General features: G+C 40.3%; 83 protein-coding genes, 3 tRNA genes and 7 pseudogenes (1 of these 93 only partly in view). 47 read left to right on the top strand and 46 right to left on the bottom strand.

Features of this window, described 5'->3' with window-relative positions; all coding sequences use genetic code 11:
- Positions 1–104: 104 nt before the first annotated feature.
- Together F967_RS08295 and F967_RS13830 are read right to left on the bottom strand one after the other, a co-directional pair.
- Complete coding sequence (locus F967_RS08295; RefSeq protein WP_004761287.1) at positions 105–638, bottom strand: glycine zipper domain-containing protein; 534 nt, start codon at positions 636–638, stop codon at positions 105–107.
- A gap of 508 nt (positions 639–1,146) precedes the next feature.
- Positions 1,147–1,440 carry a hypothetical protein gene (locus F967_RS13830; RefSeq protein ID WP_171062324.1) on the bottom strand — a complete coding sequence of 98 codons (294 nt, stop codon included), beginning with the start codon at positions 1,438–1,440 and terminating at the stop codon, positions 1,147–1,149.
- 249 nt (positions 1,441–1,689) lie between these two features.
- Here F967_RS13830 and hrpA point away from each other — a divergent pair, with 249 nt between their 5' ends.
- Positions 1,690–5,544, top strand: a complete 3,855-nt coding sequence (gene hrpA / locus F967_RS08290) for an ATP-dependent RNA helicase HrpA (RefSeq protein WP_004799283.1) — start codon at positions 1,690–1,692, stop codon at positions 5,542–5,544.
- 46 nt (positions 5,545–5,590) lie between these two features.
- Positions 5,591–6,697 (top strand): beta-ketoacyl-ACP synthase III, encoded by a 1,107-nt coding sequence (locus tag F967_RS08285; protein WP_004761281.1) that lies wholly within the window; start codon positions 5,591–5,593, stop codon positions 6,695–6,697.
- Positions 6,698–6,753: 56 nt separating this feature from the next.
- Here the strand turns inward: F967_RS08285 and F967_RS08280 are convergent, their stop codons facing one another.
- Together F967_RS08280 and lipA are read right to left on the bottom strand one after the other, a co-directional pair.
- Entirely contained in the window at positions 6,754–8,457 is a 1,704-nt protein-coding gene (locus tag F967_RS08280) for a DUF4394 domain-containing protein (RefSeq protein ID WP_004799281.1), read from the bottom strand.
- A 386-nt stretch (positions 8,458–8,843) separates the two neighbouring features.
- Positions 8,844–9,857: a lipoyl synthase gene (gene lipA / locus F967_RS08275; protein WP_004799279.1), complete on the bottom strand. Its 1,014-nt coding sequence runs from the start codon at positions 9,855–9,857 to the stop codon at positions 8,844–8,846.
- Between the two features lie 185 nt (positions 9,858–10,042).
- On the opposite strand from lipA, the gene sthA reads away from it, so the two are divergent.
- Positions 10,043–11,458, top strand: a complete 1,416-nt coding sequence (gene sthA, locus F967_RS08270) for a Si-specific NAD(P)(+) transhydrogenase (RefSeq protein ID WP_004679686.1) — start codon at positions 10,043–10,045, stop codon at positions 11,456–11,458.
- A gap of 80 nt (positions 11,459–11,538) precedes the next feature.
- A complete protein-coding gene (locus tag F967_RS08265) occupies positions 11,539–12,009 on the top strand; it encodes a DUF3465 domain-containing protein (RefSeq protein WP_004679684.1) in 471 nt (156 codons plus the stop codon).
- A 39-nt stretch (positions 12,010–12,048) separates the two neighbouring features.
- Here F967_RS08265 and F967_RS08260 read toward each other — a convergent pair whose 3' ends face one another.
- The 13 genes from F967_RS08260 to ychF all read right to left on the bottom strand — a co-directional run bounded on the left by F967_RS08260 (position 12,049) and on the right by ychF (position 22,479).
- Positions 12,049–12,501: an Mpo1 family 2-hydroxy fatty acid dioxygenase gene (locus tag F967_RS08260; RefSeq protein ID WP_004682320.1), complete on the bottom strand. Its 453-nt coding sequence runs from the start codon at positions 12,499–12,501 to the stop codon at positions 12,049–12,051.
- Between the two features lie 181 nt (positions 12,502–12,682).
- A complete protein-coding gene (locus tag F967_RS08255; RefSeq protein ID WP_004679681.1) occupies positions 12,683–13,294 on the bottom strand; it encodes a septal ring lytic transglycosylase RlpA family protein in 612 nt (203 codons plus the stop codon).
- A 287-nt stretch (positions 13,295–13,581) separates the two neighbouring features.
- Positions 13,582–14,583, bottom strand: coding sequence for a lytic murein transglycosylase B (mltB, locus tag F967_RS08250; RefSeq protein WP_004682314.1), 1,002 nt, complete (start codon positions 14,581–14,583; stop codon positions 13,582–13,584).
- A 20-nt stretch (positions 14,584–14,603) separates the two neighbouring features.
- Positions 14,604–15,746 (bottom strand): rod shape-determining protein RodA, encoded by a 1,143-nt coding sequence (rodA, locus tag F967_RS08245; protein ID WP_004761269.1) that lies wholly within the window; start codon positions 15,744–15,746, stop codon positions 14,604–14,606.
- A gap of 246 nt (positions 15,747–15,992) precedes the next feature.
- Complete coding sequence (locus tag F967_RS08240; protein WP_004679678.1) at positions 15,993–16,652, bottom strand: hypothetical protein; 660 nt, start codon at positions 16,650–16,652, stop codon at positions 15,993–15,995.
- A gap of 33 nt (positions 16,653–16,685) precedes the next feature.
- The gene (queF, locus tag F967_RS08235) at positions 16,686–17,501 is read right to left on the bottom strand and encodes an NADPH-dependent 7-cyano-7-deazaguanine reductase QueF (RefSeq protein WP_004757862.1); all 816 of its coding nucleotides are present in this window, start codon (positions 17,499–17,501) and stop codon (positions 16,686–16,688) included.
- Positions 17,498–18,271, bottom strand: coding sequence for an ABC transporter permease (locus tag F967_RS08230; protein ID WP_004679673.1), 774 nt, complete (start codon positions 18,269–18,271; stop codon positions 17,498–17,500). Before F967_RS08230 ends, queF begins: the two co-directional genes overlap by 4 nt.
- Complete coding sequence (locus F967_RS08225; RefSeq protein ID WP_004679671.1) at positions 18,268–19,203, bottom strand: ABC transporter ATP-binding protein; 936 nt, start codon at positions 19,201–19,203, stop codon at positions 18,268–18,270. The genes F967_RS08230 and F967_RS08225 overlap by 4 nt, the downstream gene beginning before the upstream one ends.
- A gap of 126 nt (positions 19,204–19,329) precedes the next feature.
- A tRNA-Arg gene (locus tag F967_RS08220) sits at positions 19,330–19,405 on the bottom strand.
- A gap of 116 nt (positions 19,406–19,521) precedes the next feature.
- Positions 19,522–20,103 carry a hypothetical protein gene (locus F967_RS08215; protein ID WP_004679669.1) on the bottom strand — a complete coding sequence of 194 codons (582 nt, stop codon included), beginning with the start codon at positions 20,101–20,103 and terminating at the stop codon, positions 19,522–19,524.
- Between the two features lie 147 nt (positions 20,104–20,250).
- Positions 20,251–20,934, bottom strand: a complete 684-nt coding sequence (locus F967_RS08210) for a 3'-5' exonuclease (RefSeq protein WP_004679666.1) — start codon at positions 20,932–20,934, stop codon at positions 20,251–20,253.
- An 88-nt stretch (positions 20,935–21,022) separates the two neighbouring features.
- Positions 21,023–21,316, bottom strand: coding sequence for a nucleotidyl cyclase domain-containing protein (locus tag F967_RS08205; RefSeq protein ID WP_228127135.1), 294 nt, complete (start codon positions 21,314–21,316; stop codon positions 21,023–21,025).
- A 71-nt stretch (positions 21,317–21,387) separates the two neighbouring features.
- Positions 21,388–22,479: a redox-regulated ATPase YchF gene (gene ychF, locus F967_RS08200; RefSeq protein WP_004679664.1), complete on the bottom strand. Its 1,092-nt coding sequence runs from the start codon at positions 22,477–22,479 to the stop codon at positions 21,388–21,390.
- A 208-nt stretch (positions 22,480–22,687) separates the two neighbouring features.
- Between ychF and F967_RS08195 the strand changes: the two genes are divergently transcribed.
- Together F967_RS08195 and F967_RS08190 are read left to right on the top strand one after the other, a co-directional pair.
- Complete coding sequence (locus F967_RS08195; RefSeq protein ID WP_004799273.1) at positions 22,688–23,458, top strand: glutathione S-transferase family protein; 771 nt, start codon at positions 22,688–22,690, stop codon at positions 23,456–23,458.
- A 471-nt stretch (positions 23,459–23,929) separates the two neighbouring features.
- On the top strand, positions 23,930–24,400 hold the full coding sequence (locus tag F967_RS08190; protein WP_004661600.1) for an Lrp/AsnC family transcriptional regulator: 471 nt from the start codon (positions 23,930–23,932) through the stop codon (positions 24,398–24,400).
- Positions 24,401–24,444: 44 nt separating this feature from the next.
- Here F967_RS08190 and F967_RS08185 read toward each other — a convergent pair whose 3' ends face one another.
- Both F967_RS08185 and F967_RS08180 read right to left on the bottom strand, forming a co-directional pair.
- Positions 24,445–25,194 carry a YebC/PmpR family DNA-binding transcriptional regulator gene (locus F967_RS08185; RefSeq protein WP_004679662.1) on the bottom strand — a complete coding sequence of 250 codons (750 nt, stop codon included), beginning with the start codon at positions 25,192–25,194 and terminating at the stop codon, positions 24,445–24,447.
- A 135-nt stretch (positions 25,195–25,329) separates the two neighbouring features.
- Positions 25,330–25,875 carry a 1-acyl-sn-glycerol-3-phosphate acyltransferase gene (locus F967_RS08180; RefSeq protein WP_004799270.1) on the bottom strand — a complete coding sequence of 182 codons (546 nt, stop codon included), beginning with the start codon at positions 25,873–25,875 and terminating at the stop codon, positions 25,330–25,332.
- 288 nt (positions 25,876–26,163) lie between these two features.
- On the opposite strand from F967_RS08180, the gene F967_RS08175 reads away from it, so the two are divergent.
- Positions 26,164–26,240 (top strand) — tRNA-Ile (locus F967_RS08175).
- Between the two features lie 126 nt (positions 26,241–26,366).
- On the opposite strand, the gene F967_RS08170 is transcribed toward F967_RS08175, so the two are convergent.
- Complete coding sequence (locus F967_RS08170) at positions 26,367–27,215, bottom strand: hypothetical protein (protein WP_004679660.1); 849 nt, start codon at positions 27,213–27,215, stop codon at positions 26,367–26,369.
- A 101-nt stretch (positions 27,216–27,316) separates the two neighbouring features.
- Between F967_RS08170 and F967_RS08165 the strand changes: the two genes are divergently transcribed.
- Both F967_RS08165 and F967_RS08160 read left to right on the top strand, forming a co-directional pair.
- Positions 27,317–27,496: a helix-turn-helix domain-containing protein gene (locus F967_RS08165; RefSeq protein ID WP_004679659.1), complete on the top strand. Its 180-nt coding sequence runs from the start codon at positions 27,317–27,319 to the stop codon at positions 27,494–27,496.
- A gap of 116 nt (positions 27,497–27,612) precedes the next feature.
- The gene (locus F967_RS08160) at positions 27,613–29,133 is read left to right on the top strand and encodes a DUF3987 domain-containing protein (RefSeq protein ID WP_228127274.1); all 1,521 of its coding nucleotides are present in this window, start codon (positions 27,613–27,615) and stop codon (positions 29,131–29,133) included.
- 498 nt (positions 29,134–29,631) lie between these two features.
- On the opposite strand, the gene F967_RS08150 is transcribed toward F967_RS08160, so the two are convergent.
- Positions 29,632–29,976, bottom strand: coding sequence for a hypothetical protein (locus tag F967_RS08150; RefSeq protein WP_004682302.1), 345 nt, complete (start codon positions 29,974–29,976; stop codon positions 29,632–29,634).
- A gap of 1,028 nt (positions 29,977–31,004) precedes the next feature.
- Between F967_RS08150 and F967_RS08145 the strand changes: the two genes are divergently transcribed.
- From F967_RS08145 to F967_RS08130, 4 genes are all read left to right on the top strand, one after another.
- A complete protein-coding gene (locus F967_RS08145) occupies positions 31,005–31,613 on the top strand; it encodes a sortase family protein (protein WP_004682300.1) in 609 nt (202 codons plus the stop codon).
- 30 nt (positions 31,614–31,643) lie between these two features.
- Complete coding sequence (locus tag F967_RS08140; RefSeq protein WP_004682298.1) at positions 31,644–33,230, top strand: CAP domain-containing protein; 1,587 nt, start codon at positions 31,644–31,646, stop codon at positions 33,228–33,230.
- A gap of 201 nt (positions 33,231–33,431) precedes the next feature.
- Positions 33,432–33,815 (top strand): hypothetical protein, encoded by a 384-nt coding sequence (locus F967_RS08135; protein WP_004679647.1) that lies wholly within the window; start codon positions 33,432–33,434, stop codon positions 33,813–33,815.
- Between the two features lie 377 nt (positions 33,816–34,192).
- Positions 34,193–34,516 (top strand): helix-turn-helix domain-containing protein, encoded by a 324-nt coding sequence (locus F967_RS08130; RefSeq protein ID WP_010589536.1) that lies wholly within the window; start codon positions 34,193–34,195, stop codon positions 34,514–34,516.
- 119 nt (positions 34,517–34,635) lie between these two features.
- Here the strand turns inward: F967_RS08130 and F967_RS08125 are convergent.
- The 4 genes from F967_RS08125 to F967_RS08105 form a co-directional block, all read right to left on the bottom strand.
- Positions 34,636–35,798, bottom strand: a protein-coding gene (locus F967_RS08125) for an IS3 family transposase (protein WP_141629348.1) whose coding sequence is annotated in 2 segments (ribosomal slippage) — positions 34,636–35,552 and positions 35,552–35,798 — 1,164 coding nt in all. Because the reading frame shifts where the segments join, the coding sequence is not laid out codon by codon here.
- A gap of 119 nt (positions 35,799–35,917) precedes the next feature.
- The gene (locus F967_RS08115; protein WP_004679638.1) at positions 35,918–38,977 is read right to left on the bottom strand and encodes a tyrosine-type recombinase/integrase; all 3,060 of its coding nucleotides are present in this window, start codon (positions 38,975–38,977) and stop codon (positions 35,918–35,920) included.
- Positions 38,970–41,147 (bottom strand): hypothetical protein, encoded by a 2,178-nt coding sequence (locus tag F967_RS08110; RefSeq protein ID WP_004679636.1) that lies wholly within the window; start codon positions 41,145–41,147, stop codon positions 38,970–38,972. Before F967_RS08110 ends, F967_RS08115 begins: the two co-directional genes overlap by 8 nt.
- On the bottom strand, positions 41,137–41,778 hold the full coding sequence (locus tag F967_RS08105) for a hypothetical protein (RefSeq protein ID WP_004679635.1): 642 nt from the start codon (positions 41,776–41,778) through the stop codon (positions 41,137–41,139). The genes F967_RS08110 and F967_RS08105 overlap by 11 nt, the downstream gene beginning before the upstream one ends.
- A gap of 211 nt (positions 41,779–41,989) precedes the next feature.
- Here F967_RS08105 and F967_RS08100 point away from each other — a divergent pair.
- Both F967_RS08100 and F967_RS08095 read left to right on the top strand, forming a co-directional pair.
- Positions 41,990–42,445, top strand: a pseudogene (locus tag F967_RS08100) (hypothetical protein); the annotation flags it as partial.
- 195 nt (positions 42,446–42,640) lie between these two features.
- Positions 42,641–43,576 carry a recombination directionality factor gene (locus F967_RS08095; protein WP_004679631.1) on the top strand — a complete coding sequence of 312 codons (936 nt, stop codon included), beginning with the start codon at positions 42,641–42,643 and terminating at the stop codon, positions 43,574–43,576.
- Positions 43,577–43,623: 47 nt separating this feature from the next.
- Here the strand turns inward: F967_RS08095 and F967_RS08090 are convergent.
- Positions 43,624–44,345, bottom strand: a pseudogene (locus tag F967_RS08090) (undecaprenyl-diphosphate phosphatase).
- A gap of 313 nt (positions 44,346–44,658) precedes the next feature.
- Here F967_RS08090 and kdpA point away from each other — a divergent pair.
- The 7 genes from kdpA to F967_RS14740 all read left to right on the top strand — a co-directional run bounded on the left by kdpA (position 44,659) and on the right by F967_RS14740 (position 54,499).
- Positions 44,659–46,383 (top strand): potassium-transporting ATPase subunit KdpA, encoded by a 1,725-nt coding sequence (gene kdpA, locus F967_RS08085; protein WP_004679628.1) that lies wholly within the window; start codon positions 44,659–44,661, stop codon positions 46,381–46,383.
- 11 nt (positions 46,384–46,394) lie between these two features.
- Complete coding sequence (gene kdpB, locus F967_RS08080; RefSeq protein ID WP_004679626.1) at positions 46,395–48,437, top strand: potassium-transporting ATPase subunit KdpB; 2,043 nt, start codon at positions 46,395–46,397, stop codon at positions 48,435–48,437.
- Positions 48,438–48,456: 19 nt separating this feature from the next.
- A complete protein-coding gene (gene kdpC / locus F967_RS08075; RefSeq protein ID WP_004679624.1) occupies positions 48,457–49,059 on the top strand; it encodes a potassium-transporting ATPase subunit KdpC in 603 nt (200 codons plus the stop codon).
- A gap of 206 nt (positions 49,060–49,265) precedes the next feature.
- Positions 49,266–51,914 carry a sensor histidine kinase gene (locus F967_RS08070; RefSeq protein ID WP_004799262.1) on the top strand — a complete coding sequence of 883 codons (2,649 nt, stop codon included), beginning with the start codon at positions 49,266–49,268 and terminating at the stop codon, positions 51,912–51,914.
- Between the two features lie 27 nt (positions 51,915–51,941).
- Positions 51,942–52,655: a response regulator gene (locus F967_RS08065; protein WP_004679618.1), complete on the top strand. Its 714-nt coding sequence runs from the start codon at positions 51,942–51,944 to the stop codon at positions 52,653–52,655.
- A 196-nt stretch (positions 52,656–52,851) separates the two neighbouring features.
- On the top strand, positions 52,852–54,267 hold the full coding sequence (locus F967_RS08060) for a glutamine synthetase family protein (protein WP_004679616.1): 1,416 nt from the start codon (positions 52,852–52,854) through the stop codon (positions 54,265–54,267).
- A 10-nt stretch (positions 54,268–54,277) separates the two neighbouring features.
- On the top strand, positions 54,278–54,499 hold the full coding sequence (locus F967_RS14740) for a hypothetical protein (protein ID WP_004799261.1): 222 nt from the start codon (positions 54,278–54,280) through the stop codon (positions 54,497–54,499).
- A gap of 39 nt (positions 54,500–54,538) precedes the next feature.
- Here the strand turns inward: F967_RS14740 and F967_RS13815 are convergent.
- Positions 54,539–55,683 (bottom strand): IS3-like element ISAba14 family transposase gene (locus tag F967_RS13815; RefSeq protein ID WP_100834114.1). Its coding sequence is split into 2 segments (ribosomal slippage): positions 54,539–55,419 and positions 55,419–55,683, totalling 1,146 coding nucleotides; the frame shifts between segments, so codons are not numbered across the junction.
- Between the two features lie 142 nt (positions 55,684–55,825).
- A complete protein-coding gene (locus F967_RS08040; RefSeq protein ID WP_004799260.1) occupies positions 55,826–57,073 on the bottom strand; it encodes a tyrosine-type recombinase/integrase in 1,248 nt (415 codons plus the stop codon).
- 378 nt (positions 57,074–57,451) lie between these two features.
- Here F967_RS08040 and F967_RS08035 point away from each other — a divergent pair.
- Positions 57,452–57,652: pseudogene (locus tag F967_RS08035) on the top strand (TIGR03643 family protein); the annotation flags it as partial.
- An 11-nt stretch (positions 57,653–57,663) separates the two neighbouring features.
- Here F967_RS08035 and F967_RS13810 read toward each other — a convergent pair.
- The 4 genes and pseudogenes from F967_RS13810 to F967_RS08025 all read right to left on the bottom strand — a co-directional run bounded on the left by F967_RS13810 (position 57,664) and on the right by F967_RS08025 (position 58,821).
- Positions 57,664–57,771, bottom strand: a complete 108-nt coding sequence (locus F967_RS13810; protein WP_265596398.1) for a DUF2256 domain-containing protein — start codon at positions 57,769–57,771, stop codon at positions 57,664–57,666.
- 58 nt (positions 57,772–57,829) lie between these two features.
- A pseudogene (locus F967_RS14675) lies at positions 57,830–58,066 on the bottom strand (cryptochrome/photolyase family protein); the annotation flags it as partial.
- 209 nt (positions 58,067–58,275) lie between these two features.
- The gene (locus F967_RS08030) at positions 58,276–58,503 is read right to left on the bottom strand and encodes a hypothetical protein (protein ID WP_004761266.1); all 228 of its coding nucleotides are present in this window, start codon (positions 58,501–58,503) and stop codon (positions 58,276–58,278) included.
- A gap of 102 nt (positions 58,504–58,605) precedes the next feature.
- Complete coding sequence (locus F967_RS08025) at positions 58,606–58,821, bottom strand: cold-shock protein (RefSeq protein ID WP_004679551.1); 216 nt, start codon at positions 58,819–58,821, stop codon at positions 58,606–58,608.
- A gap of 583 nt (positions 58,822–59,404) precedes the next feature.
- Here F967_RS08025 and F967_RS13800 point away from each other — a divergent pair.
- From F967_RS13800 to F967_RS08015, 3 genes and pseudogenes are all read left to right on the top strand, one after another.
- Positions 59,405–59,695 (top strand): annotated as a pseudogene (locus tag F967_RS13800) (lipocalin family protein); the annotation flags it as partial.
- A gap of 149 nt (positions 59,696–59,844) precedes the next feature.
- Positions 59,845–59,921: transfer RNA gene (locus F967_RS08020), tRNA-Met, on the top strand.
- A 214-nt stretch (positions 59,922–60,135) separates the two neighbouring features.
- Positions 60,136–60,354 carry a cold-shock protein gene (locus F967_RS08015; protein ID WP_004679548.1) on the top strand — a complete coding sequence of 73 codons (219 nt, stop codon included), beginning with the start codon at positions 60,136–60,138 and terminating at the stop codon, positions 60,352–60,354.
- A gap of 136 nt (positions 60,355–60,490) precedes the next feature.
- On the opposite strand, the gene F967_RS08010 is transcribed toward F967_RS08015, so the two are convergent.
- From F967_RS08010 to F967_RS08000, 3 genes are all read right to left on the bottom strand, one after another.
- The gene (locus F967_RS08010) at positions 60,491–60,775 is read right to left on the bottom strand and encodes a putative quinol monooxygenase (protein WP_004281848.1); all 285 of its coding nucleotides are present in this window, start codon (positions 60,773–60,775) and stop codon (positions 60,491–60,493) included.
- Between the two features lie 20 nt (positions 60,776–60,795).
- Positions 60,796–61,794, bottom strand: a complete 999-nt coding sequence (locus F967_RS08005) for a zinc-binding alcohol dehydrogenase family protein (RefSeq protein ID WP_004799258.1) — start codon at positions 61,792–61,794, stop codon at positions 60,796–60,798.
- 73 nt (positions 61,795–61,867) lie between these two features.
- A complete protein-coding gene (locus F967_RS08000; RefSeq protein ID WP_004799257.1) occupies positions 61,868–62,608 on the bottom strand; it encodes an SDR family oxidoreductase in 741 nt (246 codons plus the stop codon).
- A 135-nt stretch (positions 62,609–62,743) separates the two neighbouring features.
- On the opposite strand from F967_RS08000, the gene F967_RS07995 reads away from it, so the two are divergent.
- Positions 62,744–63,643 carry a LysR family transcriptional regulator gene (locus tag F967_RS07995; RefSeq protein ID WP_004799256.1) on the top strand — a complete coding sequence of 300 codons (900 nt, stop codon included), beginning with the start codon at positions 62,744–62,746 and terminating at the stop codon, positions 63,641–63,643.
- 50 nt (positions 63,644–63,693) lie between these two features.
- On the opposite strand, the gene F967_RS07990 is transcribed toward F967_RS07995, so the two are convergent.
- Entirely contained in the window at positions 63,694–64,710 is a 1,017-nt protein-coding gene (locus tag F967_RS07990) for a zinc-dependent alcohol dehydrogenase family protein (protein WP_004799255.1), read from the bottom strand.
- Positions 64,700–65,695, bottom strand: a complete 996-nt coding sequence (locus tag F967_RS07985; protein WP_004799253.1) for a zinc-dependent alcohol dehydrogenase family protein — start codon at positions 65,693–65,695, stop codon at positions 64,700–64,702. Before F967_RS07985 ends, F967_RS07990 begins: the two co-directional genes overlap by 11 nt.
- A gap of 464 nt (positions 65,696–66,159) precedes the next feature.
- On the opposite strand from F967_RS07985, the gene F967_RS07980 reads away from it, so the two are divergent.
- The 4 genes from F967_RS07980 (at position 66,160) to F967_RS07965 (ending at position 69,266) form a co-directional block, all read left to right on the top strand.
- On the top strand, positions 66,160–66,435 hold the full coding sequence (locus F967_RS07980; protein ID WP_004799251.1) for a metal/formaldehyde-sensitive transcriptional repressor: 276 nt from the start codon (positions 66,160–66,162) through the stop codon (positions 66,433–66,435).
- A 21-nt stretch (positions 66,436–66,456) separates the two neighbouring features.
- Positions 66,457–67,569 (top strand): S-(hydroxymethyl)glutathione dehydrogenase/class III alcohol dehydrogenase, encoded by a 1,113-nt coding sequence (locus tag F967_RS07975; protein ID WP_004682263.1) that lies wholly within the window; start codon positions 66,457–66,459, stop codon positions 67,567–67,569.
- A 228-nt stretch (positions 67,570–67,797) separates the two neighbouring features.
- On the top strand, positions 67,798–68,628 hold the full coding sequence (gene fghA / locus F967_RS07970; RefSeq protein ID WP_004799249.1) for an S-formylglutathione hydrolase: 831 nt from the start codon (positions 67,798–67,800) through the stop codon (positions 68,626–68,628).
- 335 nt (positions 68,629–68,963) lie between these two features.
- The gene (locus tag F967_RS07965) at positions 68,964–69,266 is read left to right on the top strand and encodes a putative quinol monooxygenase (protein ID WP_004679538.1); all 303 of its coding nucleotides are present in this window, start codon (positions 68,964–68,966) and stop codon (positions 69,264–69,266) included.
- Positions 69,267–69,351: 85 nt separating this feature from the next.
- On the opposite strand, the pseudogene F967_RS14735 reads toward F967_RS07965, so the two are convergent.
- A pseudogene (locus F967_RS14735) lies at positions 69,352–69,681 on the bottom strand (IS3 family transposase); the annotation flags it as partial.
- Between the two features lie 103 nt (positions 69,682–69,784).
- On the opposite strand from F967_RS14735, the pseudogene F967_RS07960 reads away from it, so the two are divergent.
- Positions 69,785–70,435 (top strand): annotated as a pseudogene (locus F967_RS07960) (iron-containing alcohol dehydrogenase); the annotation flags it as partial.
- A 75-nt stretch (positions 70,436–70,510) separates the two neighbouring features.
- Entirely contained in the window at positions 70,511–71,188 is a 678-nt protein-coding gene (locus F967_RS07955; protein ID WP_004799245.1) for a type 1 glutamine amidotransferase domain-containing protein, read from the top strand.
- Positions 71,189–71,391: 203 nt separating this feature from the next.
- Here F967_RS07955 and F967_RS07950 read toward each other — a convergent pair whose 3' ends face one another.
- Positions 71,392–72,027 carry an alpha/beta hydrolase gene (locus F967_RS07950; RefSeq protein WP_004757906.1) on the bottom strand — a complete coding sequence of 212 codons (636 nt, stop codon included), beginning with the start codon at positions 72,025–72,027 and terminating at the stop codon, positions 71,392–71,394.
- A gap of 124 nt (positions 72,028–72,151) precedes the next feature.
- Here F967_RS07950 and yaaA point away from each other — a divergent pair, with 124 nt between their 5' ends.
- The gene (gene yaaA, locus F967_RS07945) at positions 72,152–72,925 is read left to right on the top strand and encodes a peroxide stress protein YaaA (protein WP_004799243.1); all 774 of its coding nucleotides are present in this window, start codon (positions 72,152–72,154) and stop codon (positions 72,923–72,925) included.
- 30 nt (positions 72,926–72,955) lie between these two features.
- Complete coding sequence (locus F967_RS07940) at positions 72,956–73,570, top strand: HD domain-containing protein (protein ID WP_004682255.1); 615 nt, start codon at positions 72,956–72,958, stop codon at positions 73,568–73,570.
- A 43-nt stretch (positions 73,571–73,613) separates the two neighbouring features.
- On the opposite strand, the gene F967_RS07935 is transcribed toward F967_RS07940, so the two are convergent.
- The 5 genes from F967_RS07935 to F967_RS07915 form a co-directional block, all read right to left on the bottom strand.
- Positions 73,614–74,399, bottom strand: coding sequence for a thiazole synthase (locus tag F967_RS07935; protein WP_004799241.1), 786 nt, complete (start codon positions 74,397–74,399; stop codon positions 73,614–73,616).
- A gap of 22 nt (positions 74,400–74,421) precedes the next feature.
- Positions 74,422–74,619 carry a sulfur carrier protein ThiS gene (gene thiS, locus F967_RS07930; protein WP_004679529.1) on the bottom strand — a complete coding sequence of 66 codons (198 nt, stop codon included), beginning with the start codon at positions 74,617–74,619 and terminating at the stop codon, positions 74,422–74,424.
- A 9-nt stretch (positions 74,620–74,628) separates the two neighbouring features.
- Complete coding sequence (locus F967_RS07925) at positions 74,629–74,994, bottom strand: DUF423 domain-containing protein (RefSeq protein ID WP_004799236.1); 366 nt, start codon at positions 74,992–74,994, stop codon at positions 74,629–74,631.
- Between the two features lie 107 nt (positions 74,995–75,101).
- Positions 75,102–75,971: an RNA polymerase sigma factor RpoH gene (gene rpoH / locus F967_RS07920; protein WP_004679525.1), complete on the bottom strand. Its 870-nt coding sequence runs from the start codon at positions 75,969–75,971 to the stop codon at positions 75,102–75,104.
- A gap of 131 nt (positions 75,972–76,102) precedes the next feature.
- Positions 76,103–76,342, bottom strand: a complete 240-nt coding sequence (locus F967_RS07915) for a sulfurtransferase TusA family protein (RefSeq protein ID WP_004799235.1) — start codon at positions 76,340–76,342, stop codon at positions 76,103–76,105.
- 356 nt (positions 76,343–76,698) lie between these two features.
- Here F967_RS07915 and F967_RS07910 point away from each other — a divergent pair, with 356 nt between their 5' ends.
- From F967_RS07910 to fba, 3 genes are all read left to right on the top strand, one after another.
- Positions 76,699–76,911: a cold-shock protein gene (locus F967_RS07910; protein ID WP_004679521.1), complete on the top strand. Its 213-nt coding sequence runs from the start codon at positions 76,699–76,701 to the stop codon at positions 76,909–76,911.
- Between the two features lie 146 nt (positions 76,912–77,057).
- Positions 77,058–78,209 (top strand): ATP-dependent RNA helicase RhlB, encoded by a 1,152-nt coding sequence (gene rhlB / locus F967_RS07905; protein WP_004799233.1) that lies wholly within the window; start codon positions 77,058–77,060, stop codon positions 78,207–78,209.
- Positions 78,210–78,398: 189 nt separating this feature from the next.
- A complete protein-coding gene (fba, locus tag F967_RS07900) occupies positions 78,399–79,436 on the top strand; it encodes a class II fructose-bisphosphate aldolase (protein WP_004679518.1) in 1,038 nt (345 codons plus the stop codon).
- A 105-nt stretch (positions 79,437–79,541) separates the two neighbouring features.
- Here the strand turns inward: fba and F967_RS07895 are convergent, their stop codons facing one another.
- Together F967_RS07895 and F967_RS07890 are read right to left on the bottom strand one after the other, a co-directional pair.
- A complete protein-coding gene (locus F967_RS07895; protein ID WP_004799230.1) occupies positions 79,542–80,855 on the bottom strand; it encodes a peptidylprolyl isomerase in 1,314 nt (437 codons plus the stop codon).
- Entirely contained in the window at positions 80,855–83,329 is a 2,475-nt protein-coding gene (locus F967_RS07890) for an LPS-assembly protein LptD (RefSeq protein WP_004799228.1), read from the bottom strand. The genes F967_RS07895 and F967_RS07890 overlap by 1 nt, the downstream gene beginning before the upstream one ends.
- Before the next feature lie 118 nt (positions 83,330–83,447).
- Here F967_RS07890 and F967_RS07885 point away from each other — a divergent pair, with 118 nt between their 5' ends.
- The 9 genes from F967_RS07885 to lpxK all read left to right on the top strand — a co-directional run.
- A complete protein-coding gene (locus tag F967_RS07885; RefSeq protein WP_004799225.1) occupies positions 83,448–84,461 on the top strand; it encodes an aminoglycoside phosphotransferase family protein in 1,014 nt (337 codons plus the stop codon).
- Positions 84,461–85,150: an N-acetylmuramate alpha-1-phosphate uridylyltransferase MurU gene (murU, locus tag F967_RS07880; RefSeq protein ID WP_004799223.1), complete on the top strand. Its 690-nt coding sequence runs from the start codon at positions 84,461–84,463 to the stop codon at positions 85,148–85,150. Before F967_RS07885 ends, murU begins: the two co-directional genes overlap by 1 nt.
- 170 nt (positions 85,151–85,320) lie before the next feature.
- Positions 85,321–85,956: a 16S rRNA (guanine(527)-N(7))-methyltransferase RsmG gene (gene rsmG / locus F967_RS07875; protein ID WP_004761238.1), complete on the top strand. Its 636-nt coding sequence runs from the start codon at positions 85,321–85,323 to the stop codon at positions 85,954–85,956.
- An 18-nt stretch (positions 85,957–85,974) separates the two neighbouring features.
- Positions 85,975–86,757 (top strand): ParA family protein, encoded by a 783-nt coding sequence (locus F967_RS07870; protein WP_004679507.1) that lies wholly within the window; start codon positions 85,975–85,977, stop codon positions 86,755–86,757.
- A complete protein-coding gene (locus F967_RS07865) occupies positions 86,754–87,641 on the top strand; it encodes a ParB/RepB/Spo0J family partition protein (RefSeq protein ID WP_004682244.1) in 888 nt (295 codons plus the stop codon). The genes F967_RS07870 and F967_RS07865 overlap by 4 nt, the downstream gene beginning before the upstream one ends.
- A gap of 47 nt (positions 87,642–87,688) precedes the next feature.
- Positions 87,689–88,318, top strand: coding sequence for a MotA/TolQ/ExbB proton channel family protein (locus tag F967_RS07860; protein ID WP_004757921.1), 630 nt, complete (start codon positions 87,689–87,691; stop codon positions 88,316–88,318).
- 14 nt (positions 88,319–88,332) lie between these two features.
- A complete protein-coding gene (locus F967_RS07855) occupies positions 88,333–88,761 on the top strand; it encodes an ExbD/TolR family protein (RefSeq protein ID WP_004682240.1) in 429 nt (142 codons plus the stop codon).
- A complete protein-coding gene (msbA, locus tag F967_RS07850) occupies positions 88,758–90,485 on the top strand; it encodes a lipid A export permease/ATP-binding protein MsbA (protein WP_004799220.1) in 1,728 nt (575 codons plus the stop codon). Before F967_RS07855 ends, msbA begins: the two co-directional genes overlap by 4 nt.
- Before the next feature lie 2 nt (positions 90,486–90,487).
- Positions 90,488–91,435, top strand: partial view of a tetraacyldisaccharide 4'-kinase gene (gene lpxK, locus F967_RS07845; protein ID WP_004682236.1) — the 5' portion only. It continues 60 nt past the right edge of the window; 948 of the gene's 1,008 nt are visible here — the first part of the coding sequence; its start codon is at positions 90,488–90,490; the stop codon falls past the right edge of the window.

Genomic DNA, 91,435 nt, shown 5'->3' with positions numbered 1-91,435 from the left:
TATTTTAATACTTTTTTGAATCCGTCAATGCGTAAGTCCTAGAAGATATAAAAAAGAAAAGCCTTAATAAAAGGCTTTTCTTTTTTCAGAATAAGTTAATCTGGTTATTTACGATTACGATTCCAGGCATCACGGGAAGCAAGTTTTGCCTCATCCCAAGACAAGCGTGATTCAGCTCTTGATTTTTCCCAATTGACTTTTAGCTCTGGCTCAATCTCTTCAAATGCCACATCAGGATCATAAATTGCATCATTGTCATAACCTAAACGATACGCCTGCTGGTAATCCCGTTCATAATTCAGGTCTGGATAATTTGCCTTGGTTGTACCATAGTAAGGCTGATTAATGTAGTTTTCACGCCAATAGGCATCTTCAACCGTTGGATCAATCGCTTCACCAACCGCACTACCTGCCAAACCACCCACGACAGCACCAACTGCTCCACCAACCAATGTACCCAATGGCCCACCAACACTACCTACAGCAGCGCCTGCCGCTGCTCCACCTACCGCACCCAGGCCTGTTCCTACAGGATGCGAACCAGGCTCTCCAGTAATTGGATCGGCATTCAACTCTTTTTTAACTTCATCTGGAGCATTCTTAATTTGCTCACGATCAAAATCATCTGCATGTGTCATTTCTATTCTCCTTAAAATGGATAAATCACCGTAAGAGTTACATTCTTAATAAAATCTTCAGTGATGTTTAAATTGTCTATTCCACAATAAAATAGGATTTTGTTAAAAAAAAGGCCTAATATTTTATTAAAAGTTAAAATTTATAGTGTTTAGTAACAAAAGAAACATATTGAAATATTAGGGTCGGTTGACATTTAATAATGGCAACTAAATGTATATGCAAGCGGCTTTTTTGCACAGATCTATCTCTAAGGGTTATTCCACAATATGATTTTCAAATGAATAGAGATGGTCCCACTTGTTTGAACAACTAAAAGCTTATTTATAAGTCATATTTTGCTCTAGCTAAGCTATAGCAAACCCTACTATATAAGCTACATTGATTTAAAACCAAACACTAGGGCATCATAATTTTCAACTTCTTCACCTTGGTGAAAAGTCGCATTATTTAAAATGATAATACGGTCTTTCATCGGTTTTGACTTCCCAAATGATTATCCGAATGAAGTTAACCAACTTTCAAATACACTACGATTACAACAGCTTTCAAATAGTATAGGCATGATAAATTTAGTTTTTCTGCCAAAGATATAGTACCAATAAAGCTCATAGGTCTGGAAGATAGACCTGAACGGGTGGCATGACATCTTGTACCTTTCTTTGACCATCCCATTTGGGCGACTTCATTGCAACTCATGCCAGCTTCATCCATATAATAGATATCTGATGGATCAACTCGTTTGAGTATTTCTAAAAAATGACAAGTTTGCGATTTATGGTGAGTATCATGATAATGTTTCATGACTTTTTCACGTAAATTTACAGAATATATTTTAGGTATGGGTAAAATCTCAAATAAATCCAAGTGTAGCTTATATTTTGCTAATTGCTATATATTGTACTCAGTTTAAAGATAAGAAAATGCAAAAGTACCCATATGCATCAATTGGATATTGCATATTTTTGAAAAGAACCAAATGTGGTCACTTTGCATAGCAACACTTTAAGGCGTAAAATAGCCGATTAGTTTATTTTCTAGGAAAGCTGTTCAGTGCAGATTCATTTAAATGTAGATCAATGGGTTATGGCACGTGACCGTCACCGTTTAAATCGACTGCGCAAAGATAAAAAAACACAACCAGCAGAAATCGAAAAACTGTTTGAACAGTCTAACCACAAAGTCAAGCAACGTCTTGCTCGTCTTCCCAAGATCAAGCTCAATCAGGATTTACCTGTTACTCAGTATGCAGATCGCTTGATTGATGCAATACAAAAGCATCAAGTGATTATTGTGGCTGGTGAAACTGGTTCGGGTAAAACCACGCAGTTACCACAAATTGCCATGCTTGCTGGTCGTGGTCTCACTGGGATGATTGGGCATACTCAGCCGAGACGTTTAGCTGCTCGCAGTGTCTCACAACGTATTGCAGAAGAAGTTGGGCAGAAACTGGGCGAGGCGATTGGCTTTAAAATCCGTTTTAATGAGCAGGGATCGCAGGATTCGATTGTTCGTTTAATGACAGATGGTATCTTGTTGGCTGAGCTGACCAATGACCGATTTCTTTCAAAATACGACACCATCATTATTGATGAGGCACATGAACGCTCCCTCAACATTGACTTTATCATGGGTTATCTCAAGCAACTTTTACCCAAGCGCCCAGATTTAAAAGTTATCGTCACCTCAGCAACGTTAGATGTAAATCGTTTTAGCCAATACTTCAATGATGCACCGATTTTTGAAGTAGAAGGGCGCAGCTTCCCTGTAGAAGTGCGTTATCGTCCGATCTCTGAGCTGAGTATTGTTGGCAGTGATGATGATGAGTTTGATGATTTTGAAGAAAATCTACCGCGTGCTGTTGTACAAGCGGTCGAAGAGTGTTTTGCTGATGCAGAGGGTAAAGGGCATCCAGAACATGCTGATATCTTGATTTTTGCCAGCACTGAGCAAGAAATCCGAGAATTACAAGAAACGCTGCAAAAATATGGTCCTCGGCATACAGAAGTGTTGCCTTTGTATGCACGTTTGGCACTCGCCGAGCAGCAAAAGATTTTCAGTCCAAGCGGTAAAGGTCGCCGTATCATTATTGCAACCAACGTTGCTGAAACAGCATTAACCGTTCCTAATATCCGTTATGTGATCGATAGCGGTTTTGCTCGTATTTCACGTTATAACTACCGTTCACGTGTGCAACGCTTACCGATTGAAGCGATTTCACAGGCAGCAGCCAATCAGCGTAAAGGTCGTTGTGGTCGTATTGCTGCGGGTGTGTGTATTCGTCTATACAGTGAAGAAGATTTTTTAAGTCGTCCTGAGTTTACCGAACCAGAGATCAAACGGACGAACTTGGCTTCTGTAATTTTACAAATGCAAAGTCTTGGTTTAGGTGGTTTAGAAGATTTTGACTTTATTGAGCCACCTGATTTCCGTTTGGTGAATGATGGGCGCAAGCTTTTGATTGAGTTGGGTGCATTAAGCGAACGTAAGAATGATTTAACTAAAGTCGGTCAAATGATGGCACGCATGCCGATTGATCCACGATTAGCTCGTATGCTGATTGGTGGCGCTCATTTTGGTGTGCTGAAAGAAACATTGATTATTGTCAGTGCCTTGGCGATTCAAGATCCACGAGAACGACCTGCCGATAAGCAAATGCAGGCTGATCAGAAGCATGCTTTATTCAAAGAAGCAGATTCAGACTTTTTATTCTATTTAAAACTCTGGAATACGCTGCAAACCAGTCCTGATACGCAGTCTGAAAACAAGCGCCGTCAATTTGCGCGTCAACATTTTTTGAGTTGGTTGCGTTTACGGGAATGGAAGCAAACCCATCAACAATTAGTTGAGTTGGCTGAAGGATTAAAGTTGAGCTTTAATGAAAAGGCAGCCAATTATGAAAATTTACATCGTGCTTTGTTAACGGGTTTACTGTCATTTATCGCCAATAAAACCGATGAACGTAATACCTTTATGGCGGTACGTCAGCAGAAAGCGAAAGTATTTCCTGCCAGTACACTGCATAAGACCAATACTGCTTGGGTGATGGCATTTGAGATGGTGGAAACTTCTCAAGTGTATTTACGCACTTTGGCAAAAATTGATCCTGAATGGATTTTGTTGGCGGCACGTGATTTATTGAAGTATCACTATTTCGAACCACATTGGTCGAAAAAAGCGGGTATTGTGAATGCCTATGCGCAAATTTCATTGTTTGGTTTAATTATTGAACCAAAACGTATGGTGAATTTTGAGAAAGTTGATCAAGCCGCGGCACATGAAATCTTTTTACGGGATGCCTTAACGACTGGTAATTTGGGTATTACGCCACCGTTTTTAAAGCATAATTTATTGAAGCTTGAAGAAGTTGAACGTGTTGAAGATAAATTGCGTCGTCGTGATTTGGTGGTCGATGAAGAAACTATTTATCAATTTTATGCTGAAAAAGTGCCAGAGGAAATTGCCAGTCGCCGTAGTTTTGACGATTGGCGTGCAACAGTAGAAACAGAAAATCCGCGTTATCTGTTTGTTGAAGATGATGCGTTGTGGATGAATGATCGGCCAACCACGCAGCAATTCCCAGATTATTTACATAATGGACAATTGCGTTTAGCTGCGAGCTATCGTTTTGATCCAAGCCATGATGAAGATGGTGCAACAGTTAAAATTCCTGTGCAGGCTTTGCCACAGGTCGATGAAAAGCAATGGTCATGGGGGATTCCTGGGTGGCGTCAGGATTTAATAGAGGCTTTGCTCAAGGCGTTGCCTAAAGACAAACGTCGTAATTTAGTCCCGATTCCAGATACTGCGAAAAAACTGATGCAAGGTGTTGATGCAGTACATTTACGTGAGCACTTATTTAGTTATTTAGCTTTTGCCTTACGTGGTGAGCAGATTACTGAAAAAGATTTTTCTTTTGAACGAATTGATCAATATCTTGTACCTTTTATTAAAGTTGTGGATGAAAAAGGCAAACTCATTGCGCAAGGACGTGATTTAGATGAACTCAAAGCGCGTTGTCGTGTTGAAACGCATCGCCCTGTGAAACAGCAAAAGGGTGAGTTCCAGACTTTTCCTGAAAATTTTGTGTTTGAGGCTTCCCAAAAAGTCACAGGTGTTATTGTCAAGCAATATCAGGCACTTGTTGCTACAAAAGCCTTTGCTGAATTGGATGCCAAAGATGAATCGGGTGTGGTGATTCAAACTTTTAATGATCAAGATGAAGCCATCAAGCAACATCGTGAGGGGATTATTCGTCTTGTGCATATGCAGTTGGGTGATTTAATCCGTCAGTTGAAAAAACAGATTTCCAAACCATTAGCTTTGGCATATTCGCCTTTAGGTGATCGGGCGAAGTTGGAACAAATGCTGGTTTATGCAACCTTACAAGTTTCAATAAAAACTTTGCCTAAAAATACAGCGGAATTTAATCAGCTAATCGTTGATGTGAAAAAGCAATTTTTGGCAGATGGTCAAAAAGTTTTAATTGATATTACTGATATTTTTACTCAATGGCAGCAAATTCGTCGCGAGTTATTGGTTTTAGATCAGGATATCTTTGGTCGAAGTGTGGATGACATTGAAGACCAACTTGATTTAATGTCATTGGCAGACTTTGTTTATAGCCGATCTGCCGAGATTTGGCAGGAATACCCACGTTATTTGAAAGCATTGCTATTGCGTTTAGACCGATTGCCCAATAATCTACAACGTGACCTCGCTGCAATTGATGATGTCGATCCATGGATGGACAAAGTATTTAAATTTAAAAATGATCCTAAAATCAAAGAATTGTATTTGATGTTGGAAGAGCTTAGAATTTCCTTGTTTTCTCAACCGATGAAAACAAAGCTGCCTATTTCACCAACTAGATTGCAAAAACTATGGGATCGATTAGCAATCGGTTAAACTGAGCGATGATGAAAGCTAGAACCATTCTTTACAGGAGTTTTACATGGGCATCCGTATAACAGGTACAGGTTTATTCCACCCGACCGAATCTATTTCCAATGAAGAGTTGGTTGAAAGTTTAAATGCTTATGTAGAACAATATAATCAAGATCATGCCGCTCAGATTGAAGCAGGCGAAATTGAAGCCTTGCGTGGCTCAAGCCCTGAATTTATTGAAAAAGCATCGGGTATCAAAAGCCGTTATGTAGTTGAGAAATCAGGGATACTTGATCCAGCACGTTTACGCCCACGTTTACAAGAGCGTAGCAATGATGAACTTTCACTTCAAGCGGAGTGGGGCGTGATTGCTGCTAAACAGGCAATGGAAAATGCAGGCGTGACCGCAGAAGACATCGATGTTGTCATCTTGGCCTGTTCAAATATGCAACGTGCCTACCCAGCTGTGGCAATTGAAATTCAATCAGCTTTGGGTATCCAAGGTTATGCTTATGACATGAATGTAGCTTGTTCTGCTGCAACATTCGGTTTGAAGCAAGCCTATGATGCAGTGAAATGTGGCGCACGCCGTGTATTATTGCTCAATGTTGAAATTACCTCAGGTCATTTAGACTACCGTACTCGTGACGCACATTTCATTTTTGGTGATGTTGCAACTGCTTCAATTATTGAAGAAACTGAAACCAAATCAGGTTATGAAATCCTAGATATTCATTTGTTTACTCAGTTCTCAAATAACATTCGTAATAACTTTGGTTTCTTGAACCGCAGTGAAGATGCTGTGGTTGATGACAAATTGTTCCGCCAAGATGGTCGTAAAGTGTTTAAAGAAGTTTGCCCATTGGTTGCAAAAATCATTACTGCACAGTTAGAAAAACTTGAATTAACTCCTGAACAAGTTAAACGCTTTTGGTTACATCAAGCGAATGCCAATATGAATGAGTTAATTTTAAAACTCGTTGTTGGTAAAGATGCTGATTTAGATCGTGCACCAATTATTTTAGATGAATTTGCCAATACTTCTTCTGCGGGCGTAATTATTGCAATGCACCGCACAGGTGAGCAAGTAAATAATGGCGAATATGCTATAATTTCATCATTTGGTGCAGGGTATTCGGTTGGTTCGATTATCGTACAAAAACATATTGCTTAAAATTTATAGGCAAAAATAAAAAACCGCATCAATGATGCGGTTTTTTTGATTTCAGCTTATTTAAGCAAGATCGCTAGGTCGATGACTTGCGGAGTGGTGTTACCACCAATAGTTGAAGCTGCTAAATTTGGTGTTCCATCTACACTGATAGCTAAACGTGCTCTAGGTGTTGTAATTGTTGTATCGCTATTTAAGTCGACTCGATAAAGTACAGATGGTCCAGTTTCACCTGCCACAGTCGCTAAAGCTAAGCCATTGTCACCACCAGCAATATCAAAACCATTGTCTATACCTAAGTTGATTCCTAAATTACCGATCAGGTTTAATGTGCCTGCGTTTGGTGGATTCTGTTTAGTGAGAGTTTTGCCTGTTTGATCCAGATCAAATAGTTCTGTAGCTAACATCGCGATAGGTGTAGCGAAACTATTGGTATATGCAGCTGCAGTAACTTTAGCCTCAGAAATTCCGTTAATATCGCCATCTTTTATAGTATCGCCAGTATCGACGTTAATTCTTAAGTTCTGTCCAGTATTGCTGATTACGCGGAGTCGATCTGCTGTAGGGTTGAAATCAACTGCGAAACTTGTACCATCTAGGTTTGTGAAAGTGCTGCCAGTAGCTGGTTTGAGTGCAGTGATGAGGCTTGCTAAACCAGTGTCTGTATTGATCGTATACAAATTCCCTTTATTGGTTAATCCATATAGCTTGCCAGAATTATCAGTTGAGGTTCTAAAACGATAGTCTATACCGATAAATTTCTCATCTACAAGCAATCCAGTGAGGCTCTTTTCAGTTACAGTATTTGGATTAGTAATAGCGAAGCTAAGCAGTTTATTGTTTGCTGTTAAACCATAGCCTTGAGCTGTGGCATCGGTTGAACGTTTTAATGCAATGCCACGAATCCCCATGCTATTAAAACTATTATTCAGGTCATGTGATTCAAAAACAGCATCGCTTGAGGTGCCGACATTAGCTAGATTAAGTTTAAAAAATTTATAATTGCCTGATGCGAGTTTGAGTGCGGCAAAACCGACATTGTTGACAGGGTCTATATCAAAACCGCCACCGCCGTTTGTATTAATATCTGCACCCAAAGCCGTAGAATTGCCTAATGTACCTGCGTTCGCATTTTGAAGATAAATGCGATCACTATTTTGGTCAATGCTATATAGTTTGGTTGAACCTGTGCCAGCAAAGGCATTGGTATAAGCGCCTGCAACAACTGCTGCACTACCTGTGGCTAAATTAATCGTGCCATCTGTAATGGTTGCACCAGTATCAACATTGATACGCAAGTTTTGTCCTGTGTTAGAAATTACACGTAGGCGATCTGCAGCAGGGTTAAAATTAACAGTGATAAGGTTGGCATCACCCATAATTTGTGTGAAAGATGCATTTCCATCTGTAGTATCGCTCGGGTCGGCGATGAGTTTTCTCAGAAAAATTGCTTCGCCATTGTTTGGATTTAAAGTGTATAAGTTCGCCTGTAGACCAACAGCATAAAGTTTGCCGTCTTTAGGGCGGTAATCAATACCTACCAGTTCATCTCCAGACATTAATCCTTTAATCTTGCGGTTAGACACAACCTTGTCAGGCATTGATCTATCGACTGAACTAATCATTCCATTGGCAGTTAGAATTAAAGTATCGCCAGTATTCACATTTGACGACTCGGTATCGTTGTCTGAATCACTATTACAACCTAACAATGCAAAGCTTGCTAATGCAGTAACAGTCAAAGCTGTAATTTTCTTATTCATGTGTCTATCCTGATCTCAAAGTTATTTATAATAAGAAGTCGTCTTCCAATGAACGGTTTAAATTGACAATGCTTCTTGATATTCATTTTTGTTTGGAGGAAATTCCAAAAAAGATGGATGTATTAAGTTTAAAAATACAAATCACAATTTTTTGAAATTCACTTCTACTCCAATCAGGTTATGCGGACTAGGGTATAAAGTAAATTAATGTTTTTAAGTGATTTTTTGGTAGTAGCGTGTCGATTGGTAATTATTCACGAGGAATTCACGCTCGTTAAGAAACGTTAGTTAGTTCACAGAAATTATTTTTTAAAATTGGATTATCTCATATCAAAAATTAAAAAAGAGAACATGATTGTTCCCTTTTTTAATTTATATAAACTTGATTAAGCCTCAATCGCCTGAACTGCAATTTTCTTGGCAGGGTCAACTTTACGGCGTACTGCTGGAACAGGTTCACCATAATACTGGCGATCGGCGAAGTAACTTGAACGAACCATTGGCGCTGACCAAATGTTTCTAAAGCCTAATTTACGACCATGTTCAGCGTAACGTTCAAATTCTTCTGGTGTCACAAAGCGATCAATTGGCGCGTGTTGCTTAGATGGTTGTAAATATTGACCAATTGTTACGTAGTCCACATCATGAGCGCGAAGATCATCAAGTAAAGAAATCACTTCCTCCTCAGTCTCACCAATTCCAACCATCAAACCACATTTGGTTGGCACATCAGGACAATATTCCTTAAACATTTTCAATAGATTAAGAGAGTGCTGATAATCAGAACCTGGACGCATTGCTTTGTATAAGCGAGGAACGGTCTCGATATTATGATTAAAAACATCGGGTGGACATTCTGTCATGATGCGTAAGGCAATATCCATACGACCACGGAAATCAGGAACTAAAATTTCTAATAAAGTTTTTGGACTCAAAGCGCGAGCTTGTTTAATACAATCCACAAAATGTTGAGCACCACCATCTAACAGATCATCACGATCTACAGAGGTGATAACCGCATATTTCAAACCCAAATTTGAAATAGTTTCCGCCATATGACGAGGTTCATCAGGATCAAGTGCATTTGGTCGACCATGTGCAACGTCACAGAATGGGCAACGACGTGTACAGATGTCGCCCATGATCATAAAGGTTGCTGTACCACCCCCAAAACATTCAGGCAGGTTAGGGCAGGCCGCCTCTTCACAAACAGTATGGAGTTTTTGTGCGCGCAAGGTGGTTTTAATACGCTGAACCTCTTCTGGTGCGGCCATCTTGACACGAATCCAGTCTGGCTTACGAGGTACTTCAACCGTAGGAATCACTTTTACAGGAATTCTTGCGACTTTTTCTGCGCCACGAAGTTTTATACCCTGTTCAGGTTTACGGTGTTCAGACATATTTCACTTTTCCCTTAATTATTGAACCGATCAAGACTGCATTATTATAGTCAAGTTTGTAGTAGAAACAGGTATTCATTTTGAAAATGTCAATATTTAAAATATATGGTTGAGAAATACATTAATTCGCCGCATATTAGTTATCATATATTTAGAAGTAACAGCAACAATGAAAGGAGCTTTGAATGCCACGTAAGAAAGAGGTCATTGGTGGGAATATTGTGAAGTTTGATGCAGTTGTTCTCGGTTCTGGCCCTGCGGGTGAAGGCGCGGCAATGAAGCTTGCAAAAGCAGGTAAACGTGTTGCAATTGTTGATGTTCGTGATCAACTCGGTGGTAACTGTGCACACGTGGGAACAATTCCGAGTAAAGCATTACGTCAAACGGTTTCCAGTATTATCCGTTATCAGCGTGATCCAATGTTTCAAAAAGTAGGTGAATGGAAACAGTTCACCATGAAACAGGTGCTGCGTAATGCGCATAAAGTGATTCAGCAGCAAGTCGATACACATACCCGTTTTTATGACCGCAACAAAATTGAGGTCTTTCATGGTCGTGCCTATATTCAGGATAAAAACACCGTCCTGATTTTTGGTCAGGATGGCATTAAGGATAGCATTATCTGTAAACAAATCGTGATCGCAACAGGTAGCCGTCCATATCAACCGAAAGAATTAGACTTTAACCATCCCCGTGTGTTTGATTCAGATAAAATCCTTGATCTGGATTACGCGATCCATAAAATCATTATCTACGGTGCAGGGGTGATTGGCTGTGAATATGCCTCCATTTTCATTGGGCTGGACCATAAAGTTGACTTGATTAATACCCAGCATAAACTTTTAAGCTATCTGGATGATGAAATCGCCGATGCATTGTCTTACCACTTGCGTGAGCAAGGTGTCCTGATTCGCCATAATGAGCAAATTGATCGTTTAGAAACCTTTGATGACCACGTGGTAATGCATTTGCTCAGTGGCAAAAAAATCAAGGCGGATGCAATCCTGTGGTGTAACGGCCGTTCAGGTAATACTGATGGCCTTGGCTTGGAAAATGTAGGTCTTGTTCCAAATAGTCGCGGTCAGCTTATGGTCAATGACCAATATCAAACCGAAGTTGATAATATTTATGCTGCGGGTGATGTCATTGGCTGGCCATCGTTGGCATCGGCTGCATACGACCAGGGACGCTGTGCTGGGGCGAATATGGTGGGCGAGAAGAACGTTAAACCGATCAAGGATGTCCCGACAGGAATTTATACCATTCCAGAAATTTCATCGATTGGTAAGACTGAACAACAGCTTACCGATGAGAAAGTCCCTTATGAAGTAGGGCAGGCATCTTTCCGTCACTTGGCCCGTGCACAGATTACGGGTGATACGGTAGGTGAATTAAAGATTCTATTCCACCGCGATACTTTGGAAGTCTTGGGTATTCACTGCTTTGGTAATAATGCAGCAGAGATTATCCACATTGGGCAGGTGGTTATGCATAGTCCAGACAATACCTTGAAGTATTTTGTTGAAACAACATTTAACTATCCAACCATGGCTGAAGCCTATCGTGTGGCTGCGTTAAATGGTATGAATCGTCTATTCTAAGCGACATAGACATTGTATGATCAAAATGCCAATCAATATGATTGGCATTTTGCTATGGTGTGTTTGATAAAAAGGTGGATATGAAAACTCAAAAAAATAATTTAATTATCATCGTGATGGTTTTTCTTATTGCTGCTTATTTGGGATTGGATTTCAAGCAAAAACAAAATACAACCAATGGCTCAGCTCTGCCACCTTCTACCAATTTAGTCCTAGATGATCAACAGAAGATCATGCAGGCGTATCAACAGCAACGGAGTAATATTCAGGTTCAAGCCCAGGGAACAATAAAAGCAATTTTGCCAGATGACGATCAAGGTTCAAAACATCAAAAAATGATTTTACAACTTGAGAACGGATTGACTGTGTTGATTGCCCACAACATTGATTTGGCGCCAAAAATTGAGGGACTTAAAAAAGGCGATAAGGTTGAGTTTTATGGTGAATATGAGTACAACCAAAAAGGTGGGGTGATTCACTGGACCCACCATGATCCTCAAGGAAAACACATTGATGGATGGCTAAAATATCAAGGAAGAATGTATCAATGACATCTTCCTTGAATCCTGATGAACCTAACATGCGCTAAATCAGCTTGTAAGCGCCAATTTTTGACGAGATTTCCATTTAGGTAGGACTTTAGCCAGATAAGCGTCCATGCACCATACTGGGCCAATCAGAAGGAATTGCAGGTCCTTGAAGAATGATGGCTTTTTGCCCTCTACTTTGTGCCCATAAAACTGTCCAATCCAGGCAACCACAAAAACGCCAATATAAAAACCTACCCCTACAGGCAGAATTACAATCAGCCATGCCATGACTGCCAATAGCGCGGCCATTGCCACTGCCAGTACAATATCCAGACGGGCATAAAAGACCAGGGTCAGTACAAGCAGCAGGGCGGTGAGTAGCGTGCTAAAGTGAGCAAGAATCCCAATGATTGAAAAAAGAATGGCTGGAACGCAGACCCAGTGAATTTTTTTATTGGTTTGGTCTTGATGGCTGTCACTATATTCATCAAACCATTCAGTAATTGATTTCACAGCGCTCTCCTTGCTATGCGACTATGTTTTTTTGAATATACCGAAGAAAAGCGAGAGGGTCAAAATGATTCTTGGGAATGATAAGGAAATGATGTCTCTAATTAAAGAAAATAAAAGTTTTGGAAACCTAAAACATAAAAAGCCACACAAGGTGGCTTTTTATCGAATTGATGAACCTGAATTAAGAATTTGGACCATCAACGCGTTCTATACTTACTTTCGCAGTGCCGGCATTGGTAACACCGAGTTGCTTAGCTGCGCCATAAGATAAATCTAATACACGGTTACCATGGAATGGACCACGATCGTTAACCTTAACTACAACGCTTTTACCGTTGTCTTTATTGGTCACACGAATGTAACAGTTCAATGGCAGGCTACGATGAGCAGCAGTTAAACCATTCATGTCGAATGTTTCACCGCTTGCAGTCTTACGACCATGAAATTGACGACCATACCATGATGCTACGCCAGTTTGGCTAAACTTACGTACGGTATTAGACGCAACAGTGTTAAGTTTTTCAATCACTGAAGGCTCTTCTTCAGGGATATCAATTTTAGCAGCAATTGTTTGGCGACGTACTTTGTCACCAGAACTCTCAGTGATTGAAAGACTATTGACGTTAGAAAAACGAGAATTAAAATTTTGAGAATCTTTGCTCAAAACGCGGGCTGCTAAATTAGAACCTTCAACATCATTTGTTAATGATGATGATTGTACCATTTCAGCATGTAACGGGCTTAAACTTAAGCCTGCCGTCAGCGCTAGAATATATTTCAGCGAAAACTGCATTGTATAAACTCCTAGAGAACATGCTTTTCTATCTCAACAAAACAGCATTGAAATACAGTGCACATGTCTAATTATTCACTTTTGCAATTACTTTTCTTGGGTGGATAATATTCAGCGCTTACGAAGTGTGTCTAGTCTTTAACGATAAATAGTTACAAAAAGGGTAAAAACTTACAGTTTTAGATTAAAAAATAATCAATATTGTAACAAAATATGAAATTTGATTATTTAACACCCTTTTTGAACCATAAATTTATTGACTTTCAGATTTTGTTTAAAAAATCGGGTTATCTTCCTGCGACTTCAGTGCCTAATAACCACACCGCTGTGGCATACATTCGACTCTTATTATAAGTCGTGATTACTTGGAAATTTGGATAGGTGATGTAATAAATAGGTCCAAATTGGTCTTGTAATTGAATAACATTTACTAAATCAAGATCATCTATTTTTACCAACGGGTCAATAGGCGCAATACCCAGTCTTTTCAGCTCTCCATACGGAGTTGGCAGGGTTAAATCCTTGGCAATAATGCTGTCTGGATTGTTGCCAAGATAGCGGGCGGGGAAGCCAATTGGACGATCCCGTTGCCAGCCATGTTGGGCCAAATAGTTCGCAATTGAACCGATTGCATCAACGGCTGAATTCCTTAGATCAATATGACCATTTCCATCATAGTCAACGCCTAACTTTTGAATGTTGCTTGGCATGAATTGTGGATAGCCGATTGCACCCGCATACGAACCGACGATGCTATTAGTTGGGTAGCTTTCCTTATATGTCCATGCAATCAGTGCTGCCAATTCATCACCAAAATAGTCTGCCCGACGTGGGTATCCAAAGGCCAGTGTTGCAAGCGCATCCCGTGTGATGAAAGAGCCTTTATTGGCGCCATAACCTGTTTCTACGCCTAAGATTCCCAGAATGACCGACTTAGGCACACCAAACTGCTGTTCTGCGCGATTCAGGGCATCTTCATACTGGCTTTTAAAGCGAGCGCCACGTTGAATAGTGCCCTCAACCAGAAACATTGAGCGATATTCATACCAGGGCTTGCTTTCACCAGGACGGGTCATGATATTCAGGATATTGGGCAGGTTGCGTGCCCCACTCATGGCGGCATCTACCTGCTCACTGCTCAGGCCATAAGTGTTCATGGCCTTTTGTTTAAATGCAAAATAATTGGGATGAGTGAAAAATTCATTTGCCTGCGCCCAGTTACTACTCAAAAATAGGCTGGCACTCAAGGTAACAAGTTTAAAAGTTTTATTTAAAGTTTGATGAAACATAATGTTTATATCGTTCCTCATTATCGATGTGTATGAATAGACATCACCAGTCCAAATGTTGACATAAGGGTAATAATTGCAGTGCCACCATAGCTCATAAACGGCAAAGGCACACCCACTACAGGTAAAATACCACTGACCATGCCAGCGTTTACAAATACATAAACAAAAAAGGACAAACCAAATGCGCCCGCGACCAGACGACCATAGTTATGGAAGCTTTGCAGGCCTATCTGGAACGTTCTGAAAATAATGGCGCAATAGAGCAGAATCAGTAGGCTGACCCCAATCAGGCCAAACTCTTCGGAATAGGCCGCAATAATAAAGTCGGTATGTCCTTCTGGCAGAAAGTGCAGATGGGATTGTGTTCCCTCCAGAAAGCCCTTGCCTGAGAACCCGCCTGATCCAATCGCTGTTTTTGACTGGATGATGTTCCAGCCTGTCCCTAAAGCGTCCGCTTCAGGGTTAAAAAGGGTTAAGACGCGCTGACGCTGATAGTCATGCAGTAAAAACTCCCATGCAATTGGGATGATCACGGCCACAGCACCTGCTGCCGCCGCAATCAATCGCCATGACAGGCCACTTAGAAACAGGACGAAAATCCCGCTGGCAAGAACCAGTAATGAAGTTCCTAAGTCGGGCTGCTCAGCAATCAGCAAAAATGGAATGACAATCAAAACCAGAGACAGAATTACCTGAGAAAAGCTGGGTGGTAGTGCCTTGCGCGACAGGAACCATGCAATCATCATCGGCATGCCAATTTTCATAAATTCGCTGGGCTGGACGCTACCGAAACCAGGAATATCAATCCAGCGTTGTGCCCCCATACGCACTTCACCAAAAATCACCACTGCAAGCAGCGACAGCACACCAAAGATATAAAAGTAGGGTGAGAATGCCTGATAAACCTTGGGAGGAATCTGTGCCAGACTGAACATGACCACAAAGCCAATGCCAAAACTCATGGCCTGCTTGCTAACCAAGCCGACATCCTGAGCAGAAGCACTATATAAAATGGTCAATCCCAGCAGAGCATTCAGCACAAGAAACAGGCAAAGCCAGGGGTCGATATGCAGTTGTTGCCAACGGGATAACTGGGTTGCTGTGCTCAAGCCGTCACGCGGCGCTTGACGTAGAAATTTATACTGGGAACTAGGTGCCATGCGAGTGTAGATCGGGAAATCAATGCTTGGCGAATGCTAACATAAATGCGGATTTAGAGCGTGCAAATTTAGAAAATGTGACATTTATAAGCATTCAATCTATAGAATGAAATGGCAATAAATTTGTTCATAGGATTTATACCATAAAATGCTATAAATCAACCTAATAGATGAGTAGGGCTGTAGTGCATACGCCCAATAAAAAGCGATGGTTTCATGACCATCGCTTTTGCATCATTTGCTGAATTACTTTTGAACCAATAACTGATCAAAATGTTTTGCAAATACTTCAAGTTCACCTTGGCTTAAACCTGGGATGAGCTTGTTAATCACAATGTGAACGGCTGTTTCGACACCACTGGTTGCAACGCTCGCAACACCGCGTTTCATCATGCCCAGACCCAGCGTTTTGTTAAATTCGGTCATGAAGTGGTGAGTCAATGCATCAGCAAAAGTTTTAAATTGCTGGGTTAATGCATCACGTTGTGCCTTGCCATTTCCAGCAGCGACTTCTGCAAAGCTTTTTTTCATGTCAGCGACCAGCGTATCAGGTAGAACCGTACCAATACGTTGTTGACCATCATTGTCAGTAAACAGGCTTTTTTCCATAAACGACAACGATTCAAGAACCTGCTCGTTCGATGCCTTGCCTAATAATTGCTTAAGTAAAGTCTCAACAATGCCACGGATTTTGATTGCAAGTTTCTCGGTGGTGTCACGCTTATCACTTGGCGGAAACTTTTGAACCAGCTTAATCAGCATGTTATCTAATAATTCATCAGTCAACTGTAGAGAAATTTTGTCACGCAACGGATATTGTGGTTCTTTACTGTCACGGTTGGCTTGTGCAAGTTTAATATCCTGACTCAAACCTGCTGATGGAAGAATACCGAAATAACTGGTCATTGAAGAACGTCCTCTATATCAAATTTATTCGTTTTATTGTCGTGCCAGACGAATTGGCTCGGGCATCCATGACAAATCCGATACACGGCACGGGTTAATATCCAGCCCCCCGCGGCGTGTATAGGTTGCATAAACCATCAGCTTTTCTGGTTGAAGCAGTTGCCAAATATCCGCAAATATTTGCTCAACACATTGCTCATGGAAACCATTATGCTGACGGTACGAGATAATATAGGCTAACATACTGCGATAACAAGGTCTTTTGCCTTGCAGACGAATAAAAACCGTGCCCCAGTCAGGTTGGCCTGTCACAGGGCAGTTGCTTCTTAAAAGATGTGAATACAGTTCAATTTCAACATGATCCTGACTGCTTGAGTCGAGTTGCAGCAAGCTTGAGTCTGGGTGTTCAGACAGGCGTTCAGGAATCAGCTCATCAATACAGATGCCTGTCGGTTTGGAAATGGCCAAGTCATCGACCTGAAACAGTTGTAGCTCAATCTTTGCACCAGCAGCCTGAGACAAGTCACGTTCCACTGTTTCAATAAATGTTTCTCTTGACTGAAATTGGGTAAAGTTCAGGCTGTTGAAATATAGCTTGAGCGACTTTGATTCAATCAGGTTGGGGGAGCTGGCTGGCAGGGTGATGCGGCCAATCGCCACCTGTGGCAAACCGAGCTGGTTTAACCATGAAATTTCAAAGACATGCCACCAATCCTTACCCTGACTAATGCCGTCAATATGTGCATATTGTTGACGGGAATCAGCGCGGGCAATTGGAAACAAAACCTCTGGCTGATATTGAGTTGGGTATTGGGTGTCTTTGCCCAACAAGGAAAGTTCAACACTCATTCACGCATTCCTGAACCACGAGCTAATAAATGATAGGCAATGGCATAGAGGGCAACGCAGCATAGTGTCACGATGCTCAATGAAAAGGATACATTGACATCACTGTGTCCTAAAATCCCGTAACGGAACGCATTGACCATATAGACAATTGGATTGATTAAAGACAGGTTTTGCCAAAATGGGCTTAACGCGCTAATCGCATAGAACACACCACCCAGATAGGTGAGCGGGGTCAATACAAAAGTCGGGATAATCGAAATATCATCAAATGACTTGGCATAAACGGCATTGATAAAACCACCAAGTGAAAACAACAACGAAGTAATGATGACGGTATAGACCGTCACAAATAAATTGTAAATTTCCAGATGGGTAAAGAACAGGCTCATTAGGGTTACAATCAAGCCAACCAGCACACCACGGCTTACACCGCCAATCACATAACCCCAAAGAATCAGGTGTAAGGGCACAGGGCTCATGATCAGTTCTTCAATACTTTTTTGAAATTTTGCACTAAAGAAACTTGATGAGACGTTGGCATAGCTGTTGGTAATCACAGCCATCATAATCAGGCCTGGCACAATGAACTGCATATAGCTAAAGCCACCCATTTCACCAATACGTGAGCCGACCAGGTTGCCGAAAATCACAAAGTATAAACTCATGGTGATGGCAGGTGGCAGTAAGGTTTGTGGCCAAATCCGCATAAAACGACGAATTTCTTTAACAACCAAAGTCCAGAGTGCGGTTTTAAGCTGATTGAAGTTCATTGATTCGCTCCCGCAAGATTCTTCTCGACCATTTTCACGAACAATTCTTCCAGACGATTGGATTTATTGCGCATACTGTTGACCTGAATATTCTGTGATTGCAGGATTAGGAACAAGTCATTCATGTTATGCGCCTTGTCCATGGTCACTTCCAAAGTCACAGGATCAACCAGGTTAAACCTGAACCCGATAATATCGAGTTGTAAATGCTCAATCGGTTGCGCCAAGTCAAAAATAAAAGATTCCTCGTTCAACTGATTAAGGAAACCTTTCATGCTGGTATCTTCCTTAATCACACCACGGTCAATGATGGCAATACGACGGCACAGCATTTCTGCTTCTTCCAGATAGTGTGTCGTCAGGATGATTGAAGTGCCTTTCTCATTCATTTCAGTGAGGAAATCCCACATGGAACGGCGTAGCTCAATATCTACACCCGCAGTTGGTTCGTCCAAAATCAAGAGTTTGGGTTCATGCATCATGGCACGGGCGATCATTAGGCGGCGTTTCATCCCGCCAGACAGCATGCGTGACTGGATATTACGCTTTTCCCATAACCCCAGTTTTTCTAAATAATGTTCGGCACGTTGTTCAGCCAGTTTTTTCGGAATACCGTAATAACCCGCCTGGGTCACCAGAATATCAAAGGTTTTTTCAAACTGACCAAAGTTAAACTCTTGTGGGACGACGCCAAGACATTGTTTGGCATGTGAGGGGTGGCTATCAAGGTTATGCCCAAAGATTTCAACTGAACCCGATGTCTTTTTCGTTAAGGAACTGATGATACTGATTGTGGTTGATTTACCTGCACCATTTGGACCCAGTAGTGCATAAAATTCACCCTCAGGCACAGTTAAATCAATACCTTTTAATGCCTGAAAACCATTACGATAAGTTTTGGACAAATCGCTCAACACCAAAGCATCAGTCATGAACGTCTCACGTTATTTAATAGAATGCGTATTTTGAGCGATATAAAAGAATAAACCAAGTGGAAAAACAGGTTTATGGCGTGTTAAAAACAGAACGATCACAGAAAGGGAAGTATCTTAAGAAGATGGTGCGCTCAGCGGGACTCGAACCCACGCCACAGGCTTCGGAGACCTGTACTCTATCCAGTTGAGCTATGAGCGCGTGCGAGCCACATCATAGGCAAAAAAAGCACATAGGTAAAGTATATAACTTCGCTTAAGGCCGTTATTGTTTATTAAAACAACGATTTCTGCTTTTATTCAGCCATTTTTACAAAATCAGCATGATAAATGCTGAACTGAATAATTAATCAGTTTTAGCGTTTGATTCAGTTGGGTTGGTGGAATACGGGATTCCTGTAATGAGGTAATCCATTGCATTTGACACGCTTTCAATTGTTGTAGCGTTTTAATGGACTGAACTTTTTGTACCAGTGGACGAGCCATCAAGCCGCAATAGGTGGTTAAGGTCTGAATCATCACTTGCTGAATTTCAACAAAAGCGAGTTTTTCCAGTGAAATATTTTCTGGTTGAATCTGCTGGACAGGAACAGTATTGATTTCAGATACTTCTTTTATAGCGGATGTTTCTGAACTGTTCACTTCGTTGACTTGAACACTTAAATCTTCTTTTATTTCATTTTTTACTGGGGGTTGCGTAGCTTGCTGCGCCAATAAACCCATATCAATCAGTTGTTGCACCAGTTCTGTCGGGGCAATTTTTTGTTTATAGTCATGGTTTAGGTCCTGAAAGTCTTCGTGATCAATCAGTAGCAACAAACGGCGTTGACGTGCGGTCAGCTCAATATTGCGTTGCTGCAACGCATTTTGCCCAAGTTCTGTTTTAAAAAAATGTGACATTTCTGAATCTCCCCAGCCAAAAACTAGATGGAGATTAAGATACGGTTAATAAATGACAATAATGTTAACAATTTATTAAATATCATTGTCTCGTTTGGAGTAAGTGGAAAATAATCTAACAGTGCGACACGTTATGGAGTATTTGGCTCACTGAGTTTCCAGTGCCTTGCGTAAATAAGGATCAAGATCATCCTGACGTAGTAACCATTGAATATAGTCGGCAGGCAGGTCCTGAATGGCAGTACCCTTATGTTTGCCGAAAGTGATGCTCTTTGGAATACGAGCTTCTTCTGAAGCAATATAAAGTTGTTCAATATCCTGAATATTGAGGCGGTGAATGATGTGCATCAGGATATTGGCTGTCAGGATAATATCGGCATCGGCTCGGTGCGCACCCTTAAGCATTTCCCGCGCCTTGTCACTGCCTTTTGAAATTAAATAAATCAGGGCTGAAATATTGTGTGCTTCCGCCTCTTTCCAAACATGTCGGGCCAGGGCAAGGGTGCAGATCGGTTTCAGTTTGGATGTATCAACCCCGCAGCGTGCGATTGCGGCAATATCATAATCCACATTATGTCCAATAATATAGCTCGTCTGTTCTGGTAGCTGGAATTCACGGTAATTGGGCTGATCGACCAAATCTGATTCCAGAATATGGTGTACGGCCATTGCCGCATAGGAAATGGGTTGATTGACCTGATAAAGCTGATCGAAGATTTGGCTCTTATCCAGACTTAATTTTCCACTTTCAATTTTAATCGGCGCATAGGCGATTTCGATTGGCAAACCATTCAGTGTATGTGTCTCAGTATCCAGAATAATGGCTTGCATGAAGTGGTCCTATATGAAGTCTAGAATTTTATTATCTTACAAGAAATTTATTTATTGTGCCGTCAAATAATCGCTGTTTGAGCCCAGCCTAAAATGCTGGTTCAGTATTCGTAAAACTTTGAATGGTGGTTTGAGATTTACCCAAAGACTTTGACTCATACATGAGCTGGTCTGCGATTTTGCTCGCATCCTCAAGATTTTCAGGTAGTTCAGTCAAGATTGCTAAACCCATACTAAAGTCCACGCGGTATTGTTGTTTTAAACCACTTTCCTGAAATAATGCTCTAATACGCTGGTCACAGTGATTTGCCTGAGTGTCATTGACTGCCTTGACGCCATCAAGGTCAATGATGCCCAACACGACGAGTATGAGTAAAATCAATAAACGTCGTAGGTTGGTATTTCATGCGAATAATCGTTCTAAGGTCTTTTCCATTACATTGTTATAAATGATTACACATTAAAACGGAAGTGCAATACGTCGCCATCCTGAACAATATAGGTTTTGCCTTCCAAACGCCATTTACCCGCTTCTTTCGCACCGTTTTCACCGTTGTATTGAATGAAGTCATCATAGGCAATACATTCAGCACGGATAAAACCTTTTTCAAAGTCCGTGTGAATCACACCTGCCGCCTGTGGCGCTGTGGCACCCACTTTAACGGTCCAGGCACGGACTTCCTGTACACCTGCAGTAAAGTAGGTTTGTAGGCCAAGTAATTTATAACCCGCACGGATCACCACGTTTAAGCCTGGCTCTTCCATTCCCATCGCTTCCAGAAATTCAGCACGGTCTTCATCTTCCAGTAGTGAAATTTCAGCTTCGATCTGGTTGCAAAGCGGTACCACAATCGCATTTTCCTCAGCAGCCAATTTTTTTACGGCGTCAAGATGTGGATTGTTTTCAAAACCATCTTCCGCCACATTGGCAATGTACATGGTTGGTTTGAGTGTCATTAAACCAAAACCACGGACTGCCTTACGTTCGTCATCAGAAAGGTCTGCTGCACGTGCTGGCTTACCTTCATCCAGTAAAGGCTGGATTTTTTCCAAAGCTGCCTTGGTTGCAATCGCATCTTTGTCACCACCTTTTGCTGCTTTGGTTAAGCGTAACAATGCTTTAGCAACAGTATCAAGGTCAGCCAGTGCAAGTTCAGTGTTGATGGTGGCAATGTCATCCAACGGGTCAATTTTACCATTCACGTGAATGACGTTTTCATCTTCAAAGCAACGCACCACATGGGCAATCGCATCCGTCTCACGGATGTTGGCAAGGAACTGGTTACCGAGGCCTTCACCTTTGGATGCGCCCGCAACCAGACCCGCAATATCAACAAATTCCATCGTGGTTGGCAGAATACGCTGAGGTTTTACAATCGCCGCAAGTTTGTCCAGACGTGCATCTGGTACAGGTACAATCCCTGTATTGGGTTCAATGGTACAGAACGGAAAGTTTTCAGCAGCAATGGCTGCCTTTGTTAATGCATTAAATAATGTAGATTTACCTACGTTTGGCAGACCAACAATACCGCAATTAAAACCCATGAAACCACTCACAAATGTGTTATTTAAAAAATTGCTGCTGATTTTACATGAAAGCCATGACAAAGTCAGGTCATGGCTGGAATGAAAAATCGATCTCGCCCAAATTACAGGAGATAGGAAAAAAAGGACATTGTATTGATTCGCTTTTACTTCTAAAGTATGGCAAACCTTATGTTTGAACGAATAGAAAAATAAAGTTGGAGAGTCTATGCGGGTTTTATACCAATTTCCTTTGTCTCACTATTGTGAAAAAGCTCGCTGGTTGTTGGATCATAAGGAATTGGACTATGTGGCACATAATTTAATTCCTGGTTTTCATCGTGCGTTTACCTATTTCAAGTCAGGGCAATACCTATTGCCAATGCTGAAAGATGGTAAACGCTGGATTGCTGATTCGACCCAAATCGCCTTATATCTGGATGCAACCTATCCTGAACATACACTGTTAAGACGTGATGAACAGTTACGTGAGCAAGCTTTAGAAATTGATAAATTTTCGGGTGAGCTGGGTGTGCATGTCCGACGTTGGTCATTGGCACAGGCGCTTTCAGTGGGGGATCATCCGCTTGAAATCATGATGGGTGAACAAGGCTATTTACGCCAGTTTGAAAAAATTTCTAAACCAATTCTGAAAAGTCTGGTCTCAACCAACTATAAGCTTAATCCCGAAAAAGTCGCTAACTCCAAAATTCGCATGACAGAGATAATCGCCGATTTAAATCAGCGCCTGATTGATAATCAAGGGCGTTATTTGGTGGGCGATCGTCTGGGTTTGGCTGATATTTCGGTCTGTTCAGTCCTTGCACCCTTGCTGGTGATCAAGGGAACACCGTGGGAACTGGAAAATGATGATATTGAACAGTTCTCAGACGAATTAAAGCAGTATCACGACTATTTACTGGATTTACCACTTGGACAATATGCACAGCGTATTTATGCCACTGAGCGTAATGCCCGTGTTGATTGGCGAGGGATGTAAATTTTCCGCTATACATCAGCCCTAAAATGTTTAGGGCTTTTTTATGAGAAAAAAACAGACATCTTTCACAAAATATAAGAAAAAAATGATTAATGAGTTTAATATCTAAAAGAAAATTCCTTTTTTTAATTAAAAATTGGAATTTATTTTCAAAATTGCTTTAAAAAAAATGAAAAGAGGGAAATAATTATGAAAGAGCTTTGCTATCTTATGTTTCAGGGTGAGGAACGATAAGTTCCGCAAGGGAATCGAAACCAGTTGTTCAACTTTTGGGAGACAGTTGAACCGTGATTTAAAAAGTTTGGTTTCGAGCTTGAGACAAAGATAAGCCAAAAGTTTATCGGAATAGTGTCTACATTATCTATGTAGTATGGTCAAAAGTTAAACGTATGTTTTTCCCTTGATCCCCCCCAAAATTACACATAAGAGAACAGTTCCGATGCCACCTAATTTTAGACTGAGGACTGTACAATGGAATTAGATCGTTTTGATAAACAGATTCTGGAAATTTTGACCCATGAGGATGTCAACTTGAATGAACTGTCAGAGCGTATTAACCTATCTGTCAGTTCAGTACACCGTCGGATCAAGAACCTGATTGAATCTCAGGTGATGGGACAGCTCAAACGGGAAATTAATTTTAATAAGCTCGGCTTTAGCTTACATATTCTTTTACAAGTTTCATTGAGCAAGCATGATAGTGAAACCTTTGATAAATTCCTGCAAGAAATTGAAGATATTCCAGAAGTCACCAATGCCTTTTTAGTGACAGGGCAGAGCGCCGATTTTATTCTGGAACTGGTGGCTCGCAATATGGATGACTACAGTGAAATCCTGTTACGCCGTATTGGCAAGATTGACAGCGTGGTTGCACTACATTCTAGTTTCGTGATCAAAGAATACAACGTATTTAACTGCTATAAGCTTTTGAACAAGCTATAAAAAAATGCATCTAAAAAGATGCATTTTTTATTCATCTGAGTGGCTTACGCATCGAGTTGAGCTAAAACATCTTCAGAGAACTCAACGTTGGTATAAACGTTTTGAACATCATCCAGATCTTCAAACATATCAATCATTTTCATGATTTGCTTGGCTTGATCAATATCTGTGATTTCAGCTTTGGTTGATGGACTCATGACCACTTCTGCATTGTCGGACTTCAAACCCGCAGCATTCAAGGCATCTTGTACATCACCAAAACTTTCTGGCGTGGTAATAACCAGGATGCCATCTTCAGAAACTTCGATGTCTTCTGCACCAGCTTCCAGCGCCACATCCATGATTTTGTCTTCTAAAGACACATCTTCAAAGCTAATTTCACCGCGTTTGGTAAACAAATAAGCCACTGAACCCGATGTGCCTAGGTTACCATTATTTTTTGAGAAGCAATGACGGACGTCTGGCACAGTACGGTTTAAGTTGTCTGTCATGGTTTCAACCAGAACGGCAACACCACCCACACCATAACCTTCATAAGTGACTTCGTTTAAATCTTCATTATCCTCGCCACCTGCACCACGCTGAACAGCTCGGTTGATTGCATCACGGGTCATGTTCACTGAAAGCGCTTTTTCGATCACAGCACGCAGACGGGGATTACTGGCTGGATCGCCACCGCCTAGTTTCGCTGCTGTAACGATTTCACGAATATATTTAGTAAAGACTTTAGCACGGCTGGCATCTTGTTTTGCTTTACGATGCTTTGTGTTGGCCCATTTAGAATGACCTGCCATGGAAATAACTCCAAAAAATTAAAACTTAAAAAAGTGCAGGAATATTAGCATAGCGATGGTTTTGTTGAAAACAACCGTATTTAATATTCCAAATTTAAAATTGGCCTGATGATCTTAACGTGAACAGAACAAACGCTATTGAATTTTCACATCGATGCCATATTCGGCGTACAAGGTTTTGATTTTTTCTAAATCCTGCTGCAAGTCGGTTGGATAAATTTTACCTAAAATACCGCCTTGCCTGGTTTTGGCATTGGCGTACATCAGGATGATGGGTACATTGGCTGCCTTGGCAATATGCCAGAAACCAGTCCGAATTGGCTTGCGTTCTTCGCCATCTTTGGCACGTGTTGCCTCAGGTGCAATCACAAGGTTGAAACGATCATTTTGATTAAACAACTCAACCATTTGTGTGACAATATCTTTGCTGGCCTTGCGGTCAACAGGGATGCCACCAAGTTTTTCCAGAATCGGTTTAAGAGGGCCTTTAAACAGTTCTTTTTTGATGAGTGTGTGGATTTTAAGCTCTAAAATTTCAAATAGTGCAAGTGACAGGATGGTGTCCAGATTTGAGGTGTGTTCAAAGCCAATAATAACTTGTTTGTTTTCTAAAATGGCTGGATTGACATTATATGTCCAACCCGTTGCTTTAAAAATAGATTTTCCTAAGAATTTTTTCATGGCAGAAATACATGACAAATCAATGATGAATGGCAGCAGTGTAATGCGAGTTTTTTAGAAAATACATATCCTAATATTCCACACTAAAAAGAAATTTGGATGTTTCTTAATTGATCAAAATATGCAGATATTATCTTTACTCCAGACGCAGAGATCAGATAGAATCAGCGCAGTTTTTGGTTTTAGTTCGTTTTTTAGCGACTTGATAAAATCATCTGCTTGTAATTTAAGTTAAATTTAATTAAGATCTAGTCGCATTTTTCATATCAAGTATATGATCAAAGTTTAGGGCCTATAGCTCAGTTGGTTAGAGCAGCGGACTCATAATCCGTTGGTCGACAGTTCAAGTCTGTCTGGGCCCACCATATAAAACAACCACTTAGGTGTACCAATCCTAAGTGTTTTTTTGATTTTAAAAAATTAGTAAGCGTATGGTAAGCAAAATAAATCAACTATAAATCATTGGTTATTTTTATCGATTAACAATAGGCTTACTCTAAATAGTGCAGCTCTATAAATCTTTTCTTAAATTCATCCATTGATTGTTGCATTCGGACGAAACGTTTCATTTTTCTTACTTTAATAATCGATTCTTTTATTTCACTATGAGATATTAACTCTATCCAATTTGTTATAGTTGATTGATTCGGTTGTCGTATATGCAAGAATAGTAAATCCAACAGATAGACAGAACACCATCGAAGATTATCCAAAATAAACTGAATATTCTGTGTTAAAAACTTGTGTACATTGTTGGCTTGCTCAAATTTTAATTCGTATATACATTTGTAATAGCTATATACGATATATCCAACAAAATCCAAAAAATTTACAAGCATGAAGAATTGAGGCTTTCCCTTCCACTGTCTCCAAATATCACCTGCATTAGATTGAGTTAAATCCATAGGAAGTTTTTTAAGTAAATAATCTAAATTTTTTTTAGGTAGGGTTGCATAGAATATTTTTAGATCTTCATGTGTTGGAAATCTTTCAAGTAATTTCCAAATAGGATGTTGAAAGTAGAGAGATGATTCAGGAATTTTTACCTCGCAAATCTCAAGCGTACTTTTATTTGGTGCAGTTGTGCCTAAACTATATTTATACCAAATGGCTGACTCTTGTTGGTCAAAAAATTCTGAGACTCTATTCGCATTCGCTATAAAAAGTAAATTTTCTGTTTCGGTTGGATCAGGCCCTAATCGAAAGGCCTTATTAATTTCAACAGCGATTCGACGTTTTATACTCACGTTAATACTTATATTTTCATACCAAATAATGGTTCTTAGGTAGTTAATGGCATTTTTTCGTATACGAGACGTTTTGATTTCATTCATGATCATGATTTAAGGTCAATTGTCAACTTAAGCAAATAAACTTGAAGATAAACAATACAGCATAAATCAACTAAAAAGTACGTAATGTTATTTAAAGGAGCTTCGATATGAAGTCAGAATCATTACTTTGTACTACGGCAGAAGCAGCAAAACTTCTAGGACTTCAGCCTCAGACTTTACGAAAATGGGCTATCTACGAGACCGGTCCAATTCTTCCAAAGCGTCATGGTCGCTTGTTACGTTGGAATCGGAATGAAATTTTGAAATTTATAGGTGAAATCAAATAGTTATTTGATTTTATAAAATTAAATCTCTCTCCCTTCCAAAACTTTAATTCAAGTTTGCTGCTGATAAATTTTAAGCAGTAAGGGAGATTTTTCTTAAAAAAGTTGATGATCTTGTAATGTTTGATAACGGAAAAATACTAGCCATAATGGATAATGATTCTGATAAACAAATTAAAATTGGAGAATTTAGTTTAAATAGCTCTTCTGATCAAAATGGCCTTAATTCTACAGTCAAAACAACAGAGGCTTGGGGCTGTATTATTCAACCAGGATCTTTTACTGTGGCAGATAGACTAGATTATCCAATTGATGGATTTCCTCAAATTATTAAAGAAGCTATTGAAGCAATTTCGGAATATGTTCAAGCGCCCATTGCGATGGCTGCACAATGTGTGCTGGGTACAATTTCGCATATTGCACAGGGCAAGGTAAATGCACCTAATTTTTATAGTATTTATGGTGAACCATGTGCTTTATTTTTGCTTACGGAAGGGCAAAGTGGAAGTAGAAAAATTACAAGTAAAAGACTTGCAGATTATGCTCTTAAAGAACATGAACGGCGAAAGTATGATGCATATCAGAAAAACTTTCAGGAATGGACTCATGCTTTAGCAAGTTGTGTAAAAAAAGAACAAAAGACTTTTTTAGTTGAAAATAATCAGCCCAAAGACCCATCAAGCATATTTAGTGATATTACTCTTGAGTCATTACTTGGTCTATATATTGACGGCTCAATTATTGACGCTTCGATTTCAAGTGATGAGGCAGGGCAATTTTTTGGTGGACATACGATGAAGTCTGATACACGTAACTTAGCCGTAGCAAGTTTCACAAAGTTATTTGACGACGGATCAGTTGAACGTACTAGATCTAAATCTAATTTGAATGGTAGTGGTAGGGCACATGATGTAAGACTAACTTTCAATTTGCAAGGACAAAGGGAAATCTTAATAGAGGCTCTAAAAGATCCAGTTCTTCGAGGCCAAGGTTTTTTAGCAAGATTTATTCTTACTGTTCCTGAAAATTTAGCGGGTAGACGTTTTCAGAATAAAGAAAGCCAAGATAAAGATGCCAGTTCAGATTGCAGGTTAATTGCGTATTGGGAGCGTTGTAAATTTTTATTAAATGAGTCTACTAATCAACGTTACGTTATTCTGTTAGATGACGAGGCAAAAAAAGTTGACCTCGCATTTTATAATGAAATTGAACTTTTGCAAGGACGAGGAAAATGTTATGAATATTTACAAGCTTTTGCTAGTCGTGCAAGTCAGCTTGCACGACGGTTAGCTACAGTTCTTACATACTTTGAAGGTAAAGCATTTATCAGTAAAGAAATATTATCAGTTGCGTGTGAAGTAATTCGATTTTCACTCAATGAATGGCTCAGATATACAGAAGTTGAAGTAGATAAAGAAAGTGATGCTGAAAAATTAATTAAAAATCTGACTGCAAAGTGTAACAAACAGAATACTAATCGAATCTTAAAAACTTTGGCATTAAAAGGGGCTCCTTCACATTTGAGGAAAGTGAAATATTTTGATGAAATCTTGATGGAGCTAATTCAATCCAATCATTTAAGATTAGAAACCATTAATAAATCTGTATACATAGAATTAAATCCTTTATTGTTGTTATAAGTGCGATATTGCGATTCTGTCTAAGGAAATAGGTAGTGAACAGCTTTGCAAGTCGCAAATAAATTGCGATATCTTGGGTGAATGTGATTTAGTACGAGAAATCGCACTTAATCACAAGGGTATTTTTAAAACCATGCGATATGATTGAACTTAATTATTATGTGTTACCCGATATAATCGCAGAATCTCAACTTTTTGTAGAAAATTAGATTTATTATATTTGGGTTGGTTCCTACACTAAACTCAGAGACTAAATTATCAAATGTGGAATTAACAATTGATATCTTAATCAGAGGAGCTCAATCGATTTCGTAATATTTCTTTAATCAGGTTAGATAGCATCATAAGTGGTTTGAGCAAAATTTTCTTCTTCGTTGTTTTTATTAATAATAATAAAATTTTTACAGAAAACCGGCGGCCGCAACGCCATACGCTTTTGCAAGCGTCGGCGAAGCAATTAAAGGATAGTCTCCCGAAATCAGAAGATTGTTATTCTTCTTAGCCTTGGACATGACCAGCTCCAAATAGCACACGTTGTGCACGTTCAATCATCTTGTGACGTTGATGTGTACGAAATGCCCAGAGCGACGATAAATTGTTATTTTGATTGAGCTTTGCGACTTTAAGAATTTGCTCATCATTCATTTCATGCATGCATTGACGAATAATTTGATCGGCTTGTTCAAGCTCGTTGAGTAAGGAATTTGCGGTGTCAACAGCAATATAAAGATTGGCGAGTGTTTGACGTTGAGGATTTGAAATAGTTTTGCCAAGTTCAACAATCAGTTGCGAGGCTTGTTTTTTAGGTGTGCAAGAGTTTGCACCATGAAGAATTGCGTTCATAGCAGTAGTCCTAGATAAGTTTAATTACTTACCGCCATCATTTTCCTACGATGATGGTGGCAGCTTAACAGGAGTAGGAAATACTGAATCTAGGCTCAGCCAACCTTACGGTTGTCCTGTCAAACTGCCATAACGACTGCTAAACAGTAGACAAAAAATTAGCCGCAAGTGCGACATTTATTTGCACCTAGATAATATCAGGTTTCCTACGCCTGAACACAGATTTTGCTGTGTAGAGTTAGCTTAACTGGATATCGCTTGAGCTGTCAACGCTGTGATTGGATCTTTTTACATATCTTAACATTAATTAATTGATTGATTCTGCTGGAGATGTTTTAAATTTCTGACGGCTGAAAAACTGTTTATTAAAAATATCTGCTGACGGATATGTCAGCCTAATAATTATTCTTATAAACATTTTAGACTTATCCATAAAATCAAAATAAGCAAAATCGATGGGTTCAATTTGAGCCTATGGGAAAAATCAACCACTTAACTCGATTCTTTCCAAAGGATAATGTGAATTTTATCGCATGGTGAAATTGACTAAATTCTTGGATAAAACTAATATGAGCACGCTGGCCTACATTGCCAGTCGGTTTTAGCAGACCGTTGATCCAGCACGGAAAATAGCTTGTCTATTTTTTGTGGACCTTCTCGTCCCCCTTTTATCTTTATGGTAGGACGGAAGGGGGACACCTTCGGGTGTGCTGGTTCCTTGGATCCCAGTCTGCTAACCCTCTTTTGTTCTGCCACCATTATTTAGCAGTGATATGGCAGAACTTCTTAAAATTCAAGGAGCTTCTCATGCTGTACCATTTTTTTATAACTTGTGCCTCGCCCCATGTTCAACCTTGTTGTGCTTTGCAACGAGGGCGATACGGCTAATTTTTTATTATTCGTCTGTATTCAAACAATATTTTTACAAAAACAATCCAACGGTGGATGGCTAAGTCACGCCTATAAAAAATAAACCTTTTTATATCTGCTGGTGATTGTGCATTGCATTGAACATGCGGGAAACAACCATGACTGAATTAAGCAAACCCAAAATCATACCCATTGAACACCGTCCACAAAAATCTAAGCTCTTTATAAAATGTGTGGTCTTACCCATCGTGATCTTTCTTATCGTTGCCAAAATCTTCTCCTTTGGTGCTTTCGGTTACATTTTCTTTGGCTTTGACCTGTTCTGGTTTGTGATCCTTTACTACCTTTATGAATATGGAAATACCTACTTTGACGGGATGACTGAACAACTGAAGCGTCAAGGAGAAACTTTTAACTACCAAAACCGTGGTGTTTGGATTAACAGCCAAGATAAAACCATTATTCTGTTTGATCAGCCAGATCAACGCCTCGTCAAATATCCCTTTGATTACATCACTTCCGTTGGACACTACAACTTAGTCGAAGATCACTTTAGAACCACGACCACTGTGATCAGCAATCCAATGATGGGAACGCATGTCAATCAACAGGTTCATCGCACACCGATGAAACTAGAGTTTCAAGTCAATATCGGCACACGAGATCCATTCAAACCGAATTACAGCCTAAAAGTCCTATTTCCTTGGCGTAGTCCACAAATGGCCAGTGAAATCCGTCAGCTACTATCAGCGGATCATTATCAATAACAACAATATAAAAATTTAAGGCAGTCAATCATGATGATTTCAAGATCGTTTATGCCATCTGTTCTGATGATGGCAATCAGTACTGTAATGCTCGGATGTGGTGGCGGTAGTTCGGGTGGAGATTCAAGTTCATCCAATGGCGGTGGAACGGAAAATTCTAATAGTGACAATACCAATCCTAAGCCCGTGACCTGTGCTGAAAGCCAATATCTGGAAGAGGGGGTATGTAAAAACAAGGCAGTGCAGAATATTCAGGCATTCCCATTGAGTAACTTGATCCAAGGTCAAAGCTATCCATTATCGCTTCAGACAGATCAAGGGCTGGCAGTGACTTTTAGCAGTAACACTCCCAACATCTGTAGTGTAAATGGCAGTGAACTCAAAGCTCTAAAGGTTGGACAATGTACTCTGGGATTGACACAGGCAGGCACGGCAAAAGTTCTAGCATTGAATAGCAGCATGACCGTCAATGTGACTTGTGCTGCCGATCAATATCTAGAAAATAATGCGTGCGTGAATAAGCTTAAGCAAACCATTACCCCGCTAAAAATAAAATACGTTCTGACGGAGAGTGTGTATTCACTGGATGCTGAATCAAGTGCCAAACTTCCTGTCACGATCAGTAGCCTTTCTTCATCAACCTGTACGTATAGTCTGGGAGAACTCAAGGGGATTGGTGCGGGGGCATGTACCCTTAAACTCACCCAGGAGGGTGATACCAAAACACTGGCAGCAGAGAGCCTGACCATCAGTTTTGATGTATTTAAAGCTTCATCCATGAGCGAGGCACCCGATATCAACAACTGTTATGCAGGCAAGCTCAGTGCAAATTTTAGAAATGAATTTTTAAATGAAATCAATACGGTTCGTGCCTTGCATGGGCTGCCAAGTATTACATACGACTATGCCCATGAAGATGAGATGATGCAGACGGCGCTGATTCTTGCTGCAAACAACATCTTGACCCATTACCCAGAATCAAACACAAACTGCTATTCAGATATTGGTGCGGTAGGTGCAAGGACCAGTAGTTTGGAAATGGGGGTAAGACAGAATAAATATGACTATTCACCTGCCGAAAGCATTACCAATATGGTGCATGACAAATTAAATCTGTTTGCAGGAGATGTGGGGCATCGCCTCTGGATGCTGAATCCTTTCTTACAAAAATCGGCGTATGGTTCAGTTAATGCGCCATCATTTAAAGATACCCGATTCCCTTATGTGGTCGGTACGTCCTACAAAGTGGTTTATCCCTTCGACAATCCAACCACTGCACCACTCGGTGTGATTGCCTATCCCTACCACAACTATCCAGCCAAATATTATATGGCGGGTTCAATTCTCTCGATTTCAGTTTTAACCGATCAAAAGAATTTCTTTGCCAATCGAAATGTGGATTATGCCAAAGCTACTGTTGTCGTCACTGAACGAAGTAGTGGAGTTAAACAGAAAATCAGTAATATCCGCTATGAAAATATCGGAGTTCCTAACCATATCCAGTTTAGCTTTGACGATTTGAAATTGAACGTGATCTACGATGTCAAACTTAGTAATGTTCTGGTGAATGGTCAGCCTAAAGAATATTCCTACTGGTTTAATGTGAATAATCGGTAATAGAAAATAAGGACAACAATAAAATGACATTGATGATTAAAAAACTTCTCGTCACGAGTAAACCTTATACCTCTGATCTGAATAACATGATTGCTTTTATCAGCCTTTATGACAGTTCAGTTAATTCCCCACAGTACATCTTACAGTGTGGTTTTATTGACAATGTGTTTTAACCTCCAAATAAATAAAGGGTCATATCAAATGAAAAAAATAATATTTGCAGGATTATGTTTAAGTCTTTCTACGCTGGCTTGTGCAGGCGCAAAAGAAAGCTTAGTTGGAAAACGACTAGTCTTAGATTTACCTGATGTAGAATGTGCAGGCTTGTCATTTTCCAAGAATGGTAAAGATGCTGCAATGTATGCTGAAATGGGGCAATGCCAAGACCCATTATCGTTGAGAGTAAGATGGTTAGATGACAAGACCTTCATTCTGATTGAGAAAGTACGGATAAATAACATTTCTCCACCACGTAGCTATTTATATAAAGTCCAAAGCGTTAATCAGCATTACGTAAAACTGAATCAGATATGGACGGGGTGGGGTGATTCAAAGGACGATACACTCGGCTATTATTTTAAATAGTTTGAATGACTAGACTTCTTGCGAAAGTAGGTTTTTTAATTATTTGAACTTTATGCAATACTTTATAAATCCAATGTCGTGCCTGCTCAAATTTTGACTAACGCAAGAGGTCTACTATAAGCTGAAGGAAAATGATCTTGATTCAAGATTAATGATTAGCTTTTTTGAAAAGGGATATACGATTTTATTTTTCATATATCTCTAATTATTTTGATTTCATAACGGTTAGGTTTGTCTTAGTACAAATCAGTGATAATTATTAATAAAATTTTCTTTAAAAGATATCTTTTTGTCGAATTCGACAATAAAATACTGTCAATGTATACAAGCTAACTTATCCATATGGTCAATTTTTTATTGGGGATTTATGGTGCCTTATGTTGATTGAAATGGACTCTAAGCTCTTTTGTGAAAGACTTAAAGAAATAAGAGCCCAAAGAAAAATGACTCAGCAAGAACTTGCTGATAAATCTGGAATCCCATCTACATCGATTTCACATATCGAAGCTGGTTCTAGAAAACCATCATTGGAAAACTTATATAAGTTGTTGATAGCACTAAATATCTCGAGTGATTACTTGCTTGGACGTACTGATCAATACTCAAATTCAGGCACAGATCCCATTTTAAAATCTATTCAAGAGTTATCTGAGTTAGAAAGAGAAATGATTCAGAAATTTATCTTGTCTTTACAAAAGTAATTTATCCATATTTATATAAATTGAATGTAGTAAATTTATGACTCTCCTTGATTTAAAAGACTTAGAAACCCATTTGTGGGAAGCAGCACATATCATCACAGTGAATAGCCACCAAAATTCTAGACACACATAACCATCTTTTGATGGGCCTTTTCATAATCTAATGGAGAACGCTGACCATTGGAACCATGTCTGCGTTTTGAATTATAGAACATCTCAATATATTCAAAGATATCTGATCTTGCTTCAGTTCTAGTTGCGTAGATTTTCTTTTTAATTCGTTCCCGCTTTAATAGCTGGAAGAAGCTTTCTGCAACAGCGTTATCATGGCAATTGCCTCTACGACTCATACTACTTTCAAAATTATGATGCTTGAGAAATGTCTGCCATTCATGGCTAGTATATTGGCTGCCTGAGAAGCATTGCTTCGCAAGAGAATGGATTAGGACTTTGTTCTTTGGATTTCTTCGCCACAAAGCCATCAATAACGCATCTAAAACCAAATCTGTCGTGATTCTGGATTTCATAGACCAGCCAACAACAAGACGTGAAAACAGGTCAATCACCACCGCAAGATATAGCCACCCTTCATGTGTACGGATATAGGTAATGTCCGTCACCCATAATTGGTTCGGCTGAGTTGGATTAAACTGTCGATTTAAGCTATTTGCGGCAATGACAGCCGGAGTACCAGCGTAAGCTCTAGGCTTACGATAACCACGCTGTGATTTAAGACCATCTGCTTTCATCAGTCGATGTACTCGATTGATCCCACAACTTTCGCCAACATCTTTCAAATCACAGTGAATCTTACGATAGCCATAGACTCCGCCAGATTCCAGCCAGAATTGTTTAATCAGGCCTGAAAGCTGTTGCCGTTTCCTTGCAGTTTTACTGGTGGGTTGCTTTAACCATGCGTAATAACCACTGTGGTGAACATCTAACGTTGAACATAAACGACGAACAGGCCATATGTGCTGATTGTCCTGAATAAAGGCGTACCTCATTTGGACTGGCTTGCGAAGTACACCGCGGCCTTTTTTAATATGTCCCTTTCTTCAGTGACCCTTTGCAGCTCTTTTTTTAATTTCGCTAATTCTGCACTTGGATCATTAGATTCTATCGTCTTGGGCTGCTGTGGATCATAACGTTTAATCCAGGCATACAAACTATGTGTAGTCGTACCTAAACGCGCTGCGACATCAGCAACACTATGACCTTTCTCTGTGACCTGTTTTACTGCTTCAATTTTAAATTCTGGAGTATATCGTTTACTGCTCATAAGCACCTCGTTAATTAGCCATTTTATCTAACTAAAAGGTGTCTACAAAATCGGTGGCTATTCACTATGCTCAATTGTTGCATGACTTTTATGAGTTTTCAGGTTATCAGCCAGATCAGCTATGATCTAGGTTGCGACGGCGTACACAGGATCAGTAAAACCAACATGCAATAGCGTAAGACGGTTAGTGCCTTTCCATTGTTTTGGGATACTAGCTCAAACTTAAAAGAATTATTTAGACTGCTGTTCATGCTGCAAGATAGAAATTTAAACTGCAGTCGTTCCATGAGCTTTTCCTCAGAGATTTCAGAAGATATAGCAATCTGCCAATATTTTTCTGGAAATAAAGAATAAATTCCTGTCAAAAATCGATTTGCTAGCCTTATATCAGCACTATTAAAGATTAATCCAGCATGTGAAATGTTGGCTTTCATTTCAAAAATATGTAGTGCATTTAAGATGTTTGCATCATCACTTTTCAATTTATTAAGCTGTTTAAAAAAATACTCTAAGACTATTTTTTCTTCCTTGGTTTCAATATGTGGAAGTATGCGTTGTGATTTATCAGCATCAATAATGAAGCGAGGTCGGTTCTTGCGATTTTTGAGTTGTTTGAGCTTAAGTATATTTTGTTGCCACAGCATGAGTGTCTTAATTGGAAAGTCATACTTTTGAGACAGAAGCTCAGGTGTATAAGATTGATCTAATGCATTGAGTATTTTTATGATCAGTGCAGACGGATATTCTGATCGAGCAGTACCATAGATGCAATCATCAGTAGGTTTTTGCTGAATTTCTTTTTTATTGATTGGCATACTTGATTGTTTATCTATGCCTAATGGTATTACATGAGTCGCTTGAAGCATTTGAGTGTCAAAACTGCTGAGGTGGATCTCTTGAGCATGTTTCAACGGCGTTATTAAAGTTGGACAGATTTTTTGAATAATTTGGGTGGAAAGCATCAGATCAAATTGACGTAATTGAAAACCTGCCATCACATAGCTGAGATGGATATAGCTTCGGAAGGTCTCGTTTGGTTCAATATGACCGAGCAGGTGCGCAATTAAATACCAGCTGTCTTGTGGTGCTTTAGAGCGTAATAGATGACTTCTGATGAGGTTGTAATGATCGTTTGAATAGTCCGTGAATGCAACTACAAACTCGTAGTCCATAGTCAAAATTATAGCGAGGTTATTCGCTGCAGTATGCCGTAAAGAATGAAAAGAATAACGATGACCAGGCAATATTGCATCTAGGATGCGTTGAAAAGGAAGTGTCACCATATTAGGTTTAAGGCGTTCAGTACTGTTCCACATCGTGAACAAGTATTGACTGGGCCTATAAGCACGGCGCCGTACTTGACAGTAATGTTGAAATTTAAGATGCTCCTCTTGAGTTAGTAGAATTTGAACGTTGAGATTGCGTTCAGCACTATCTGTTTTAAGTAAATGTTGTTGATGCTTTGCACGATATGGACGTATCCAAATTGAACTGGCTTGAATACCTTCAACATCCTTGATTCGCATGCCGAGTATTTCATTAATCCGCATGCCCGTACGAAACGCTATCGTATATACGATACTGAGCATTTCTAAATCATGGGCTGTATAGCTTGGGCTTTTATAGTATTCAAGTCGCGCAAGCATCTGTTGGAATATTTTTGCAGAGATGATTTCGGCTTTCGGTGAGCTTAAATGAAACCTTTCATTCTGCATTGGGAACACATCAGCATCAAATATGACACGCTGAAAGTGATGAAAACGTTTTAAGAGATCAAATTTTTGTGATTTAGATTTACCGACGCCGTTTAACATACGCTTGTAGATCACTTCTAGGTGATCATTGAGATTGCATTCTTCTATAAAATCGGTGCTATGTAATAACCATGACTCGGCAAGTTTGGTGTAATAACTATAGATTGAAGAATGACGAATCTTCTGCTGATGATTGATATAGAGTAAGTACTTGTTTTGATCGAGCTGATAAAGCTCTGTGATTTGCTTAATATCTTCTGTAGTCGGACGAAATAAGCTAAATAGCCAAAGCCCAAGCCGTTTCGCATTTTCTGGAAGATAGGCATGTTGGCTGTGCAGCAGGTTACATAGATCCGAGGTAGTCTTATGCCTATTTTTAAAGAACGTCAAAATTTGTTTATGCAAAGCAGTAAGTGCCTCAAGAGGATCTTCAGTGTGTAATTTTTCCTCTTTTACTCTGTTGTTGATATTTTGGGGCTGTGGTGCTTCAGTTTGATCGGAGTGGTCAAGTATTAGCTGAGGTGAGAGATAGCGTTTAAAAGCACTTGGACTTAAGCCACAGCTTTCTATTTCTTCAGTTAAACACTGTGCAAGCGCAGGGCTTAATTTGACCTTGTCTAGTTGCATAAATGAATGACTGGAGGTTTGTAAAAGCTGATTAAATTTCTTCTGGTTAAAAGAAAGCTCTAAGGCATTAAAAACGTAACGGATATAAGTGTAACAATCGTGTTGGATATCTATTAATTGTGTCTTAAATCGAGTAATCCAGAGCTGTGTTAGCCGATCTGGTACAAAATTTCGAGATTTCCTTAAGGTTTGTTTAGGATCATATAAATCACCATATTGCGGCGATTGAGGTTCTAAGAATAGAAGCGGAAGTTGTAAGGTCTGAAGATGGTAGATTGCTTCATCAGATTTGAGATGTTCAAGTAAAGCATTCAAGCTTGAATGATGTGAAAGTCCGCCGTACAGGATTGCACTTATAAGAAGATTGCCAACAATTTCATCATCCGAAAAATATTCTACAGTATGCCAATAACGCCAGAGTCGCTCTTTTAAATATGTGAGATATTTCGAATTCTCTAACCAAGATTCATTAAAGAGTAAAGAGGCTCGTTGAATAGAGGCGAGGTGCTGCGTAGGCAGTGGTAAGTCTGCATCATTGGTGCGATTGTATTGAATGATGTGTTTGCGGAAGTGCTGATAAAAGCTCTTTTTTAAAGAAAAGCTTACTTTTTGTTGCTCTAAGTGCTGAATCACTTGGTTATAGAGATCTGGGAAATTTTGTGATTGTTGTGCCTGTTGTAATTTTTCTTGGGAGAGAAACTCCTCAATAATCAATTGAATATGTAAGCGCTCTTTCATTTGTTTTTTATTTCTATCTTTAGCACGGCGCTCATGTGCATAATGTTTTTGTTTAAGCATGTTCATACATCCCATCAATTTGGTAAGCGTGCTGCATATCGTTGAGGCAGTTGGCGAGTTCTTTATATTGTTGAAGCGAAAGACTTGAGAATTTTTGCCCCATTTCTTGTTGGTTTTGCTCATGCCCAAACAAAGCCAGAATGAAGTTTTCATCTGCTTTTTCGGTGAGATATGCACGAGCTGTGTGCCTAAGCCAATTGGCATGATCAAGTTGCATAATACGAGTGAAACTGTTGACTAAATGAGGGCTGAGGGCTTGCCATTGACCATGTTGATAGACACTGAGAAGGGGTCTTTTACTGCTTAAAATTTCTTGAATATACGGTTGATGCTCTGGGTGTAGTTGTTTAAATTCATTTAAGTAGGTAATGAATAAGCGGATTTCCTTCACAACAAAATCACATAATGGGATTAAACGCCCATCATCCGTTCTTGAGTGAATTTCTTTATCAGAAATCCAAAGCCACTGTTGTTTTAAATCGAAATTTTTTAAGAAACCCGGGAACTCGCTGACAGGTCGAGCAGCACTGAACAATAATAAAATATGCCACAGCCAGACATTGTAATGATTGAACATCTCAAGCATTTGCCCATGGTGTTTAGCTTGAATAATCTGATGTTGTAAATATGCAAATATCGCCGTCACTGTTGCAGGTTTCGGCGCTTTACAGCTACCAAATCTTTCTCGATCATCATCAATGACATGGATTTCTTTTGCTAAATCATTTGATAGTTGTTGTACTGTACCCTGATAGCTTTGCTGCAAACGGTAGATTGGATACGAACAATATGAAATAGAAACTGATCGATTTGCATCGATGCCTGTAAGAATGTCGGCTAGTTGTTCATTTTGAGTGTAATGGTAAATACAGTGATGTAATAAAACACTTATTTTTTTAGTTGATAACGACGGAATGAAGAGTTCTTCACGGCATTTTTTTAATGCATGTGCGACCTGTTCTTGCTTCACTGTTGGCGGTTGTCTTAAACCCTCTACCAGCTCTTTTACTAAAGGCAAATCGAAATGGGTCACCTGATTAAGCAATTGGTCTTTGTATTCAAAAGCAGAGTCCTCAAACAGTGTGAATTTGGAACGTAGAAAATATTGATCGTTTTCAAAAATGACCTTCTGTCGTTTATTGAGTGCATAGCGTTGTCTGGATTGTAGATATAGCCATTGCTCAATAGGAACACCACTCAAGAAACTGAGTAAGATAAAAAGATATGCTTTGTTTTTTTCTGGATGATTTAAATAGAGTTGATGACAATGTTGTACAAGTAAGCTCAGGCTATTGAAGTCTGGATAATGCTTGCTACACATAAAATCATGCTGCTGTCTAATAATGTGTTGTTGTGTGAGCTGGCTAATTTTATGTTGTAAAAAACTAGATTGGCTTGTTAATGGCGATACCTGTGCTGTATTGATTGAGTATTGCTGATTTGGCTGTTCATCCTGTAATTTCTCGTAATATAGAGCAGGATCTTCCTTTTGTAGTATGTCTTGTGGGCAGCATAAAATTGCGCCGTACTCATCTAGATAATGTGGTTCATCTATGTGTTTGGGCGGTGCTGAATAATTTTTTTTAGGTTTCAGTGCCAACACATAATCATAAAAACGCCGTAGATCAAGAATCAATAAATATTGAAAACGGTTCAGATTAGAATTGGTTTCTAAGCTGCGTAAGCTCTTTACAAACTCAGCTAATGGTGTTTTATCGCTAGGAAGTTGTTGCCATAGCCATAAATATTTTTGTTGAGACTTACTGAGCTGTGTTGCTTGCTGCGATGCAGCATAAGCTTCATTTGCTAACCTAAATCGATCAAGTACTTTAATAATCGTTGTTTGATGGTCTTTTTTACCTGAATTTGGAATAGATTTAAGAATGCAGGCAGCATGTAAATTGTGGACTGACCATCGCTGTATAACAGAATGCTGGGAGTGCTGTTGTACTGAATAAATATAAGCACAAATAGGATTTGCTGAAACAGAAGGTGGAGCAGGTAGAAACAGTGATTGGTGATTCTGCCCTATCTCATTATCGAGCTTTAATAACTGCTTCAGTTCAGGGATATCAACTGTGCGATTTAGGTATTGCTCAAGTACTTCAGCATAATGGTCGTGTATGAACTCTTGCTCTAAAAGGCGCTGAATTAATGGCTTACTCTGCATGTTGCGCTCTCCAAAAAAGGTTTGGGCTCGGTTCAGGATGTTTGAGTGCTTCGCATTTTTCAGTGAGTTGCTGGATTTTTTCGGTGTAACTAGAGTGGATTTGTTTTTGTTGATACAAGAGCTGATTACGACTACAGCCGATGAGTTTTGCGAGCAAATCAAGCGATAACTCACAGCGTGGTTTTTCAGAGTGAAGTGCATTTAGGTCATAAATCGCATGCTTAGAAAGTGAAGCATTGAATGTATGTAGTACGCTATTTGGATTAATACATTTAATATCAATTTTAAGCTCAGTGATTAATTTGAATAAGCGTGTACTGAGTTGATATTTGAGCAGAGGTAGGTCGATGTCGGTTTGCACAATATAGCGTGCATTGATGGATAAACTTTGTGTTTTGGAAGTATATAGAAGCAGGAAGTTATCCAAGACGAAGAACTCATTCTCTGAAATTTTTGAGGGATAAAGTAACTTGATATCGGGCTGATAAATTGAAGGCAATTTTGCTGCCTTTAAGATTTGTGCATAGCAATTGTAAATTTTACTTAAAGGTGGGTATGGGGTAAGGGTGACCTGATGTGAGTCAAACTTAGCTTTAGCGTATTTCTTCTGATTTGAGTGTTTAGATGCCATGTTTATGCTCCTTATTTTAGTAATGTAAATAAAGACATGGCTAAAAAATCAATTTCAAAAAAAAGATCAAGAAAATGGTTATAAATGTGGATGGTTTTTGATGAATTTCAGATTTTGAAAATAATATGCTTAGTGCAGAGCTAGATATATTTTTGTGTAAGTTGTTGATTATTAATTATTGAATGTGGCTGGTTTTACTAAGTTTTGTATTATCTTTAAAGTCACTCGTTCTGAATCTGTAATTGAACACATCATCAATGCAGAACGTTACTTCTGGGAATGTGTGGAAAAGGATACACCACCTTCTGTGGATGCGAGTGAATCGGCAGCCAAAGCCATTCAGCAGTTGTATCCAATCCATGTGCCACTAACAGTTGAAGATCTATCACAGAATGAAACAGCTAATCTCATGTTCGATAAGCTGATCAAACTGAAAGAAGAAATTCAGCATAAGCAGGAACGCTTTGACCAGCTTAAACATGAAATCCAGATGATGATGCAAGACAAGGAAAGGGCAGTCTTTGCAAATGGCTCGGTAGTTTGGAAGAAAGCCAAGGATTCTATCAGCCTCAATACCAAAGCATTGCTTCAGCACCAGCCTGAACTCATCGAGCTTTATCCACTTGAAAAGCAGGGCAGTCGTCGATTTAACATCTATACCGACTAAGCCCTATTTACAGCACCCAATCAAAAATTCACAAAAATCGCTCCCCGCTCTCTACCCTTCGGTAGAGAGCAAATCGGTCGCGATTTCTGTAGCACTTTATCTGGCTCTACATTCTTTGGGTAACTTATTTGGTCCTTGTTCCGACCTACATACATAGACCCAAATTTGTAAGGTAATACATTAAGGAATATCAACATGATTAAAGGTTTAGCAATTACTCCTCCAATACTCGGACGGATCAGTATCGGTCGGATGATCGAGAAGAATGGCAAACGCCTGCCGGAAAAGGATGACCAGTTCACCATTACTTCCCAGATTCAAAGCAAAGAAGGCTGGGTGAAGCATCCACTGGATGATCAGCTGAGAGCTAATGCTCCGAATCAAAAGCTACGTTCAATCCCTGTCAGAATGATCTTTAATGATCCTGATTTAAACCTGCGTGCAGAATACAGCCTGTTTGACCGACAGACTGGAAGACCTGTCTGTGTCGGTAATGGAGAAACCTGCCAACGTTTAACCAACCAAGGCGTGGAGCAACATCCTTGCCCATCCCCCGACTTATGCCCACTTGGACAAGGCGGGCACTGTAAGCCTTATGGACGCCTGCATGTCAATTTAGATGAGTCGGATGAATTTGGTACATTCATTTTTAGAACAACAGGCTTTAACAGCATACGTACGTTGGCTGCACGATTGAGCTACTACCATGCAGCATCAAATGGGTTGCTTTCATGCTTGCCACTGCAGCTGACCTTGCGAGGAAAGAGTACAACGCAAAGTTATCGTCAACCTGTGTACTACGTGGATTTAACGCTCAGGGATGGCATTCATTTACAAGAGGCGATTCAAACAGCGAAGGAAATTGACCAGAAAAGTAAGTTGTGTGGTTTTAATCAGGCTGCTTTAGATCAAATGGCACGGCAGGGTTATGGTAATGCACGATTTGAGGTGAATGCTGAGGAGGGACTAGATTTGGTTGAAGAGTTTTATAATGATAAGGGTTTTGAGTCTGAATCGGTACAAACTGAAATCAAAAATAAATCTAAATCAGAGCTTAAGTCCCATCAGGGAGAGGGTGTTGTACAAGAGATTCAGAAAAGCTTGAGGCAGAATGTAAGGATTGTAAATTAAAAAATTTAAAGAGAACAGCGAGTTCTCTTTAATTTATTTTTTTTGAATTAAAAAACAAATAAGATGATTGAATCTAATACCAAGCGATACCAAGCAAAAACTTTTAAAGTATGTTTTTCTACAAATTTAACCATGGCTTTTACCACAAGCAAAGCTGCGATGAATGCGGTTACAAAGCCTACGGAAATATTCAATAAATTTTCTGAAGTTAAAACATCAACGTTGCGAAATATGTCTAAGTAACGGCACCAATAATGGTTGCACCAGACCGTGAAGTCCCCGGAATCATCGCAAGACATTGAACCAAACCAATAACAATGGCCTGTTTGAATCCAATATTGGTTGCCTCAATGGTTTGGACTTTAAAATTTTTAGCTTCTACAGCAAAAATTAACAGTGCACCAATAATCAGTGCAGATGCCACAACCGAAGGACTGAATAAAACTTGTTTAATAAAATCAACAGCTATAACTCCGATCACTACTGCAGGAATAAATGAAATGAAGACATTTATCGCAAAACGTCTCGCATGGTAATCACCTGATATAAAACCATGTAGTAGATTAATAATTTTTTACGGTAGAGCCAACAAACGGCTAAGATTGTGCCCAGTTGAATGACAACTTCAAAGACACAGCCTGAGCCTGAATGAAAATCAATTAAATGGCCAAATAAAATTAAATGACCAGTACTGGAAATGGGTAAAAAACTCCGTTAAACTTTCTATAAAACCTAAAAATAAGGCTTTAAGTACTGAAATTATATCCATAAATAAAGTGAGTCACAGAATAATAATAGCCATCACTTTTAAGATATTTTTCTGCATTTATAAGTGCATTGAGCTAAATTTTTACGCTTTCTTTACGCGGCATCCAAAGTTATGAATAGAGACTTTACGGTCTTATTTTTCATACTGGATTTTGGAATATCCCAATGCTTAGGATGAAAAACATGAGTGCGGTCATTCACGCGCATCAGCAGGTACAGCATCAAAAAAATTGCGTTGTACTAAATAATCAAAATAAACGTTATTTCAATATCTGCATGCAGTTTTCAGCTCTGAAACATAGGAGTGAAATGCCATGTTAGAGTTTGCTTTGCTTTTAGCCATCGTCTTTGTTCTGGCTTATCCCTTGGGTAAATACCTCGCAGCAATTATGCACAACCGCGAGATGAAAATTGATCCTCTATTCAATTGGATTGAAAAGCCCATTTACGCTGTTTTTGGAACCAATCCCAAACGGGGGATGAATGTCAAAACTTATTCATTAAATTTTGTCATGAGCTGTGCGGTGATTGGTTTAGTGACTTGGGTTTTATTCATGGCTCAAGCCAGCCTGCCGCTGAATCCAAATCATGCGCCGAATATGTCATGGGATTTGGCGCTGCATACCATGATTTCGTTTCTGACCAATACCAATCAGCAGCACTATTCAGGACAGGCACAACTGTCTTATTTATCGCAAATGGTTGGCATTGTCGGCTTGCAGATCATCACGCCGATGATGGGCCTGGCGATGGTGGTGGCTACAGTTCGAGCACTGTTCTACAAACAATCCAATGCACTTTCTGAAACCGATCAACAGACCAGCTTTAAGCATAAAGTGCAACAAATTAATGTCGGCAACTATTGGGCCGATGTGATTCGTCCGACGTTCCGCTTTCTGATTCCTTTATGCATGGTTTGGTCATTATTGCTCACTAGCCAAGGCGTACCATCGACTTTTCAAGGCGGCCCAGAAGTTCAAGTGATTGACCAAAGCAGCGAATTAACAACGCAAAAAATACCTTTAGGCCCTGTTGCGCCCATGGTAGCAATTAAGCAATTGGGCAGTAATGGTGGTGGCTGGTATGGTCCGAACAGCAGTGTACCTTTGGAAAATCCGACACCATTGTCAAACTTTCTGGAAATGCTTGCGATTTTACTGATCCCTGTTTCGGTGATTTTTATGCTGGGCTTTTTCACCAAACGCGCCAAATTCGCAGGCTTGGTCTTTGCTTCAATGCTGCTGATGTCGATCATTTCTGCGACTAGCGCTATCTGGTCAGAAAGCCTTTCATCGACTTCGACATTGCTTTCCGCCATGGAAGGTAAAGAAGTGCGTTTTGGCGAGGCATCATCTGCTTTGTGGTCAGCGGTCACCACCCAAGTCAATAACGGCTCAGTGGATATGATGCATGATTCATCTGCACCGCTCACAGGTATGGTGCAATTGTCCAATATGCTGATCAATGCCATTTGGGGCGGGATTGGCTGTGGTTTACAGCAATTCATTATTTATCTGTTTTTAGCAGTCTTTATTGCAGGCTTAATGACCGGCCGCACCCCAGAATTGTTTGGCCGCAAAATTGAAGCCGGTGAAATCAAGCTGCTCGCTGTTGTGATTTTGATCCAACCCATCGTCATTCTTGGTTTAACCGCAATAACTGTATTTTTCCCTGAATTGACGGGCAACAGTAATCCGCAATACCACGGCATTTCTCAAGTTCTGTACGAATATGTGTCTGCATTTGCCAACAATGGCTCAGGCTTTGAAGGGCTATCAGACAATACCGTGTGGTGGAATGTCACATGCGGTATTGCTTTATTGCTCGGCCGTTTCCCGACATTAATTATTCCTTTAATCATCGCTACACGTTTAGCTGCAAAACGCCAAGCACCTGAAAGCAGCGGCAGTTTAAAAGTCGAAACGCCAACATTCGCACTGACTTTAATCGCCATTGTGGTGATGTTGACCTTATTGCAATTTATGCCAGTCCTGGTCTTGGGGCCAATTGCTGATCATCTGTTATTGGTTCAAGGTTAAGGGTGAGTACAATGAATCATTCAAAACAAACTGTTCAAACACAGCAAAACACTATCGCTTCAACTTTATTTCAAGCTGAAGCATGGAAAAATGCCTTTATTAAACTGCTACCGCAGCATGTGATTAAAAATCCAGTGATGGCCATCGTTTGGCTTGGGACGCTGATTACACTGGTTAGTACAATTTTGGGGCAAGCCAGTCTGGTTTTTGGCTTATTGGTGACATTGATTTTATTTGTAACTGTTCTCTTTGCCAATTATGCTGAAGCTCTTGCCGAAGCTAAAGGCCGCGGACAGGCGTCATCCCTGCGTCAAGCGCGTCAAAATTTGACGGCGCGCCGGATCCATTCTAAAGATGATATGGATGGGGTGCAGATTTCAGCGGCTGAATTGAAAATGCATGACTTGATTGAAGTGCGTGCAGGGGAATTCATTCCCGTAGATGGTGAGATCATTCAAGGCTTTGCTACGATCAATGAAGCTGCTGTAACAGGTGAATCTGCGCCAGTACTGCGTGAAGCGGGTACGGATAAATCAGGGGTGATTGGGGGAACCAAAGTCTTAACCGACCGGATCATCGTGCAAGTGACCGCAGAGGCGGGAAATAGCTTTCTCGACCGAATGATTGCTTTAGTCGAAGGCTCAAACCGTCAAAAAACACCGAATGAAATTGCCTTAGGTATTTTACTGACCGTGATGACTGTGACTTTTATCATCGTCGTGGTCAGCCTGCCGTTGATTGGACATTTCCTGCATATTGAAATCAGCCCGATTTTATTGGTGGCGCTATTGGTCTGCTTGATTCCAACCACCATCGGCGGCTTATTGCCAGCTATTGGAATTGCAGGGATGAACAGAGCGCTCAAAGCCAATGTGATTGCCAAATCAGGCAAGGCGGTTGAAGTTGCAGGCGATATAGATGTTTTACTACTCGATAAAACCGGAACTATTACTTACGGTGACCGTCAGGCGACTGCTTTTTATCCCTTAACAGGAGTGACGGAGTCTGAACTTCGCCAAGCGGCGGTACTGACTTCTTTGGCCGATCCAACGCCAGAAGGTAAATCGGTGGTTGCTTTGGCCAAAGAGCAAGGTGAAAGAGTGGCCGAGCCTGAACAGGCTGAGTTTATCGCTTTTAATGCGTCCACACGCATTTCAGGCCTTAACTTGGCGGATGGTCATCAAGTGCGTAAAGGCGCTATGGATGCCATTCTTAAATTCGCTTCGCAAAACCTTGAAAATCATGCCGAACTGAAAGCGCGCGTAGAACAAATAGCTTCAAAAGGGGCAACGCCGCTGGTCGTGGCTAAAGATCAGAATTTGTTGGGTGTCATTGAACTATCAGACGTGATTAAGCAAGGCATTAAAGAAAAATTTGCGCGCTTACGTGAAATGGGCATTAAAACTGTGATGGTGACCGGAGATAATCCGCTCACAGCAGCGGCCATCGCAGCAGAGGCTGGTGTGGATGATTATATCGCTGAAGCGAAACCAGAAGATAAACTCACATGCATTCGAACCGAGCAAAACAAAGGACATTTGGTAGCGATGGTCGGTGACGGTACTAATGATGCACCGGCGTTGGCCCAAGCAGATATTGGCTTAGCCATGAACTCGGGAACGCAAGCAGCCAAAGAAGCAGGCAATATGGTGGACTTAGATTCTGATCCAACAAAATTGCTATCTGTGGTTGAAATAGGCAAACAGCAACTGATTACTCGCGGTGCATTAACCACCTTTTCCTTGGCGAATGATGTATCAAAGTATTTTGCAATTTTGCCGGCATTATTCGTCGCGGCAATTCCGCAAATGCATGTGTTAAATGTCATGCAACTAGGCAGTTCTGAAAGTGCCATCCTGTCTGCGCTGATCTTTAATGCGATCATTATTCCTCTGCTGATTCCAATTGCACTGCGCGGTGTGAAATTCAAACCTTCGACATCTACCCAATTATTGCGCCGCAACATGCTGATTTATGGTGTGGGCGGGGTGCTGCTACCGTTTATTGCCATTAAAGCGATTGATCTGCTGATCAGTCCAATCTTGGCCCTATAAATTTTTTGAGGATGACAAAGTGAATATGCAAAATCATCAATTGGCAGACTCATCATGGGGTGAGAAACTGCGCGCTTCGTTTGGAATGACCATCATTGCTCTAGGCTTATGCGGCTTTGTATATAGTGCTGCTGCAACCAGCTTAGGACAAATGCTCTTTCCAAAACAAGCCAACGGCAGCTTGATTGTCGAAAATAATCAAGTGATCGGTTCACGCTTAGTGGCACAGCCTTTTGCCCAAGTTCAATATTTCCATCCGCGTCCATCTGCCGCAAATTATGATCCTATGGCGATGGCCGGAAGCAACATGGCGAGAACCAATCCTGAACTGCAGAAAGCCATAGAGGAACGGCTGAATCGAATCGCAGCGAAGGAACAGATTGAAAAATCTAAAATTCCTGCGGATCTGGTCACCGCTTCAGGCAGTGGCATCGACCCTGAAATTAGCGTGCAATCAGCCATGATTCAAGTGAAGCGGATTGCCCATGCACGGCATATGCCTGAACAGAATGTCGAAAAACTGATTCAGTCGCATACGGTTCAGCCGATTTTTGGGATTTTAGGGCAGGCACGTATCAATGTGCTTGAATTGAATTTGGCTTTGGATCGGGGCGGGAAGTGATATGAATGGCTTGAAGATTAAAATATAGTGATTGAACGCTATTAAATAATTTGAATTAAGTTACATACGATTGTTGGGCGAGGGGATGTTCTATACCTCCGCCCAACGGTGGCATCCATATTGCCCAGCAATAGCCAAGCTGACTTTAGACGCATTTAAATGAATTTAAAAACATCTTTTTAAAGCAATAAATAAAGATTACTTCTATGACTGATCAACGAACCAATAAAGCCGATGTTTTGCTGCAACATACACAGCGTTATCAGTCTGGGCGGCTGACGATTTTTTTAGGCGCAGCTCCGGGCGTGGGAAAGACCTTTGCCATGCTGGTTCGTGCGCATGAACTGGCGCTGCAGGGCATTAATATCGTCATTGGCTATGTAGAAACGCATGGCCGTAGAGAAACTGAAAATTTAATTTCTGGTTTAGATATAATTCCGCGAAAGGCTATTGAATATCAAGGGCAGCATCTGGAGGAAATGAATCTAGATGCCGTTTTGGATAAAAAGCCCAGTATTGTTTTGGTGGATGAATTTGCCCACACTAATATGCCCGGCAGCCGTCATGAAAAACGCTGGCAAGATATCAATGAATTATTAGATGCTGGTATTGATGTTTTTACCACCATGAACATTCAGCATTTGGAAAGTTTGAATGATGTGGTATATCAAATCACAGGGATTCGTGTCACTGAAACCGTGCCAGACAGGGTATTCGAACGGATTCGAGATATCCGCTTGATTGATTTGCCTGTAAATGAGCTGTTGGAGCGCTTAAACCAAGGAAAGGTCTATGTGCCTGAGCAGGCCGAACAGGCCTTGCAGCGATTTTTCAACAGCTCCAACTTAACGGCACTGCGTGAACTGGCAATGCAAACTGTGGCCAATTATGTTGATAATGATGTACGCGAAAATTTCGCCATTCAAGGGCTTGCTCAAATTCCCTTAAAAAATCATGTCTTAATTATGATTGATGGCAAAGGGCATTCTGAAGCTTTAGTTCGGACTGGATGCCGTATTGCCGAGCATCGTGCGGCAAAATGGACGGTTGTTGCTTTTTCTCATGATACGCAAATCATGAATAAACAGGAAAACTCGCAAAGCCGTGAAATTGAACGGTCTTTAAACTTAACGCGTCAAATGGGTGGAATGACAGAAGTCCTTCACGGCCAGCAACATGCTAAAACTTTATTTGATTATGTGATGGACCGCGGCATTTCAACCTTGGTTTTAGCACAAGCGGCTCCGCAAAAGTTTTCGCTGAATTTAAGGCTCAATTTGATTGATCAATTACTGCAATACCGGCCCAGTTTTGAACTCAGTATTGTGCCGATTATTGCAGAGAATAAGCATCTGTCCTTTTTCACTCAAAGGGCATTCTTGTCGCTGAGAGAAATACAGTACGTACTAGCCACCACGGTCATCAGCATTGTGATTGCAAGCTTAGGGGAAAAGTATTTAGGGATTGAAGATCTTTCGGTGATTTTTATCACCGCTGTGGTTTTTGTGGCATCAAAAACACGGATGCTGGCTGCAGCTTTTTCAGCCATCCTATTCTTTCTAGCTTATAATTTTTTCTTTATTTCCCCGCAATTTACATTTCAGATTTCTGCACATCAGGGGATTGTCACCGTGATTGCATTTTTGGGCGCGGCTTTAATTTCGAGCCGATTAGCGTCACGTTTGAAAGAGCAGGTGACTGCACTCAAAACGGCGAACAGTTATAACAGCATTATGCAGGATTTAGGGCAGAAGCTGTCCACAGCATTAGATTTGGCACAAATCAAGGAGATTGCTGAACATAGCCTGAGTAAAAATCTCAATGCAGATGTCTGGCTGTATTTCCCAGATACTGCAGCAACTCAAGCATCATCCACTATCATGAGTAATAAAGAAAAAATTTCAGCCGATTGGACATTCAAAAACCATCAACCGTCCGGTCGCTTTACCCAAACCTTGACGGAAAATGAGTGGTGGTTTTTGCCCTTATTGGCTTCCAAGCAATGCTTAGGCGTGGTGGGGTTGAAACTTAAAGATGTGCAAGCAGTAATCAATACGGAGCAAAAACAGCTCGCTGAACTCATGGTAGAGTATCTTGCGCAGGCGATTTTCCGCACCCAGCTGACCAAGGCTTTGGAAATAGCCAATGTGAATTCTGAAACGGAAAAATTGCGCTCGGCATTATTATCATCCGTATCGCACGATTTACGCTCGCCTTTGGCGTCGATGATTGGAGCAGCGGATACTTTGAGCACTTACCGCCATTCCATGAATGAAAATGATCAGGACAGCTTGCTGGAAGCGATTCATTTAGAGGGGGAACGTTTAGACCGCTATATTCAAAACCTACTGGATATGACCCGTTTAGGCCATGAAGGCTTAAGCTTGAAGCGGGACTGGATTGGAGTTGATGAACTGATCGGTTCAGCAGTGCGCCGTTTAAACCGTTATATGCCAGATGCATTGGTTGAAGTGCATGCGCCTCAAGAATCTTTGAGTTTATTTGTACATGCCGCCTTGATTGAACAGGCCATTTTTAATGTACTGGAAAATGCCGCAAAATTTTCACCAGAGAATAAAGCTGTGATGATTGAGGTGCAGCAGGTGAATGAAAATGAGATCGAAATTGCCATAACTGATAAGGGGCAGGGTATTCCAGAAGATGAGCGTGAACGCATTTTTGACATGTTTTATACCATGCAGCGCGGTGACCGCGGGCAATATGGTACAGGCTTGGGCTTGACGATTGTGAAAGCGATTGTGGGTGCGCATATGGGGAAAATCATGGCATCATCAGGCAAGAACAATCAAGGAACATGTATCCGCATAAAGCTTCCTATTCAGCAAATTACTTAAAGCATCTAGCAGCTTTTAGGTGGGAAAATGCCAGAACAGAATGAATCAGCCAGCTCCATGACCAATGTCTTGATTATTGATGATGAAAATCAGATTCGAAAATTCTTGGATATAGCACTCAGAGCGCAAGGCTATAAAACGCTTTTGGCTGAAAATGGCCAAAAGGGTTTGGAACTCCTAGCTTTGCAAGGCGCGGATTTAGTGATCCTCGATTTGGGTTTGCCAGATTTGGATGGTTATGAGGTTTTGTCTGAGCTTCGCACATGGTCGCACGTTCCAGTGATAGTGCTGTCTGTGCGGGCAAATGAAGAAGAAAAAGTGAAGCTTCTGGATGCTGGCGCAAATGATTATGTTACCAAGCCGTTTAGTGTTCAGGAGCTGATGGCGCGCATTCGTGTACTGCTTAGGCAGCACCAACATAGTACTGTTTATACGGCAATTTTTGATGATGGCGTATTAAAAATCGATTTTTCCAAACGGCAGGTTTTTTTAAATCAACAATTGCTCTCCTTAACACGCAAAGAATATCAGCTGCTGAATTTATTGGCGAAAAATAAAGGCCAATTGATTACCCAGCCGCAAATACTGAAAGAGCTGTGGGGGGCAACGCACCAAGAAGATACGCATTATTTAAGGATTCTGGTAGCTAAATTAAGAGTGAAGTTAAATGATAATGCTGTGCAGCCTAAATATATTATTACTGAACCGGGAGTGGGTTTGCGATTTTTGAAGATTTATTAATATTAAATATGCCATTTATTTTACATGAGTCTATTGTTATTTTTATGTTTTAACTTATTTTAAATTAGCTTTTTCGTGGTTTTAATAGTTTAAAAAATAATCATATTAGTTGGGTGCTTTTTTACGGTTTATTTACGTTACATTCGGTAGAACTTGTTTTATTTTGATCATTGTTAATATTTAACAGGACAAAATAATGAGTAATTTACTCATGGCTAGACATAATATAGCTGACGAAGAAGCGGTCCCTGAATCCATGCCATCTGCGCGTCAATGCTGCGATATTGAAGATATTCTATTTTCAGAAGAAATCGAAAACTATCTGCAGCGCTATCCCAATACCCGTCATGTTGAGATTTGCCTGCACGATCTGAATGGTCATGTCCGCGGCAAGCGCATAGATATTGTAGGTCTAAAAAATATTGCACAAGGCTGTTATTTCCCAATGTCTATTTATGCCATGAGTCTTGATGGAGAAGTGATTGAAGAATCGGGTTTAGGAAAATCGATCGGTGAGCCGGATTATTTATGTAAACCTATATTGGGAAGCCTGCAGCCATGCGCTTTAAATCCAGAGTCCAAGGCACAGTTATTCCTAACCATGAAAGATGACAATCATCAAGATTGCGAAGTTGAACCGCGCAATATTTTAAAAAAAAGTTTAAGAGCGCTGCATGATCAAAACTTTTATCCTTGCATGGCCGTAGAATTGGAGTTTTATTTATTTGACAGCAATGAAAAATCTGGCTCCAATCAGATTTATTTAAATCAATGTTTTGATGTGAATGCGCAAGATAAATATCAAGACGTTCTGGATGAAATTGAACGGATTGCCCTTTTGCAGGGGATTCAGATTACAGGCTTAGTCTCGGAATCATCTTCCGGGCAATACGAAATTAATATTCAGCATAGCGGTGATATTTTGAAGCTATGCGATCAGATCATGATGCTAAAGCGCACCATTAAGCAAGTCGCTGTAGAACATGGGTTACATGCAAGCTTTTTGGCTAAGCCTGATCTGAATAAAGCGGGCAGCGGCATGCACTTTCACATGAGTTTGTTAAATCAAGACCAGCAGAATATTTTCAGCATGAAGCAGAATCCTTTACCGTCACGGCAATTATTAAAGGCGATCAGCGGGCTGATAGTCTTGCTGCCGCCGTCCATGGCCGTGCTTGCCCCGAATGTAAACTCATTCCGCCGGTTTAAAGCTGGAAACCATGTGCCCTTAGAAGCTAATTGGGGCGTGAATAACCGCAATGTGGCCATTCGCATACCATGTTCGGACAATGAAAATCAACGCTTGGAATATCGTGTTGCAGGTGCGGATTGCAATCCTTATTTAACTGCAGCCCTGATTTTGATCGGCACACTGCATGGGTTGACACAGAATCTGGAAATTCCACAGCAAGCCACTCAGATAAAAAATAAACATCAGCCGCACTTTTTAAGTACGAATCAGCTGGATGCTTTAACATTTTTTCACCGGAATACTGTTTTGCAAAAATATCTCGGCAAAAGATTTATGGAATTATGGTGTGCAGTTAAACGTGCTGAGCATCAGTATATGTACAGCCAAATTACTTTGATCGAACAACATTGGGATATTTAACTGCTTAAAAATGTATAACACGATAAATAATGAACATGATGCTAGAAATCAGAAGCTCAATGAAGAATTGTATTTGAAGTATAGTTTACAGGAAATTGATTCTGACATTTTAGTAAAGAAATACCAGTATGCGTCAAAAAGTATGAAAAAAATAATTCATACTATTTTTAAAGAAAGAGGTTTTAATCGAAGTGAGATAGATCATATATTAGAGGTGGTCCCACATGTTTGAACAACTAAAAGCGTATTTATAAGTGATATTCCGCTCTAGTTAAGCCACCTTGTTTTGTTGGGGTAGCTGATCATAGTAAAACTCATTTGGTGTCATTTTGTCTAGACTCGAATGAGGTCGTTTCAAATTATAAAACTCAAAATATGCACTTAATTGCTTTTTCGCATCTGTGACACTGCTATAAGCTTTGAGATACACCTCTTCATATTTAACGCTCCGCCATAATCGTTCAACCATCACATTATCTACCCATCGACCTTTACCATCCATACTGATTTGAATGCCATTTGATTTCAATACATCAATAAATGCATCACTGGTGAACTGACTGCCTTGGTCTGTATTCAATATTTCAGGTGATCCATATTTTTCAATCGCTTCATTTAAAACCGAAATACAAAAATCCACCTCCATACTAATCGATACCCTATGCGCAAGTACCTTGCGGCTATGCCAATCAATCACAGCACATAAATAAACAAAGCCTTTTGCCATAGGGATATACGTTATATCCGTAGACCACACTTGATTACTGCGCTGAATAGCCAACCCTTTGAGCAGATATGGATATTTACGGTGAGCTTGATTAGCCTGGCTTAAATTTGGTTTGCAATATAACGCCTGAATACCCATTTTCTTCATTAAAGTACGTGTATGACGTCGTCCTATATGATGCCCTTGACGATTCAACAAATCACGCATCATACGACTGCCTGCAAAAGGATATTGCATATGTAATTCATCAATACATCGCATCAGCTTCAGATCTGATGAGCTAACAGGTTTTGGGCGATAATAATAACAACCACGAGAGACTTTCAGTAACTTAGCTTGTTTAGATACTGAAATCTGAAGTGAGTCGTCGATTAACTTTTGTGGTTGAAGCGGCCCAGTTTCTTCAACACACCTTCTAAAAAATCAATTTCTAATGCCTGCTCACCGATTTTTGCATGTAACTTTTTAAGATCAATGGGGGGTTCTGATGGAGCTTTTGATTGATCGAAAGCTTGCGAGGAAGCTGAGATCAATTGATTTTTCCAGTCAATAATTTGGTTTTGATGAACATCAAATTCAGCACTCAATTCAGCAAGTGTTTTTTCTGCTTTAATCGCAGCAAGTGCTACCTTAGCTTTAAAATCATTTGAATGATTTCTTCTTGGTCTACGTGCCATAAAATACTCCATATATTGATGTTTATAACATCATTTGGGGAGCAAAATATCACTTATAGCTGTTGTTCAAATTTCCTGATCCACCTCTCTTTTGCAGAAGAAGTGGTTGAAATTTACTTGTGTAAAAATGGGTTTCACATTTTCAGGGGGTATTTCAATTAATGCCATTTCGTACTTGTTGTAAAATCCAATCCTCATATTCTTGTAGCGTTTCTCGTAGCATATCCATAGGTCGTACGATATAGTGTCTTTCAACTAATGCACTTGGTTTATGACCTGATATCTGGGCTAAAGATCCTTCATTGATTTTTGCCCATATAGCTAATGTTTTATATGACCTTCTCAATCCATGGGGTGTAAGTTCAATATTTAGTTTTTTACATATTTTCTCTAAGCTATCGTAAGGATTGACAATATGACCACATTCAGCACCCTTACTGCTAAATATGAATTTAGAATCAGAATTTTTCCTTAATTCTAAAAATAGGCTTTCAACATATGCCGTCAAAGGGATTAGGCGACCTTCATCTTCAATTTTATCTCTGACTTTTGCTGTTTTCCAACGAAAATCGACATCTGTCCATTTTAATGAAAGCAGCTCATTCTTTCTGCAACCAGTGATTAAACTACATATCAAAAAAATCGCTATTTTTCTATTAGTTAACTTATTTACCTCTTCAAACCATGGTTTTAGATGCTGTTTCATCAAACAATCATTCTTGGCTTTTGGGGAAGGGACTTTATCTTTAACTTTTTTTGAGTTGTATGATTTTGGAGGCACTAAGTTTTCATAATCCTCGTGTTCCTCACACCAATTCAGGAAAGCTCGTGTAAGTCTGTATGCTTTAGCTGATGTTGTTGGACGGAAGTCATTGTGATCAAGCCAATCGCATAATACATCTGCAGTTAATTCAGAAAGTTTGTACTCAAACAGTTGAAAAATGGGTTGATTAGCATAAACACTATTTTTTTCAGGATCGTAACCACCTCTAGATAATTCGATATGATCCTGATAGCTTCTTGGTCGCCAATTAGGTTGTCTTGCTTTTAAATATTCAAACCATACATCTTTAAATTTAATCGTCTTACGCTTTTCTTGTTTTAGCAGTTCTTTATTATCAGCTAAAGCTTTCTTACGCTCGATTAATGGGTCAATCCCTTTGTGGCACATAATCGCCAATTCTTGTGCATATTTACGAGCATCATCTAATTTCCATATATCAACGTCACCAATTTTGATACGACGGTTTTGAAGACCAATACGACCTTGGAAAATGTAGCTTTTATTATTTTTAGGTGTAACTTTAACACCAAATCCAGGTGTTTTCTCATCCCAAAAGAAAGTTGGTTTAGTTTGGTCTGAGCAATCAATTTTATCAATTGTGGGTTTTGTTAGTTTCATTCTAGTAAGCGTCTGGTAAGCAAGTAGTAAGCAAAATCAATATATATTAATCAACAAAAAGAGTGAATAGTAAACTTTGTAAATTAAATAAGTATATGATAATATTAATTTAATAGTTATATCTTTTTGATTTTTAATCTTTATATTAACGGACTCATAATCCGTTGGTCGACAGTTCAAGTCTGTCTGGGCCCACCATATATCAAACCTCGTAACTATATTTGATGTTCATCAAAACCAAATTATCGACTGGAAAAATCAATTGATTTCAGCAAAAAATCAGTATCTTGCAAAATATTTATGCAGCAAAGCCACTGAAACCGTAAACTAGAGAAAAATCACAAAAAATTCATGATTGTATTGTTATGCTTTTAATCAGATCAAACTCCTTTTGAAGCTATTTTATGTGAGTATAGCTTAAATGAAGCGGCGGTGATCCGCTTGATGCGGCAAAATATGAAAATTAGTAGCTTTAAAATGTGGCGTGCACGCGTGACTGGTCGAAAAACCAAACATCTGCAGCTGCGTTCAACTGATGTGATACGAGCCTATTGTTCAGGCCAATACAAGCGTTTCTAAGTATTTGATTTTTATAAGCGTCTGGTCTCACGTTTACATCGTTCAGAACAATATCGTACTTCTGCCCAGCAGCCGTGCCATTTTTTTGCGCCAAGTAAAAGATCGCAAATAATGCGCACAGATTTTCTCAGGGAGATATTGTTTTTTCATCGTTTATAACTCATTGATCTGGCTAAATTGAAAAGCTTGGTAACGTACACGCCAGCCTTCTGCTTTGAGTTCTTTGGCAAAATAACGCATGGCGCTAAAAATCAGGGCAATTTTCTGTGGATGATGGGCAACATACGTGGCCTCCTCCACAACTTTGGCCATGAGGATGACATCCTAGGTGCGATCCAGCGCTTTAAGCGTAGCAAGCTGAGAATGAAGCTGGTCACCCAAAATTAAATAAACTAAAACGCATAGCCACTCCAGACCTGATCAAAGATTATGACGGCTTTCAATGATGGTGCTGCATGGTTTTTAGTACGGTGTCATCGGCTCGATCATGTGAATGCGCTGTATTTTACAGAGCACTATAAACAGACACCATTCTGAATAGGCAGGGAATACTTAGATATACCTTGAATAACAGCAGGAAAGAGAAACCATTACATGGCTTCATCATTCAGAAGTTTTTTTATTTAAATTACTTTTTGATTTAGCTTAAATAATTGATTTAAAGACGTATAAAATGTACGACCATCTAAATTTAAATCTACCTCAATTCCAGATTCCAGCAGAACTCTTTTACCCACTTCAATTTCTTTAAAACCTTGACGTGTATTCTGCATTTTATTTAAGGGAATTAAAGAAACGATAATTTCAGTACCATTTTTAGATTTTGCAATTAATTCATTAACTTTTAACAATTTATATCCTGTTTTTATGATTTTTTACAATATGGAACAACAACTTTTTCTTTAAAATTAAAAAAGCACTGAGTAGTGCTTTTTCAACTCGTATTTTAGTGCTTATATAGCAACAATATTGACCGCATTCGGTCCTTTTTGACCTTGAGCGATGCTGAATTCAACTTGTTGACCTTCAAATAAGGTTTTAAAACCTGAACTGGCAATTTCACTGAAGTGCGCAAAAACATCTGGACCTGATTCTTGTTGAATAAAACCAAAACCTTTAGTTTCATTGAACCACTTAACGGTACCTTTAACAACATTTGAGTTTAACATAATAAATCCTACTGATTTTTTAATAATTTTAGTCATTTTATTGACTGCATATAACTTTGAAAATAATAAAGAATGAAACTTAAAATCTGAAAAAAACGAAGAATTATGAATAAAACGACGATAGTTAAGAGAGATTTAATGAAACAAGACTTTTTTCTAGTTGAGTTAACTATACCTTAAAAATAAAATTAATCAAGTTTTTTTATATGTATATTTAATTACCTTATACAAAATGACTGAATTAGTAATTAATCTGTTGATCTAGTTGAATTTTTTAACAAGTCTATCGACAACATTGCTACATTGAAACAGAAAAAACCAATTTACCGCGTTAAAAGGGGATCCAAGAAAAAATCATTTTTCTCATTTTCTCAGGCTGTAAGATTGAAATTTCGCCTACATTCATCCTGCATTTAATCTTCACACTTTGTTCACATCGACTTGGGTTATCTTAATCTTGAGATCTAGCAAGGCTAAAAAATGAAGGTGCGATTTAAGTCTGCTTTTGTAGCTATAGCACTGTCTATCATCAGCTTAAGTAAAACGACTCAAGCAGAAACTGCTGCGCCTCATTGCCAATCGCGAGATAATTAACTCTGAAAGTGTTGCGTATTCGCAAAATCAGGGGAACAACAAACTGAAAGTCAGCTTTTTGCCTCAAGGCTTAAGATGGATACCATTTAGCAAAGGTGATTACTGGGTATTGCGAGTAGATCCAGAATACAAAGTGGCGCTTGTGGGGGGACCAAGTAATAAATACCTATGGATTTTGTCACGTGAACAGCAACTCGATGAAGCTACGTATAAGTCCTATCTGGAAACTGCAAAACATTATGGTTACGACGTCACAAAACTTATCAAATTGCCTCATTAATCTGCTAAATGGATATAAGTCTGGGATTCAGCAGATTTTAAAACCGATTGAATTAAAATCCGCTTAAACCGAATTCACGTTAATTAAGTGAAATTTCTAAAAATAGTTTGCATTGTCCAGCCTATGGGCGTATAACGCTAACTCCCTAATGCGGGGTGGAGCAGTCTGGTAGCTCGTCGGGCTCATAACCCGAAGGTCGTTGGTTCAAATCCAGCCCCCGCATCCAAATTTTGTATATCAATATGAACAGATATTGATTGCGTGTTAAGAGAAAGCGTGTATAGTAAATAATAACTAGAAGAATAATACTGTTGATTCAGCAAATCTTAGATTTCGTAGTTTAACCAAACCTTTCGTTTCATCAGATTTAGTTTCAGAGTTTATTATTTCCAGTTAATTGCTGCTAAGCATCCAAAGTATTTTTGTATATAGGTTAATTTATGTCTAATTCTGTGACTGGTACAGTTAAGTGGTTCAATGAAACTAAAGGTTTTGGTTTTATTCATGCCGATTCTGGGCAAGATGTATTTGCTCATTTCAGTGAAATCCAAAGCAATGGTTTTAAGGTTCTTCATGAAGGACAACGTGTATCATTTACTGTTGCTCAAGGTAAAAAAGGTCCTCAAGCGACGGGTATTACTGTAGTTGCCCAGAACTAATAAAATCTTTTGAAAAAAAGCTCACCTTGGTGAGCTTTTTTTATCTGAAAATTAAATGGATAGAATAAGAATATAGGACTTATACACTGTTATTTACAGTCTCGAATTCGCCCTTCATCATAACGTCCGAATACAGCTATATTTTTTTGATTTCTACAATATCACTTGATTCAATGAGCGATTGGATATTACCAAATAAACTTTGAATATAATCAGACGCTATATGGATATCTAAATCCTCTCTGCTACGCCATTCTTCTAAGAAGAAATATCTACTCGAGTCATTTTCGCTAATATAAAGCTCATATTTCAAGCATCCTTCTTCGTGAAGCGTAGGCTCTATTACACTTTTTAAAAGCGCTTCTAATGTCTCTTTTTGATCTGACTTTGCCTTAAAGTTCGCAATTACTGAAATAGTCATTATTTCACCTTGAGTTTGTTTTAGAAGTTTTCTAGTACAATTTTGCCTTTTGACTTGCCTGATTCAAGCAACTTATGCGCCTTCTCCAAGTTTGCAGCGTTAATTTTGCCTAGATTTTGGTTAAGCGTACTTCTAATTTTTTGCTGGTCAACTAACTGGGCAACCTGTTGCAATAGCTGACCTTGCTTTTCGATATCATCGGTTTCAAACATTGAACGGGTGAACATAAACTCCCAATGGATAGAAATAGATTTAGTCTTAAACGGCATAATATCAAAGGTTTGTGGATCATCGATCAATCCAAGCTTGCCTTGTGGTGCAATCAGAGAAACTATTTGCTTGATATAGGTTTCTGTATGATTGGTAGAGAATACGTATTTTGGTTTTTCAATGCCTAGTGTCTCGATTTGTGCATTTAAATCTTTGCTATGATCAATGACATGGTCGGCACCCAGTGATTCCACCCAAGATTTCGTTTCTTCACGTGAAGCTGTTGCTATAACAGTCAGATTTGTTTTTGCTTTTAGGAGTTGGATAGCGATTGATCCTACACCACCTGCACCACCAATAATTAAAATACTGCCAACTTCTGTTTCTGAAATTTGAAACCGATCAAACAGCATTTCCCATGCCGTTATTGCAGTTAATGGCAATGCTGCTGCTTCTGCATTAGATACTGTAATTGGTTTAAGACTGATAATTCGTTCATCGACTGCTTGAAACTCAGCATTACTACCATCTCGGGTTAAATCGCCAGCATACCAAACAGAATCTCCTACTTTAAACGAGGTAACTTTTGAGCCAATTTCAATAATTTCACCAACGGCATCCCAACCTAAAATACGATTATTTGCTTCAGACGAATTTTTTCTCACTTTAGTATCAACTGGATTCACAGAGATTGCCTGAACTTTTACCAGTACATCACGCTCCTTAAGCGTAGGCTTCGCTTTTTCAATATCTACCAATGAATTTTTAAAATCATCATGGTTATTTATAACATACGATACGGCTTTCATAGATTTGTCCTCAACTTTAAAAAAATATAGTAAAAATGGGAGCGAAGTGCTCCCATTTTATGTTATTCAATAATTAAAACTCTTGGCTCGTTGGGCGCAAAACAATTTCATTAATATCTATATCCGCAGGCTGTTCAATTGCATAAGCAATTGCTCGAGCGACTGAGTCAGCTGGTATGGCTTGTTTGTAGAAATCAGTAACAAACTCTGAACTTTCTTTATGAGAAGAACCAAATTTTAGTTCTGACTCAATTGCACCAGGCTCAATAGTAGTCGTTCTAATTGTTCCCCCAACTTCATGACGAAGGCCTTCAGAGATGGCTCTTACAGCAAACTTAGTACCGCTATAAACAGTACCTCCTGGACTAAATACTTTTAACCCTGCAACAGATGCGAGATTAATAAAGTGTCCAAAGTTTTGTTTTTGGAAAACAGGCAGTGTAGCTGCTATACCATAAAGAACACCTTTAATATTAATGTCGATCATACGATCCCATTCATCAACTTTTAGCTCACTTAATGGTGCAATAGACATTAATCCAGCATTGTTTACCAATACATCGATTTGACCAAATGCGCTTAATGCCTTTTCAATAAGTGCTTGTACTTCATGTGGTTTGGTTATATCCATACCAATAAATTCAGCTTGACCACCTTCAGCACGAATGTCGTGAACAATAACCTCTAATTTTTCAGTACGTCTAGCACCAAGTACAACCTTTGCACCTTTTTTAGCAAGTAAGCGAGCAGTAGCTTCACCTAAACCACTACTTGCACCAGTGATAACAATAACTTTATTTTCTATATTATTCATACAAGTAACCTTCAACCTATCTGTCAATCATATTTGATGGGTTAAGTATTACAGCCTTGTTAGGTATAATAAATGAATAATATTATCTTTCAGAATTCCTATTTACGGAATAATTGCCATAACACAGGATTGGACATGCATAACAAATTGGAAATGATGCGTATCTTTTGTGTCGCAGCAGAGTCTCGAAATTTTAAAGAGGCAGCAACTCAGCTGGGTATTTCCCCACAGGTAGTGACACGGGCAATAAAAGAGCTAGAAGAGCAGCGCGGAGAGATTCTGTTTTACAGGAGTACTCGACAAATTAAAATTACCGCTGATGGAGAGCGTCTGGCAAAGCAAGCACGTTTTGCGGTGGGATCGATTGATGCTTTGTTTGTAAAAGACACCAAGGAAAAACGAGATGAAATACGTGGGACTGTCCGTCTTACTGTGTCGTCTGTGTTAGGGCGTAAATTGGTAGTACCTGCACTAGCAGAATTTGCCACACGTTATCCAGATATTGTCGTGAATTGTGTGCTAACAGATTCACACTCGGATGTGATCGATGAGCGGATAGATATCGGGATCAGATTTGGATTTTTGCCGGACAATCGATATGTGGCAAGGGAATTGGCTAAAGTGAACTTTTATTCTGTGGGTACGCCAGAGTTAATTGATAAGGTTGGAATGCCCAAAAAAATTATTGACCTTGATAAATACCCTCTAACAGCCCTAGTCGATCATAAAACAGGGCGTTACTGGCCATGGACATTCACCGAAAGTCGAAGCTTTACGCCATCAAAGCCTCGTTTTATTACAGATGATCTTGAAGCTGAATTTCAAGCTATTCTCGCTGGAGTCGGATTCGGACACATGCCTGGATTTCTAGTTTTGCCGTGGCTTAGGAGTGGTAAGCTCATTCAGATACTTCATGAGGAAACCTCTCCCGTTTGGCGCCTGTATTTATATCGTCCACAGCGGGGCCCGACACCTTTGCGAATCCGAGCATTGTTTGATTACTTAGCGGAAGTGCTGGGCCATATAGAAACCTGAATCAGATGGAACTAACCTTTTTTCTAGAAAGTAGAAATCCGATAAGACCATCATGTATTCAGAGTAACTACAATTTTTCCTATTTGCTGATTTGATTCAAGATAGCGCTGAGCGTCATGCATGTCCTCAAAGTTAAAGCAACAGTCGATCACTGGACGAAGATACCCTGCACCTATACTGCTAAGAATAAATCGTCTGGCTTGCTCCCTTAGAACAGGGTCATGGAGAACCTCAAGGAACAAAAAACCTCGCATGGTTAAGCTCTTGCGTAATGCAACTTTAAGGGGAAATGGTGTGATCTCCGGGCTAAGTGCACCATGCATAACCATAGTTCCTCCCACAGACATCGCTTTTGCAATCTGTTCAATATGTGGCCCTCCTACAGCATCGAAGGCGACATCAAGATGTTCTCCACCTAAACGTAAAACAAGCGCCTCATACAAATCTGGTTCATCTTCACTGGCTATAACATTTTTAACACCGAGATCCAGTAAACGTTGCTTTTTCTCTATCGTTTGTGTACTTGCAATGACCTTAGCACCCGCTGCTTCAGCTATCTGTATCGCAGCTAATCCTACACTACTTGAGGCTGCTGTGATCAAGATCGTTTTTCCTTTCGAAACTCCACCAGCATGGATTACACCACCCCAAGCCGTCAAATACTGCATCCAGATTGAAGAAGCTTCTTCCCAACTTAAACTATCGGGTTTGTGAACTAAAAAAGTTTCTGGAATCAGAAGCTTGTCCGCATATGTCCCATATTTGGCTAGATTGTCGGTCGGAAGAATCGATACTGCATCTCCTGGAGAAAATTGGCGTACACCTTCACCTATCGCCAGAACTACGCCTGCTCCCTCATATCCCAGACGAGAGGGGAATACTGCCTTTTGAATATAAGTACCACGCCGAAACATCACATCAGCCCGGTTGAGTCCGATCGTTTTCATCTGGATTAGAACTTCTCCTGCTGCTGGTAAAGCAACAGGAAGAGTTTCTAATGTCAGAACATCTGTATCTCCAATACTATTGAAGCGCCAAGTCTTGGCCTGAAGTGCGTTAAATGACATCAATCACGACCTTAATATTGGCAGAGCGATCTTGAACAGCATCATGAGCTTCAATCGCTTGGTCTAGAGTAAAATGACGAGGATCAACAATAGGACGCAGTTTACCTTCCTCAACGAGACGAGTCGCGATCTTAAGGATATCACCATGATGAGCACGGCGATTGCCTGTTAACATCGGCATTAGGACGAATACGCCAGACACTGTGGCACACCGTAGAGATGAACTCGCTAAATTATGATTACCAAATGCAGCACAGCTGGTAATGTGGCCATAGTGAGTTGTCATGGAAAGTGAAGCTTCGAGTACTGGACCACCCACAGTGTCGTAAACAATGTTAAAACCTTGACCCTCAGGGCTTGCAGCAATAATGTCATCGGAAGATGCTGTTGTGTAATCGAGAGGTGTTGCACCGAGTTCTGAAATCAGTGATTGATCAGCTGTACGACCAGTCGCCCAAACATTTGCATCAAGTGCTTTTGCAAGCTGAACCACCATATAACCAACGCCACCAGCACCACCCTGAACCAGTACAGTTTGCCCTGGTTGGACCTTCGCATTATCCACTAAACCTTCCCAAGCGGTGAGGAACGTCAATGGTAGTACTGCTGCCTCGCGCATAGAGATATTCCGTGGCTTTAATGCGATTAGATCAGCATCTGCTACAACATATTCTGCTAAAGATCCTTGAAGACCACGAACGCCACCAATCAGACCGTAAACTTCATCTCCGACATTGAAGTGGGTGACACCTTCACCAACAGCAGTTACAACCCCAGCCATATCCGTTCCCAATACGGCAGGAAGCTCTGGCATAGCATATGGTGCTTCACCAAGACGAATTTTATAATCAATAGGGTTTACACCACTCGCATGAACACGTACTAGAACTTGCCCAGCCTCTGGTTGAGGTATAGGCAGTTCTACACGTTTAAATTCATGATCACCAAAATTTTCTAGGATAAGCGCATTCATCATCTTATTCATAGTTGTTCCTTATTCTTAACTGGGGGATGATGTGCATAGTACCAAAGTAGATTAATCCAATAAATGATATTTATAGGATTTAATAATTCCTAAATAATGAATAATAAATATCATCCGCTCACTAAAAATATTCTAGTACAGTCTGTAAAGGCAGTTTAATCTAAACTGTCGGTAGTATTTTCAAGGCTTGAAACGTTCAAAATATCTACAAAGTGGCTAAAATTTGAAACATAATTCTAAAAGGTCACAGCTTTACCAAGAACATGAGGCAAAATAAAAAATGGGAGCTAAAGCCCCATTCTTTGTGACTTTGGCATCAGCTCTACGATGTTAATTTAAAAAAACTAAAAACAGGGATAGAAAATTTTCGTTAAAGATCTTTTTGATTTTCGATTTATAAAAAATATTGCTTTTTTTATACTATGGGGTACTATAGTATAAATGCTAGCAAATAAGGAGGTCTGATGCCTAATCAGGTTGAAGACAAAAAAAAGATTCTTCTACGCGTCAGAAAGATCAAAGGTCAGACGCAAGCAATTGAAAAAGCGTTAGAAGACAATGTGGAATGTGTTGCAATTCTGCAACAAATATGCTCTGTGCGTGGTGCTATTAATGGTTTAATGAATGAGATGTTAGAGGTTCATTTAAAAGACACTTTAGTATCAGGTGAAACCACAGAACAACAACGAAAAGAAGAATTGGCTGAAATCGCCAAGATTCTAAAATCATATTTAAAATAGATCTGTATAAGGAATTATTGCATGAAGTCACGTGCTGCCGTTGCGTTTGGTCCTGGTCAACCTCTTCAAATTGTTGAAGTTGATGTTGCACCACCGAAGAAAGGTGAAGTATTAATCAAGATCTCCCATACTGGTGTGTGTCATACAGATGCATTTACTTTATCTGGCGATGATCCTGAAGGCGTTTTTCCGGCTATTCTCGGGCATGAAGGTGCTGGTGTCGTAGTTGAGGTTGGTGAAGGCGTGACTAGCGTCAAACCAGGTGATCATGTAATTCCGCTTTACACCGCTGAATGTGGCGAGTGCCTATTCTGTAAATCTGGAAAATCGAACTTGTGTATTTCCGTTCGCGAAACTCAAGGTAGAGGCGTAATGCCAGATGGCACCACTCGTTTTTCCTACAATGGTCAACCGATTTACCACTATATGGGCTGCTCAACGTTCAGTGAATACACGGTAGTGGCAGAAGTATCATTGGCTAAAATCAATCCTGAAGCCAATCACGAACATGTCTGCTTACTAGGTTGTGGTGTCACAACGGGTATCGGTGCAGTACACAACACGGCTAAAGTACAAGAAGGTGATAGTGTTGCGGTCTTTGGTTTAGGTGGTATTGGTTTGGCAGTCGTACAAGCCGCACGTCAAGCTAAAGCAGGGCGTATTATTGTGGTTGACATGAATCCAGATAAATTTGCGCTGGCAAAAGAGTTTGGTGCAACGGACTTCTTGAACCCTAAAGACTACGATAAACCAATCCAGCAAGTCATTGTCGAAATGACTGGCTGGGGTGTAGATCATTCATTTGAATGTATTGGTAACGTGAATGTAATGCGTGCAGCCCTTGAAAGTGCACACCGTGGCTGGGGACAATCCGTAATTATTGGTGTAGCTGGCGCAGGTCAAGAAATCTCTACCCGTCCATTCCAACTGGTTACTGGTCGTAAATGGCTAGGTTCTGCCTTTGGTGGCGTAAAAGGTCGTACGCAACTTCCAGGAATGGTTGAAGATGCAATGAAAGGTAAAATTCAATTAGAACCATTTGTGACACACACGATGGGTTTGGATCAGATCAATGAAGCCTTTGATCTAATGCATGAAGGAAAGTCGATTCGTACTGTAATTCATTACGAATAATTCCGTCAGACCTTATACTTTTCCATGCATGTGAATCATGATTGACATGCATGGAATCCTCTAAAACGGCACATCATCTGTAAAACAGATCTATCTGTGTAGGCATCGTGTATAGGTTCAATCAACCTGCCTACATTTTAAATCTTTATGACTATTCTCTGTGGAGAATGTAAGACTCTTTGTTTACTCGATTTCTCATGAAGTCTTGCTCAACATAGGTAATTGATTATGGAAATAATTGAGAAACATGCTTCTTTTGGTGGATCGCAAGAAGTGTATCGCCATCAGTCAATAGCACTAAACTGTTTAATGAAATTCTCAATATATCTGCCACCTCATGATAAAGATGAGAGGTTGCCAGTTTTATATTGGTTATCAGGACTGACTTGCAACGAACAGAACTTTATTACTAAAGCCGGAGCACAAAAGTATGCGGCTGAACATAAAGTCATTATTGTTGCACCAGATACCAGTCCACGTGGAGAGGATGTACCAGATCATGCAGATTATGATTTAGGCCAAGGCGCAGGATTCTATGTGAATGCAACACAAGTACCCTGGTCACAGCATTTCAAAATGTATGATTATATTGTGGAAGAACTCAGAAATCTGATTGATCTGAATTTTCCGACCAACCAAGTCCAAAGCATTATGGGGCATAGCATGGGTGGTCATGGTGCATTAGTCATTGGGTTAAAAAACCCTGAGCTGTATAAAAGTATTTCTGCTTTTGCACCAATTGTTGCACCTAGCCAAGTACCTTGGGGGAAAAAGGCTTTTACACACTACCTAGGTGAAACCGAAACTTTATGGAAAAGCTATGATGCGATTGAATTAATCAAAAACGCTGAAGTTCATTTACCTATTTTAGTCGATCAGGGAACAGCTGATGATTTTCTTGAAGAACAGCTAAGGCCTAATCTTCTTAGTAATATTTGTTTGGAACAAGAATATCCTCTGACACTTAACCTAAGAGAAGGCTATGACCATAGCTATTACTTCATTGCGAGCTTTATAGAGAAACATATAGAGTTTCACAGCAAATTCCTAGCTAAATAACTTTGATAGATATGAGGATGTACAATGTTGTTCTTGAATGCTTCTTGAGCAATATAATTTCCAGATGAAGAGGTCAGCTTATAAATCTAAGGACGAGTCAATTGCTCCTTATATAACTAAGATTAAATTTAATCATCTCATATCTTGATTTTTTGATTCAAATGTTAATGATCTTAACTTGAATAAATTCATAGCATTATGTCGAAATAAACATCCAAATTTTGGCTCTGCTATGGAAAATTGTTTTTAACCTTTGTACAACAAAACTTTCTGACATACATAAATTATCAATGTCAGTATGAGTTTTAATTTTAATCAATTGTGGAGTTTTAGTCATGCTTAAAACAGCTTTATATGTCCGTCTTGAAGCTAAACCGGGTAAAGAAGACGAAGTGGAAGCTTTCCTTAAAGGCGGTTTACCAATTGTAATGGAAGAACCTGCGACAGTTGCGTGGTTTGGCCTACGTCTTGGACCTACAACATTTGGTATTTTCGATGCATTTCCTGATGAGGCGGGTCGCCAAGCACATTTATCTGGCAAGGTTGCAGCTGCTTTGATGGCTCAGGCCGAAGAGCTATTTTCAGAGCCACCGTCTATTGAAAAAGTAGATGTTTTGGCGAGTAAACTACCAGCTTAAACCGACGCTTAAATGTATAAGGGTGCTGCCTGAAATTTTGAATGAAAGGCAGCACTTCAACCCTGTGAGGTTTGTCAGAGGCTTTTTATTCAAGTTGGGCTACTTTATTTAATGGCTTAATCTCATCATTTACATGGGTCAATATCCAAAACAGGGTAAATAAACGAATGCAGCTATGTACATGCTTTATATTGAACCAATCTATCTAATTTACTGTCGCATTTGTACATCTGCTAAACCGTGCCAATCTGCTTTTAAAATATTTAATCATTGCTATTTTGTATGAGCCATTCACTGTTTTAGCCAATGCGTTCACGACCATGTCAGTAGTCATACGTGATGATACCTTCCATCCAACTATCGCTCGTGAAAATACGTCAATAATAAAAGTGGTATAGAACAAGCCTGAATTTGTTTAACCATCACTCAAGTTGGCAAGCTGAAATAATTTTTATAAAAATAGACGACTGGTCTATTTTATGTATAGTTAGCACATGGTGCAGTCAAAAGCCGCATTATTTTTCGTGCTTGATCCGAATAAAACCTTTAGCTTGCCGACGCGCCAGTTAGCAAATGGCGTGGTCGATGCATTTGTTCATGTCATGGAACAGTACTTAACTTACCCTGTCAATGCACAAGTACAAGATCGTTTTGCCGAATGTTTATTGCAAACTCTGATTGAGATTGGACCGAAAATCTTGGAAGATTCAGCAGATTATGACACGCGTGCGAATTTGATGTGGGCTGCTAGCATGGCACTGAATGGGCTGATTGGAGCTGCTGTACCACAAGATTGGTCAACCCATTTGATTGGACATGAGCTCATGGCTTTATATGGTATTGATCATGCTCGTACCTTGGCCATTGTATTGCCCGCCAATTTACAAGTGCGTCGTCAAGAGAAGCGAGAAAAATTACTACAGTATGCAGCTCGTGTTTGGCAGATTGTCGAAGGTGATGAAGAACAACGTATTGATACTGCTATTGCTCGTACTCGAGCCTTCTTTGAGCAACTTGGATTGCCGACTCGTCTTAGCGATTATGAACTGGGGGAGACAGATATTAAGATCATCATTACGCAACTTAAATCACACAATCTGACACAGCTAGGCGAACATAAAAATGTTTCATTAGAGATCAGTCGCCAAATTCTCGAGATGAGCATCTAAGCTAAATGCGCGTATCTGGCATGCTGTGACCCTGTAACAATGCTCCTCAATTCTGAAAATTATCGGAGAAATAACATGAAAATTTTAATCGTTTTAACCTCACATGATCAACTTGGCAATACTGGTAAGGAAACAGGTTTCTGGCTAGAGGAACTTGCTGCACCGTATTACACCTTTATTGACTCTGGCGCTGAAGTTACGCTGGCGTCGCCTCAAGGTGGGCAGCCACCACTAGATCCGAAAAGTAATTTAGCCGATGCGCAAACTGAAACCACTCATCGTTTTGAAGCTGATCCAACTGCAATGCAAGCATTGGCACAGACGCATAAACTTAGCGAAATTTCTGTAGCTGATTATGATGCAGTGTTTTATCCAGGGGGGCATGGACCATTATGGGATTTAGCAGAAGATCCGATTTCAATTTCTCTGATTGAACAGGCGATTCAATCTGGCAAACCTGTTGCAGCAGTCTGTCATGCCCCAGGTGTTCTTCGTCATGTGAAAGCGAGTAATGGAGCGCCTTTAGTTAGCGGTAAATTAGTGACTGGTTTCACTAATACTGAGGAGGCCGCTGTAGGTTTGACTGAAATTGTACCATTTTTAGTCGAAGACATGCTTAAAGAAAACGGTGGTCATTATTCTAAAGTGGATGATTGGCAAGTATATGTTCAAGTAGATGGCTTGCTGGTTACTGGACAAAATCCAGCCTCTTCTGCTGCAACCGCTACAGCATTACTTCAATTGTTGAAATAAAGAGTAGCTAGTGTCTGTTGTGGTGCTTAGCAGTGAATAAACTTCTGACTCTGAGCAACTGGCGCAATAAGCAAAATAACCCTCACTTAATGGTGACAGGCCTGAGTTAATAGCTTTTATTCGAGCTAGTCGAAAGTGGGTGAAGTATGTCAATTATCAATTGCAGAAGCTGATTGGGAAATGCGTAAGTCCTCGATATCTTGTTAAATCGACACGTTTAAAAAACGGCTAATCACTTGTTTGAGCTGTTTTAAATAGCCCGTAAAGAAGTGGTTTGCGCCAGGCAAGATGGTAATCGGATGCTTTTGTGGCTTTGCCCAGGCAATCATATCTGAAAGCAGGGTAATATCGTCCTGTTCCCCATGAACAAATAAAATATCCCCGTCAATTGCTGGAGTGGTGTAATGACGCAACTCGATCACTGAACCTGTGGGTAATCCACATAAAACCAGTTGTTTCGGACGTAGTTCTTGGCTGAGTTGCGCCTGACATTTTGCCAGTACATGCGAACCAAAACTAAAGCCACCTGCGTAGAATGTTAAGCCAGCATGTTTTTCACGGGCATATTCAATCACAGTCAGAATATCATCCGTTTCACCATGACCTTGATCATGTGTACCCTCGCTGCCACCCAGACCCCGAAAACTTGGACGATAGACCACACAACCCATTTCATTAAAAATCTGAGCCAGCAACACAGGAACCTTATGATGCGGTGTACCACCTTGTAAAGGATGAGGATGGCACACCACCGCAAAACCTGTCACTTCACCTTTAGGTTGATCGACAAATATTTCGATTTGACCAACAGGACCTTGAATGAATATTTGCTCAGACATAAGACATGGTATGGGTAATGGAAGAATCCACTATTTTACCGATAAAACTTAGCGAGAACACGAATTGGCATTAAAAATTATCAACTGTTATAGTTTAGGGAATTTAGATTCACTTTGATTGATTATGCTTGCCTTAATTTCTCCAGCAAAAACTTTAGATTACGAAACAGCTTTACCAACAGATACTTATACACAACCTCGTTTGTTACAACAGTCTCAACAATTGATTGACGTGTGCCGCAAACTTTCGGCAACTGAAATTGCTTCTCTGATGACAGTTAGTGAGAAAATTGCAAATTTAAACGTTGGGCGTTTCCGTGACTGGAATGCAGATTTTGATTTTTCCAATGCCCGTCAAGCCATGTTTGCATTTAAGGGGGATGTCTATACAGGTTTGGATGCTTATGATCTCGATGATCAGGAAATCGACTTCGCCCAACAGCATTTGCGGATGTTGTCAGGTCTCTATGGTTTATTGCGTCCTTTGGACTTGATGATGCCATACCGTCTGGAAATGGGCACAAAACTAAACAATACACGCGGCCATAACCTGTATGAGTTTTGGGGTGATATTATTACCGATCAGATCAATCAGGACTTGGCAAATATTGATGCAAAAGTATTGATAAATTTAGCCTCTGACGAATATTATAAATCTGTAAATGAAAAGAAAATTCAGGTGGAGATTATCAAGCCTGTATTCCTGGATCAAAAGAATGGAAAATATAAAGTCATTAGCTTCTATGCGAAAAAAGCAAGAGGTCTAATGGCACGATATATCATTAAAAACAAACTGAGTCAGGTAGAGCAGCTCAAAGCATTTAATAGTGATGGCTATTATTTTGATACTGAAAGTTCATCAGACAAAGAGCTGGTCTTTAAGCGGGATGAACAATAAGTAAATCAATAATTTTTAAAGGTGTTATCGATGCAGCAATATATACCAGCCCTAGAAAAATCATGGTTTGAGTTGCATCAACACTATCATTTTTCTGAACCACAGAAAATATTGAATAAACTCATCGCTGCCTATAGCGAAAAACAACGGGCTTATCATACCATTCAGCATTTATATGAATGTCTTATTTTACTTGAATTGGTTAAACCTTATTTAAATGATTTTTATGCAGTTGCTCTGGCACTCTGGTTTCATGATGCTATTTATAATCCACAAGCCAAAGACAATGAACTGAAAAGCGCAGAGTTGTTTGAACAGTATGTGACTGCTGATTTATCTGATCAAACGGTTATCAAAATTAAGCAATGGATTTTAGCCACACAAAAACATGCAACAACAGATGAATTGGATTTACAGTTTTTACTGGATATTGATTTATCGATTTTAGCAGCATCGCCAGCACGTTTTGTAGAATATGAACAACAGATTCAAAAAGAGTATGTTTGGGTTGAACCAGAACTTTATGCAGTGAAGAGAAAAGAAGTTTTACAGCATTTTTATCAAACACAACCGCTTTATCAGACTGAATATTTTCAACAGAATTTTGAGTTACAGGCAAAGCAGAATTTAAATAGGGTGCAATGATAATTGCACCTTTTTATAACAAAATGAATATGTTTTTGATGAACTATTTGAAGAAATAACCCGTCTCAGGCGAACTTGCATTTGCCATGCGCTTACGTGGCATACGACCTGCTAAAAAGGCTTCACGACCTGCTTCAACCGCTTTCTTCATGGCAGAAGCCATTAAGATCGGGTTTTGAGCAGCCGCAATCGCTGTATTCATCAAGACACCGTCACAGCCCAATTCCATTACAATCGCTGCATCACTGGCTGTACCGACACCTGCATCGACCAGCACAGGTACTTTGGCGTTTTCCTTGATAATCGAAATAGTGTGTGGATTGAGAATGCCTAAACCAGAACCGATCAGGCTACCTAAAGGCATGATTGCCACGCAACCCATACTTTCAAGTTCTTGGGCCACAATTGGGTCATCCGAGGTATAGACCATGATCTCAAAACCATCGTCAATCAAGGTTTGGGCCGCTTTTAGTGTTGCAGTGATGTTTGGGTATAAGGTTTTCTCATCACCTAGAACTTCCAGCTTGACCAGATTGTGTCCATCTAAAAGTTCACGCGCCAGCATACAGGTACGGATTGCGCTATCCGCATCAAAGCAACCTGCGGTATTTGGCAGGATGGTATATTTCTCAGGTGGAATCACTGAAAGTAGGTTAGGTTGATCTGCATGTTGTCCAATATTGACACGGCGAATTGCCACCGTCACAATCTCTGCACCACTGGCTTGAATGGCTAAATCAGTTTCATTTAAATCTTTATATTTGCCTGTTCCGACCAATAAACGAGACTGGAAAGTACGTGAGCCAATAATTAAAGGGGAATCTTGCATGGGCTACTCCATTTTTAGCCGATTAGCCGCCACCAACAGCTTGAATAATTTCAATACGATCTTCGGGAGCAATTGTGGTTTGCTCAAGTTTACTTTTCGGAATGATCTGTTGATTTTTCTCCACAGCGAAGCGTTTACCCTCTAAAGCCAACACCTGAATCAATTGCTGTAGGTTTTCACAAGTCGTGTCAGTCAACTCACCATTTAAATAGATGTGCATGATAAATCCTTATTTCGCATGCTTAAGCGCTTGCCATGCGAGCAAAAGCCAACCTGTAATCATAAATGCACCACCAATCGGGGTGATCGCACCTAAGATTTTCGGTAGGCCAAGTGCCATAATGTACAACGAACCGCAGAAAAAAATGATACCAATTTGCATCAAAATAAAAGGAATTTTTATTGGCAGAGTTGGTGTGGTTTTATGAAGCACACCTAAAATCAGTAAGCCAAGGCCATGATAGAAAAAGTATTGGGTTGCCGTACTCCACCAAGCCAGTTGCTCAGGTGTGGCAAAAGATTTGAGTCCATGCGCACCAAAGGCCCCTAACATGACCGCAAGCGCGAGATTTAGCGCAGAGATTGCTATCCACATAATGATAATGGAACTAGAAATTTGATGAACAAACTTAACATATTCGGGTGTTTAAACAAAGCCAGATAAAACAAAAGGGCATGAAAGCCCTTGTGTTTGATGTCATCTTAACTCGCAGACATGGCGGTTTTGATTTTTTCCATTGCATTCTTTTCAAGTTGGCGAATACGTTCTGCAGAAACGTTATATTCAGCCGCAAGTTCATGCAATGTCGATTTATCATCATCGAGCCAGCGACGTTGTAGAATGTTACGTGAGCGATCATCAAGTTGATCCATAGCCTCATGTAAGGCAGTGGTGCTCTGTTCCTCGTAATCTTCTTCTTCAATCAAGCGCGCAGGGTCGTAACGATTATCTTCCAAATATAGTGCAGGGGCGGTATGTGGAGTATCGTCATCATCATCGCCCTGTGCTTCAAAAGCAGCATCATAAGCGGTTAAACGACCTTCCATTTCAAGCACTTGCTCAGGTGTTACATTCAAATCATTTGCAATTGAGCGTGCTTCTTCTAAGGTCAGTTTTTTACTTGATTTTTTAAGACTACGCAAATTAAAGAATAATTTTCGCTGTGCTTTGGTAGTAGCAATTTTGACAATACGCCAGTTACGAATCACATATTCATGGATTTCGGCTTTAATCCAGTGCACAGCAAAAGAAACTAGACGAACACCCATGTTTGGGTCGAAACGTTTAACCGCTTTCATTAGTCCAAGATTGCCTTCCTGAATCAGGTCACCTTGTGGAAGGCCATAACCTGCATAGCTACGTGCAATATGTACGACAAAGCGCAGGTGTGACATTACCAAAAGTTTGGCAGCATCAAGGTCTTGGTCATAATAGTAACGCTCAGCAAGTTCTTTTTCCTGCTCAGCCGTTAAAATTGGAATTTGATTGACAGTACTGATATATGCACCAAGGTTTACACCTGGCGCAGACAATGACAGGGGCATCAATTGATTGCTGCTGTCAGTAGTCATGGAGTCTCCTTATAGGATTATATTTAAGTCAACAATTTCATCTTAATGCGAATAGACTTCATCACTAAGGAAATTTGAGTATAGAAATGTAAATTTAATGCATTTATCTTTAGTCAGAGTTTAGCAAAGAATTACATAGATTCAATTAAATAGTGAAACTCATTGTCTGAAATTTTTTGAGGCTGGCATTGAAGTTGCTGGATTTGGCAATATCGTGTTACATCAATTTCACTATGTGGGTCGGATGACTTGAGTAAAAACTGCTGTTTTTCGGGTGCCTTTTTTAAGGCACGTTTCAACATCAACAGTGGCATTGGGCAGGGCTGCCCTAGGGCATCAATAATCTCAGGTGAACTGGAAATAAGAGTCATAATCGTTTAAACCGCTGAATACGTCATTATCTTAGCAAATTTTCTTGTGACTTTAGAGGGGAAAATCTCATTAAAAAAACAGCTAAATGATTGAAAAAAACAGATAGAAACATCAGAAATAACTTAAAATAAATCTATTAATTATCATAAACCCATGTTAAGCTCGATGCGTTTTAGAAAGTGTTTAATTAAATTTTATTGTATTAAACCCTATAACAAATGGATGTAACCGGAAATTGTTGATAGTTTTACAGAATGATTACAAGCTTTAAAATTATAAAAATTTTAAAACCTTGTTGGCTCTGCTGTTTGCAACACCGGAAGGTCCTTATCTTTCAATATCTGAGGATTGACTTATGACAGCTCGTGAACAAGGCGTAGTAAAGTGGTTTAACGACACTAAAGGCTTTGGTTTTATTCAGCGTAATGGTGGTGATGACGTATTCGTTCATTTCCGCGCAATTATGGGCGATGGCCACCGTTCTTTACGTGACGGCCAACGCGTAGAATTCAACGTAGTTCAAGGACAAAAAGGTTTCCAAGCTGAAAACGTTCAGCCTTTAGACTAATTTGTTGCTTTAACCCCCTATAGTTCCCCCTTAATAAGGGGGAACTATAGGGGGTTATAAAACGCTCCAATCTTATTGGGGCGTTTTTATTTTTTATGGTTTATAATAGCGACTTTCTTTTGCTCATTGATGGTTCGAGTGCATATATGACATCTGGTTTTGAAACCTTAAATTTACATCCGCAGTTAAAAAAAGCGATTGATGCTTTGGGTTTTACACAAATGACCCCAATTCAGCAAAAGGTTTTAAAATATACGTTGGCAGGACATGATGCCATTGGTCGAGCGCAAACGGGTACAGGCAAAACAGCGGCCTTTTTGATTAGCGTGATCAATGATCTACTCAATAATCCTATTCAGGACCAGCGTTTTCGTGGTGAACCGCGTGCCTTGATTCTGGCACCGACACGTGAGTTGGCTTTACAGATAGAAAGTGATGCTCAGGCTTTAACAAAATTCTCAAATTTGCATGTTGTCACTTTGTTGGGTGGTGTTGATTTTGACAAGCAAAAGAAAATGCTGGACAAGAATTTTGTCGATATTATTGTTGCGACTCCTGGGCGACTGATTGATTTTGTGGAGCAAAAAGAAGTCTGGCTTGATAAAATTGAATTTTTAGTGATTGATGAGGCGGATCGTTTGCTGGATATGGGTTTTATACCTTCAGTAAAACGTATTGTGCGTTATTCGTCATTTAAGGAGCAGCGTCAAACATTGATGTTCTCGGCAACGTTTAGCTACGATGTTCTCAATCTTGCACGCCAATGGTTATTTGAACCTGTTACGGTTGAGATTGAGCCTGAGCAGAAAACCAATGTCGATGTTGAGCAACGCGTGTATGTGGTTGAGAAAAAAGACAAATATAAGCTTCTACAAGAAATTTTGCGTGATGAGCCTATTGATAAAGTCATGATCTTTGCGAACCGTCGGGATCAGGTTCGCCGTTTGTATGACCATCTCAAGCGTGATGGTTATAAGGTTGGGATGTTGTCGGGTGAAATTGCCCAGGACAAGCGCTTAAAGATGCTGGACCAATTCAAGCAGGGCAAGCACAACATTATGATTGCAACCGATGTGGCAGGTCGTGGTATTCATGTTGATGGTGTGTCGCATGTGATTAATTTTACCTTGCCAGAGCAATCGGATGATTATGTACACCGTATTGGGCGTACAGGACGTGCAGGAGCGCAGGGCATAAGTATTAGCTTCCTATCTGAAGATGATGCTTTTTATCTGCCAGAAATTGAAAAGGCGATTGGTAAAAAATTACCTTTGACTCGTCTGGATGGGTATTGTTAATTTTAATAAACCCAGCATAAATACGGAAAAGACCAAATTGTTCATAGATTTGGTCTTTTTTTATTGCAAAATACAATTCGTTCACCAGATTGCACAAAAGATCAGGGATTTTTTTTGATTTCCTGTGATTAGTTGCTGAATTGAAATAAATCAGCATGTAGAATATGGCGCATTACCTGGGAGGATATTATGGCACTCATCTCAATGCGCCAGCTCTTGGATCACGCTGCGGAACATAACTACGGCGTACCAGCATTTAACGTAAACAACTTAGAACAAATGCGTGCAATCATGCTCGCTGCGGATGCAACAAATTCACCTGTAATCGTGCAGGCTTCGGCTGGCGCGCGTAAATACGCAGGTGCACCGTTCCTCCGCCACCTTATTTTGGCAGCGATTGAAGAATGGCCGCATATTCCTGTGGTAATGCATCAGGATCATGGTACAAGCCCTGATGTTTGTCAGCGTTCGATCCAGTTGGGTTTCAGCTCAGTCATGATGGATGGTTCATTGGGTGCAGATGGCAAGACACCAACCTCATACGATTACAACGTTGATGTAACTCGCCGCGTGGTTGCGATGGCGCATGCATGTGGTGTTTCAGTTGAAGGTGAGATTGGCTGTCTAGGTAGCCTTGAAACTGGTATGGCTGGTGAAGAGGATGGTGTTGGCGCAGAAGGCGTACTTGACCATTCTCAATTGCTGACTTCTGTTGAAGAGGCAACCTCGTTTGTGGCAGATACCAATGTTGATGCTCTGGCGATTGCTGTTGGTACTTCACATGGCGCGTACAAGTTTACTCGCCCACCTACAGGCGATATTCTGGCAATTGACCGTATTAAAGAAATTCATGCTGCACTGCCAAACACGCATCTTGTGATGCATGGTTCAAGCTCCGTACCACAGGAATGGTTGGCTGTGATTAACCAATATGGTGGTGATATTAAAGAAACTTATGGTGTGCCTGTAGAGCAGCTTGTTGAAGCAATCAAACATGGTGTGCGTAAAATCAATATTGATACTGACTTGCGTTTGGCTTCAACGGGTGCAATGCGTCGTATGATGGCTGAAAAACCAAGTGAATTTGATCCGCGTAAATTCTTTGGCGAGACAGTTGAAGCAATGAAGCAAATCTGTATCGATCGTTATGAATCATTTGGTACAGCAGGCAATGCTGACAAGATTCGTCCAATTTCTTTAGAGAAGATGGTTGATCGTTACAAATAACTCATTTGTAGCTAAAAACAGCGGCATTTGCCGCTGTTTTTTCTTTATCGAGTAAATAAAATGCCAGCTCTTATACAGGCTGGCATTTGCATTAAAGTAGCTGGATTATTTTTGTGGAGCTTTGGTGTCTAGGTTGGCATCTTTAATTTCAACATAGGCATTGGCGCGAAGTTCACGTGTCCAGCTATCCACTTCGCTATCAAACTGACGTTCACCTAAAATCTGGCGAGCCATACGTTCCTGAACTTCCTTGGTCATGTCCTGCTGGCGAGTATCTGTAACCTGTAGGATATGCCAGCCAAACTGGGTCTGGAATGGTTTACTGACTTGACCAACTGGTGTGTCTTTCATGACCTGTTCAAACTCTGGAACCATCATACCAGGGCTCACCCAGCCGAGACTACCACCATCACGGGCAGAACCTGTATCAGTTGAATAGGTTGCGGCCAATGTTGCAAAATCTTCGCCTGCTTTTACACGCTTGTAAAGACTTTCAATCATTTGCTTGGCACGGTCCAGGGTTACAACTTCTGATGGTTGGATCAGAATGTGGCGTGTTTTGTATTGAGAGACCAGAGCTTTTTGGTCATTCTGTTTGCGTTCAAGTAATTTAAGTACGTGGACGCCATCACGAACATTGATCAGTTCAGTGGTTTGACCTACTTTTAATGGGGTGATGCGCGCTGAAAGTTCGGTAGGAATATCAGACAGTGGGCGGAACCCCATATCTGCACCATCAACCTTAACGGTTGAGGTGGATAGCTTTGAGCTAATCGTTTTAGGATCATTACTTGTAGTCAAAGCCTGCTTAACTTCTTGAGCGACTTTTTGCACTTCATCGGTATTTTCACCTGAAATACGCATATGAATGACGTGTGCCTGAATCCCTAAGGCAGCCTGGCCTTCAGGTGAGTTTAGGAAATTCTCAACATCATGGTCGCTGATTTTAATACGCGACATCACCTGTTGTTGGCGCAGGCGACCAATGGCTAAATCTTCAGCAATTCGGTTACGTAGATTTTCATAAGTGCCAGGTGCAATGGCATCCAGCTTCTGCTGGAAAGCCTCTAATGTGCTGGCACCTGACTGGTTTGCAACTTTTAGTACGGCTGCATTCAGGCTTTTCTCGTCTGGTTTAATGCCATAGCGTTTTACTTGCTCTAACTGGGCTTGACGAACGATCAACTGGTCCAGCACCTGCATTTGTAAATACTGTTGAGGTGGAACCGTTTTATTTTGTGCTTTTAGCTGGTGTTCCGTTTCCGCAACTCCTTGCTCTAAGTCACTTTTAAGAATAACACTATCGTCCACAATTGCGACAACCTCATCCGTAGGTTGGGCAAAGCTTTGCATTGATGAAGAAACTAGGGCAGCGAGAACAGTGGCTCTAAAGATATGTTGAAAGTGTTGTATCTTCATTAACGTTGTGTCCAAGATTGATTAATTTTGTTGAAACCTAAAACTCTATTTTCCAGAAGAGAGGCAAGCTTGTTGTTTAAGCCCCCTAAACCTTTCAGGGTAAACTCGGCCATAACTGCACGTTTTTTGCGAACATCTGGAGAGTTTGGATCATCCAGGTCGTTATAGTAGGAACGACCATAGGCTGAAACAGCCCAACAGCAAGACTCATAATTGATGCCAAGCAGGTACTCGCGCATTAGTTTGTTGTCCAGGTCATATTGAGCATGGCCCATGATACGCCAATTATCCTTTACAGGTTGTATAAAGGATGCAACAACCTGATCGTAATAATTCTGACGGTCAGGAATATTTTTACGGTAGAAATAGCCTAAGTTATATAAGTTACCTTGATCGCCTGTATAGTAGGCTTGCACATCTCGCTGAGCATTGTCACCATTCGACATCCAAGCTGAATTGGCGTTAATGGTGAAATTCTGGTTGAGCTGACTAGATACACTGACAATTGGACCTGTCTGACGCTGGGTGTCAAATTCGTCAGGCTGTTGGTTTAGGCTGACACGTCGATCACTAAAATAATAGCTTTGACCGACACTGGCGCGAATACGCTCCAGACCTTCTGTATCCAATAAACTATAGGTTACACCCAATGACAAAAAGTTGTTGTCATCCAGACGGTCATGGCCATAGAAACGGTAGGGGTTAAAAAGCTGGTCGTAGTTGATCGAGGCTGTGGTTGAGTCAAAGTTTGGATAATCATCCTGCTTTTTATAAGGTGAGTAGGCATAAAAAGCACGTGGAGAAATACTGTGCAGGTATTTGCCCTCTTTTTCAAAAGTGACCCCCGTTGCCAATGTAAACTGAGGCACTACAACAGATTTTTCTAGATCATCTGACTTGGACAGTCCAATACTCGCCTTGGAGTCCTGATCATAGAATGTATTGATGCTGCGCACAGAAACTTCTGGGATGGCATATAACCATGATGGTGTGATGTAGTTATAGCGAACGGCAAACTGGTTGTAGATACGCGTACCACTTGACTCTAATGCTGAATCATCACCAATCGACTTTTTGAAATATGCAGTGTCATTATTAAATTCATACTGTAATCCCTGTGGATCGCCTGTAACGTAATTTAATAAAAATTGCGGTAGTCGAGCATAAGGCTTGTCTGCATCTTTGATGGTTTTATCCAGTGTCTGGAAATCTTCAACTTTCAACTGAGTCTTAAGACCAGGAATACCATTTTGATAATTCAGTTCCCAGGCGCGACGTAGATTCAGATCGGTTTTGCTATTTGGATTATTTTCAAAGTCTGCGAAATAATCCTTATCTGATGCATAGTTATATTCTAAATTGGTCGACCATTGATTATTCATTTTCCAGTAATGGATGAAATGCAGGTCATCACGGTCTTTATTGTCATATTGATTGTCGTTTGGTAAATATCCGCCCCAGATTCGACCTGAACCAAAATTCTCAGTCATATAGCGGAATTCACCATCCAGCTTGCCACCGCGTCTACTCATAAAGCTTGGAGTAAGCGTTAAGTCGTAGTTTGGTGCCAGATTAAGATAAACAGGCACGCCAAGCTGTGCACCACCATCATTGGTATAACCGAAAGTAGGGGTTAAAATACCTGTGGTACGGCGGTCATCAATCGGGAAATTGAAATAGGGTACGGCAAGTACAGGTATATCTTTGACATAAAGCTTGGTGCCACGTGTTACACCACGACCTGTATCCTGATTCAGTTCAATTTGTTTTGCCTGAATTTTCCAGGCTGGTTTTTGTCCAGGTGGGCAGGCGGTATAGCTTGCATCTTTTAAGACAACCAGGTTTTCATTCTGACGCTGGATTTGACTTGCATAACCATGCGCATGCTGCTGTTCAGAGATATAGAAACTATTGTTTAAATCACCTGTCTGTGTTTTTAGGTTGTAGTCAATCTCATCACTTTGCGTGAGCAGGCCTGATTGTGCAAGCTGCACTTGTCCTTGCGCTTTTGCATGGGTTTGGGTTGAATCAATGGTGACCTGATCTGCGCGAATACTGCGCCCTTCCTGATCAATCACAACATTGCCTTGCAGGAAAGAATCTCCCTCAGGGTTGTAATGACCATAGTCTGCGGTGATTACTGAAGTGGTGTTATTGGCATCGGATGGCTTGGTTTGTGGATTAATCGGGGTAATCCATGTGCCCTGACAAAAGGAAGAGCTTAAATAGCGATTGTCGCGTAACTGGGCTTCTGCTGCTGATTTGTCCACATAATATTGCTGGAAAAACTTTTCACCCTTATAGCTTTCTTGCTTTGGCTGAGCCTGATTTTGTTGGGTGATGGCTTTAAGCTGTTTATTGTCAAGCGTAGAGACGGCATCAGCTGAAGCTGCGAAACCTGATTGAATCGAGCCGCCACACAAAAGTGTCAAAATAGCTGTTGCTAAAGGATTAAATTTAAACTGATGTTTCATTGTCTCATTAACCAGTACGCTAATTCACAATTAATTATTGTCGCATCATAGAGAAAAAGTTGATAAGTGGCTACACTTAAGCTTTCAAAATCTCAGCTAGTTTTAGATTTTATTGCAAATGAATACACAACGTGAACAATTGATACAAACTTGGCTTCAAGCCGTTCTTCAGTCCGATCAATTTGAGATCAGTTTTTTGGCAGGAGATGCAAGCTTTCGACGTTATGCGCGAATCAAGTTACAAAACAAAACCTATATGCTCATGGATGCGCCACCTGAAAAAGAAGACTGTATTCCATTTGTGAGTATTGATGAGTTCTTTGATGGACATGGGGTTCGTGTGCCACATATCGTCGCCAAGGATTTAACCCAGGGTTTGTTACTGCTTGAAGATTTTGGTGATGTGGTGTTGTCCACTTTATTGAATGACGAAACTGTTGACCAATACTATGCACAAAGCTTTAAACAGTTGATTGAGTTGCAGCAGATTGATGGAAAAAATCATTTACCTGCCTATTCTTATGAAAAGCTGATGACAGAAATGCGTTTATTGACTGAATGGATGTTACCATCCTTGAATATTCAGCCTACAGAGCAGCAGCTTGAAACCATTGAGCAGGCATTCGACTTCCTTGCGATTGAAGCAACGCATCAGCCACAAGTCATCGTGCATCGTGATTTTCATAGCCGTAACTTGATGAAAATCGACAATGAGCAAGAGCTTGGTGTGATTGACTTTCAGGATGCAGTGATTGGTGCAGATACCTATGATCTGATCTCGATTACCCGTGATGCTTATGTACAGTGGAATGCTGAGCGTGTCTACGAATGGTTTGAGGTGTTCTATAACTTATTACCAGCGGCAGCAAAAGAAAACCGTAGTTTCGAGCAATTCAAGCGAGATGCAGATTTGATGGCGATTCAGCGTCATCTGAAAATTCTAGGTATTTTCGTTCGCCTGTTTGAGCGTGATGGTAAATCAGGTTACTTAAAAGATTTACCACGAGTAATGTGGTATTTGCTTGAAGAAAGCCAAGGTTACGACGAATTGAATGACTTTATGCAGTTTATTCGTGATGTGGTCATGCCTAAATTTACTGCAAAATATGGTAGCTATGAGGTGGTTGCATAATGAAAGCGATGATTCTTGCTGCAGGGCTAGGGAATCGCATGCGTCCGCTAACCCTACATACTCCTAAACCTTTGCTTGAAGTGGGTGGAAAACCGCTGATAGTTTGGCATATTGAAAAGTTGCAAAAGATTGGTGTGACTGAGATCGTCATCAATACCGCATGGCTAGGCGAAAAACTGGCGAATGCGCTGGGTGATGGTTCTCAATTCGGTGTCAAAATCCTATGGTCACATGAGGGTGAGGGTCTTGAAACCGCAGGTGGAATCATCAATGCCTTGCCATTGTTGGGTGATGAGCCATTCATTCTGGTAAATGGAGATGTCTGGACCACCATGGATTTTGCTTCATTATTAGATGTTCAGTTAGGTGAGCAGCAGGCACATTTGGTCTTGGTGGAAAATCCCCCACAACATTTAAAGGGTGATTTTATCCTTTCTAACGGGCTGGCTTATACCTTTGAACAGGAACAGTTGGGCGAAGCATTAACTTATAGCGGTATTGCCGTGCTTCATCCGCGGATGTTTGTTGGCCTGGAAAATGGCAAGCGACCTTTGGCGCCATTGTTAAAACAGGCAATGCAGCAACAGCAGGTTTCGGCTGAAAAATTACAAGGGATTTGGGTGGATGTTGGCACACCTGAACGTTTGGAGCAGCTAGATCAACAAATTAAGCAAAATAAGTTTTCGTAGTAGGTTATTGTCTTTGTTTGATTTGTATGGAAAAAGACAAAAGCCTACAGGATTGTGCAGTTTATCATGTTTGCCACTGTTTAACTGCATAATCGTTCAACAAGTCCTACTGTGCCTTGCATCAGAAATCGGTATACTGCACGGCAAGTTTATCGAGATGTTATACCGCTATGCATCCTTTTTTTCAAGAATTAAAGCAAGGTAGCCAGGCTTTGGGTTTAAACCTGAGTGATGAGGCCTTAACACTCTTATTGAAATATCAAGATGCTTTGGTGCTATGGAATAAAGCATATAACCTGACAGCAATCCGTGACCCGAAAGAAATGCTAGTGAAACATTTACTGGATAGCCTGAGTATCCTGAATGATTTGCCTCAGGGCCGTTTGCTCGATGTGGGAACGGGTGGTGGCATGCCAGGCATGATCATTGCCTTATGTCAGCCAGAGCGTTCTTGTGTGCTTCTGGATTCCAATGGAAAAAAGATTCGTTTTTTAAAGCAGTTTATTGCTGATCTAAAGCTTAAAAATGTAATTGCAGTGCAAACACGTGTAGAAAATGAAGACAGTATTAACGAGCTTGGTCATTTCGATGTCATTACAAGTCGGGCCTTTGCCTCTCTGACTGACTTTGTCGATGCTGCACAACCTTATATGCACGAACAGAGCATTATTGCCGCAATGAAAGGCTTAATTCCAACCGACGAAGTTGAGCAAATCAAAGATCAATATTCATGTACGGTGATCGAACTTCGTGTACCAAGATTAGATGAACAACGTCATTTACTGTTACTTCAACGTATTCAATAAAAAATATTAAGGGTAGTCATGGCTCAAATTATTGCAATTGCAAACCAGAAAGGTGGTGTAGGGAAAACCACGACCGCAGTGAATCTTGCCGCATCTTTGGCAATTTTGAAAAAACGTGTCCTGCTGGTCGATATGGATTCACAGGGTAATGCCACTATGGGGTCTGGCGTTCAAAAGAATGACTTGCTTTATTCAGTGACGGATGTGCTGTTGGGCGAAGTGCCCATTGAAACAGCCATTCAAAAGGCTGAGGTGGGTTATAAGGTCTTGGGTGCAAACCGTGAGCTTGCAGGGGTGGAGCTTGTTATTGCGGAGCAGGATGGGCGTGAATTTATCCTGAAAAATGCCTTGCAGGAAGTCGCGTCCTCATTTGACTATATCATTGTGGATTGTGCCCCAAGTTTGAGCCTCATCACTGTGAATGCCTTGGCAGCGGTTGATGGTGTGATTATTCCAATGCAGTGTGAATATTATGCTTTGGAAGGTCTGGCTGATCTGACCCAGACCATTGACCGTATACAAAAAGCCCTCAATCCAAACTTGGAAATCATTGGGGTGTTGCGTACCATGTATGATGCCCGTAATGCCCTGACTCGTGATGTGTCGGCAGAGTTGGAGCAGTATTTTGGTAAAAAATTGTATGATACGGTGATTCCTCGAAATATTCGTTTGGCTGAAGCGCCAGCACATGGTTTGCCAGTGATCTATTTCGAAAAAAGTTCAAAAGGTGCGGTTGCCTATTTAAACCTTGCCGCAGAAATGTTGAAGAAAAGTAAAGTGAAAAAAGGAAGTGCTGTATGAGCATCAAAAAACGCGGATTGGCTAAAGGTCGTGGTTTAGATGCGCTATTGGGTTCAATTCAAAAAGAAAAACTGCAACTCGAAGCACAAGCCCTGGATCATGGTGAACTCAAGCAGATTGATGTCAACTTATTAAAACGTGGCGAATATCAGCCACGCCGTTTTATTCAGGAACAGGATTTACAGGAACTTGCGTCATCCATCGAGAAGCATGGGGTGATGCAGCCAATCGTGATTCGTCCTGTTGACGATGAACAGCACCCTTACGAAATCATTGCGGGTGAACGTCGTTGGCGTGCAGCGCAGTTAGCGGGTTTAACTCAAATCCCTGCCATTGTTCGTGAACTGAACGATCAGGTCGCAATTGCATTGGCACTGATTGAAAATATTCAGCGTCAGGACCTCAATCCAATTGATCAGGCAGTTGCTTTGCAACGTTTTCATGATGAATTTGGTTTAAGTCATCAGGAAATAGCCGATACTGTGGGTAAAGCCCGTACCACAGTGAGTAACTTATTACGCTTACTCAGTCTGGCTGACCCAATTAAGGACCTGATGCAACAGGGGCAGATTGATATGGGACATGCCCGTGCCATTCTCACCCTGAAAGCCAAAGACCAGATTGACGTGGCGCAAATCGTGATTGAAAAAGCCCTGTCAGTGCGTCAGACTGAACAACTGGTACGTGAGTGGTGTGAACCAAAGCCTGAAAAGGAAAAGGTGCAGGTTTCTCCTGATATTGAACAATTGACTCAGAAACTGTCGGAACGTTTTGGGGCAAATGTGAAAATTGACCATAACCAAAAAGGTAAAGGAAAAATGGTCATTCATTACCACTCATTGGATGAGTTGGATGGAATTTTAAATATTTGTTTACCTAACTAATATTCAAGGTGCGTCCTTTTATATTTTAAATATTATTGGGGAATAATATGTGGGAACTTGTGAAAGCGGGTGGTTGGTTAATGCTACCGCTTATTCTCTCATCAATTTTTACGGTTGCAATTTCAATTGAACGCTATATTCGGTTAAAACGGGCACAGGTACTGCCACAGACATTATTGGTCAATGGTTCGGATGCTGAATCTGTCATTTCACAACTAGAGCAGGATGCTGCCGCAAAAAGTCCTTTGGGTCGTATTCTTAAGGCAGGATATGAACATCGTGACCAGGGCGAGCAGTTTGCGCGTGCGCAGATGGAGGCAACTGCTTCACGGGAAATCAGCCATCTGGAAAAAAATATCAATTTTCTGGGTACCTTAAGTGCCATTGCACCTTTGCTTGGTTTGTTAGGAACCGTACTTGGTATTATTGAATCATTTTTAGTGATTGATATCGGTTCTGCTGGAAATGCAAGTATGATGATGCCTGGTATCTCTAAAGCATTGATTACTACGGCTGTAGGTATGCTGATAGCGATCCCTGCCATGATTGCCTACCGTTATTTTCAACGTGTAGTACATGAATATATTGCTGAGTTAGAACAACAATCAACATTATTTCATGCTGCACTTTTCTACAAAAAAGCACCTCATGTGCAAGAACATCGCCATGCAAGCTGAGCATAGGTGACATTATGAAATTTAAACGTTCTCAAGTTGAAGATATTCATATCAACCTGACACCCATGATTGACTGTCTGTTGTTCATTCTGGTGTTCTTGCTATTGTCCACAACATTCAGCCAGCAAAGCCGTATCAATCTGACTTTGCCCGATGCACAGGGTGTGCCACCAAAACAGTTCGATCAGAAAATTGAAATCATGGTAGACTCAACGGGGCATTATTCTGTGAATGGTCAAGCATTATCAACCAAGGATATTGCGGATTTAAGTACCGCAATCAAGCAGGCTGCACAGGATCGGCGTGATTTGATGTTTATTATTGCGGCGGATGCCAAAGCAACCCATCAGGACGTGATTCGTGTGATGGACGTGGCAGGTCAGCTTGGCTTTGTTAATGTCAATATCAGCACTAAAGTTCCGACTAGAGGTTTTACTGAGTGAATCAGGATTTTAAGGTTTATTTGCGCCTCATCTCATATTTAAAATCTTATTGGGGTATTGCCTTATTTATATTGATCGGTTTTGCGATTAATGCCACCACAGAAGTCTCAGTCGCCAAGCTGATGAAATATATCATCGATGCCATTCAAAATGGTGATCGAGAGAATCTGAACTGGTTTCCTGTTTTAATTGTGCTATTGATGTTTTTTCGTGGCGTTGGATTATTTTTAGGTGGATATTTTACCGCCGTTATTTCACGTCAGTTGGTCTTTGGTATTCGTCAGGAAGTTTACGCCAAACTATTAAGACTCCCTGCACAATATTATCTTGATCATAGCTCTGGTCATATTACTGCCAAGTTAATGTATAACGTTGAACAGCTTTCAGCCGCATCATCAGAGTCTTTGAAAACCCTGATTAAAGACGGTTTGATTGTTATTGGATTGTTGAGCTATTTACTGTATACCAATTGGCGTTTAACACTATGTTTTATTGTCTTTATACCAGTGATTGGCATCTTGGTGCGTATTGCCTCGAAAAAAATGCGTAAGCTGTCGATTCAGGTACAAAATACCATGGGTGATGTCAACCATGTGGTACAGGAAACCATCAATGGCAATAGTGTCGTCAAAAGCTTTACAGGTGAAGCATTTGAACAGCAGCGTTTTTATAAATCGTCACAAGAGAATCTTCGCCGTGGCTTAAAAATGGTGGTGGTGCAAAATATTAACAGCCCGATTATCCAGTTGATTCTCTCTTGTGCAATCGCAGTGATTTTATGGATTGCACTACGTCCACAAGTTTTGGGTGATACTTCGGCTGGTGAATTTGTTGCCTATATTGCAGCAGCAGGTTTAATCTCAAAACCTGTGAAGAACCTGACGGATATTAATGAAAAATTACAGCGTGGTTTGGCAGCAGCCCATTCTGTATTTGAACTGCTGGACTTGCCTGAAGAACAGAATAGAGGGCAACTCACGCCTGTGCTGAAAGGCAATATCCAGTTTGAGCATGCAGATTTACGTTATGAAGACGGTACGCATGCGATTAAAGATTTTTCTTTAAAGATACATTCTGGACAGACAGTTGCATTGGTGGGACGTTCAGGTGCGGGTAAAACCTCATTGGTGAATATGCTGCCACGCTTTCAGGAGTTAAGCGGTGGGCAACTGAAGTTTGATGGTGTGCCTGTTCAGGACATTGAATTGTCTTGCCTGAGATCACAGATTGCAATGGTCAATCAACAGGTGATTCTGTTTAATCGTTCAGTCCGTGACAATATTGCCTATGGTCAATTACAGGATGCAAGTGACGAGAAAGTGATTGCGGCGGCAAAAGCGGCTTATGCACATGACTTTATCATGAACTTGCCACAGGGTTATGACACTGTTCTCGGTGCGCAGGGCTTGAGCCTTTCTGGTGGTCAACGTCAGCGTATTGCCATTGCAAGAGCGATTCTCAAAGATTCTCCAATCCTGATTCTTGATGAGGCAACCAGTGCGCTGGATAATGAGTCTGAATATTTTATTCAACAGGCTTTTGATGAGGCGATGCAAGGTCGTACTACCATTGTGATTGCGCATCGTTTATCGACCATTGAAAATGCTGATGTGATTGTGGTGATGGACAAAGGGCAGATCATTGAACAAGGCACACATACCGAATTGCTCGCAAAACATGGCATGTATTATCAATTGCATCAACGCAATTTTGAGGAACACTAAACATGTCTATGGCGCAAACCATTCAGGATGCCTGGAATAAACAGGCAGCATGGTTAGTGTTGTTGCGTCCATTGTCATGGTTGTACCGTTTTGGTTTTTGCCTGAATCAGGGCTTGTATAGAACTGGAATCAAGAAAGTATATACCGCACCTGTGCCTGTGATGGTGATTGGTAATATCACGGTTGGGGGAAGTGGCAAAACGCCGTTGTTGATTCAACTGGTCAAGTATCTTCAACAACACAATATTCGTGTTGGAGTGATTAGCCGTGGTTATGGCGGTAAGGGAGATTTTCCTGCGCTGGTGACCACAACCTCTGAACCTGATCAAGTGGGTGATGAACCCTGTCTGATTGTACAGGCAACCCATGTTCCCATGGCGGTTGGTCCAAACCGTCAGGCAGCGATTGAACTGTTATTAAAATCTACCGCGATTGACCTGATTATGAGTGATGATGGTTTGCAGCATTGGGCTTTGGCACGTCAGCTTGAATGGATTGTGCTGGATCAAAACCGTGGTTTGGGCAATGAAAAGTTATTACCTGAAGGTTATCTGCGTGAGCCTAAATCACGCTTAAATAGAAGTACGGTCATTGAACATACTAAAATTGCACGAGCTCAGCGAAATATGCATTTAGAGATTGGCCAACCTTATTTGCTTAATCCCAATTCAAGCACAAACACTTTTGATGCCAAGCAGTATTTTAATGCTGTGGTGGGGATTGGCTTTCCGCAGCGTTTTTATCAAACACTGAATAAGCTCGGTGTTAACCAATATCAGGCACATGAGTTTCCAGATCATCATGATTATGAAATTGCTGATTTAACATTTGATCATCATGATGTAATTATCACGACTGAAAAAGATGCGGTTAAGTTCAAGACATTATTAAAGCAACATCCTGAATTTAACATTCCCATTTGGGTGGTGCCTGTTGAGGCAGTTTTATCA

The organism is Acinetobacter sp. CIP 102637, assembly GCF_000368425.1.
Taxonomy (GTDB): Bacteria; Pseudomonadota; Gammaproteobacteria; order Pseudomonadales; family Moraxellaceae; genus Acinetobacter; species Acinetobacter parvus.
The sequence above is the reverse complement of the archived record's forward strand: the minus strand, read 5'-3'. Positions and strand labels throughout refer to the sequence as shown.

Excerpts from the sequence above, each read along its gene's own strand:
- F967_RS08140 (WP_004682298.1), top strand. The coding sequence starts at position 31,644 with ATGATGATTTCAAGATCGTTTATGCCATCTGTTCTGATGATGGCAATC.
- F967_RS08145 (WP_004682300.1), top strand. The coding sequence starts at position 31,005 with ATGACTGAATTAAGCAAACCCAAAATCATACCCATTGAACACCGTCCA.
- F967_RS08295 (WP_004761287.1), bottom strand. The coding sequence starts at position 638 with ATGACACATGCAGATGATTTTGATCGTGAGCAAATTAAGAATGCTCCA.
- F967_RS08005 (WP_004799258.1), bottom strand. The coding sequence starts at position 61,794 with ATGAAAGCCGTATCGTATGTTATAAATAACCATGATGATTTTAAAAAT.
- F967_RS08110 (WP_004679636.1), bottom strand. The coding sequence starts at position 41,147 with ATGCAGAGTAAGCCATTAATTCAGCGCCTTTTAGAGCAAGAGTTCATA.
- F967_RS07985 (WP_004799253.1), bottom strand. The coding sequence starts at position 65,695 with ATGAATAAGATGATGAATGCGCTTATCCTAGAAAATTTTGGTGATCAT.
- F967_RS08095 (WP_004679631.1), top strand. The coding sequence starts at position 42,641 with ATGATTAAAGGTTTAGCAATTACTCCTCCAATACTCGGACGGATCAGT.
- F967_RS08280 (WP_004799281.1), bottom strand. The coding sequence starts at position 8,457 with ATGAATAAGAAAATTACAGCTTTGACTGTTACTGCATTAGCAAGCTTT.
- murU (WP_004799223.1), top strand. The coding sequence starts at position 84,461 with ATGAAAGCGATGATTCTTGCTGCAGGGCTAGGGAATCGCATGCGTCCG.
- F967_RS08025 (WP_004679551.1), bottom strand. The coding sequence starts at position 58,821 with ATGTTAAACTCAAATGTTGTTAAAGGTACCGTTAAGTGGTTCAATGAA.
- F967_RS07975 (WP_004682263.1), top strand. The coding sequence starts at position 66,457 with ATGAAGTCACGTGCTGCCGTTGCGTTTGGTCCTGGTCAACCTCTTCAA.
- F967_RS07940 (WP_004682255.1), top strand. The coding sequence starts at position 72,956 with ATGCAGCAATATATACCAGCCCTAGAAAAATCATGGTTTGAGTTGCAT.
- rhlB (WP_004799233.1), top strand. The coding sequence starts at position 77,058 with ATGACATCTGGTTTTGAAACCTTAAATTTACATCCGCAGTTAAAAAAA.
- F967_RS08225 (WP_004679671.1), bottom strand. The coding sequence starts at position 19,203 with ATGACTGATGCTTTGGTGTTGAGCGATTTGTCCAAAACTTATCGTAAT.
- F967_RS08150 (WP_004682302.1), bottom strand. The coding sequence starts at position 29,976 with ATGAACGCAATTCTTCATGGTGCAAACTCTTGCACACCTAAAAAACAA.
- F967_RS07890 (WP_004799228.1), bottom strand. The coding sequence starts at position 83,329 with ATGAAACATCAGTTTAAATTTAATCCTTTAGCAACAGCTATTTTGACA.
- kdpA (WP_004679628.1), top strand. The coding sequence starts at position 44,659 with ATGTTAGAGTTTGCTTTGCTTTTAGCCATCGTCTTTGTTCTGGCTTAT.
- F967_RS07995 (WP_004799256.1), top strand. The coding sequence starts at position 62,744 with ATGCATAACAAATTGGAAATGATGCGTATCTTTTGTGTCGCAGCAGAG.
- sthA (WP_004679686.1), top strand. The coding sequence starts at position 10,043 with ATGCCACGTAAGAAAGAGGTCATTGGTGGGAATATTGTGAAGTTTGAT.
- F967_RS07885 (WP_004799225.1), top strand. The coding sequence starts at position 83,448 with ATGAATACACAACGTGAACAATTGATACAAACTTGGCTTCAAGCCGTT.
- F967_RS08010 (WP_004281848.1), bottom strand. The coding sequence starts at position 60,775 with ATGACTATTTCAGTAATTGCGAACTTTAAGGCAAAGTCAGATCAAAAA.
- F967_RS08185 (WP_004679662.1), bottom strand. The coding sequence starts at position 25,194 with ATGGCAGGTCATTCTAAATGGGCCAACACAAAGCATCGTAAAGCAAAA.
- F967_RS08265 (WP_004679684.1), top strand. The coding sequence starts at position 11,539 with ATGAAAACTCAAAAAAATAATTTAATTATCATCGTGATGGTTTTTCTT.
- F967_RS08165 (WP_004679659.1), top strand. The coding sequence starts at position 27,317 with ATGAAGTCAGAATCATTACTTTGTACTACGGCAGAAGCAGCAAAACTT.
- F967_RS08105 (WP_004679635.1), bottom strand. The coding sequence starts at position 41,778 with ATGGCATCTAAACACTCAAATCAGAAGAAATACGCTAAAGCTAAGTTT.
- queF (WP_004757862.1), bottom strand. The coding sequence starts at position 17,501 with ATGAGTGTTGAACTTTCCTTGTTGGGCAAAGACACCCAATACCCAACT.
- F967_RS08230 (WP_004679673.1), bottom strand. The coding sequence starts at position 18,271 with ATGAACTTCAATCAGCTTAAAACCGCACTCTGGACTTTGGTTGTTAAA.
- F967_RS08240 (WP_004679678.1), bottom strand. The coding sequence starts at position 16,652 with ATGACCAGTTATTTCGGTATTCTTCCATCAGCAGGTTTGAGTCAGGAT.
- F967_RS08060 (WP_004679616.1), top strand. The coding sequence starts at position 52,852 with ATGAGTAATTTACTCATGGCTAGACATAATATAGCTGACGAAGAAGCG.
- fghA (WP_004799249.1), top strand. The coding sequence starts at position 67,798 with ATGGAAATAATTGAGAAACATGCTTCTTTTGGTGGATCGCAAGAAGTG.
- F967_RS08015 (WP_004679548.1), top strand. The coding sequence starts at position 60,136 with ATGTCTAATTCTGTGACTGGTACAGTTAAGTGGTTCAATGAAACTAAA.
- F967_RS14740 (WP_004799261.1), top strand. The coding sequence starts at position 54,278 with ATGTATAACACGATAAATAATGAACATGATGCTAGAAATCAGAAGCTC.
- F967_RS08195 (WP_004799273.1), top strand. The coding sequence starts at position 22,688 with ATGCGGGTTTTATACCAATTTCCTTTGTCTCACTATTGTGAAAAAGCT.
- F967_RS08285 (WP_004761281.1), top strand. The coding sequence starts at position 5,591 with ATGGGCATCCGTATAACAGGTACAGGTTTATTCCACCCGACCGAATCT.
- F967_RS07990 (WP_004799255.1), bottom strand. The coding sequence starts at position 64,710 with ATGTCATTTAACGCACTTCAGGCCAAGACTTGGCGCTTCAATAGTATT.
- ychF (WP_004679664.1), bottom strand. The coding sequence starts at position 22,479 with ATGGGTTTTAATTGCGGTATTGTTGGTCTGCCAAACGTAGGTAAATCT.
- F967_RS08190 (WP_004661600.1), top strand. The coding sequence starts at position 23,930 with ATGGAATTAGATCGTTTTGATAAACAGATTCTGGAAATTTTGACCCAT.
- rpoH (WP_004679525.1), bottom strand. The coding sequence starts at position 75,971 with ATGACTACTGACAGCAGCAATCAATTGATGCCCCTGTCATTGTCTGCG.
- F967_RS08040 (WP_004799260.1), bottom strand. The coding sequence starts at position 57,073 with ATGAAACTAACAAAACCCACAATTGATAAAATTGATTGCTCAGACCAA.
- F967_RS07865 (WP_004682244.1), top strand. The coding sequence starts at position 86,754 with ATGAGCATCAAAAAACGCGGATTGGCTAAAGGTCGTGGTTTAGATGCG.
- F967_RS08215 (WP_004679669.1), bottom strand. The coding sequence starts at position 20,103 with ATGTCACATTTTTTTAAAACAGAACTTGGGCAAAATGCGTTGCAGCAA.
- F967_RS07860 (WP_004757921.1), top strand. The coding sequence starts at position 87,689 with ATGTGGGAACTTGTGAAAGCGGGTGGTTGGTTAATGCTACCGCTTATT.
- rodA (WP_004761269.1), bottom strand. The coding sequence starts at position 15,746 with ATGGCACCTAGTTCCCAGTATAAATTTCTACGTCAAGCGCCGCGTGAC.
- kdpB (WP_004679626.1), top strand. The coding sequence starts at position 46,395 with ATGAATCATTCAAAACAAACTGTTCAAACACAGCAAAACACTATCGCT.
- F967_RS07955 (WP_004799245.1), top strand. The coding sequence starts at position 70,511 with ATGAAAATTTTAATCGTTTTAACCTCACATGATCAACTTGGCAATACT.
- mltB (WP_004682314.1), bottom strand. The coding sequence starts at position 14,583 with ATGTTTCATCAAACTTTAAATAAAACTTTTAAACTTGTTACCTTGAGT.
- yaaA (WP_004799243.1), top strand. The coding sequence starts at position 72,152 with ATGCTTGCCTTAATTTCTCCAGCAAAAACTTTAGATTACGAAACAGCT.
- F967_RS07895 (WP_004799230.1), bottom strand. The coding sequence starts at position 80,855 with ATGAAGATACAACACTTTCAACATATCTTTAGAGCCACTGTTCTCGCT.
- F967_RS08255 (WP_004679681.1), bottom strand. The coding sequence starts at position 13,294 with ATGCAGTTTTCGCTGAAATATATTCTAGCGCTGACGGCAGGCTTAAGT.
- F967_RS07950 (WP_004757906.1), bottom strand. The coding sequence starts at position 72,027 with ATGTCTGAGCAAATATTCATTCAAGGTCCTGTTGGTCAAATCGAAATA.
- F967_RS07855 (WP_004682240.1), top strand. The coding sequence starts at position 88,333 with ATGAAATTTAAACGTTCTCAAGTTGAAGATATTCATATCAACCTGACA.
- F967_RS07870 (WP_004679507.1), top strand. The coding sequence starts at position 85,975 with ATGGCTCAAATTATTGCAATTGCAAACCAGAAAGGTGGTGTAGGGAAA.
- F967_RS07915 (WP_004799235.1), bottom strand. The coding sequence starts at position 76,342 with ATGACTCTTATTTCCAGTTCACCTGAGATTATTGATGCCCTAGGGCAG.
- F967_RS08135 (WP_004679647.1), top strand. The coding sequence starts at position 33,432 with ATGAAAAAAATAATATTTGCAGGATTATGTTTAAGTCTTTCTACGCTG.
- F967_RS08170 (WP_004679660.1), bottom strand. The coding sequence starts at position 27,215 with ATGATCATGAATGAAATCAAAACGTCTCGTATACGAAAAAATGCCATT.
- F967_RS07925 (WP_004799236.1), bottom strand. The coding sequence starts at position 74,994 with ATGTGGATAGCAATCTCTGCGCTAAATCTCGCGCTTGCGGTCATGTTA.
- F967_RS13830 (WP_171062324.1), bottom strand. The coding sequence starts at position 1,440 with ATGAAACATTATCATGATACTCACCATAAATCGCAAACTTGTCATTTT.
- F967_RS08000 (WP_004799257.1), bottom strand. The coding sequence starts at position 62,608 with ATGAATAATATAGAAAATAAAGTTATTGTTATCACTGGTGCAAGTAGT.
- lipA (WP_004799279.1), bottom strand. The coding sequence starts at position 9,857 with ATGTCTGAACACCGTAAACCTGAACAGGGTATAAAACTTCGTGGCGCA.
- F967_RS08160 (WP_228127274.1), top strand. The coding sequence starts at position 27,613 with ATGTTTGATAACGGAAAAATACTAGCCATAATGGATAATGATTCTGAT.
- fba (WP_004679518.1), top strand. The coding sequence starts at position 78,399 with ATGGCACTCATCTCAATGCGCCAGCTCTTGGATCACGCTGCGGAACAT.
- F967_RS08065 (WP_004679618.1), top strand. The coding sequence starts at position 51,942 with ATGCCAGAACAGAATGAATCAGCCAGCTCCATGACCAATGTCTTGATT.
- F967_RS08210 (WP_004679666.1), bottom strand. The coding sequence starts at position 20,934 with ATGCAAGCCATTATTCTGGATACTGAGACACATACACTGAATGGTTTG.
- F967_RS07965 (WP_004679538.1), top strand. The coding sequence starts at position 68,964 with ATGCTTAAAACAGCTTTATATGTCCGTCTTGAAGCTAAACCGGGTAAA.
- F967_RS08070 (WP_004799262.1), top strand. The coding sequence starts at position 49,266 with ATGACTGATCAACGAACCAATAAAGCCGATGTTTTGCTGCAACATACA.
- F967_RS08115 (WP_004679638.1), bottom strand. The coding sequence starts at position 38,977 with ATGCTTAAACAAAAACATTATGCACATGAGCGCCGTGCTAAAGATAGA.
- F967_RS07980 (WP_004799251.1), top strand. The coding sequence starts at position 66,160 with ATGCCTAATCAGGTTGAAGACAAAAAAAAGATTCTTCTACGCGTCAGA.
- F967_RS08180 (WP_004799270.1), bottom strand. The coding sequence starts at position 25,875 with ATGAAAAAATTCTTAGGAAAATCTATTTTTAAAGCAACGGGTTGGACA.
- F967_RS07910 (WP_004679521.1), top strand. The coding sequence starts at position 76,699 with ATGACAGCTCGTGAACAAGGCGTAGTAAAGTGGTTTAACGACACTAAA.
- F967_RS07935 (WP_004799241.1), bottom strand. The coding sequence starts at position 74,399 with ATGCAAGATTCCCCTTTAATTATTGGCTCACGTACTTTCCAGTCTCGT.
- thiS (WP_004679529.1), bottom strand. The coding sequence starts at position 74,619 with ATGCACATCTATTTAAATGGTGAGTTGACTGACACGACTTGTGAAAAC.
- F967_RS08130 (WP_010589536.1), top strand. The coding sequence starts at position 34,193 with ATGTTGATTGAAATGGACTCTAAGCTCTTTTGTGAAAGACTTAAAGAA.
- rsmG (WP_004761238.1), top strand. The coding sequence starts at position 85,321 with ATGCATCCTTTTTTTCAAGAATTAAAGCAAGGTAGCCAGGCTTTGGGT.